Below are 114,034 nucleotides of genomic sequence, written 5' to 3'. Positions count from 1 at the left end.
CGACGGTGAACATCACCAGCATCAGGTGACCGGCGAACATGTTGGCGAACAGTCGCACCGCGTGCGTGAAGGGGCGCACGATCAGGTTCGAGATGAACTCGATGACCATGACCAGCGGCAGCACCGCGCCGAGCGACTTGTCGTAGCCCGTGACGTTCTTGAAGAAGCCCACGAAGCCGTGGCGCTTGAAGGTCAGGCCGACCCACAGGATCCAGACCAGCGCGGCCAGGACCACCGGGAAGGCGAAGACCGAGGAGACCGGGAACTGGGCCAGCGGGATCACGGACCAGATGTTCATGATCCAGACGAAGAAGAAGAGGGAGACCATGAGCGGTACCCACTTCTCGCCCTCGCGCTTGCCGAGCGTCTCGTAGACGATGCCGCGGCGCACGAAGTCGTAGCCGGCCTCGCCGACCATCTGGAGCTTGCCCGGGACGACCTTGGCGTTGCCGAAGGCGACCCAGAAGAACGCCACCACCACGAGGGAGGTGAGCAGCGCGAGCAGCATCACCTTGTTGAACTCGAACCCGCCGACCGTGGCGAGCGGGGCGAAGAGGAACGAGTGCAGGCCCGGAGCCGGGAAGCCACACCCGTTGTCGGACATGATCCGACAACTCCAGTCAAAGGCGAGCTGGGTCTGGTCAGCACTCACCGCGGGCTCCTTCGGCGTGACGCATGGGTACGGCAACCTCGTTGTGTCGGCGCGGCGCGCGGCCGCGGATCGGCACCGGACTGGTGTTACGGATGTGGGGGCGGCTGAGGGGCATCGAGCCTCGCGATGAAGCAGGCGTCAGCTCGGATGCCCGCGCCCGCGATGCCGCAGTTGGCACCGGACGATAGCAGGAGTTCTCACAAGCATTTATCCCGCCCCTACGCCTCACGACGGCGACCCCGTCTTCTCGGGCTTCTCGCTCTTCTCGGAGTCCGGGTCGACGTAGAAGATCTTGGCCTTCATGTGCGCACGCGCCTGCGCGGCCATCCACACGACGGTGGCGAGGACGAGCGACGCGGCGAACGTCTTCGGATCGAAGAGCGAGGTGTCCTTGAAGAGGGAGACGAAGATCAGGAGGAGCAGCAGCTGGGCGACGTAGAGCATCAGGCCCATGGCCTGGAACAGCTGGGGAAGCGATTTCGCCGTCCGCTGGAGGACGTACAGGCCGACCCCCATGAACAGGACGGCCAGTACCGTGCCCACGACCGCGCCCAGCGCACCCTTGCCACCCGCGACCGCGGCACTGACGGCGACGGCGATCACGCCGACGGCAGCAGTGGGCACAGCGGTCTGCAGAAGGTTCCGGGCGTCATTGGACGGCATGGCGGCAACTCCGCTTTCACAGGGGGCAGGTGTCGTCATGGACGAGCGTAGTCCCGGTCGGAGGGGCGAAAACCTCACGCCGTCCTCACGCCAATGGACCGTCGCACTTGGGTCCTTCGACTCTGTCCGGGGTTCTCGTGAACCGTATCACAAACTATTTGATGAGGTCTTTACCTGGTAGGTGTGCTGGCTGTCACACATGAGAGTGAAGCTGCGCGTCTGAGCGAATACCGGGTCGTTGTGTCTGGTATTAGGGGCCTTTGCTCCCCCACGACTTGGCAATGCTCTAGTCAGATTCTTACCTTGGCGGGGTCAGCGCGAGCTCTCGGGAGCGCGCCGGTCCGGGAAGCGCGAACGGGCCCCGACGGCCGTCGCACCATTGGCCCCGGCCACTCCCGCGGTCACCGGAGAACGGTCCTGCGCGCAACTCTCCTCGGCCGTCTCCGGCACAACGGCGTTCGCCGCCTGGGGAGTTGCCGCGGCCGGCGCCTCGGCCGCCAGAGCGGCCCTGCGCCGCCGGTAACGGGGCGGCACGATGGCCTGCGCCCACATCGGGGCCCGCGGCGTGAACCGCGGCAGCAGGAGCAGCCCCAGGCCGACCGCGCTGAGGAACACCACACCGAGCACGATCCACATGGACGCGGAGTTCACCGAGTAGGCCAGCGCCCCGAAGGCGATCAGCGCCGACCAGAAGTACATGATCAGCACCGCCCTGCTGTGCGAGTGCCCGATCTCCAGCAGCCGGTGGTGCAGGTGCCCCCGGTCCGCCGCGAACGGCGACTGACCGCGCCAGGTGCGCCGCACGATGGCCAGCACCAGGTCGGCGGCCGGCACCGCGATGATCGTCAGCGGCAGCAGCAGCGGGATGTAGACCGGCACCATCTGGTGGACGGTGTTGCGCTCGGAACCGGCGAACAGCTTCATCGCGTCCGGGTCCACCTGGCCCGTGACCGAGATCGCGCCGGCGGCCAGCACCAGGCCGATCAGCATCGAGCCGGAGTCGCCCATGAAGATCCGCGCCGGGTGCATGTTGTGCGGCAGGAAGCCCAGGCACATGCCCATCAGGATCGCCGAGAACAGCGTGGCCGGGGCGGCCGCCTCGATGCCGTACGAGTACCAGATGCGGTAGGCGTACATGAAGAACGCCGCGGCCGCGATGCACACCATGCCGGAGGCCAGGCCGTCCAGGCCGTCCACGAAGTTGACCGCGTTGATGGTGATGACCACCAGCGCCACCGTCAGCAGCGTGCCCTGCCACGGGGTGATCGCCACCGTGCCGACACCCGGGATGGGCAGCCACAGGATCGTCAGACCCTGCATGACCATGACGCCCGCGGCGATCATCTGGCCGCCCAGCTTGATCAGGGCGTCGATCTCGAACTTGTCGTCGAGGACACCGATCAGCCAGATCAGCGCGGCACCGGAGAGCAGCGCCCGCGGCTCGTTGGAGTTCTCGAAGACCTCGTTGAGGTTGGTCATGTGGTCGGCGACCAGCAGCCCCGCGCAGAGCCCGAAGAACATGGCGATCCCGCCGAGCCGCGGAGTCGGCTCCCGGTGCACGTCACGGGCCCGGATCTGCGGCATGGCCCCGGCCACGATCGCGAACTTGCGCACCGGCCCTGTCAGCAGATACGTCACCGCGGCCGTGATGCAGAGCGTCAGCAGGTATTCACGCACGGGCTTCCCCACAGGTCTCGCTGGCCATCACAGCCCCACACCCTAGCGAGGGACGCATATGTATGGGGACTTCCGGGTAGCGAGGATGGTTGCACGGATGGCTGTGAGCGGCACTTACATCGGGTGTACGACGCTGCGCCTACCCCGTCTCAGCCGGGATACGGCGGAAATCTACCGGTCAGCTCGCGCACCTCGGCACGCACCCCGCCCACCTCCGCGGTGCCGCGCAGCACGCCCGCGAGCAGCTCCGCGATCCGGGCCATCTCCGCCTCGCCCATGCCCTGCGTGGTCACGGCGGCCGTGCCGAGCCGCAGCCCCCGCGCGTCACCGTGCGGCAGGGCGCAGCAGTCCAGGACGATCCCGGCGGCGGCCAGCCGGCCCCGGGCGGTGCGGCCGTCGGTGCCGAGCGGCAGCGGGTCGGCCGTGATCAGGTGCGTGTCCGTGCCGCCCGTCGTCACCGCGAACCCCTCGCCTGCCAGCGCGGCCGCCAGCACCCGCGCGTTGGCGACCACCTGGTGGGCGTAGGCGGTGAACGCCACGGTCGCCGCCTCGCCGAAGGCGACCGCCTTGGCGGCGATGGTGTGCATCTGCGCGCCGCCCTGGGTGAACGGGAACACGGCCCGGTCCAGCCGCTCGGCCAGCTCCGGCGAGCCGCACAGCAGCATCCCGCCGCGCGGCCCGCGCAGCACCTTGTGCGTCGTCGCGCACACCACGTCGGCGTACGGCACCGGGTTCGGCGCCGCTCCCCCGGCCACCAGCCCGATGGGATGGGCCGCGTCGGCGATCAGATAGGCGCCCGCCTCGTCGGCCACCTCGCGGAAGAAGGCGTAGTCGATGTGGCGCGGATAGGCGATGGAGCCGCACACGATCGCCTTGGGCCGGCGCGAGCGGGCCAGCGTCCGCACCTGGTCGTGGTCGATCAGCCCGCTCTCCGCGTCGACGCCGTACCCGACGAAGTCGAACCAGCGGCCGGAGAAGTTCGCCGGTGAGCCGTGCGTGAGATGGCCGCCGTGGGGCAGGCCGAGGGCGAGCACGGTGTCCCCGGGGCGCAGCAGGGCGGCGTACGCGGCCAGCACGGCGGACGACCCGGAGTGGGACTGCACATTGGCGTGCGCGGCCCCGAACAGGGCCTTGGCGCGGTCGACGGCCAGCCGTTCGGCGACGTCGACGATCTCGCAGCCGCCGTGGTGCCGGGCGCCCGGGTAGCCCTCGGCGTACTTGTTGGCGAGCGGCGAGCCGAGCGCGGCCAGCACGGCCGGGGAGGTGAAGTTCTCGGCGGCGATCAGCTGGAGCGACGTCGACTGCCGGGTCAGCTCGCCCAGCAGGACCTCGGCCAGCTCCGGATCCTGCCGTCGCAGCGGATCGGCCTCGACGAGGGTAGGGGTGACCGACATGGCGGGCTCCGGGCGGTCGACGTTGACGTACGACCAATGTAGGCCCGGGGCGGACGGGGTGCGCGGTGGTACGGCGCCCCGGGTGCTCCCGCCTACATCCGCGCGGGCACGCCGGTGAGCGCCGTGACCACCGGGTCCAGCGCCTCGTGTATCTCGACCCCGATGGACTGGAAGAACGGCAGCGGGGCGCCGTACGGGTCGTACACCTCGTCCGCCTCCGCCGTGGGCGCCAGCAGCCAGCCGCGCAGCGCGGCGGCCGCGCGGACCAGGGCGCGGGCGCGGATCACCACGCCGTCGGTGAGCGGCGGCAGGGTCGCCGGGTCTATCGCGCGGACCAGGCGGGTGAACTCCTTGAGCGTGAAGGTGCGCAGGCCCGCCGAGTGGCCCATGGAGATGACCTGGGCGCGGTGGTCCCGGGTCGCGGTCAGCACCAGGTCGGCGCGGATGACGTGCTCGTCGAGCAGCTCCCGTCCGGTGAACCCGGTCGGGTCCGCGCCGAAGTCGGCCAGCACGGCCTCCGCGTTGGCCTCCATCGGGGCGCCCTCGTGGCCCCAGGTGCCCGCGCTCTCCACGATCAGACCGCCGCCGAGAAAGGTGCCGAGCCGGTCCGTCACGAGATGGCGGGTCAGCCGCTCGGTGATCGGCGAGCGGCACACGTTGCCGGTGCTGACGTGGAGGATCCGGAAGCTGTCGCGAGGCAGCCCCACGAACGTCGTCGTGATCTCCGCCGCGCTCTCCCCGTTGCCTATGCCACGCCCCGCGTCAGGGGCTGTCAATTCGCCACCTCGAGGTCGGGTACGACCTTGCGCAGCTCCTCCGCCGAGATCGCGCCGGCGCGCAGCAGCAGCGGCACCTCACGGGTGACGTCGACGATCGACGAGGGCACGTTGCCCGGGGTCGGACCGCCGTCCAGGTAGACGGAGACGGAGTCGCCGAGCATGTCCTGCGCCGCGTCACAGGTCTCCGGCGACGGGTGGCCGGTGAGGTTGGCGGAGGAGACGGCCATCGGGCCGACCTCGGTGAGCAGCTCGATGGCGACCGGGTGCAGCGGCATCCGGATGGCGACCGTGCCCCGGGTGTCGCCCAGGTCCCACTGGAGGGACGGCTGGTGCTTGGCGACGAGCGTGAGGGCGCCCGGCCAGAACGCGTCGACCAGCTCCCAGGCCAGCTCGGAGAAGTCGGTGACGAGACCGTGGAGCGTGTTCGGGGACCCGATCAGCACGGGGGTGGGCATGTTGCGGCCCCGGCCCTTGGCGTCGAGGAGGTCGGCGACCGCCTCCGAGGTGAACGCGTCGGCGCCGATGCCGTACACCGTGTCGGTGGGCAGGACCACGAGTTCGCCCCGGCGGACGGCGGACGCGGCCTCGCGCAGACCCGTCACGCGGTCGGTCGCGTCGTTGGTGTCGTATCGCCGTGCCATGTCTAGCGGGCCTCCTCGTACACGAAGTACACGTACTTCCGGGATTCCCGGGGCTTCCGGGACTGGGTCTGGGGGGTGCTCACGGCAGCGCCTTGCGGGCGGTCGCGAAGCGGGGGCGCTTGTTGAGGTCCGGGTGGTCGGCCGCGTCGGCCCAGCCCCGCTCCTCGGTGAAGATCCACGGCACCTGGCCGCCCTGGGTGTCGGCGTGCTCGATGACGACGACACCGCCCGGGCGCAGCAGCCGGTGCGCGGTGCGTTCGATGCCCCGGATGAGGTCGAGGCCGTCCTCGCCGGAGAACAGGGCGAGCTCCGGGTCGTAGTCGCGGGCCTCGGGGGCGACGTACTCCCACTCGGTGAGCGGGATGTAGGGCGGGTTGGAGATGACCAGGTCGACCTGGCCGTCGAGGTCGTGGAAGGCGTCCAGGGCGTCTCCCTGGCGCAGGTCGACCCTGGAGCCCGCCATGTTCTTGCGGGTCCACTGGAGCGCCTCCTCGGACAGCTCCACGGCGTGCACGCGGGAACGCGGCACCTCCTGGGCGAGGGCGAGCGCGATGGCGCCGGAGCCGGTGCACAGATCGACGATGCACGGCTCGACGACGTCCATGGCGCGCACGGCGTCTATGGCCCAGCCGACGACGGACTCGGTCTCCGGCCGGGGCACGAACACCCCCGGCCCCACCTGGAGCTCCAGATACCGGAAGTAGGCCCGCCCGGTGATGTGCTGGAGCGGCTCGCGCTGCTCCCGCCGGGCGATGGCCTCCCAGTAGCGGGCGTCGAAGTCGGAGTCCTTGACGGAGTGCAGCGCGCCCCGCTTCACGCCGTGCACGAACGCGGCGAGCTCCTCCGCGTCGTTGCGCGGCGAGGGCACGCCGGCGTCGGCCAGCCGCTGGGCGGCCTGGGCCACCTCGGCGAGCAGCAGGTTCACGCTGGTCCTCCGTGTAGTAACTCGTACCTCTTGTGCGGCCCTCTTACGCGGCTGCCAGCTTCGCGGCCGAGTCCGCGTCGACACATGCCTGGATCACCGCGTCGAGGTCGCCGTCCAGGACCTGGTCCAGGTTGTACGCCTTGAAGCCGACACGGTGGTCCGAGAGTCGATTCTCCGGGAAGTTGTACGTGCGGATCTTCTCGGAGCGGTCGACGGTGCGGACCTGGCTGCGGCGGGCGTCGGCGGCTTCCTTCTCCGCCTCCTCCTGTGCCGCGGCGAGCAGCCTGGAGCGCAGGATACGCAAGGCCTGCTCCTTGTTCTGCAGCTGGCTCTTCTCGTTCTGGCAGGAGGCGACGACTCCGGTGGGGATGTGCGTGATGCGCACGGCGGAGTCGGTGGTGTTGACGGACTGTCCGCCGGGCCCGGAGGACCGGTAGACGTCGATGCGCAGGTCGTTCGGGTTGATCTCGACGTCGACCTCCTCCGCCTCCGGCGTGACGAGCACACCGGCCGCGGAGGTGTGGATGCGGCCCTGCGACTCGGTCGCCGGCACGCGCTGCACGCGGTGCACCCCGCCCTCGTACTTCAGCCGCGCCCAGACGCCCTGTCCGGGCTCGGTGGCCCCCTGGCCGCCCTTGGTCTTCACGGCGACCTGGACGTCCTTGTAGCCGCCCAGCTCGGACTCGGTGGAGTCGATGATCTCGGTCTTCCAGCCGACGCGCTCCGCGTACCGCAGGTACATCCGCAGCAGGTCGCCGGCGAACAGCGCGGACTCGTCGCCGCCCGCCCCGGCCTTGATCTCCAGGATGACGTCCTTGTCGTCGGACGGGTCCCGGGGGACGAGCAGGAGGCGCAGCTTCTCGGTGAGCCCGTCGCGCTGCTTGTCCAGTTCCTTGACCTCGGCGGCGAAGTCGGGGTCGTCGGCGGCCAGTTCGCGCGCGGTCTCGATGTCGTCGCCGGTCTGCTTCCAGGAGCGGTACGTGGCGACGATCGGGGTGAGCTCGGCGTAGCGCTTGTTCAGCCTGCGCGCGTTGGCCTGGTCGGCGTGGACCGACGGATCGGCGAGCTTCGTCTCCAGGTCTGCGTGCTCGACGACGAGTTCCTCGACGGCCTCGAACATGTTTGGGCTCCTGATACTGCTACTGCGGGCGGGAGGGAAGGCGGGCGACCAAAAACGCCGGTCCCGGGCACACCCCTCGCGGGAGCGTGGCCGTGGACCGGCGAAATGGGGCTCGCTACTTCTTGGAGCCGGCGGCAGCCTTGCCGAAGCGGGCCTCGAAGCGGGCCACACGGCCACCGGTGTCGAGGATCTTCTGCTTGCCCGTGTAGAACGGGTGGCACTCGGAGCAGACCTCAGCACGGATGGTGCCGGACTGGATGGTGCTACGAGTCGTGAACGACGCGCCACAGGTGCAGCTGACCTGCGTCTCGACGTACTCGGGGTGGATGTCGCGCTTCAAGGGATTCTCCTAGATTTCGGGAGGGCACCGGGTCGCCGTCGCGGGATGCGGGGCGTGAACCGGGGCCGACGTACCAGTCTGCCAGCACTGGCCGCATCCCCCAAAACCGAGGGGTCGGGTGATCTATTCCCCGCGCCGCAGAAGGGGCGCGGGGAACTGCGCGATCGGCCCCCGCCGGCCCGCGGCCGCACTACGACGTCACCACGCCCTTCGCCTGGCCCGTCGCCGTGCCCTCGGTCGCCGACGCCGGGATCGGCCGGTCGTTCTCCAGGGCGGCCCACACCAGCTTCGCCTTCGCCTCGACGACCACCACCCGGTTCGGGTTCGCCGGGTCGTACTCGACCGGCATGGTCACCATGTGCATGTTCTTCGCGTCGATGGACTTCAGGCCGCCCACGAAGTCGACCAGGGAGTTCACCGAGCCGAGGTCGGAGTCGGCGGTGATCGTCTTCGTCGCGGTGTCGGCCAGGTCGTACAGCCTCTTGGGGCTGGTGAGGACCCCGACCTGCTTGACCTGGCTGATCAGCGCCTTGACGAACGCCTGCTGGAGCTGGATGCGGCCGAGGTCGGAGCCGTCGCCCACACCGTGCCGGGTGCGGACCAGGCCGAGCGCCTGCTCGCCGTCGAGGGTGTGCGTGCCGGCCGTGAGGTCGAGGTGGCTCTCCGGGTCGGAGATGCTCCTCGTCGTGGTGACCGTGACCCCGCCCAGCTCGTCGACCAGCTTCTGGAAGCCGGAGAAGTCGACCTCCAGGTAGTGGTCCATGCGGATGCCGGTCAGCGACTCGACCGTCTTGACCGCGCAGGTCGCGCCCCCGGTGGAGTACGCGGAGTTGAACATCACGCCCGTCGCGGCGGCGTGCGTGCCGCCCTGCGCGTCGGTGCAGGCGGGGCGGTCGACGAGGGTGTCCCGGGGGATGGAGACCACGGCGGCCTTCTTGTGGCCCTCGTAGACGTGGACGATCATCGCCGTGTCGGAGCGGGCGCTGCCGCCGTCCGCGCCGCCGCCGAGCTTCCGGTTGGCGCCGGACCGGCTGTCCGAGCCGAGGACGAGGATGTTCTCGGAGCCGTTGCCGGCCTTCGTGGGCCGGTCGCCGCCGAGGGCCTGGTTGATGTCGACGGTCCTGAGGTTGCCGTTGAGCTTGACGTACAGGTAGCCGATGCCGGTGCCGCCCAGGACCAGGATGCCGGCGGCCGTCCAGGCCGCGGCCAGCAGCGCCCTGCGGCGCCCCCGTCGGGGCCCGCGGTGACCGGCGTCCTTCGTCCCGGGCCCGGGTATACCGGGTTCCGGAGTGCTCTGGGCGGACATGGGCTCCTCGGTTCTCGTACGGCTGCTCGCTCGCCCCCTGGGTCCAGGGTCGGTCCGGTATGTACCGAACCATCGTCGCTCCGCCTGGTCAGACGGCGAAACTCGGGAAAGGGTTGCACAACGCGATGTGCCCACCGCGTAGCGCGATGGGCACACCCTGTTACCGGGGCAAGTGGGGCGAACCCCACTCACCAGCCGTTTCAGCCGAAGATGTCGTACTGCTGGAAACCGGTGCCGAGCGACTTCCTTGTGGCGAAGATCTCGCTGGTCGCCTTGCCGGTGCCCGGGTAGAGGTACAGCGTGCCGCCGGTCGTACGGGCCACCAGGTCCGCCTTGCCGTCGCCGGTGATGTCGCCGACCGCGGCGAGGGTGTTGAAGCCGGTCCAGCCGGAGCGGACCTTCACCCGGGCCGAGAAGAGGCCGGTGCCGGACTTGCCGGTGCCCTTGTACAGGTACAGGTCGCCGCTGCTGCTCTTGCGGGCCAGCAGGTCGGCCCTGCCGTCGCCGGTGAAGTCGCCGACGCCGCGCAGCTGGTTGTACTGGTTCCAGCCGGTGCCGACCTTGACGCGGGCGGCGAAGGTGCCGTTGCCCTTGCCCGGGTACAGCCACAGGACGCCGCTGGAGTCCTCGGAGAGCACGTCGGGCAGGTAGTCGCCGGTGAGGTCGCCGGGGATCACGATGGCCTTGCGGGTCTTCCAGCCGGAGAAGATCTTCTTCTCGGCCCAGGAGCCGCTGGTGCCGGCGCTGTTGAGCACGAAGTGGGCCCAGTAGACGTCACCGCTGGAGGCCACCCGGTAGACGATGTCCTGGTAGCCGTCCCGGTTCAGGTCGGCCTGGAGGATGACGTTGACGCCGCTCCAGTCGCCCCAGGAGATGCGGGAGGCGAGCGAGGTGCCCTTGGAGTCCAGCTCGTAGCCGACCTTGGTGGACGACTTGCGGGCGAACAGGTCCGCCTTGCCGTCGGTGTAGCTCAGGTTGGTGTCGGCGATCTGCGCGTAGGCGGCACCGACGTAGGTGCTGACCTTCGTGAAGACGCTGTAGGCGCCCTTGGCGACGCAGTCCTCGACGCCCCAGGAGACGACACCGACGATCCGGCCGCCGACGACCAGCGGGCCGCCGGAGTCGCCGTTGCAGGCGGAGGTGGTGCCGCTGTCGGAGCCGGTGGCCGCCTTGCCGGCGCAGACCATGTGGCCCTTGATGTAGTCGCTGCCGTAGTAGCCCGAGCAGGTGCTGTCGGACTGCACGGGCAGGGTGGCCGTCTTCAGCGTCTCGGAGATGTCGTCCGAGGTGGAGCTGGTGCGGCCCCAGCCGTAGACCTTGGCGCTGGTGCCGGCCTTGTAGGAGGCCGTGTCAGTGGACGTGGTCAGCTTGATCGGGGTGGCCTTGACCGGGGCGGCCAGGGTCAGCACGGCGATGTCGTTGTTGATGGTCGTCGCGCTGTACGACGCGTGGTTCCACTGCCGCAGCACGGCGGTCGCGGTGCCGCCGTGCAGGTCGGCGGTGCCGTCACTGTTGCTGGTGGGCAGCGAGGCGGTGCCGGTGACGACCGCGGAGTCGGTGGTGCTCCACTTGTAGCCCTTGACGCAGTGCGCGGCGGTGAGGATCTTCGTGGGCGAGATGACCGAGCCGCCGCAGAAGAAGCCGACGTCGTCGCTGGTGCTGGTGGTGCCCTTGTCGTCGTAGTACCAGAGCTGGGCCATCCACGGCGCGGTGGAGACGGTGGTCGTGCTGCCGCCGATGATCTTCGGCGAGACGGCCGAACCGCTCGCGGTGGCGGTCGACTTCTTCGTGGACGACGAGGACGACGAGGACGACGAGGCGCTGTCGGCGGTGATCGCACGGGCGATCCGCTTGTTCAGGTCGGCCTGCGAGACCGTGCTGACGGACGGCTCGGCCGTGGGCGCCGGCTGGGTGGCCGCGCTGGCGGAGGTCGACATCAGCGCGGCGGTGACGGCCGCGGCGACCGAGGCCGCGGCAACGGGCAGAACGAAACGTATCCGGCGTCTGTGCCGACCGCTCCCGGACGTGGGTGTACCCACCTAAGTCCCCCCTCGGGATCAGGAGTTCGTGAATCGGTCAATTGACCGAAGGGCGTGATCGTACACCGGCACGGAAAACCCCAGAAGCCGCCCCCCACCAGGGGGACGGCTTCCGTTTATGGAGATCTGCGAAGGCCCGAGGGCGCCTCTCAGTCGTTGTTGCCGGGCGTCGGCGTCGTCTTCTGGATCTGCATCAGGAACTCGACGTTCGACTTCGTCTGCTTCATCTTGTCGAGGAGCAGCTCGATCGCCTGCTGCTGGTCCAGCGCGTGCAGCACGCGACGGAGCTTCCAGACGACCGCGAGCTCCTCGTTGCCGAGCAGGATCTCCTCCTTGCGGGTGCCGGACGCGTCCACGTCCACCGCCGGGAAGATGCGCTTGTCGGCGAGCTTCCGGTCGAGCTTGAGCTCCATGTTGCCGGTGCCCTTGAACTCCTCGAAGATCACCTCGTCCATGCGGGACCCGGTGTCCACCAGGGCGGTGGCGAGGATGGTCAGCGAGCCGCCGTCCTCGATGTTGCGGGCCGCACCGAAGAAGCGCTTCGGCGGGTACAGGGCGGTCGAGTCGACACCACCGGACAGGATGCGGCCGGAGGCCGGCGCCGCCAGGTTGTACGCACGGCCCAGACGCGTGATCGAGTCGAGCAGCACGACGACGTCGTGGCCCAGCTCCACCAGGCGCTTGGCGCGCTCGATGGCCAGTTCGGCGACCGTGGTGTGGTCCTCGGCCGGACGGTCGAAGGTCGAGGAGATGACCTCGCCCTTCACCGACCGCTGCATGTCGGTGACCTCTTCCGGACGCTCGTCGACGAGGACGACCATCAGGTGGCACTCGGGGTTGTTGTGCGTGATCGCGTTGGCGACCGCCTGCATGATCATGGTCTTGCCGGTCTTCGGCGGGGCCACGATCAGACCGCGCTGGCCCTTGCCGATCGGCGACACGAGGTCGATGATGCGGGTCGTCAGCACGCCCGGGTCCGTCTCCAGGCGCAGACGGTCCTGCGGGTAGAGCGGGGTCAGCTTGGTGAACTCCGGTCGGCCGCGGCCGTGTTCGGGCGCCATGCCGTTGACGGAGTCGAGGCGGACCAGCGCGTTGAACTTCTCGCGCCGCTCGCCTTCCTTGGGCTGACGGACCGCGCCGGTGACGTGGTCGCCCTTGCGCAGGCCGTTCTTGCGGACCTGGGCGAGCGAGACGTACACGTCGTTCGGGCCGGGCAGGTAGCCGGAGGTCCGGATGAACGCGTAGTTGTCGAGGATGTCCAGGATGCCCGCGACGGGGATCAGGACGTCGTCGTCGGCGACCTGCGGCTCGGCGGCGCCGATCTCGTCACGGCCGCGACGGCCGCGGCGGTCCCGGTAACGGCCCCGGCGGCCACGGCGGTCACCGAAGTCGTCGTCGTCCTGCGGGCCGACGTTGCGGTCCTGCCGGCCGCCGCCCTGCTGCTGGCCCTGTCCCTGGCCCTGCTGCTGACGGTCCTGGCGGTCCTGCCGGTCCTGGCGTCCACCCTGGCCGCCCTGGCCGCCCTGCTGCTCGTCGCCCTTGCCACGGCGGTCGCGGTCACGGCCGCGGTCACGGCGGTCGCGGCGGCCGCGGCCCTCGCCGTCGGCGGCGTCGCCCTTGGCCTCGCCGGACTGCGGCTGCGCGGCGGGCGCCTCGGTCTTCACCTCGGTCTTCGCCTCGGCGACGATCGTGTCGGCGCTGTTCGCGGACGGGCTGCCCGCGTCGGCGGTGGCACGGCGACGGCGGCGCTCGGTCGGGGCGTCATCGCTGGCCGGCTGGCCGGGGATCTCGATCTGCTGCTGGGCCACGGCCTTCTCGGCGGGGGCCTCGGCGGGCTGCTCCGCCTTCTTCTCGGCAGCCTCCTCGCCCGTACGGGCCTTGGAGGTCGCCCGGCGCTTCGGCTTGGTCTCGGTGGCGGCCTCGGCGGCCTTGGGGGCGGCGCCCCCACCGGCCTGCGCCTCCTTGATGACCTCGATCAGCTGGCTCTTGCGCATACGCGCCGTGCCCCTGATGCCGAGGCCGGATGCGACCTGCTGAAGCTCGGCCAGCACCATGCCCTCGAGGCCGGTACCGCGGCGCCGCCGGGAGCCGGCACCGGAGGCAGGCGCGGAGGCGTCCGTGGCGGGCGCGGCAGCGGTCTCCTCGACACGTGCGCCCATCAGATCGGTGGTGTCGCTCACGAAGGGTCCTTCCCTGGAGCGGACGTCGGCCTGTCTGGCTCGGCGACCGGTTGTGCTGTCCGACTTCGGTCCTTGCTGTGTGGACCGTGCCGGGGCGGTGGTCCGCCTAAGCGGCGGAGAGAATTTCTGATGACGGCGCTTCCCCAGCCGTGGCACCCGGTGTCACGAAGCGTGGTCGCACCAATTCCGGAGCGTGCCCAGCGGCCCGCTCAGTGCACGGGTACGGCGTACTGCCCATGTACGACGTACTGAACGCTGAGTGGCTTGGGAGACTCCCGGAAGAATGTCTGTCCCGGACGGGGACACGAAGCACCTCGCCATGGTGGGGTCGGGTGCAGACTTGAGGTTAACACTACCGGATCCAACAAACATTCCCCCTCTCCAAATCCGGCAACCGTGCGCGTCACATGTCACCGGCGGGGGCGAGCGGAAGCACGCTCGCTCCCTGAACGTCCAGGCCGAGACGGTTGGCGGCCCAGTCCGCACCGGCCAGGGCCTGCACCTTGTCGGCGCTGTCGGCGTCGGCGAGGGCCATCACCGTGGGTCCGGCGCCGGAGATCACGGCCGGGATCCCGTCGACGCGCAGCCGCTCCACCAGCGCGGCGCTCTCCGGCATGGCGGGGGCGCGGTACTCCTGGTGGAGGCGGTCCTCGGTGGCGGGCAGCAGCAGCTCGGGGCGCCGGGTGAGGGCCTCGACGAGCAGCGCGGCGCGGCCCGCGTTGGCGGCGGCGTCGACGTGCGGCACGGTGCGCGGGAGCAGTCCGCGCGCGGTCTCGGTCAGGACCGGCTTCCCGGGCACGAAAACCACCGGAACGATGGAATCGGCGGGCTCCATCCTGATCGCCCGGGCGGCGCCGGACTCCATCCAGGAGAGCGTGAAACCGCCGAGCAGGCAGGCCGCGACGTTGTCGGGGTGGCCCTCGATCTCGGTCGCCAGCTCCAGGAGCGCGGCGTCGTCGAGTCTGGCCTCGCCGCCTATGGTCACGGCACGCGCGGCGACGATGCCGGCGCAGATGGCGGCGGAGGAGGAGCCGAGGCCGCGGCCGTGCGGGATGCGGTTGGCGCACACGATCTCCAGGCCGCGGGGCTGTCCGCCCAGCAGGTCGAAGGCGGTGCGCAGGGAGCGGACGAGCAGGTGGCTCTCGTCGCGCGGCAGCGTCTCGCTGCCCTCACCCGCGATGTCGATGTGCAGCCCGGAGTCGGCCACCCGGACGACGACGTCGTCGTAGAGCCCCAGCGCGAGGCCCAGGGCGTCGAAGCCCGGACCGATGTTGGCGCTGGTGGCGGGGACGCGCACCCGGACGGCGGCGGCGCGGAACGCTGGACCGGCCATCGCTCGATGACTCTCCTTGAGCTGCGTGATGGTCGAATGACATTCGATAGGGAGCTGAGGACCCTCGGGCCGTGGAGACGGCGCGGCACCGCGCCATATGCGCAGGCATATGCAGCGGGCGGGTTGACTACAGCCTATCGAAGGAAGGTTCTGTGGCGACATAGGGCGCACAGGAGGCGCACGATGCGTGTCGTAAGCCCCCTGTGCCCCCTCCGTAGGGAGTGCCCTCGCACCCCCTACGTCCCGAGTACGCGTGCGACACCCGTCGAGCGGCGCACGCGTACTCGTCGAGCGGTTCTCTAGGCGAGGCCCAGCCGCTCGGCGGCGGTGGCGGCGTCGACCGGCACGGTGACCGGCTGCGGGGCGCCGGCGACGGCCCAGTCGGGGTCCTTCAGGCCGTTGCCGGTGACCGTGCAGACGATGCGCTGGCCCGGGTCGACCTTGCCCTGCTCGGCGGCCTTGAGGAGACCGGCCACCGAGGCGGCCGAGGCGGGCTCCACGAAGACACCCTCCTGCGCGGCCAACAGCCGGTAGGCGCGCAGGATCTCACGGTCCGTCACCTCGTCGATGAGGCCGCCGGACTCGTCCCGGGCCGCGAGCGCGAACTGCCAGGAGGCGGGGTTGCCGATGCGGATCGCGGTGGCGATGGTCGACGGGTCCTTGACGACCTCGCCGCGCACGATCGGGGCGCTGCCGGAGGCCTGGAAGCCCCACATCCGGGGGGTCTTGGCGGAGATGCCGTCACCGGCGTACTCCTTGTAGCCCTTCCAGTACGCGGTGATGTTGCCCGCGTTGCCGACCGGCAGGACGTGGATGTCGGGCGCGTCGCCGAGCATGTCCACGATCTCGAAGGCGGCCGTCTTCTGGCCCTCGATGCGCACCGGGTTGACCGAATTGACCAGCGCCACCGGGTAGTTCTCGCTCAGCTCGCGGGCGAGGGTGAGGCAGTCGTCGAAGTTGCCGTCGACCTGGAGGATCTTCGCGCCGTGCACGAGGGCCTGGCCCATCTTGCCGAGCGCGATCTTGCCGCGGGGCACCAGCACGGCGGAGACCATCCCGGCGCGCACCGCGTAGGCGGCGGCGGAGGCGGAGGTGTTGCCCGTGGAGGCGCAGATGACCGCCTGCGCGCCCTCCTCCTTGGCCCTGCTGATGGCCATGGTCATGCCGCGGTCCTTGAAGGACCCGGTCGGGTTGGCGCCCTCCACCTTGAGGTGGACCTCGCAGCCCGTGCGCTCGGAGAGCACCTGCGCGGGCACGAGGGGCGTGCCGCCCTCACGGAGCGTCACGACCGGCGTGGTGTCGGAGACGGGCAGCCGGTCCCGGTACTCCTCGATGATTCCGCGCCACTGGTGGGTCATTGCTGGTTACTCTCCTTCAACCCGCATGATGCTGGCGACACCCCGCACGGTGTCGAGCTTGCGCAGCGCCTCGACGGTCCCGGACAGGGAGGCGTCGGAGGCCCGATGGGTGACGACGACGAGGGAGGCCTCGCCGTCCTTGCCGGTCTGCCGAACCGTATCGATGGACACCCCGTGCTCGGCGAACACGGTGGCGACCTGGGCGAGAACACCCGGTTTGTCGGCGACGTCGAGGCTGATGTGGTAGCGCGTGACGACATCGCCCATCGGCGAGACGGGCAGGGCGGCGTACGCCGACTCGCCGGGCCCCGTTGCCCCGCTGAGCCGGTTGCGGCAGACGGCGACCAGGTCGCCGAGGACCGCGGAGGCCGTGGGCGCACCGCCGGCGCCGGGGCCGTAGAACATCAGCTGGCCGGCCGCGTCGGACTCGACGAAGACGGCGTTGTACGCACCGCGCACGGAGGCGAGCGGGTGGGTCAGCGGGATCATCGCGGGGTGCACGCGGGCCGTCACCGAGCCGCCGTCCTCGGCGCGCTCGCAGATGGCGAGCAGCTTGATGGTGCAGCCCATGTTCTTGGCGGAGGCGAAGTCGGAGGCGGTGACCTCGGTCATGCCCTCGCGGTAGACGTCGTCCAGGCGCACCCGCGAGTGGAAGGCGATGCCGGCGAGGATCGCGGCCTTGGCGGCGGCGTCGAAGCCCTCGACGTCGGCGGTCGGGTCGGCCTCCGCGTAGCCGAGGGCGGTGGCCTCGTCGAGGGCCTCCTGGTAGCCGGCCCCCGTCGAGTCCATCTTGTCGAGGATGAAGTTGGTCGTGCCGTTGACGATGCCGAGCACCCGGTTGACCTTGTCGCCGGCGAGGGACTCGCGCAGCGGGCGGATCAGCGGGATGGCGCCGGCCACGGCGGCCTCGTAGTAGAGGTCCCTGCCGTGGGCGTCGGCGGCCGCGTGCAGGGCGGCGCCGTCCTGGGCGAGCAGCGCCTTGTTGGCCGACACGACCGAGGCGCCGTGCTCGAAGGCGGTGGTGATGAGGGTGCGGGCGGGCTCGATGCCGCCGATGACCTCGACGACGACGTCGATGTCCCCGCGCTTGACGAGGGCCGTGGCGTCGGTGGTGACGAGGCTCGGGTCGATGCCCTCACGGACCTTGGACGGCCGCCGTACGGCGACACCGGCCAGTTCGACCGGGGCGCCGATCCGCTGTGCGAGATCGTCGGCGTGCGTCGTCATGATGCGCGCCACCTCTGAGCCGACTACCCCACAGCCCAGCAGCGCCACCTTCAGCGGACGCGTACGCATCATCCGACCTCGTTTCCTCATACCGTCTACGGTTGGTCCAGTCTCACTCACCGGACGGGAGTTTCTACCCTTCGTCCGGATCGTGAGATATCTATTTCATCCTGTGAGGGGCGGAAGACAGGAGATCTTCCGCCGTTCTCAGCCGGCTCTCCTCAGCCCGCGTCGGGTCAGCCCACGTCGAGGCGCAGGAGGTCCTCCTCCGTCTCTCGGCGGACGATGACCCGGGCCTCGCCGTCGTTCACCGCGACGACGGGCGGCCGGAGCACGTGGTTGTAGTTGCTCGCCATGGACCGGCAGTAGGCACCGGTGGCCGGCACGGCGAGCAGGTCGCCGGGTGCCAGGTCGGACGGCAGGAACGCGTCCTTGACCACGATGTCCCCGCTCTCGCAGTGCTTGCCGACGACACGGGCGAGCATCGGCTCGGCGTCGCTGGTGCGCGAGACGAGAGCGACGCTGTACTCGGCGTCGTACAGCGCGGTGCGGATGTTGTCGGACATGCCGCCGTCGACGGAGACGTAGGTGCGCAGCCCGTCGAGGGGCTTGATGGTGCCGACCTCGTAGAGCGTGAAGGCGGTGGGCCCGACGATGGCGCGTCCGGGCTCCACCGAGATCCGGGGCGTGCGCAGCCGGGCGGCCTCGCACTCCCGCGTCACGATCTCGGTGAGCGCCTTGGCGATCTCGTGCGGCTCGCGGGGATCGTCGTCGCTGGTGTACGCGATCCCGAGGCCGCCGCCGAGGTCGATCTCGGGCAGTTCGACGCCGTGCTCGTCGCGGATGTCCTTGAGCAGGCCCACCACGCGGTGCGCGGCGACCTCGAACCCGGACATGTCGAAGATCTGCGAGCCGATGTGCGAGTGGATCCCGACGAGTTCGAGCCCGTCGAGCTGGAGGGCCCGCCGCACGGCCTCCGCGGCCTGCCCGCCCGCCAGCGGAATCCCGAACTTCTGGTCCTCGTGGGCGGTGGCGATGAACTCGTGCGTGTGCGCCTCGACCCCGACGGTGATCCGGATCTGCACGCGCTGCCGCCTGCCGAGCGAGGAGGCGATGTGGGCGACCCGCACGATCTCCTGGAAGGAGTCGAGCACGATCCGCCCGACGCCGACGCTCACGGCCCGCTCGATCTCCGCCGTGGACTTGTTGTTGCCGTGGAAGGCGATCCGCTCGGCGGGCATGCCGGCGGACAGCGCGGTCGCCAGCTCGCCGCCGGAGCAGACGTCGAGGTTGAGGCCCTCCTCGTGCAGCCAGCGCACCACGGCCCGGGACAGGAACGCCTTGCCCGCGTAGAAGACGTCGGCGTCGTGGCCGAAGGCGGTGCGCCAGGCGCGCGCCCGGGCCCGGAAGTCGGTCTCGTCGAGGATGTAGGCCGGGGTGCCGTGCTGCTCGGCGAGCGTCTTCACGTCGATCCCGCCGACGGTGACGACCCCGTCGGCGTCCCGGGTGACGGTCTGGGCCCACACCCGGGCGTCGAGGACGTTGAGGTCGGTGGGCGGGGCGGCGTAGTGGCCCTCGGGAAGGACATCGGCGTGCCGGGGGCCGGCGGGGTGTGCGGAACGGCTCATGACTCTTCTGGTGCTCTCTTCAGAGGTGTTCGGGTGCGTCGATGCCGAGCAGGGACAGACCGCCGGCCAGCACCGTCCCGGTGGCTTCGGCGAGGGCGAGCCGGGCACGGTGGGCGGCCGAGGGTTTCTCCTCGCCACGGGGCAGCACGGTCGGCAGGAACGGCAGGGCGGCGTCCGCGGTGGTGACGAGGTGCCGGGCGAGCCGGTCGGGCGCGCGGTGGGTGGCCGCGGCGGTGAGGATGCGCGGGTAGTCGGCGAGGGCGGCGACGAGGGCGTTCGGGGCGTCCGGCACGTCACCGGGTACGGCGCCGAACCCGAGCCGCGCGGCACCGCGCCCGGCGGCGCGCGTCCGGGCGTGGGCGTACCGCACCCGGAAGAGCGCGTTGCTCTCGCGCTGCACCAGGTGGTCGGCGGTGATCCGGGGCCGGTCGTGGCCGGCGGGGCTGAGCAGGGCCCACTGGGCGGCGTCGGCCCCGAGCGGCGCGGGGTCCTCGGGGGCGGGCACGGGCCGCAGGTTCACCGGCTCGCCGTGCCCGACCTCGCCGCGGCCGCCCTGGGCGGCGACGATCCGCACCACGGCGTCGGCGACGACCTCGGCCCGGACGTCGTACGGCACCCGGAGCGCGACCACCTGGCCGGCGAGGACGTCGCCGTGGCCGTAGCCGGACCCGAGGGCGCGGATCTCCCCGACCAGGGTCGCGGTCGGGGAGGCGGCCGGGCTGAGGCTGATGTTGAGGAAGCCGGGGCCGGTGACGACGACGCCGTCGACGCCGGCGCAGTCCGCGAGGTGGGGCAGCAGGATCTCGGCGACGCGCAGCGGGGGCTGCCCGGCGGGGCGCGCGAGCTGGAGGGCGACGTTCGTGGCGTAGTCCCCGCAGCCTCCGGGCCCGGGGGGCGTCACCACGACCCGCTCCGGCACGGTCACGCTGAGCTCCCCCTCGTCCACGGCACGACACACCGCGCGCAGCACGGTGCGGGAGAGCTCGACGGGGGTCACGGGACAAGCGTAGGGGAGGAGGGGGGTGGGTAGGCGAGCCGGTTTGGCGGGGTTCCGCGATGTGGACGGCGGGGGCTGCACGAACGGCGGCTACGGAGGGTGCGGCGCCCTCCGGGGGTACGGACGGTGCGGCGCCCTCCGGAGGTCACGGGTAAGCAGGGTCCCCACCGGCAGCCCGCTCCCGTTCCCGTTCCCGTTCCGGCTCCCGATCTCGCTCCGGGGAGAACCCGCCGCCGCCTCCCTCACTCCCCTCGCCGCCCGGCTCCTCTCCTCCGCCTCGCCGCAGGTCGAGCAACTCCCGTACGAGCCGGACGAGTTCGGCGGGCTCGAAGGGCTTGGCGAGGAACGCGTCGACGCCGACGTCGAGGCCGGTCTCCACCTCGTACTGCGTACAGGCGCTGACGATGGCGAGCGGAAGATCGCGGGTGCGGGGGTCGGCGCGGAGCTGGGCGGCGGTCCGCAGCCCGTCCAGCCGGGGCATGACGACATCGAGGGTGATCACATCGGGGCGCACCCGATGAACGACTTCCAGACACTCGGCACCGTCGGCCGCGGTCACCACCTCGAGACCCTCCAGTTCGAGATTGACCCTGATCAGCTGCCGGATGACCTTGTTGTCGTCCACAACAAGCACCCGCCCCGACGCGCCTGGCACAACTCGAGAGTAGGTCCGGACCGGCCACCGCGTCCGGGTTTTCCGGACTTCCACCCCACGGGGAGGAGGGCAGCCCTCCCCGCCTCGGTAAACCCGTTCATGAACACCCCGAGGGAGCTGGTAGTGTTCTACCCGTCGCCGCGAGCAAGCAGCTCAACGCCAGACGCCCCCGTAGCTCAGGGGATAGAGCAACGGCCTCCGGAGCCGTGTGCGCAGGTTCGAATCCTGCCGGGGGCACCCTTCATACGGTGCCCAAAGACCCCGTCACCAGCGGAAACGCTGAGGCCGGGGTCTTCTTGCATGTGCAGGCGTATGCGGCCCGAAGCGGCCGTATGCCGGCGTCCGTGGACGAGGCGTGGACGGGATCTTGGAGCATTCCCGCAGGTGATGAGGCTCATTGGAGTCAAGCGGGCCCACTCCTCGTTATGGTCGTCCCGGTCTTGCATCGTGCCGCCGGCGGAAGCCTGAGCCCCGACGGCATCGTGCCGACTTCAGCCGCTGTCCGCGAGCGGCCGATAGACGAGTTGGGGGATCTCGTGGATGTGACCACGCTTGCCGTCGCGCTCATCGGCGTCGCAGGAACACTGGGCGGAACCCTGGGTGGAGCGGTGCTCAGCCAGCGTGTCACCCGGGAGCAGAACCAGCGTGCCGATCGTGAACGGGCGGAGGACCGCCACGACCGCACGCAGGAAGCCAGACGCGATCTCTACGCCCGGCTGAACACCACTGCTCGTGCCTACCGGATTGCTGCCCGAGACGCGGTCCTGGCAGCCGAGCGCGGCGAAGGCGTCGATCCGGCAGTCCTCGACGCCGCCAAGGAAGCGTGGGCAGAGCAATACTCCGTGGCGCAGATGGCACTGCCGAAGGACGTCCATCAGATCGCCTCGGCCCTCAACAGGGCGCTCGGGGTCGGGTACTCCGTCGTGAAGCTGTTGCCGAGCCGTCCTGGCGCAGACGGGTCGTACGAGCGAGCCAAGGACTGGTTCAGCGGGCCACTGTCCGACGGGGTGTATCTGCTGCAAGTCGCCCTCCGCCACGACCTGGGCGTCGAGGTGGAGCCCGACTTCGAAGTCACTCGCGCTCGGTTGCTCACCACTCTCAGCAGGGAGCGGGACAGCCTTGCCAGTCGGCTCGCCTCAGAACAGGCCCAGGCCACTAGACATGCTTGATAAGCAGGGCAAACGGCAAGGCCCCTGGGGTGTCACCCCAGAGGCCTCGGGCACGATCAGGTGCCGTCATTCGTACTCGCGAAGCAGGTCCTCGATACGCCGGTTGGCAACGTCCTGCCGTCCGTCGAGGCACTTCGCGTACGACGAGGTGGGGCGGGATCGGCACCCGCCTGACGTCCTCAACCGGTCGGTTCTTCAGTCCGCGGTCGTCGTGGGTCTCCCCCGAGTCGGTCCACTGCTTGCCGACGGACGGACGAGTCCGGTGGAGCAGCGCCGACCCCCAGCCCTGTTCGGGGAGGCTCAGGTCCGTCTCGACGAGGCCGACTGCTTCAGCAGGCCGGAGACCGCCGAAGTACATGGCGGCGAAGAGACCCGCCATGCGCCGGCCACGGGCCCGCCGGTAGCCACCCACATAGGAAACGGCCGCCAGGAGGTTCCGAGCCTGCTCGGGGTTCGCAACCACACGCGGGGCAACCTGGTTGGAGACCTTCGGCTTCTGCCAGCGGACAGCCGTGATCGGGTTCTCACGCAGCTCCCCCAGGTCGACCGCATAGTTGGCAGCGTTGACTAGAGTTCGTCGCTTACGCCGTACGGTTTCGGCCGCCGCGGCCGTGCCGTCGAGCTTGAGTTTCAGTGAGTCCAGCACCGCACGGGCCGTGGCCGGTTCAGCGAGATCGGCGAGCGGTCGCGATGCCTTCGACACCCAGTGAAGGACGTTACCGACATCGTCCGGGACGTCTCGGTCATCGGGCCCCGGCAGGACGAAGGACCAATTCCGGAGCGCCTTGCGGATGGCTTGGCCGGATGGCCGTCCAGCCCTCTCGTCGAGGAGCTCCACAGTCACGCTGGTGAGCGATTCGTTGATGCCGTCGCGCGTATTGGGGGCGGCATGTGGCCACTCCATGGCGAGGTATCTGAGTGCGAAGTCGTACCAGGAAACGGCCGACTTCTTCTGTTCCATGGATCCCGGCAGCCCGGATGCCTCATCGAATTCCTCGCCGTCGCGCATCGCCCGCATGAGCTTCGCGCGATAGTGATCGGCGAGCGCTTTCGTGCGGAAGGAGTCGGAGAAGACGTTGCCCGCGACAGACCACCGGACGCCGTATGAGGGCGTTTTCGTATCGCGCTTTCGGACGGCCCAGACCTTCACGTCGAGAGACTTCACGCGGCGGCCTCCAACTGCCGCAGCCACGTGGTGAAGTCACTGCGCCAAACCCGAAGCTCCCCGTTGGGCAGCTTGAACGCGGCCGGCCCGTACCCCAACTCACGCCAGCGGTAGAACGTCCGTCGAGAGACCCCGCCCAGCTCATCCAGGACCTGGCGAACGCTCATGAGCTCGTCGCGACGGGAGTCCACGTCGGCTCTCCTTCCGTGCCGGGTGCGGGGTCGAGGGATGCGGACAGCCAGGCTTCGGCAGCTGAGAGGCCGGTGCCGGCGAAGACCCAGTGGGCGAGAACGAGCGTGGTTTCGTCGTCCTGCGGCGCGGCTGGGGCCGCTTGCGCACGTCGCCAGTCCGCACGGGCTTCGCGGAGAGCGCCGAGGGTGGTGGAGTAGCGGCGGGACTTGGTGGAGAAGTGGCCGCGGAAGCCGAGCATGTGGGCCCGGGCCCGGAGTCGGAGGTCTGCCGGTTCCTTGCGTGCGCCGAGGGACCAGGCGGTACGGATCATGCGGCGGGCGTGCTCGGTGATCCGGGGGAGCGCCAGCTCGGCGAGGAAGCGGATCGGGCGGTCGAGGGTGCCGGTCGCGGTCTCGGCGCCCTTGGTGGCGTACTTGGCGATGTACGCCGCTACGGCTCGCTCGGTCAGCTCCTGGCCGCCGTCGAAATCGGCGGAGCGGATCGGGCGGACGTCGAGCTGACGGCCGAACACGAAGGTGTGGGCCCGGCCGTCGATCTCCGGACCGTCGATGCGTGCGTCGGTCGCGGCGGCCCGGATGGCATCGGTGAGCAGCTCGGCCGTGGCCCAGGCCGGTGGCACGGTGTCGCCGCCTTCCGGGCCGTCGAGCCGGACGATCGCGTGGAAGTGGACCGCGCCGCGCTTCTGGTACTCGGCGACCTTCGCGAAGGAGATCCGGGCGTGGTGGCGGAAGGCGCGTTGGGTGAGGCCGGCGCGCTTGGCGACCTCCCGGCGGAGGTAGATCGAAAAGCGCCGCCACAGGTCACCGGCGTGCGCGTTCCAGAGAACGGCCGCTTCGTAGTCGTAGGTGTCGGGATCGAGCGGGGTGCCGAGTACGCCGTCGTCCTGGTCGTGGTGGACACCGCAGCGGCAGGCGCGGCCGTCGGTGCGGCGGTTGTGGACGGGGCCGAAGCCGGGTGCGGTGAAGGTGGCGAAGACGCGAGGGTGGGTGGCGACCTGGTCGGGCGTGCCCTTGCCGCCCCTAAGTCCGGCGGTGATCAGGTGGTAGGTGTCGCGGCGGCAGACCTCGGCGCAGGCCACACAGCGGGTGGCCCTGCGGTTGTTGCAGCGGACCAGGAGCTGACCGGCGGGGAGGGTGGCCGAGTCGAGGTGGTGACGGGCGCCGCCGATCTCGCCCGTGCGGGTGTCGACGTCGTACTCGGCGCGGTGGCCGTCGAGGCGGACGGGAGTGGTGCAGCCGCCCAGGCTCGCGAGCTGTCGAGCGAGGGCGGGCATGGTGCCGAGGGCGGCGAGGGTGCTCAGCTCCGCCAGCAGGGGCGGGGTCGAGTGCAGAACGACGTCAGAGCGGCTGCGGATGACGGACCGTCCCGACGAGCTCGACGTTCGAGCAGGTAAGGAGACGCCCGAGCGCACACCCGCTTCAACACCGAGGCGGTCTCCTACGAGTTCGACGAGGCGAGCGACCGCTGGTCGGTACGGACCGGCGCGGGCCGCGAGTACCGGCCGCGCATCCTGGTCCTCGCCCACGGTGCGCTGCACCAGCCGCACATCCCCGACCTGCCCGGCATGAGCCGCTTCAAGGGGAAGGTGTTCCACTCGGCGCAGTGGGACCACTCGGTCGATCTCAGGGACAAGCGCGTCGCCGTCATCGGCACGGGGTCGAGCGCGGCGCAGTTCGTCCCGGCGGTCGCCGGGACGGCCGCCCACGTCGACGTCTTCCAGCGCAGCGCCCACTGGGTGCTGCCGAAGGCCGACCGGCCGCTGAAGGCGCTGGAGCACAGGCTGTTCCGGACGCTGCCGTTCGTACAGCAGCTGTACCGGCTCACCGCGTACTGGACGCACGAGGTCCCGGTCCTCGCCTTCCTCAACCCCAAGTTCCTGGGGCTGCTGGAGGCGGCGGCCCTGCGCCGGCTGAGGAAGCAGGTGCCGGATCCGGTGCTGCGGGCGAAGCTGACCCCGGACTACCGGATCGGGTGCAAGCGCATCCTGCTGAGCAACGACTTCTACCCGGCCCTCCAGCGTCCCGACGTGGACCTGGTGACCTCCCCGATCGCCGGGTTCACCGAGAACGGGATCACCTCCGAGGACGGGGAGTTCCACGAGGCCGACGTGGTGGTCCTGGGCACCGGGTTCTCCACGGAGAACCGCTGCGCCACCGAGCACATCGTCGGCCGTGGCGGCCTGACCATCCAGGAGGCGTGGCGCGACGGCATGACGGCGCACCTGGGCACGACCGTGTCGGGGTTCCCCAACATGCTCATGTTGATGGGGCCCAACTCGGGAGGCGGCGCGCAGTCGATCCTCTTCGTCATCGAGGCCCGGCTCCACTACGTCGTGGAGTGCCTGCGCCTGATGCGGACGCGGCGGGCCAGTCGCATGGAGGTGCGCGCGGACGTCCAGCGCGCGTTCAACGTCCGACTGCACGCCAAGCTCGACCGGTCCGTGTGGAACACGGGCGGCTGCCACAGCTGGTTCCTGGATCACACGGGGAGCAACCGGCAGTCCTGGCCCGGGACCGGCACCTCGTGCTGGAGGGCCACCCGCAAGCCCGACCCGCAGGCGTTCATCCTGTCCGCCCCGAAGGCCGCCGCCTCGTCTCCGTGCCGCGTCCCACCGAGGCCGGGTGATCCCGCATTCGCGATTGAAGTAAGCATACGGTCGCACGTACACTCTTCCGGGACCGCGGCCGCGCGCTCGCCCCACCGCGCCGCGCCGCGCCGCGGGCCGTCATGTCCAGCACCGGAGCGGAAGGACGAAGGGGATGCATTCGTGACGAATGCCAAAGTAGAAGCCGTCGCGGCGGGGGCGGAATCCGCTCCGGAGGCGCCCTGGCCCGCCGTGTCGGTCGTCATGGTCGGCATGTTCATGGCGATCCTCGACTCGTTCATCGTCGTGGTCGCGGGCCCCGCGATCCAGGCGGACCTGGGCGCGTCCGTCGGCCAGCTCCAGTGGATCCTCGCGGGCTACCAGCTGAGTTACGCCGTTTTCATGATCACGGGTGGCCGGCTCGCGGACCTGTACGGCCGCAAGCGGATCTTCATCACCGGCACGGCCGTCTTCACCCTGGCCTCACTGGCCTGCGCCATGGCCATGAACCCGGGTGTCCTCATCGGGGCCCGCATCGTCCAGGGCGTCGGCGCGGCCCTGATGGTGCCCCAGGTCTTCGCCGTCATCACCCTCGTCGTCCCCGAGAACGCGCGCCACCGGGTCTTCGGCACCCTGGGCATCGTGATCGGCCTGGCGACCATGGGCGGTCAGCTCGTCGGCGGCGTGCTCATCGACGCCGATCTCTTCGGCACCGACTGGCGGTCGGTGTTCTGGGTCAACGTGCCGATCGGCATCGTCACGATCGCCTGCGCGGCCAGGTACGTGCCGGAGTCCCGCGCCGCGGGCACCCGCAAGCTCGACGTACCGGGCGTGCTGGCCCTCAGCGCCGCGCTGCTGCTGCTCACGTTCCCGCTCATCCAGGGGCGCGAGGCGGGCTGGCCCTGGTGGACGTGGGCCTGCTTCGCCGCGAGCGCGGTCGCCTTCGCCCTGTTCGTGGGACTGGAGCGCGCCGTCGACCGGCGCGGAGGGGACCCGCTGCTGAAGCTGAGCCTCTTCTCCCAGCGCTCGTTCTCGCTCGGCATCGTCCTGGTGCTGGCCGTGTACGCGCTGCTGACCTCCTACTACCTGGCCCTGTCCATCTCGATGCAGGAGGGACTCGGGATGTCGGCGCTCGGCGCGGGGCTGGTCTACACCCCGGCCGCCGTGACCTTCTTCACCTTCAGCAAAATCGCCGGCAGGCTCGTGCCGAAGTACGGACGGCGCGTCCTGGAGGTCGGCGCGGTGGTGCTCACCGTCGGCTATCTGACCACCGCGGTCGTCCTGCTCTCCGGACCGAGGCTGACGCCCCTGCTGATCGTTCCCACCCTGATGTTCCAGAGCGTCGGCGGCGGCCTGCTCATCACGCCCCTGCTGAACACGGTCCTCAGCCGGATCACCCCGCAGACCGTCGGCATGGCGTCCGGGGCGCTGTCGACCGCCCAGCAGGTCGGCGGCGCGCTCGGTGTCGCCGTGATCGGAGCGGTCTTCTTCAACTCCTTCCGCCCCGAGAGCGACGGGAAGGTGGCGGCGGCGGGCCACGCCTTCGCGATGTCGTCCCTGACCACCTGCGGCATCGCGGCCCTGGCGGCCGTGCTCGTCTTCCTGCTCCCGAACAAGAAGGCGCCCGCGCCGAGCTGACCTCGCGAAACCCACCGCCGTACGCCGATGGGGCGGACCGTCCGGTCCGCCCCATCGGCGCGCGTACGAGAACCCGAGGCGGCGGACCGGCCTCAGCGGGGAGCGACGAGCAGCCCGTCGATGATCCTGCGGGCCTTGCCCACCGCCTCGGCGTCCCCGGTCTGGCGGTCCGTGTTCGCGGCGCACAGCAGCGCGTCGATCTGGAACACCGCGAGCTCCACGTCGAGCGGAGCGATCTCACCCGCCTCCACGGCATGGCGCAATTCGCCGGCGATCACTTCACGCCATTCCTTCTGGTCATGGAAGAGCGCGTCGCGGACCGGACCCGGGTGGCTGTCGAATTCCGCGAGGTTGGCGACCCGGAAGCACCCGCCCGTGAAAAGCGGCGTATCGGCGTACACGGCCCAGTGATCGAGCAGCGCGCGCAGCCGCAGGACGCCGCGCGGTGCCGATTTCGCCGGGAGGATCACGGCGTCGACAAAAAGCTCGCGGGCGAATTCGACGGCCGCGAGCTGGAGGATTTCCTTCGTCTTGAAAAGGGTCTGGATCCCCGCCTTGCTGAGACCCGTGTCGAGCGCGAGGCGGCCGAAGCTGATGTTGCCGAGGCCTTCCTGCGAGGCGACGTCGACAGCCCGCCGGAGGACGATCTTCCGGGTACGGGCACCCCGCAGGAGCCGTTTGTCCGTTATCTCCGCCTGTTCGGGCGGCGAGGGCGCGCGCGACCCGGAATCACTCGCTCGCGAGGCGGCCGGCTCCGTAGCACTTCCCATACGGTCGATCGTACAGCATTTGACGTCGGATATACCGGTCCGCGCGCCGCCCGGACCTCGGCCCGCCGCCACCCGTCCGAGCGGGACCGTACCCGAACAGAGGGGCGCACACGGTGCACCCCTACCAGAACGTGGGGCTGCATATGCAAGTTGCATACCAATAGGATCACCTTCGATCGACATGCGTCGATCCCAAAAGAAAAGCGTCAAACACTGATCTCTTACAACAATGAGAGAAGAACAGTGGCCGTCGCTTAAATACGAATTCTCGGACCACAGCGGATCATTCTCGGAAACACCGAAAAGATATTGAGCGGGGCGAAACTGAGAAGCATCCTCGCCGTCCTCGCACTCCGCGTCGAGAGCGAGGTCCGCCGCGACGAACCGATAGAGGAACTGGACCTCATCCGGACGGCGGGCGACGCCGTCAACGCGGTCCATGCCCATGTCGCCCGACTGCGCCGCCGGCTGCACCGCCACGGCGGCGGCCTGCTGGAGACGGTCAACTCCGGCTATCGGCTCAACATCGAGCGGGACGCGGTGGACGCCAACCGGTTCGTCCGGCCGGTCGAACGCGCGCTGAACCTGGCCCCCGGCACACCCTCGGTGGTCGCCGCCATCCTGGAGGACGCCCTCTCCCTGCGGCAGGGGGACGCCCTCGTCGGCGCCCTCGAAGGACCGCTGGTCGCCACGGCCACGGACGAGCTCCACCGGTGGCGCGCCGCGGCGCGGGAAACACTGATCGACGCCTGGCTGGCGCTCGACCAGAACCAGAAGGTGGTCCTCAACGCGCGGAAGTTCATCTCCGAGGACCCTCTCAACGAATCGATGCGCGCACGGCACATCATCGCCCTCCAGCGCATGGGCCGGCACGCCGAGGCGAACGAGGCCTACCACGACGCCGAGACCGTGCTCAGCCGGGAACTGGGCATCCGGCCCGGCAGCGAACTACGGGCCACGTCCGACCCCGTCGCCCCTTACACCCTTCCCGCTCCACGAAGGCACCGGGACCGCATCATGTCCGGCCCGCCGGCCCAGGCCGGCGGGCCGCACCGTGCGGGGCATGCGGACCCGGCCGACACCATCCGAAAGGGACGACCCAGTGGAGGCACGAGAACGGCACGACGGCGCGGCCGCCGACGCCGGCCGGGCGGCGGCCCCCGTCGAGTACCGGGCGGAGGAACTGGCCGGGAAGCAGGGATCACCGTGCCACGCCGCACAGGCGGACCCGGATCGCCTGCGCGGCGTGGCCCGCAGCGTGGTGGAGGCCGAGTTCTCGATGGCCCTGGACCGCAGACTCTGCACCGACGGCCGACCCTTTCAAATACATACAATCGACCGTACTCTTTGTTTATGACTTCGACTCACCTCACCGAGGAGTCCGACCCGTTCTGCCTGCCGCCCCTGGACGCCGCGGCGCTGCTCTACGACGCGCCCTGGCACCGGTTCGCCGTGATCGGCGACAGCCTGTCAGCGGGCACCGGGGACCCGAGCCCCGGCTACGAGGACAAGGGGTGGCCGGACCGGTTCGCCGACATCCTGCGCCGGGTACGGCCGGACCTGGAGTACCTGAACACGGCCGAGATCGGGGCGACGACGGCACAGACCCTCGAGAAGCAGATGGACCGCGCGCTGGAGTTCGCCCCGGACCTCCTCCACCTGCCCTGCGGCGCCAACGACCTGGTGCGCCGCCGGCCCGACTTCGAGCAGATCGAGAGCCGGCTGCGCCACATGTACGAGCTGGCCTCGGGGACCGGCGCCCAGCTGACCACCTTCACCCTGGGCAGGGCCTACGTCGTCCCGGCCTTCCCGGACTGGAGCGAACGGGTGGCCCGGGTCAACGACATCACCCGGGGCCTGGCCGCCGCGTACGAGGCCGTCGTCGTGGACATGTGGGACCACCCCGTCAACACCCGCGCAGACCTCCTGAGCGAGGACCGCATCCACTTCTCCACGTCCGGCCAGGCCGTCATGGCCACGGAGGTGGCCAAGAGGCTGGGCCACCTCCTCACCCGCACCTCCCGCATCTGAACGCGAACGGCGAAGGGGCCGAACCCACCAGAAGCTCGGCCCCGAACCGGCACCCCGGACGCCACCGAGCCACCGAGCCACCGAGCCACCGAGCCACCGAGCCACCGAGCCACCGAGCCACCGGCAGACTGTGCTCGGGCGGGACGAGCCGGTGCTGTCATGCGGGGCGTTTGCGGGGGGTCGACTTCTTGGCGGTTGCCTTTGCCGTGGTTTTTTTGGCTGCGGGCTTTTTGGGGGTCGCCGTCTTCCCGGGGGTCGCCTTCTTCTTGGGCGGGGTGGGCTTCTTGGCCGGGAGGGGGGTCACCTCCGCCGTCTCGCCCCTCGACTCCTTCGCCGCCCGCACGCTCTTCTCCAGGGCCGCCATCAGGTCGAGGACCTTGCCGCCCGGGGCGGGGGCCGGGGATTCCGGTGGGGACTCGCCGGCCGCCTTCGCGGCGATGACCTCTTCCAGGGCCTCGCGGTACTCGTCGTGCAGGTCGTCCAGGTCGACCTCGCCGAGGGTGTCCATCAGGGCGTCCGCCAGGTCGAGTTCCTTGTCGCGGACCGTGACGTCGGCGTCGGGGGCGACGCCCTCGGGGGCGCGGACCTCGTCGGGCCAGAGCAGCCCGTGCATGGCGATGGCCTCGCCGACCACCCGGAGCATGCCGAGGCGTTCGCGGCCGCGCAGGGCGTACTTGGCGATGGCCACCTTGTTGCTGCGCTTGAGCGCCTCGCGGAGCAGGGTGTACGGCTTCGCCGCCGGGGCGCCCGAGGCCGCCAGGTAGTACGCCGCGTCCATCTGGAGCGGGTCGATCCGGTCGGCCGGCACGAAGGCGACGATCTCGATCGTGCGGGCCGTGGGGATGGGCAGGCGGGACAGGTCGTCGTCGCTGATCGGGATCATCGAGCCGCCGGCGTCCTCGTACGCCTTGCCGATCTCCGACTGGGTGACCTCACGGTCCTCCAGCTCGCAGAACTTGCGGTAGCGGATACGGCCGTTGTCCTCGGTGTGGACCTGGCGGAAGGAGATCGAGTGGCTCTCGGTGGCGTTCACCAGCTTGATCGGGATGCTGACCAGCCCGAAGGAGATCGCGCCGTTCCATATGGATCGCACCTGCGGCTTCCCTCCGTCCGGGTATCCGGCTTCGTATGAGATTGTCATGGTATGACGCCGATCACAGAGGTGGACGGGCGAAGGGTCGCGCTCAGCAATCTGGAGAAGGTGCTGTATCCGGCGACCGGGTTCACCAAGGGCGAGCTGCTGCACTACTACGCGACGACCGCCGAGGTCCTGCTGCCGCATCTGCGGGACCGGCCGGTGTCCTTCCTGCGCTATCCCGACGGCCCGGACGGCCAGGTCTTCTTCACCAAGAACGTGCCGCCCGGTACGCCCGACTGGGTCACGACCGCCGAGGTGCGGCGGTCGGACGGGCCCGCGCGGATGGTGCTGGTGCAGGACCTCGCGAGCCTGATGTGGGCGGCGAACCTGGTCACCGAGTTCCATACGCACCAGTGGCCGGCAGGGGCCCCGAAGGAGGCGGACCGGCTGGTGTTCGACCTCGACCCGGGGGCGCCGGCGACGGTCGTGGAGTGCTGCGAGGTCGCCCTGTGGCTGCGGGAGCGGCTGGCGGCGGACGGCATCCGGGCGTACGCCAAGACGTCCGGGTCCAAGGGGCTGCACCTGCTGGCGGGGGTGCGGGGGGCGGGCAGCGAGCGGGTCGGCGAGTACGCGAAGGGGCTGGCGGTGGCGGCGGAACGGGCCATGCCGCGGCTGGTGGTGCACCGGATGACGCGCAGTCTGCGGCCGGGGAAGGTGTTCGTGGACTGGAGCCAGAACGCCGGGCGCAAGACCACGGCCGCGCCCTACACGGTGCGGGCGCGGCGGGAGCCGACGGTGTCGGCGCCGGTGACCTGGGAGGAGGTCGCCGGGTGCCGGCGGGCGGAGCAGCTGGAGTTCCGCGCACCGGACGTCACGGTCCGCGTGCAGCGGCACGGGGACCTGCTGGCACCGCTGCTGGACGCGGGGCGGGCCGCCGAGCTGCCGTAGAAGCGGCTTCGGGGACAGCAGGAAGAGGAGACAGCAGAAAGAGCGGGGCGGGGGCTACACCCTCGCCCAGGTGCCGCGGTCTCGGGCCATCGCGTGGAGGGCCTCGACGTCGGCCGGTTTGAGGACTCCGCCGAGGCGGGTGAAGCCGGTGACGTCGCGGTCGCGCAGGACACGGACCTCGCGGGGCGGGCACGTGAACCTCACGTCCGCCGGGTCGGTCAGGGCCAGCACCGGGTGGACCTCGGCGGTCAGGGCGTAGGAGGCACGGTCGGCGTTCGCGCGGACCCGGCGCAGCAGGGGCCGTGGCTCGCCGCGGCCCAGGGTGACCATCGGGTCGGCGACCAGGACCCGCTGCTTGCGGGCGTACACCGCGTGCACGCAGAAGATGCCGCCGGGGCCGATCAGCAGGTGGTGCAGGCGGTCGCCGCCGGGCAGCGGGACGGAGTGCAGGACGTGCCAGCCGGCGCCGTCCAGGGAGTCCAGGGCGTCGCCGACGGTCTGCTCGGCGGTCAGGGCGCGGCGGCGCGGGTCGGGGCGCAGCCGGTGGGCCGGGCCGGGGTCGCGGTCCAGGGCGACCAGCAGCGCCTCGCCGGGGCGGTTGGGCGCCAGGTCGTCGTCCGGGTGCAGGGTCAGCCGCGCCAGTTCGGCGGGTGTGGGCACCGGGGGCGGGCCGATCGTGACCGGGCCGGTCAGGAAGGGCTCCAGGACCTCCAGTACGTCGTCCTCGCGCTCCTCGCTGAGCAGGTTGACCCGGCCGGCCTCGCGGTCGTACCAGGCGATGTTCCTGCCGTCCGTGAGGCAGACGTACAGCCGCTCCTGGCCGTGGCGCCAGGCCGGCACGACGCGCAGTCCGTTCATACGTCATCACCCCTCGTCCATGGGAACAGGCGGGGTGCTCCAGGGGCAAGAACCCGGCTACCTTTGACAGGGGTTGGCGCACGCAGCGGGGAGGCGCCGGTGCGGATCCGTGGGGAACGGTACGAGGTCCCGGCTCCGGACAGTCCGTGGAGCGAGGTGCTGCCCGGGCTGTGGATGGGCGGCCATGAGTTCCGGGGCCGTTCGGGGCGGCTGGAGCCGGTCGTGGCGCGGGACGAGTTCGACCTGGTGCAGAGCCTGGTAAGGCTGCCCGGACACGGTCCGGACACCGGCGTCGAGCACCATGTGTGGCCGATTCCGGACGGCCCGCTGGACGGCACGCAGCTCGCCGGTGTGATGCGGCTGGCTCGGGCGGCGGCCGAGGCGCTGGACGCCGGGCGGTCGGTGCTGGTGCGCTGCTACAGCGGGTACAACCGGTCCGGGCTCGTGGTCGCGCAGACGCTCGTGCACCAGGGGTGTACGGCCGAGGAGGCGATCCGGCTGGTGCGGGCCCGGCGCTCGCCGTGGGCGCTGCACAACCAGCTGTTCGTCGCCTACCTGCGGGCCGGTCTGTCCACCGCCCGGCTGCTGGAGGAACTGGCCGAGTAGCCTCTCCCGTGCACCGGCCGCCCCCGGTCGCTCCCCCGGCCGTCCCGAGAGGGGCAAACGGGACTTCCCTGCGAAAGCGTGAATAAGGTGTACGGGGCCGTCCGCCCGTGGATCCACGGCCCCCCGAGCCCAGGAGCAGTGTGCCGCCCCGTCGCCCCGCCCGTGCCGCCCTCGCCGCGGCCGCCGCAGCGCTGCTGTCGGTGACCGCGGCGGGCTGTGGCGACTCGGGCGGGCTGGTCGCGGCCGGGGCGACCCCGACCGCGGTCAGTCCGGCGAGGCTCTGGCCGGACCTGCGGCCGGCGTCCAGCCCGGCCTGGCCCTACGACGAGGGCAGCACCCGGACCGTCAGGGGCGTCACCGTTCCCGGCGACGACATCCGCGCGGTGGACCCGCTGGCGGTGGTCCGCGCCGAGATCGCGTCGGACGCGGCCGACTACGGGTCCAAGGGGCCGTACCACGAGACCGCGAACCGGGTGGAGCGGTGCACGGCGGGCGGCGGCGGGGCGCGCTGCCCGCTGCTGAAGCCGTACTACCGGGACCTCACCGGCGACGGGCGCGACGAGCTGACGCTCGGCTTCCGCCTCTACCCGACGAACCAGACGGCGCTGCGCGTCTACACCGTCGAGAAGCACCGGCTGGTGCAGGTGCTCGACGACAACGACGCGATCATCGGCGTCGAGCTGGCCGGGCGGACGGTGATCGTGCGCTCGCCGGCCGGGATCAGCGGTTACGAGTACCGGACGACCTGGGCGTGGGACCCGGAGCAGCGGTCGATGGTGTTCTCGCGGGACGAGTTCCTGCGCACCGGCGGACACCGGCACACCCGCACCCCGTCCCCGGGCTCCGCACCCACACCCTCCCCCGCGCCCTCGTCCGCCTCGTCCTCGGCGGCGGCGCGATGAGGCTTCCCCGCTGGGCCGGGACGCTCGCGGCCAAGTCGGCCGCGTTCATCACGGTGATGTGCTGCGCGCTGGCCGCGCTGCTCGGCGTGCTGGTGCACGTGTCGGTGACCGACCAGACCGTCGCACACGCCCGTGACCAGGCACTGTCCCGGCTGGCGGAGGCGACGGGCGACTTCGAGGCCGGGGACACGCTGGTGCCGGAGGCCAGGATCGACCCGCGGGGGCTGCCGTCGCCGCTGCGGGCGCTGGCGCTGGCCGGGGAGCGCGGCACGATGGTCGCCGGGGAGGGCGGCCGGCCGACGATGTGGGCGGCGGGCCCGGCCGACCGGCACCGGGTGCTCGCGGTGGCCGTCGACTACTCCCAGCAGGCCCGCACCATCGCCGCGCTCGACCACTCCATCCTCTGGTCGTCGGCGCTGGCGATCGGGGCCACCCTGCTGGTCGGCGCGTTCGCGGTGACCCGGGTGTCCCGGCGGCTGCACGGCACCGCGCAGGTGGCCCGGCGGATCAGCGCCGGGGACCTGGACGCGCGCGTCGGCGACCCGCGGACGCGGGATCAGAGCCGGCCGCAGGACGAGGTGGCCGCGGTCGCCGCGGCGCTGGACGGCATGGCCGCGTCGCTCCAGAGCAAGCTGCTGAGCGAGCAGCGGTTCACGGCGGACGTGGCGCACGAGCTGCGCACGCCGCTGACCGGGCTGCACGCGGCGGCGGAGCTGCTGCCTCCGGGGCGGCCGACGGAGCTGGTGCGGGACCGGGTGGCGGCGCTGCGCACGCTCACCGAGGACCTGCTGGAGATCTCCCGGCTGGACACGGGCCGCGAGCGGCTGGAGACCGACGCGGAGGCGCTGGGCGCGCTGGCCGAGCGGGTGGTGCGGGCGTCCGGGACGGAGACCGAGGTGAAGGTCGTCCGGGACGTGTGGGTGGAGACCGACCGGCGGCGGCTGGAGCGGGTGCTGGGGAACCTGGTCGCCAACGCGCACCGGCACGGCCGGGCGCCGGTGGTGCTGACCGTGGAGGGCAAGGAGGTCACCGTGCGGGACCACGGGGGCGGGTATCCCGAGTACCTGGTGGCGCACGGGCCGCAGCGGTTCCGGACGGAGGGCGGGGCCAGGGGGCACGGGCTGGGGCTGACGATCGCGGCGGGGCAGGCGGAGGTGCTGGGGGCGCGGCTGGTGTTCGCCAACGCGATCGGCGGCGGGGCCGTGGCCGTACTGACACTCCCGTAGGGGCGGCGAACGCCGGTGACTCGGCCGCGGGTGCGTCGTGGCTTGTCGCGCAGTTCCCCGCGCCCCCAGGAAAAGGTGGGCCCGGCCGACTTGCTTCGAGGGGCGCGGGGAACTGCGCGACAAGCCCCCACCGGCGCGCACGCCACGCTGGCACCGATCCACACAACACACATCTCACGTCATTTAGGTAAGTTCCGGACATGACCAAGGCCGGAACCACCCTCACCGCGGCCACGACCCCCACCTCCGCCGTCCGCCTCCCCCGGCGCCGCGGCATCGAGCTCGCCCTGATCGTGCTGGCCGTCCTGCTCTCCGTGTACGGCTACTGCGCGGTCGGCCTGGCGAAGACCGGCACCGTCCCGCCCGGCGCCGCGGGCTACGGCGCCGGCCTCGGCGTCCTCGCGCTCGTCGCCCATCTCGCCGTACGCCTGCGCGCGCCGTACGCGGACCCGCTGCCGCTCCCGATCGGCGTGCTGCTCAACGGACTGGGCCTGGTCCTGATCTACCGGCTGGACCTGGAGACCCCGGGCGACCGGGCGGCCCCCGCCCAACTCGTGTGGTCCACACTGGGCGTCGGCCTGTTCATCATGGTCGTGCTGATGCTGCGCGACCACCGCGTGCTCCAGCGCTACGCGTACGTCAGCGTGGCCGCCGCCCTCGTGCTGCTGCTCCTGCCGATCCTCTTCCCGGCCGTCAACGGCGCGCGGATCTGGATCCGGATCGCCGGATTCTCCATCCAGCCCGGCGAGTTCGCGAAGGTGCTGCTCGCGGTGTTCTTCGCCGCGTACCTCGCGGCGAACCGCAGCGCGCTCGCGTACGCCGGCCGCCGGGTGTGGTTCATGCAGTTCCCGACGGGCCGGGTGCTCGGCCCGATCGTCACCATCTGGCTGGTCAGCGTCGGGGTGCTGATCCTGGAGCGCGACCTGGGCACCTCGCTGCTCTTCTTCGGCCTGTTCGTGGTCATGCTGTACGTCGCCACCGGGCGCACCGGCTGGATCGCCGTCGGCCTGGTGCTCGCCGTGTTCGGCGCGGTCGCCGTGGGCCGGCTCGAACCGCATGTGCACGGCCGTATCGAGGACTGGCTGCACCCGTTCGCGTCGATCGAGGCGGGCCAGGGACCCAACCAACTCGCCCAGTCCCTCTTCGCGTTCGCGGCCGGCGGGATCCTCGGCGCCGGGCTCGGCCTCGGCCACTCCGTGCTGATCGGCTTCGCCGCGAAGTCGGACTTCATCCTGGCCACGGCGGGCGAGGAGCTGGGCCTCGCCGGGCTGTCCGCGATCTTCCTCCTCTACGGCCTGCTGGTCGAGCGCGGCTACCGGGCCGGCCTCGCCCTGCGCGACCCCTTCGCCCGGCTGCTCGCGGTCGGGCTCGCCTCGATCGTCGCCCTCCAGGTGTTCGTGATCGCGGGCGGGGTGACCGGGCTGATCCCGCTGACCGGCATGGCGATGCCGTTCCTCGCCCAGGGCGGCTCCTCGGTCGTCACCAACTGGGCGATCGTGGCCCTGCTGATCCGGGTGAGCGACTCGGCCCGCAGCCAGTACGACGGACGGGTGGCCCCATGAGCCGACGCCAGGGAACCGCCGCGTACGTCGGCCGGGCCCGCGCCTTCTGCGCCCTGCTGCTGCTCGCCCTGCTGGTCAACGCGGCCCGCGTCCAGGTCGTCCGGGGACGGGAGTACGACGACAGCCCCGCCAACCGCCGCGCCACGATCGCCCGTTACAGCCTGCCGCGCGGCGACATCCTGGTCGGCGGCGAGCCGGTCACCGGCTCCCGGGACAGCCGCGAGCAGCTGCGCTACGAACGCACCTACCGGGACGGCCCGTTGTACGCCCCGGTGACCGGCTTCGCCTCCCAGAAGTACGGCACCACGTTCCTGGAGCACGCCGAGGACGGGCTGCTCTCCGGCACCGACCCGATGCTGTCGCCGTTCCCGCTGTGGAACGACGTGAGCCGGTCCCGCAACCCCGGCGGGGACGTGGTGACGACCCTGGACCGGGCCGCCCAGGAGGCCGCCTACCGGGGGCTCGGCGGGCGCAAGGGCGCGGTGGCCGCGATCGATCCGGCGACCGGGCGGATCCTGGCCCTGGTCTCCACCCCGTCGTACGACCCCGCGGAGCTGTCCGGCAACAGCGAGGCGGTGACCTCGGCCTGGGCCCGGCTCAACGGCGACCCGGAGAAGCCGATGCTCAACCGGGCGGTACGGCAGACGTATCCGCCGGGGTCGACGTTCAAGGTGGTCACCGCGGCGGCCGCGCTGGACGCGGGCGTGATCACCGACCTGGACGCGCCGACCGACTCCCCCGACCCGTACCGGCTGCCCGGCACCACGACCCGGCTGACCAACGAGGGGGACGGCTGCGGGGACGCGTCGCTGCGGACGGCCTTCGAGTGGTCGTGCAACACGGTCTTCGCCAAACTGGGCGTGGACGTGGGGGTCGCGAACATGACGGCCACCGCCCAGGCCTTCGGCTTCAACGACACCCGGCTGCGCATCCCGTACTCCGCCGCGCCGAGCACCTTCGACACGACCGTGGACAAGGCGCAGCTGGCGCTGTCGTCGATCGGGCAGTACAACACCCGCGCCACGCCGCTTCAGATGGCGATGGTCGCCGCGGCGGTGGCCGACGGGGGGCTGGTGCGGCCGCCGTACCTGGTGGAGCGGACGGTGCGCGGCGGCGGCGAGACGGTGGCCACGGGGGGTTCCGGTCCGGCGCGGCAGGTGATGAGCCCCTCGACCGCGGTGCGGATGAAGGAGCTGATGGTGGACGTGGTGCGGGAGGGGACCGGCGCGAACGCGGCGATCCGCGGCGCCACGGTCGGCGGCAAGACCGGCACCGCGCAGCACGGCCTCGGCAACTCCGGGGTGCCGTACGCCTGGTTCGTGTCCTGGGCGCAGGCGGACGCCGACCTGGAGCCGAAGGTGGCGGTGGCGGTGGTGGTCGAGGACGCGGCGGCCGACCGCGGGGACATCAGCGGCGGCGGCGACGCGGCGCCGATCGCCAGGGCGGTGATGCGGGCGGTGCTCGGACACTGAGCGCGCCGTACCGGGGCGGGCCCGGGGTCAACAAGTCGTGCGCAAGGGATTGACGGCCTTGCTGACAGGCAGTCTCATAAGAGGCGGACGATGACGTACCCCGGGTAACAAGGTGAGGAAGCCATGACGACCCTGACGGAAGCCGACGCGGTCGACGGACTGCGGGACGCGCTCGGTCTGCTCAAGGACCGCGAGCAGGTGGCCGAACGGCTGCTCGTCTCCTCCGCGAAGCACTCCTTCGACCCGGACAGGGAACTGGACTGGGACGCGCCCTTCGAGGACGGCAAGTGGTTCTGGCCGCCGGAGCTGGTGTCGCTGTACGACACGCCCCTGTGGAAGCGGATGGGCGAGGAGCAGCGCATCCTGCTGTCGCAGCACGAGGCGGCGGCGCTGGCCTCGCTGGGCATCTGGTTCGAGCTGATCCTGATGCAGCTGCTGGTGCGGCACATCTACGACAAGTCGGCGACGAGCGCCCACGTGCGCTACGCGCTGACCGAGATCGAGGACGAGTGCCGGCACTCGAAGATGTTCGCGCGGCTGATCGAGCGCGGTGACGCGCCCTGGTACCCGGTGAGCCGGGCCCACCAGAACCTGGGGCGCCTGTTCAAGACCATCTCCACGACGCCCGGTTCCTTCACGGCCACCCTGCTCGGCGAGGAGGTCCTCGACTGGATGCAGCGGCTGACCTTCCCGGACGAGCGGGTGCAGCCGCTGATCCGCGGGGTCACGCGGATCCACGTGGTCGAGGAGGCCCGGCACGTGCGGTACGCCCGCGAGGAGCTGCGGCGGCAGATGCTGACGGCGCCGCGCTGGTCGCAGGAGTTCACCCGGGTCACCTCGGGCGAGTTCGCGCGGGTCTTCTCCGTCGCGTTCATCAATCCCGAGGTCTACACGAACGTGGGGCTGGACCGGCGGGAGGCGCTGGCCCAGGTGCAGGCGAGCGGGCACCGGCGGGAGGTCATGCAGTCGGGGTCGAAGAAGCTGACGGACTTCCTGGACGAGATCGGCGTGCTGCGCGGGGTGGGGCGGCGGCTGTGGAAGAGCTCGGGTCTGCTGGCCTGAGGTCCGGGTGCGGACGGGGGCCGGCGCACCGCTCAGGCCGCTCAGGCGGGCGGGGCGCCGAGGCCCTCGTCCGTCCCCCGCATCGCCGCCTCCGGGACGGCCGGGGGTGTGTAGCCGGTCAGCGGCCGGGCGTCCGGGTCCGGGCGTACCGCGCCGAGGATCGGGTTGGCCGCGATCGGGGAGACCTTGATCCTGGCGCCGGGGCGGGGGGCCTGGACCACCTGGCCGTGCCCCAGGTAGAGGGCCACGTGGGTGGCCTCGGGGAAGTAGACGACCAGGTCGCCGGGGCGGAGCCGGTCCAGGGGGACGTGCGGCAGGTCGGCCCACTGCTCCTGGCTGGTCCGCGGGATGGGCCGGCCGGCGTGGTCCCAGGCCTGCGAGGTCAGGCCCGAGCAGTCGTAGGCCCGCGGGCCCTGCGCGCCCCACTCGTACGGCTTGCCCAGCTGCCCGACCGCGTAGCGGACCGCGCGGTCGCCCTCCCGGGAGGGCGGCGGGGTGGTGGCGCTCAGCGCGCCGGAGGTGGTCAGCGCGCGCTGGGCGTCGGCCGTGTCGGCGCGTTCCCGGTCGGCGAGGGCGGTGAGCTGGTCCGGGGTGAGGGAGGCCAGCATCCGCTCCACGTCGCCCAGCCGGGCCTGAACGTCGTCGCGCTGCTTCCTCTGCTCCCCGGCGAGGGTGAGCTGGGTGTCGAGGGCCTTGCGGGCCTTGCGGGCCAGCCCGGCCCGCTCCTTCTCGTCACCGGCCAGCCGGCCGACGGTCCCGGCCCGGTCGCGCGCCAGCCGGCCGATGAGACGGCCCTCGTCGAGCGCGTGCTGCGGGTCGCGGGCGAGGAGCAGCCGTACGTACGGGGAGATGTCGGCGGTGCTGTTCTGGTACTGCTGCCTGGCCAGCCGGCCCGCCTCGGCCCTGCTGGTGTCCAGGGAGAGCCGGGCCCTGGCCAGCAGGCCGTCCAGCCGGGCCACCTCGGCGCGCTGCCGGCGCAGCCGCTCCTCGGTGGCGTTGTAGGTCTCGGTGGCCTGTTCGGCCTGCCGGTACAGCCGCTGGAGGTCCGTCAGCAGCTGGACCACCGGCCGCTGCGGGTCGGGGGCGGCGAGCGCGGGGGCGGGTGCGGCGAGCGCGGGGGCGGGTGCGAGGACGGCTTGGGCCGCCACCGCGGCCGTACAGGCCATACGCAGGAACCTTCCTGACACGTCATCACCTCCGGTGCGGGACGGTCCCTCCGTTCCGCACCGCGATAATCGGACATGCAGACATGATTCCCGCAGCAGGTGTGAGCGGTTCGGCGTAAGCCTGTCACCCCTGGGGGTCTCCGGGCTCCGGTTTGGTCCACGGCCACTTGGGCCGGTCCGCACCGCCCTTGCCCGCCGGGTCGTACACGTACTTCCAGCCCTGGTTCAGCCCCAGGCGCCTGCTCCGGCCGCGGGGGACGCGCCGGTAGTACAGGACGGTGGCCGGGCCGCCGTCCGGGTCCGGGACCGGGATGCGGTACGTCTTCGGGGGGTGGCCGGTCATGCCGAGCAGCACCGGCAGCACACGGCCGTCCAGGGGGCCGCCCTCGAAGGGGGTGTCCTGACTCTTCACGGCACCAGTCTCAGCCATCCACCGCGAGGGCGGCGACGAGGCCTGCCGTCTGCGGGTCGCGCTGCGCGGTCACGCTGAGCACGGCGACGAACTGGTCCACCAGCCAGTCGCGCAGTTCGTCGACGGGCGGCTGCTTGTCCTCGTCGAGCCAGATCAGCGAGGCCGCCTCCACCGCCGTGATCCACATGCGGACGGTCATCCGCAGCCGGGGGCCGGCGTCGGCGACCTCCAGGTGGCTGAGGATGTGCTGCGCGGCGGCCCGCCGTACGCCGTCCACGATCGCCGTGGTCCGCGAGGTCTCCACCACGCTGCCGCCCTGGAGCAGGGCGGTGAAGCCGGCGTCGTGCTGGTCGACGAAGGCGAGGTAGCGGTCGAGGGCCCGGGCCAGCCGGAGCAGCAGCGGGCCCTCCCGGGGCTCGTCGAAGCAGTGCTCCAGCTCCTCGGCGGCGGACCTGAGCGCGGCCTCGTAGAGCTGCTGCTTGCCGCCCGGGAAGTACCGGTACACCAGCGGACGGGAGACCCCGGCCGCCTCCGCCACGTCGTCGAGGGAGACCTCCTCGGGCGCGCGGTGCGCGAACAGGGAGAGAGCCGCGTCGAGCAGCTGGCTGCGCCGCTCCTCGACGCTCAGCCTGCGGTAGGCGGGGGTGGCGGCCTGGGGGGTCATGTGTGCAGGGTATGTGTTCGGCCGAGGGCGCCGCGATGGGGCGGCGGTCGGGTGCGGCGCCGTCGTGGCCGAGAACAGGCCTGATCAGACGGCGCCGGCCACCGAGGTCAGGTAGGCGCCGGTCTTCTCCGGGTCGTAGAAGAAGTTCTCGAAGTCGGAGGGGTCGTTGAAGGCGTTGGCGAAGCGGTCGGCCACCGGCTGGAGCTGGCCCGCGGCGCCGATCAGGTTGAGGATGTGCTCCGGCGGCGGGGCCAGCATCGCGTTCGTCCACTTGGTGACGTGCTGGGCCGTGTCCCAGTAGCGGTCGAAGGTCGCCTGCATCCAGGTCTCGTCGAACTCCCGCTCGCCGTGTTCGAGGATCGAGGCGAGGTAGGAGGCGGCGCACTTGGAGGCCGAGTTGGAGCCCTGGCCGGTGATCGGGTCGTTGGCGACGACCACGTCCGCGACGCCGAGGACCAGCCCGCCGCCGGGCAGGCGGCCGATCGGGTTGCGGACGGTGGGGGCGTAGCGGCCGGCGAGGGTGGCACCCGCGTCGGTCAGCTCGGCCTTGGTGGCCCGCGCGTGCTCCCAGGGCGTGTACCGCGCCATGAGTTCCAGGGTCAGGGAGAGGTGCTCCGAGGGGTCCTTGACGCCGTTGAAGACGTCCAGCGGGCCGCCGGGCACGCCCTCCCAGAAGAGGATGTCGGCCGGTCCCGAGGTGGTGAGGGTCGGCATCACGAAGAGCTCGCCGACGCCCGGGACCAGGTTGCAGCGGACCGCGTGGAAGTCCGGGTGCTCGGGGCGGGGGCCGAGCCCGTGCACGTAGGCGACGGCCAGCGCCCGCTGGGGCTCCGTGTAGGGCGAGCGGGAGGCGTCGCGGCCGAACATCGAGACGAGTTCGCCCTTGCCCGCCGAGACCAGGACCAGCTCGTAGGCGCGGGCGAAGTAGTCGAGGTCGCCGACCGCCGCGCCGTGGATGACCAGCTGGCCGCCGCGCTGGGCGAAGGTCTCCATCCAGCCGGCCATCTTCACGCGCTGGTCGACCGACTGCGCGTACCCGTCGAGCCTGCCCACCCAGTCGATGGCGCGGGCCGCGGGGCCCTCGCCCCAGGAGCCGGGGGCGGCGACCGAGACGCCGAGTCCCTCGATCTTCGGGGCCTGGGACTCCCAGAAGTTCAGCTGGAGATCGCGCTCGTGCTGCAGTGCCGTGTGGAACATGCACTGCGTCGACATGACCCGGCCGGAGCGGATCTCGTCCGAGGTCCGGTTCGACATCAGGGTGACCTCGTAGCCGTGCGACTGGAGGCCGAGGGCCAGCTGGAGACCGGACTGGCCGGCCCCCACGACGAGTATCTTCCGCATACGGGGACCGCTCTCCTACTCGGGGGTTTCGTCCAGCGCGTGGGCGACCAGGGACAGCAAGGTCTCGATCACCGACATACGACGGCGGGCGTCCATGATCATTACAGGGATGCGCGGCGGGATCGTCAATGCCTCGCGCACGTCCTCGGGGTCGAAGCCCTCGCTGCCGTCGAAGTGGTTGACCGCGACGACGTACGGCAGCCCGCAGCTCTCGAAGTAGTCGAGCGCCGGGAAGCAGTCCTTCAGGCGGCGGGTGTCGGCGAGCACGACCGCGCCGATCGCGCCGCGCACCAGGTCGTCCCACATGAACCAGAACCGCTGCTGGCCCGGCGTGCCGAACAGGTAGAGCACCAGGTCGTCGTCGAGCGTGATGCGCCCGAAGTCCATGGCCACGGTGGTGGTCAGCTTGCCGGGCGTGGCGGTGAGGTCGTCGGTTTCCGCGCTCGCCTCGGTCATCAGCGCCTCGGTCTGCAGAGGCATGATCTCCGAGGCGGCGGTGACCAGCGTGGTCTTGCCGACGCCGAAGCCGCCCGCCACGACTATCTTGGTCGCGACGGGGGCCCGGGAGCGGTCCGTCTGCCAGGACCGCAGGTGCTCCTCGTCCTCGAGGAGCGGGTCGACACCGGTGGCGTCAGAGACGGCGTAGTCCACTCAGCACCCTTTCCAGCAGAGCACGTTCCGGGCGGCCGACACCGTGCCCGGTACCGGTTCCGTACACTCGGATCTTTCCCTGGTCCGCGAGGTCGCTGAGCAGGACCCGGACCACACCGAGCGGCATCCTCAGCAGCGCGGCGATCTCGGCCACCGTGCGCATACGGCGGCACAGTTCGACGATGGCCCGCATCTCCGGCATGACCCGGGTGCTGAGGGAACCATTCGTCAGTTCCTTGCGCTCCTCCGGGGCCTCCAGCGCGGCCACGAAGGTCTCCACCAGGAGGACGTGACCGAAGCGGGTACGGCCGCCGGTGAGCGAGTAGGGGCGGACGCGGGCGGGCTTGCGGTCGCCGCCGCGTACCGGGAGGTTCGTCTTCTTCTTCGGCGCGCTGGTCATCGGCCGCTCCTCGTCGCGTCTTCCTCCAGGGATTTTCGAAGCTCGCTGCGGAGTTCGGGGGTCAGGACGTGGCCGGCGCGGCCGACGAAGAGCGCCATGTGGTACGCCACCACGCTCATGTCGCACTCCGCGCTGCCGTGCACGCCGAGCAGCGAGCCGTCGCTGATCGACATCACGAAGAGGCTGCCCTCGTCCATGGCGACCATCGTGTGCTTGACCGTGCCGGAGTCCATCAGCTTGGCGGCGCCGATGGTGAGGCTGCCGATGCCGGAGACGATGGTGGCGAGGTCGGCGGCGGAGCCGCGCGGGCCCCTGCGCTTCTCCTTGGTCTCGCGGGCCTCCTCGTTGCGGCCGGGGTCCGAGGAGAGCAGGAGCAGTCCGTCGGAGGAGACCACGGCCACCGACTGGATACCGGGCACCTCCTCGACGAGGTTGCTCAGCAGCCAGTGCAGGTTGCGGGCCTCACTGCTCAGTCCGAAGGTACTGGGCGCGGTCAACTGCTTGCCTCCTCGACTGTGCCCCCCGTGGCTTCTTCGGACACTGCTGTGCCGGATCCGGCCGGTGCGCTGCTCGGCACCTGGTTCTGCCCGGTCTGTTCGGCGATCTCCACCGCCACGTCACGGCGGCCGGCGTCGGCGCCGCTGCGGAATCCGCCGAGTCTGCGGCGCAGGGCCTCGGCGTCGATACCGCCGCCGCGCTGACGGGGCGGCGGGGCGGGCGCGGTGATCTTGGGGGTGCGTTTGGGGAGGCCCTTGCTGGTGACCTCGTCCGCGTCGTCCGCGAGGGTGTCACCGCCGGTACCGGGTGCGGGCAGGGCGCGCGCGTGCTCCGCGGCCGCGCCGTCGTCGTCCGCGGCGGGCTGCGGGCGGGTGGCGGGTTCCGCGTCCGCGGGGTGGGTCCGGCCCCCGGGGACGGCGGCGCCCGGCTGCTCCCCGGCCGGCCCGGACTGCGCGGCCGGCCCGGACTCCGCGGCCGGGTCCGGGAGCAGCAGCTCCATCGTCGTCTCGGCGAAGGTCTCCGCCGGGGCCTTCGGGCGGGCGGTGGGCTCGGGGTCCTGGGCCCTGGGCGGGGCGGACTGCTCGTGCGCGGGCTGTTCCCCGGCCTCGCGCACGGCCTTCTCGGCCAGCTGGACCAGCGGGTCGGCGGTGGCCGAACGGCCGGGCAGGACGTTGGAGTTGACCTCCGCGGCCGCGCCGGGCAGGGAGACGCCCTGGGCGCCGCCGGAGGCCGTGCCGTCCGACGGCACCGCCGCCGCGGGGGCCGAGGCCAGCAGTGGCTGGGGCAGGACGACGACCGCCGCCACCCCGCCCTGCTTCTGCTCGCGCAGCTGGACGCGGATGCCGTGGCGGTGGGCCAGGCGGGCCACCACGTACAGGCCGAGGCCGAGACCGTCCTCGCCCTCCTGGTCGTACGGCGACTCGGGGTCGAACTCGGCGAGGCGGCCGTTGAGGCGGACCAGCCGGTCGGCGGTCATGCCGATGCCCTCGTCCTGGACGGAGAGCATGACCTCGCCGCTCTCCAGCAGCCAGCCGGAGATCTCGACCGGTATGTCGGGCGGGGAGAACGAGCTGGCGTTCTCCATCAGTTCGGCGAGGACGTGGGAGAGGTCGTCGGCCGCGAAGCCCGCCACATGGGCGTGCGGCGGCAGGGAGGCGATGCGGACCCGTTCGTAGCGCTCGATCTCGCTGACCGCCGCCCGGACCACGTCCACCAGCGGGATCGGGCCCGCGTGCTGCTGGACGTGCTCGGTGCCGGCGAGGACCAGGAGGTTCTCGCTGTGCCGGCGCATGACCGTGGCGAAGTGGTCGAGCTTGAAGAGGGTCGCGAGGCGGTCGGGGTCCTGCTCGCGCTCCTCCAGGCCCTCGATGACGGCCAGCTGACGTTCCACCAGGCCCAGCGTGCGCAGCGCCAGGTTGACGAAGGTGCCGCCGATGCTGGTGCGCAGCCGCTCCAGCTGGGCGGAGGCGTCGGTGAGTTCGGAGCGCAGCTCCTCGCGGGCGTCGGCCATCTTCTGGCGCTGGCCGACCAGGTGCTTGCGGTCGGTCTCCAGGGTGGCGATGCGCTCGTGGAGCTCGACGGCGTGCGCGTGCAGGGCGTTGACCGAGCGGACGACCTGGGCGAACTCGTCGTTGCGGCCGGTGAAGGTGATGGGCTCCTCGGCGCGCGGGTCCTCGGCCCCGGCGAGCCGGGCCGAGCCGCGGCGGAGCACGGAGAGCGGCCGGGTGAGCGTGCGGGCCATCGCGGTGGCGACGCCGACGGCGACCAGCATCAGGACGCCGAGCACCGCGACCCGGATCTCCAGCGCGGTGACGTCGTCGTCGCGGAGCTGCGCGAGTTCCTTGGTGCGGCGGTCGTAGAGCGCGGACTCCGCGCCCCGCATCAGCTCGACCCGGGCGGAGAGCGCCGCGTCCAGCTTCTTGGTGCCGGTGGCGAGGTCGTCGTCGGACAGGACCGGCTGGTCGGTGAGGGCGGCCAGGTACTTCTCGGCGCTGTTGACGTCGCTGCCGGTGACCGTGGAGTCGTACGAGTCGACGGCCGGCTTGGGCGCGGTGTCGCGGAAGTCGGCGAGGGCCGCGTCGGCGCGCAGCCTGGCCTGCTGGGCGGCGGCGGTGAGCGCGTCGCGCCGCTTCTTGTCGGCGCCGGTGGTGGCGGTGCTGGTGACGGGCAGACCGGTGATCGGGCTGATCGTGGTCACGGTGGTGCTGGGGATGTTCAGGGCGGCGAGGAGCAGGCCCCGGGCGGCGGCGGACTGCTGGACGGCGGAGTCCAGTTCGGCCAGCGCGTAGGCGCCGGAGCCGGCCCTGGGGGGCATCTGCTCGGCCAGCTGCTCGGCGAGCCGGTGCAGTTCGCCGATCGTCTGCGAGTAGGCCTCGTGGGCTTCGATGGCCGTGCTCGTGCCCGTGAGCGCGGACCGGCGGACGGCGGCGATGCCGTCCAGGTCGGTGCGCAGCCAGCCGGGGATGCCGGTGTCGGCGCGCAGGTCCTCGACCTGGCGGTCGACCCGGGCGCCGCGGTCCTGCGAGGGCGCCTTGGACTTGGGGCGGCCCGCCGCGACGTAGGAGGTGACCTCGTCACGCTCGTCGGCGAGCGAGTTGGCCAGCACCAGCGCGTCCTGGGTGCGGGCGGCCAGGGTCGCCAGGTCCTGGGAGTCGCTCAACTGCCCGGAGGCGGTCAGCAGGGCGGGTGCTCCCGCTCCCGCGATCGCGGCGGCCACCACGGCCACGGCCACGATCAGGCGGGTCCGCACGTGCTTGGCCCGGCCGGTCCCGACGGGGGCCACGGCGCCCGTTTCGGAGGCCGTCTTCTTGCCTGTGCGCCGAGGCCGCGTCTTCTGCACCGGTGCTCGCATTCCTGAACTCGTGTGTCCAAGGGGTTGGGTGGCACCCCGTCATGGTTCCCGGCATTTCTTGCCAAGTGGTGCGTGCACCCGACGCATGCACCGATATGTCGGTCCCCGACCCTCCCAGCGCCGGTGGGCGGTGTCTCGCATCACCTGACCCGCCACTCGAAGGAGTGAACATCGGAGGGGAGTTGCCGGGCAAGTTCCTCCGGACTGTGCAGGGTCCTTTTCCGGCGGGCCGGTTGGACGCGGAGGGCAGGCTTTGGCAGGATTCGCCACCACGCCTTCCCGGAGTGCGCTATTCCAGCCCAAAACCGGCGCCTGACCTGCGAGACCGCCCGAATTGCCAGGCGGTTGCCAGCCTTTGGCGGAGATCGTGAAGAGGTCGTGCAGACTGGCCGAATGCGTACTGAAGTCGTTTCGGAGCCCGGCGCCCCCGACCGCCCCAACGAGGACTTCGCCGGTGTCGGACTTCCCGCCTCCGGGCAGGGGGGTTGCGTGATCGTCCTGGACGGGGTCACCCCGCCGGCGAACGGCGCCGGGTGTCTGCATTCCGTCCCCTGGTTCACCGCCCTGCTGGGCGGCGCGCTGACCGAACTGACCGTTTCCACACGAGATCTGACGCTGCCGGAGATCCTCGGCCGGGCGATCCGGCGCACAGCCGACGCACACTCCGAAACCTGTGACCTTTCTCACCCGCGCACGCCCCAGGCGACGGTCGTCCTGGCCCGCTGGTCCGAGGAGGCCGTGGAGTACCTGGTCCTGTCCGACTCCACGCTGCTGCTGCTCGCCCCCGACGGCACGGTCACCGCGGTGCTGGACGACCGGCTCGACCGGGTCCCCCGGGCCTGTCTGGCCTCGGACGCGATCGCCGACGCCACCGTCCGCAACAAGGAGGGCGGCTTCTTCACGGCCGCCGCGGACCCCTCGGTCGCCGCCCGCGCGGTGACCGGGACCGTGCCCCGGCGGGAGGTGCGCGCCCTGGCCGCGCTCACCGACGGGGCGACCCGCTGGACGGAGACGTTCCGCGAGGGCGACCGGCCGGCCCTCCTCGACGTCGTCCGCAAGGAGGGCGCGCGGGCGCTGGTGGACCGGGTGCGCGAGCTGGAGGAGGCCGACCGGGAGGAGCGGGCGTTCCTGCGGCGCGGCAAGACGCACGACGACGCGACCGTGGTCTACGTCGAGCTGTAGCGCCCCCGGCGGTGCCCGGGGGCGCGCGGGCCGCGGCTACTTCTCCATGACGCCGTTCAACTGGTGCAGCAGCCGGGCCAGTTCGGCGACCTCACGGCGGTCCCAGTGGGCGAGCTGGCTGACGTAGCGGCCGCGGCGGGCCTCGCGGACCCGGCCGACCCGGCGCCGGCCCTCCTCGGTGAGGGCGACCAGCCAGGCCCGTCCGTCGGCCGGGTCGGGCTCGCGGGCGATCAGGCCGAGCTCCTCCAGGGCGCGCAGCTGGCGGGACATGGTGGCCTTGCCGACGCCGATGTAGGCGGCCAGCTCGGTGGCGCGCCGGCCGCCGTACTCGTCGAGCCGGACGAGCAGCCCGTACGCGGCGGACTCCAGGTCGGGGTGGACCTCCCGGGCCATCTCCCCCTGGCTGGCCCGGGCGCGCCGCAGCAGGACCGTCAGCTCGCGCTCCAGAGCCAGGAACTCCTGGTCGGCGCCGCTCGGCGTCAACGCGGTGGCGGCACGCCGCTCGTCGCCCTGTTCGTCCTCGTGCACGTCAGTACCCCTGATCGGTTTCGCAGTCCTGAAAGTTTCCGTCAAACCCCGTCATCACCGAGACCGCCCAGTATTTCGCAGGCCCGGACCGGTGGCAGCCTCCGGACCCCCCTCCCGGCGTCTTCCGCGTCACGTGTCGTGTCGCACCGTGCCGGACCGGTCACCTCTGGCATATCTGACACATCGGGGACCCCACCTCACCCCACGGAGGAATGTCATGCCGTCACGCAGACCCACCCCCACGCTGCTGACCGCCCTGCTCACGGCCCTGCTCGTCACGCTCCCCCTGACCCCCGCCCACGCCGGCGCGTCCGTCCCGGACCGCGGCTCGGCGTACATGGGCATGGGCGTCGTGGCCCACGACGGCCGGGGCGGCACGCCCAAGGCCGCCGACGCCACCCAGACCGAGGGCGTCGACGTCGCCGGCTGGCAGGGCGACGTCGCCTGGGCGACGCTGCTGGCCGGCGGGGTCAGATGGGCGTACACGAAGGCCACGGAAGGCACGTACTACCGCAACCCCTACTTCGCCCAGCAGTACAACGGCTCCTACGACGTCGGCATGATCCGCGGCGCCTACCACTTCGCGACCCCGGACACCACGGGCGGCGCGGCCCAGGCCGACTACTTCGTCGACCACGGCGGCGGCTGGTCCCGGGACGGCCAGACCCTGCCCGGCGTGCTCGACATCGAGTGGAACCCGTACGGCGACGCCTGCTACGGCAAGTCGAAGAGCTCGATGGTCACCTGGATCACCGACTTCCTGAACCGGTACAAGGCGCGCACCGGCCGGAACGCCGTCATCTACACCGCCACCAGCTGGTGGACCGACTGCACCGGCAACCACGCCGGCTTCGCGGCCGCCAACCCGCTGTGGATCGCCCGGTACGCCTCCGAGGCGGGGACGCTGCCGGCCGGGTGGAAGGCGTACACCATGTGGCAGTACACGTCGTCGGGCCCGACGGTCGGCGACCACGACCGGTTCGACGGGACCCTGGACAAGGTCGTCGCACTCGCCAACGGCTGACGGACGGCCCGCGCGGGTCGAGGGCCCGGCCCCTCGCGGGACCGGGCCCTGTGTCCTCCGGCAGCTTCCGTCACGCCGCTGCCGGAACCTCCGGCGCCGCCCCGCTGACGGCGGGCGCGAGCGCCAGCTCCAGGACCTGGCGGACGTCGGTCACGGCGTGGACGTCGAGCTTGTCCAGCACCTCGGCCGGGACGTCGTCCAGGTCGGGTTCGTTGCGCTTGGGGATGACCACGGTGGTCACCCCGGCGCGGTGGGCGGCGAGCAGCTTCTGCTTCACGCCGCCGATCGGCAGCACCCGGCCGGTCAGCGAGACCTCGCCGGTCATCGCCACGTCCGTGCGGACCAGCCGCCCGGAGAGCAGCGACGCGAGGGCCGTGGTCATCGTGACACCGGCGCTCGGGCCGTCCTTGGGGACCGCGCCCGCCGGGAAGTGGATGTGCACGCCCCGGTCCTTCAGGTCGCCGACCGGGAGTTCCAGTTCGGCACCGTGCGAGCGCAGGAAGGACAGCGCGATCTGCGCGCTCTCCTTCATCACGTCGCCCAGCTGGCCGGTCAGGGTCAGTCCCGCCGCGCCCGTCTCCGGATCGGCCAGCGACGCCTCCACGAAGAGGACGTCACCGCCCGCTCCGGTGACCGCGAGGCCGGTGGCCACGCCCGGCACCGCCGTACGCCGCTCGGCCGGGTCCTGGGCGGACTCGGGCACGTGGTGCGGCCGGCCGATCAGGGCGCGCAGGTCCTCGTCCCTGACGGTGAACGGCAGCTCCCGGTCGCCGAGTTCGTGCTGGGCCGCGATCTTGCGCAGCAGCCGGGCGATCGACCGCTCCAGGGTGCGCACGCCCGCCTCGCGGGTGTACTCGCCGGCGAGCCTGCGCAGCGCGCTCTCGTCGAGCGTCACCTCGTCCCCGGCGAGGCCCGCCCGCTCCAGCTGGCGCGGGAGCAGGTGGTCACGGGCGATGACGACCTTCTCGTCCTCGGTGTAGCCGTCGAGGCGGACCAGCTCCATACGGTCGAGCAGGGCCTCCGGAATGGCTTCCAGCACGTTCGCCGTGGCGAGGAACACCACGTCGCTCAGGTCGAGCTCGACCTCCAGGTAGTGGTCGCGGAAGGTGTGGTTCTGCGCCGGGTCGAGGACTTCGAGCAGGGCGGCCGCCGGGTCGCCCCGGAAGTCGGACCCCACCTTGTCGATCTCGTCCAGCAGGACGACCGGGTTCATCGAGCCGGCCTCCTTGACCGCCCGCACGATCCGGCCGGGCAGCGCGCCGACGTACGTACGGCGGTGGCCGCGGATCTCCGCCTCGTCCCGCACCCCGCCGAGGGCGACGCGGACGAACCTGCGCCCCATCGCGTGCGCGACGGACTCGCCGAGCGAGGTCTTGCCGACGCCGGGCGGGCCGACCAGGGCCAGCACGGCACCGCCGCGGCGCCCGCCGATGACCCCGAGGCCCCGGTCGCTGCGGCGCTTGCGCACCGCCAGGTACTCGGTGATCCGCTCCTTCACGTCCTCCAGGCCGGCGTGCTCGGCGTCCAGGACCGCCTTGGCGCCCTGGATGTCGTACGCGTCCTCGGTGCGCTCGTTCCACGGCAGTTCCAGCACCGTGTCCAGCCAGGTGCGGATCCACGAGCCCTCGGGCGACTGGTCGCTGGACCGCTCCAGCTTGTCGACCTCCTTGAGGGCGGCCTCGCGGACCTTCTCGGGCAGGTCGGCGGCCTCCACGCGGGCGCGGTAGTCGTCGGACTCCTCGCCGTCGCTCTTCTCGCCGTTCAGCTCGCGCAGTTCCTTGCGGACGGCTTCCAGCTGGCGGCGGAGCAGGAACTCGCGCTGCTGCTTGTCGACGCCCTCCTGGACGTCCTTGGCGATGGTCTCGGCCACGTCCTGCTCGGCGAGGTGGTCGCGGAGCTGCTGGGTGGCGAGCCCGAGGCGGGCGACCGCGTCGACGGTCTCCAGGAGCTCGACCTTCTGGTCGGTGGTCAGGAAGGGTGAGTAGCCGGAGTTGTCGGCGAGCTGGGACACGTCGTCGATGGCCTGGACGCGGTCCACGACCTGCCAGGCGCCGCGCTTGCGCAGCCAGGCGGTGGCCAGGGCCTTGTACTCCTTGACCAGTTCGGTGACATGGCCGGGCAGCGGCTCCGGGACGTTCTCGTCGATGCGGGTTCCCTCGACCCACAGGGCGGCGCCGGGGCCGGTCGTGCCGGCGCCGATGCGGACGCGGTAGCGGCCGCGGATCAGCGCGCCGGGGTCGCCGTCGGCGAGGCGGCCGACCTGCTCCACGGTGCCGAGCACGCCGGTGCCCGGGTAGGCCCCGTCGACCCTTGGCACCAGCAGCACCCTGGGCTTGCCGGGCTCGTTGCGGGCGGCGGCCTGCGCGGCCTCCACGGCGGCGCGCACATCGGGATCCTTCAGGTCCAGCGGGACCACCATCCCGGGCAGCACGACCTCGTCGTCGAGCGGCAGCACAGGCAGGGTGAGTGATGCGGACGTCGAAGCCATGATCTCCCCTTCGGCAGTCAACTTGAGCTATGCCGACTCAATGTCGAAGCCCCCCGGAATGTTCCCACCCCCGTGTTCGCTGTCAGCGATCCCCACCTGACCTGGCCAAACAGGGGCGTGCAGGCGAGAACAGCGGGGGGTGAGGGCACATTCCCTTCGACCCCGGGGGCGTCCTCACGGGGGGTGGGCATCTCCGCCGCCACGGCGCCCAGCCCCCAACGGCGCAGCCCGGCGGCGCCGAGCCCGCGGGGCGGGCCGCCGTTGCGTGGTGCGGGTGCGTCGCGGCTGGGCGCGTGGGCCCTCGCGCCCCTTCCGCGGCCGATCCGGGCGTGGGGCGCGGGCGGTGGGGTGGGAAAAGGTGTGGGGCGGTGACCGTATGGTGGGGTGCCGGGATTCCCCGAAGGCATTGCCATGACTCCGCAAGGCCACCGCTACATCACTGCAACGCAACTCACAGGAAAGCAACCGAAACTGCCAGCTGGTTCACAGTGAACGGGGTGCGCAAACGGGGACTTGGGGGGATTCATGGGTGAGAAACCGATGCGTGGGCCGGGACGGCGGGCGGTACTCACCGGCGCGGCCGTGGTCGCGGCAGGCGCGGCCGTCCCACTGGCCGTACGCGCCGCGGACGACACCGACCACGGCACCCCCACCCCCGGCCGCACCGCCTCCGCCGCCCCCGTCGCGAGCCGCCCGCCCGCCTCCCCCCTCCCCCGCACCGACCCGCGCCCGAACATCCTCTTCGTCCTCACCGACGACCAGCCCAAGGAGACGGACTGGGCGGTCCGCCGCACCGCCGACTGGCTGGGCGGACAGGGCGTGACCTTCGCCCGCGCGCACGCCAACACCCCGCTCTGCGCGCCCTCCAGGTCCACGATCATGTCGGGGCGCTACGCCCACAACCACGGCGTCCTCGACACCCGCCACCCCTACCACCTGGACCAGCACACCACCGTCCAGCGCCAGTTGCACGAGGCCGGCTACCGCACCGGCCTGTTCGGCAAGTACCTCAACTTCTGGCACACCGGCGACAACCCGCCCCACTTCGACGAGTGGCTCCTCCAGGAACCCGTGGCGTACTACGACGGCCACTACAACGACAACGGCACGGTCCGGAACATCCCCGGCTACAACACCACCGTCATCCGCGACCGCACCCTCGCCTTCATCGAGCGGTCCCGCACCGACACCCGGCCCTGGTTCGCGTACGTCGCCACCCGCAGCGCGCACGAACTCAACATCCCGGAGCGGAAGTACGCCCGCACGAGCGTCCCGGACTGGCCCGGCCGCCCCTCCGTGTTCGAGAGCGACAAGAGCGACAAGCCGCCGTTCCTCCGGAAGTCCGAGCACACCTACGCCCAGGGCAGGGCGCTGCGCACCCGCCAGTTGCGCACGCTGCTCTCGGTGGACGACGCGATGCAGGACTTCCACGACAAGCTGCGGGAGCTGGGCCAGCTGGAGAACACCCTCGTGGTGTACACCAGCGACCACGGGCTGTGCTGGGCGGACCACGGCTGGCTGCGCAAGTCGGTGCCGTACCGGCCGAGTCTGGAGGTGCCGTTCTGGCTGTCCTGGCCGGCGCACGGCCTCGGCGGGGGCACCGTCGACGACCGTCTCACCGGCCATGTCGACATCGCCCCGACCTTCCTGGACGCGGCCCGCGTCACCCCGGACACCCCGCACGACGGCCACTCGCTGCTCGACGCCCGCAACGACCGCGAACAACTGCTCGCCGAGTGGTGGTGGAACCGGCAGGACCAGGAGCCGATCCACACCTGGGCCACCCACATCGGCAGGACCACGCAGTACACGGAGTACTACCGCACCCGCCTCGACAACCGGGGCCGCCCCACCCAGGGCGACGGCGCCGTCCTCTTCCGCGAGCTGTACGACCTGAGGAACGACCCCTACCAGCTGACCAACCGGCTCCACGGCGCGACCGCCGGGCAGGAACGTGCCCTGGGCGCAGCCGGGTTGGCGAAGGGTCTGGCGGCGGCGCGCGCCGCCTGAGCCGCTACCGCCGCGCGGGCGTCCGGCCGGCGCCGCCGGGGTGACGGTCGGCGCGCCAACGGCGCACCGCCGGCCAGAGCGCCGTGCCGACGGCCAGGGAGATCAGGTGGCCCCAGTCGGTCATCGGGTCCCGGAAGGCGATCAGGTCCGCGAGCAGGCCGGAGCCGACCAGTGCGAGCAGGGGCCAGCGCAGCCAGGGGGCGAGCAGGCCGCAGAGCGCGCCGATGCTGGCGGCGACGCCGAAGCTGATGCCGTAGTCGAGGCGGTGCAGCGAGGTGCCGGGGAGGTGGCCGGCCAGGACCGCGAGGCCGACCGGGACCTCGGTCGCGAGGGTGGCCAGGACGTGGCCCGCCAGGAAGACGCAGATCGCGCGGGCGCCGCCTATCCGCCGTTCCAGCGCGGTCAGCACCAGCACGAAGGCGAGCGCGTACGGGGACAGCAGCCCCCCGGCGATCCACAGCGCGCTGGCCAGCAGGACGAAGACCGGGGTGCGCACGAGGTGGGCGACGTCGGTGCTGGAGTCCTGGTGGACCGCGTCGAGCAGGGCGGGGCTGGCGTAGACGGCGAAGAGCGAGGTGAGGGCGAGGAGCGCCGTGTAGGCGAAGGTGACGGGGGTGCCGGCGGGGCTGGGGAGCAACCGCCAGGGGCGCAGCCGGCGGACCGGGGCGGCGCGCCGTACGGCGGACGCGGCGGCGGGGACCCGCTGGCGGGGCATGCCCTCCAGGAGGGCGGGGCCGGGAAGGGGCGGGGCCTGGGTGACGTCGGCCGTCGCGGCGGGTTCCACGGTGGGGCGCTCCTTCCGTTCCCGCCCAGCCTTCGGCTCCGCGGGCGCCGCTGTCTATGACCGACGCCACCGCAGAGCCGATTCACAGCAAGCTCTCATCCTTGTGGCGCGCCCCGGCTCCCCTGCCTCAGATCCCCTCCGGCAGCCCCGTCCCGGCCACCGTGATCGCGCGCAGCAGCCGGTCGGCGTAGCGGTGGAAGGCCGTGACCATGTCGAAGCCGCCCGGGTCGAGCACGTACTGGATCTGGAGGCCGTCCATCACGGCCGCCGTCTCCTCCGAGACCGCGACGACGTCCGTGCCGGGCCGCAGCTCGCCGCTGTCGACCGCGCGGCCCAGGGAGTCCGACATGGTGCCGACGAGCTCCGCGTACCGGCGGACGAAGTACGCGTGGGCCGGGTGGCACCGGTCGCCCGCCTCGGCGGCGAGGACGTTGAACATCCGGGTGCGGCCGAGCCGTTCGGCGTTGTACCGGGTGAGCCGGAGCAGCCCCGCGTAGCAGTCCGCGGCCGAGGCGTGCCGTTCGGCGAGGAACCTCCTCTTGTCCTGCTCCTCGGTCCGCTCCAGGACCTGCACCAGCAGGTCCTCCTTGCTGCGGAAGTGGTGCAGCAGGCCGCCCTGGGTGATCCCGACGTCCTTGGCGATGCGGGCCAGCGAGGAGGCGTGGAAGCCCCACTGGGCGAAGTGCTCGACGGCGGCCTCCAGGATGCGCGAGCGGCGCTCGTCGCCCACGGCGTACGTGCCGCGGCCGCCCGTTCCTCTGGCTGCCCTGTGCGTCTGATGCGACTGCTCCATGCCTGTCACCCTAAACACCCTTCCGCGCGCACTCTCCTGCCGCCGCCACAGCCTGGCCACAGCTCGCTCCAGGGTGCGTCGGTTGCCATGGGTTACACGAGTAAGCGAACCCTTCTTTCAAGCCGTGCGCAGCGTGATTCTGGCCACGTGAGCAAAACCTAGTACCTACTCGGTTTTACTGCTTCCCTGGTCGAGCCGGTGCGGCGAAGAGGCCGCCCCCGTCCCCCATGGAGAGTCGCCCATGGCCCTCAGCCAAGACGCGCCGCTCGACGAGACGTCCGCTCCGTCCGTCGAGACCCCCACGCCGTCCGCCCCCGCCAAGCTGGTGTTCGGACTCGTGTTCGCCCAGTTCGGCGTGTACCTCGCCGTTCTCACCCCGGTGATGGTCACCCTCGCCCTACGGGTCGCCCAGATCGTGCCGGAGGCCGACCGCGGCACCGCGCTCGGTCAGGTGCTGTCCGTCGGCGCCCTGCTCGCGATGATCGGCAACCCGGTCTTCGGCGCCCTGTCCGACCGCACCACCAGCCGCTTCGGCCGCCGCCGCCCCTGGCTGCTGGGCGGCATGCTGGCCGGCTTCGCCGGTCTGCTGGTGGTGGCCTTCGGCAGCAGCGTCCCGGTGCTGATGTTCGGCTGGGCGGTCGCCCAGCTCGGCGTCAACGCCTCCCTCGCCGTGCTCACCGCGTCCGTCCCGGACCTCATCCCGCCGCACCAGCAGGCCCGGGTCTCCGGCCTGGTCGGCAGCATGATCTCGGTGTCGATGGTCGGCGGCTCGGCGCTGGCCCAGCTGTTCAGCGGCTCGCTCGCCCTGGCCTTCCTGGTGCCCGGCCTGATCGGCATCGGCTCGGTCGGCTACCTGGCCGCCGTGATGAAGGACCGCCCGGCCCGCCCTGGCTCCTTCCCGCGCTACTCCCTGCGGGAGTTCCTGCGCAGCTTCTGGGTCGACCCGCGCCGGCACCCCGACTTCGCGTGGAACTTCGCCGGCCGCTTCCTGGTCTTCACCGGCGCCGCCTGCGTCACCAGCTACCAGGTCTACTTCCTGATGGACCGCCTCGGCTACGACGAGGACCAGGTCACCGGCAAGGTCCTGGTCGGCACCCTGGCGATGGTCGTCGCGACGATCCTCGGCTCCCTCGTCGGCGGCCTGCTCTCCGACCGCTCCGGCCGCCGCAAGCCGTACGTCCTCGGCTCCTCGCTGGTGATGGCCGTCAGCCTGGCGATGATCGCCTCCGCGCAGAACTTCGGGATGTACGTCGCCGCGCTCGTCGTCTTCGGTCTCGGCGAGGGCCTCTACCTCTCGGTCGACCTGGCGCTGGCCGCGGCCGTGCTGCCCAACCCCGAGGAGTCCGCGAAGGACATGGGCGTGCTGAACATCGGCAACGCCCTCCCCCAGTCGCTGGTCCCGATCATCGCCCCGGCGCTGCTCGCGATCGGGGGCGGCGGCAACTACGGCGCGCTGTTCCTGTTCGGCGCGATCGCCGCGGTGCTGGGCGCGCTCGCCGTCCAGTTCGTCCGCTCGGTGAAGTGAGACCCGCGGGTCGCGACGGCGCGTCGCGACCCGCGGTGAACCCCCCCAAGGCAAGGAAGTCAGTCGAGGATGACCACCCCCGCGTACCGTGATCCGAACCGGCCCGTCGACGAGCGCGTCGAGGACCTGCTGTCCCGTATGACACTGGAGGAGAAGGCAGGCCAGCTCTTCCACACCATGCTCGCCATGGGCCCGGGCGGCACCTTGGCCGAGGAGGCCGGCTCGTTCCTGCGGTACGGCACCACCGATCTGGTCGCCGACCGGCATCTGAGCCACTTCAACCTGGTCGGCCAGGGCAGCGCCCGCGAGATGGCCGAGTGGGTCAACCGGGTCCAGGAGCTGGCCGCCGGCACCCGGCTCGGCATCCCGGCCACCCTCTCCACCGACCCGCGCCACGCCTTCACCGACAACCCGGGCGCCTCCTTCCTGGCCGGTGACTTCTCGGCCTGGCCGGAGCCGCTGGGCCTGGCCGCGATCGGCGACCCGGAGCTGGTGGAGCGGTTCGCGGACACCGTGCGCCGGGAGTACCTGTCGGTCGGCTTCCGGGTCGCCCTGCACCCGCAGATCGACCTGGCCACCGAGCCGCGCTGGTCCCGCCAGTCGGGCACCTTCGGCTCGGACGCCGCGCTGACCGCCGAGCTGGTGCGGGCGTACGTCCGCGGCCTCCAGGGACCGGTGCTCGGCCCGGAGTCGGTGGCCGCGATGGTCAAGCACTTCCCGGGCGGCGGTGCCCAGAAGGACGGCGAGGACCCGCACTTCCCCTACGGGAAGGAGCAGGTGTACCCGGGCGGGATGCGCGAGCACCACCTGGCGCCGTTCGCCGCCGCGGTCGAGGCCGGCTGCTCGCAGATGATGCCGTACTACGGGCAGCCGGTCGGCACCGACTGGGAGGAGGTCGGCTTCGGCTTCAACAAGGACGTGCTGACCGGCCTGCTGCGCGAGCGCCTCGGCTTCGAGGGGATCGTCTGCACGGACTGGGGTCTGCTCACCGACGCCGAGATCATGGGCGAGCCGGCCGAGGCGCGGGCCTGGGGCGTGGAGCACCTGAGCGTGGCCGAGCGCGCGGCCAAGGCGCTGGACGCGGGCACGGACCAGTTCGGCGGCGAACAGTGCCCCGAGGTGATCGTGGAGCTGGTCCGCTCCGGCCGGATCACCGAGGAGCGGATCGACACCTCCGTACGGCGGGTGCTGCGCGAGAAGTTCGCGCTCGGCCTCTTCGAGAACCCGTACGCCGATCCGGACCGGGCCGCCGGGACGGTCGGCGCGCGCGAGTTCACCGCGCTCGGCGAGGCGGCCCAGCGCCGCTCGCTGACCGTGCTGGCCGACCGGGAGCTGCTGCCGCTCTCCGGCCGCCCGAACCTGTACGTGCGGGGGGTCGGCGAGCAGACCGCGTCGCAGTACGGCAACGTCGTCGCCGACCCGGCCGACGCGGACGTGGCGGTGCTGCGGCTGCGGACCCCGTACGAACAGCGCCCCGGCGCCTTCGAGTCGTTCTTCCACGCGGGCTCGCTCGCCTACCCCGAGGACGAGCTGAAGGAGATCCTGGGGCTGCTGGAGACGGTGCCGACGCTGGTCTGCGTGACCCTGGAGCGGCCCGCGGTCCTGCCGGAGATCGCCGAGCGGGCCGCGGCCCTGCTGGCCGACTTCGGCGCCTCGGACGCGGCCCTGCTCGACGTCGCCTTCGGGCGGGCCCGGGCCGAGGGCCGGCTGCCGTTCGAACTGCCCAGGTCGATGGCCGCGGTCGAGGCCTCCCGCCCCGACGTGCCCAACGACACCGAGGACCCGGTCTTCCCCTACGGGCACGGCCTGGACCTCTGAGAGCGCGGGGCGCCCGACCGCCCCGCTCCGTCCGGGGCCCGGTCCGTGGGGGGCCGGGTCCCGGGACACCCGCTCGCCCTTCGAACGGGCGGTGGTCGCGACGTCCTCGATTCCCGTGGCCGAGAGCCCGGGTTGGTGCAGGATGAAGCCATGACCGCCTGCGACGAAACCCCCGTGGTCCTGGACCGGCGTGACGGCCCGTACGGGGAGGTGGTGCTGCGCAGGCACGGCGAGTTGCTCCAGATCATCGCCAACGGCTGCTTCCTGATGGACACCTCGGACGGCCGCTCGGAGCGGCTGCTGGTGGACGCCGCGTACCGGGCCCTGGACGGGCGGGCGGAGCCGGCGGTGCTGATCGGCGGGCTGGGGGTGGGGTTCTCGCTCGCACACGCCGCGGCCGATCCCCGCTGGGGACGGATCACGGTCGTCGAGCGGGAGCCGGCGGTCGTCGGCTGGCACCGGGACGGCGGGCCGCTGTCCGCGCTGTCCGCGGCCGCGTTCGCCGATCCGCGCACGGCGATCGTGGAAGCGGACCTCGTGGGACACCTAGATGAGACGTGCGACACGTTCGACGCGTTGTGCCTGGACATCGACAACGGGCCGGGCTGGACCGTCGACGAGGACAACGAGGGTCTCTACTCGCCGGCCGGACTCACAAGCTGTGCAAGGGTGTTGAGACCGGGCGGGGTACTGGCCGTATGGTCGGCGCAACCGTCGGCGGAATTCGAGGGATCCTTGTGGAATGCCGGGTTCCAGCGGGTGCGTACCGAAGAGATCCCGGTTGCCCGGGGCGTTCCGGACGTCGTGCACCTTGCCGTCCGCCCTGGATAGCGAGTGCGCCTCCTGTCCCCGTAATGTGCATCCCTGACGCGGATCATTCAAGCGTCAATCGCAGACATGGGATCACCCCACTGGTTCCGGAAAGCACACAGGGGCGGGCGATGGAGCAGACACACACCTCCCACAACGGCGCGGCGACGGCCACACCGGGCGCCCAGCGCCGCGTTCTGGTCGTCGAGGACGACCCCACGATCGTCGACGCCATCGCGGCCCGCCTGCGCGCCGAGGGATTCCTCGTGCAAACAGCGGGTGACGGCCCGGCGGCCGTCGACACCGCCGAGGCCTGGCAGCCCGACCTGCTGATCCTCGACATCATGCTGCCCGGCTTCGACGGCCTGGAGGTCTGCCGCCGGGTGCAGGCCCAGCGCCCGGTGCCGGTGCTCATGCTCACCGCGCGGGACGACGAGACCGACATGCTGGTCGGGCTCGGCGTCGGTGCCGACGACTACATGACCAAGCCGTTCTCCATGCGGGAGCTGGCGGCGCGCGTGCACGTGCTGCTGCGGCGGGTGGAGCGGGCGGCCATCGCCGCCTCCACGCCCCGCTCCGGCATCCTGCGCCTCGGCGAGCTGGAGATCGACCACGCGCAGCGCCGGGTGCGGGTGCGCAGCGAGGACGTACACCTCACGCCGACCGAGTTCGACCTGCTGGTGTGCCTGGCCAACACCCCGCGCGCGGTGCTCTCCCGGGAGCAGCTGCTGGCCGAGGTGTGGGACTGGGCGGACGCGTCGGGCACGCGGACCGTGGACAGCCACATCAAGGCGCTGCGGCGCAAGATCGGCGCCGAGCGGATCCGTACCGTGCACGGCGTGGGTTACGCGCTGGAGACACCGACGCCATGAGCGGGGGGCGGGAGGCCGCACGGAGGAGCCCCGGGGAGGACCCCTGGGGCGGCGTACGCCCGTTCTCGATCAAGACCAAGCTGGGCGCGCTCGTCGTCATCTCGGTCCTGATCACCACCGGTCTCTCGATCGTCGCGGTGCACACGAAGACCGAGCTTCGCTTCATCACGGTCTTCTCGATGATCGCCACACTGTTGATAACGCAGTTCGTGGCCCATTCACTCACCGCGCCGCTGGACGAGATGAACCTGGTGGCCCGCTCGATCTCGCAGGGCGACTACACCCGCCGGGTCCGGGAGAACCGCCGGGACGAGCTGGGCGACCTGGCCGAGACGATCAACGTCATGGCCGACGAGCTGGAGGCGCAGGACCGCCAGCGCAAGGAGCTGGTGGCGAACGTCTCGCACGAGCTGCGCACGCCCATCGCGGGCCTGCGGGCCGTCCTGGAGAACGTGGTCGACGGGATCGCCGAGCCGGACACCGAGACCATGCGCACGGCCCTCAAGCAGACCGAGCGCCTCGGCCGGCTGGTGGAGACCCTGCTGGACCTCTCCCGTCTCGACAACGGCGTCGTACCGCTGCGCCAGCGCCGTTTCGAGGTGTGGCCGTACCTCTCGGGCGTGCTCAAGGAGACCAACATGGTCACCGGGGCCCGCGGACTCGCCTCGAACTCGGGCAGCCACACGCGTACGGACGTCCATCTGCACCTCGACGTCTCGCCGCCGGAGCTGTCCGCGCACGCCGACCCGGAGCGCATCCACCAGGTCGTGGCGAACCTCATCGACAACGCGGTCAAGCACAGCCCGCCGCACGGCCGGGTGACCGTGAAGGCGCGGCGCGGGCCGCAGCCGGAGTCGCTGGAGCTGGAGGTCCTGGACGAGGGCCCGGGCATCCCGCGCTCGGAGTGGCACCACGTCTTCGAGCGCTTCAACCGGGGCGCCGTGCGCCGGCCGCACGGGCCGGGCAGCGACGGCGGCACGGGACTGGGGCTGGCGATCGCCCGCTGGGCGGTGGATCTGCACGGCGGCCGGATAGGTGTGGCCGAATCCGACCGGGGTTGCAGGATTATCGTCACTCTCCCGGGGCTCTCATCCGTTCCAAGTTGACGTAAAGTTCGATCCGGAGCCTCAAGATCCATCTGTGGTCGGCACAGCCGTCGGCGCAGTCCGACACGTGTGATCAGGTGTGGCCTTCGCGCACCTCGCGCCGGGGTTCGGCGTGAGGTGATCTCCGGTGTGGCGGAGCCATGCCCGGTTCGGTCCTCGCACAGCGGAACCACGGTTGTTTCCCGCCATTTCAAGCCCCGAAACACACTTTCTGATGTGACTTACGCGACGATGAACCGGCCCGACCTGACCTTCGCGCTCTTGGAGGCGTAGCCTTTATTCCCGCTGTCCATCACCTTGTGAGAAGCGGAAGAGGGCGGTTGCCGCCGTGTCGCCACAGTCCCCCAGTAACTCGAGCATCTCGACCGACGACCAAGCCGGGAAGAACCCCGCAGCCGCGTTCGGTCCCAACGAGTGGCTCGTCGACGAGATCTATCAGCAGTACCTCCAGGACCCGAATTCGGTAGACCGAGCCTGGTGGGACTTCTTCGCCGACTACAAGCCGGGTGCGGCCGCCGCTCCGGCTCCGGCGGGTACCGCGGCCGCGGGGGCCGCGGGCACCACCTCGGCGCCCGCGCCGGCCCAGCCGACGGCCCCGGCCGCTCCGGCTCCGGCCGCCCCGGCTCCGGTCCAGGCGGCTCCCGCCGCCCAGGCGCCCGCCGCGCCCGCCCCGGCGCCCGCGAAGCCCGCCGCGGCCGCTCCGGCCCCGGCCGCCGCCAAGCCGGCCGCCGCCGCGAAGCCCGCTGCCGCCGCCCCGGCCACCGAGGGCCCCGAGCTGATCACGCTCCGTGGTCCCGCCGCCGCCGTCGCGAAGAACATGAACGCCTCGCTGGAGCTGCCGACGGCCACCTCGGTCCGCGCGGTCCCGGTGAAGCTGCTCTTCGACAACCGGATCGTCATCAACAACCACCTGAAGCGCGCCCGGGGCGGGAAGATCTCCTTCACGCACCTGATCGGCTTCGCGATGGTGCAGGCCATCAAGGCCATGCCGTCGATGAACTGGTCGTTCGGCGAGAAGGACGGCAAGCCGACCCTGGTCAAGCCGCCGCACGTCAACCTGGGCCTGGCCATCGACCTGGTGAAGCCCAACGGCGACCGCCAGCTCGTCGTCGCGGCCATCAAGAAGGCCGAGACCCTGAACTTCTTCGAGTTCTGGCAGGCCTACGAGGACATCGTCCGTCGCGCCCGCGACAACAAGCTGACGATGGACGACTTCACCGGCGTCACGGTCTCCCTGACCAACCCCGGCGGCCTCGGCACCGTCCACTCGGTCCCGCGTCTGATGCCCGGCCAGTCGGTCATCATGGGCGTCGGCTCCATGGACTACCCCGCGGAGTTCCAGGGCACCTCCCAGGACACCCTGAACAAGCTCGGCATCTCGAAGGTCATGACGCTCACGTCGACCTACGACCACCGGACCATCCAGGGCGCCGCCTCCGGCGAGTTCCTGCGCGCCGTCGCCAACCTCCTCCTCGGCGAGAACGGCTTCTACGACGACATCTTCGAGGCCCTGCGCATCCCCTACGAGCCGGTCCGCTGGCTCCGGGACATCGACGCCTCGCACGACGACGACGTCACCAAGGCCGCCCGGGTCTTCGAGCTGATCCACTCCTACCGGGTCCGCGGCCACGTCATGGCCGACACCGACCCGCTGGAGTACCGCCAGCGCAAGCACCCCGACCTGGACATCACCGAGCACGGGCTCACCCTCTGGGACCTGGAGCGCGAGTTCGCGGTCGGCGGCTTCTCCGGCAAGTCCCTGATGAAGCTGCGCGACATCCTCGGCGTGCTGCGCGACTCGTACTGCCGCACCACCGGCGTCGAGTTCATGCACATCCAGGACCCGAAGCAGCGCAAGTGGATCCAGGACCGCATCGAGCGCCCGCACTCCAAGCCGGAGCGCGAGGAGCAGCTGCGCATCCTGCGCCGGCTGAACGCGGCGGAGGCCTTCGAGACCTTCCTGCAGACCAAGTACGTCGGCCAGAAGCGCTTCTCGCTGGAGGGCGGCGAGTCCGTCATCCCGCTGCTCGACGCCATCCTCGACTCGGCGGCGGAGTCCCGTCTGGACGAGGTCGTCATCGGCATGGCCCACCGTGGCCGCCTGAACGTGCTCGCCAACATCGTCGGCAAGTCGTACGCGCAGATCTTCCGCGAGTTCGAGGGCAACCTCGACCCGAAGTCGATGCACGGCTCCGGCGACGTGAAGTACCACCTGGGCGCCCAGGGCACCTTCACCGGCCTGGACGGCGAGCAGATCACGGTCTCGCTGGCCGCCAACCCGTCCCACCTGGAGACGGTCGACCCGGTCATCGAGGGCATCGCCCGCGCCAAGCAGGACATCATCAACAAGGGCGGCACGGACTTCACGGTCCTGCCGGTGGCCCTGCACGGCGACGCGGCCTTCGCGGGCCAGGGCGTGGTGGCCGAGACCCTGAACATGTCGCAGCTGCGCGGCTACCGCACCGGCGGCACGGTCCACATCGTCATCAACAACCAGGTCGGCTTCACGGCCGCCCCGGAGTCCTCGCGTTCCTCCATGTACGCGACGGACGTGGCCCGCATGATCGAGGCCCCGATCTTCCACGTGAACGGCGACGACCCGGAGGCCGTGGTCCGCGTGGCCCGCCTGGCCTTCGAGTTCCGTCAGGCGTTCAACAAGGACGTGGTGATCGACCTCATCTGCTACCGCCGCCGCGGTCACAACGAGTCGGACAACCCGGCCTTCACCCAGCCGCTGATGTACGACCTGATCGACAAGAAGCGCTCGGTGCGCAAGCTCTACACCGAGTCCCTGATCGGTCGCGGCGACATCACCCTGGAAGAGGCCGAGCAGGCGCTCCAGGACTACCAGGGCCAGCTGGAGAAGGTCTTCACGGAGGTCCGCGAGGCCACCGCGCAGCCCGCCGCCGGTGACGTCCAGGCCCCGCAGGACGGCTTCCCGGTCGCCGTGCCGACGGCGATCTCCTCCGAGGTCGTCAAGCGCATCGCCGAGTCCCAGGTCAACATCCCCGACCACTTCACCGTCCACCCGCGGCTGCTCCCGCAGCTCCAGCGCCGGGCGGCGATGATCGAGGACGGCACGATCGACTGGGGCATGGGCGAGACCCTCGCCATCGGCTCCCTGCTGATGGAGGGCACCCCGGTGCGCCTCTCCGGCCAGGACTCCCAGCGCGGTACCTTCGGCCAGCGCCACGCGGTCCTCATCGACCGCGAGACGGGCGCCGACTACACCCCGCTCCTGTACCTCTCCGAGGACCAGGCCCGCTACAACGTCTACAACTCGCTGCTCTCCGAGTACGCGGTGATGGGCTTCGAGTACGGCTACTCGCTCGCCCGTCCGGACGCGCTGGTGATGTGGGAGGCGCAGTTCGGTGACTTCACCAACGGCGCCCAGTCGGTCATCGACGAGTACATCTCGGCCGCGGAGCAGAAGTGGGGCCAGCTCTCCGGCGTCACGCTGCTGCTGCCGCACGGCTACGAGGGCCAGGGACCGGACCACTCCTCGGCCCGTATCGAGCGCTTCCTCCAGCTCTGCGCGCAGAACAACATGACGGTGGCCATGCCCACCCTCCCGTCGAACTACTTCCACCTCCTGCGGTGGCAGGTGCACAACCCGCACCACAAGCCGCTGGTCGTCTTCACCCCGAAGTCGATGCTGCGCCTGAAGGCGGCGGCCTCGAAGGCGGAGGAGTTCACGAGCGGGCAGTTCCGCCCGGTCATCGGCGACGCGTCGGTCGACCCGGCCGCCGTCCGCAAGGTCGTCTTCTGCACCGGCAAGGTCTACTACGACCTGGACGCCGAGCGGCAGAAGCGCGGTGTCACGGACACGGCGATCATCCGGCTGGAGCGCCTGTACCCGCTGCCGGGTGCCGAGCTCCAGGCCGAGATCGCCAAGTACCCGAACGCCGAGAAGTACCTGTGGGCCCAGGAGGAGCCGGCGAACCAGGGTGCCTGGCCGTTCATCGCGCTCAACCTGATCGACCACCTGGACCTGGCGGTCGGCGCGGACATCCCGGCGGGCGAACGCCTGCGCCGCATCTCCCGCCCGCACTCCTCGTCCCCGGCGGTCGGCTCGGCCAAGCGCCACCAGGCCGAGCAGGAGCAGCTGGTGCGCGAGGTCTTCGAGGCGTAACCCTCCAAAACACCCCGAAGGGCCCGGCTCCCGTCACGGAAGCCGGGCCCTTCGGCGTACCCGCCCCTCAGCTGGCCTGGGGTTCGAAGTCCCAGTAGGGGCGGTTGCGGGCGCGGGCGGAGATGGTGTGGACGTGCTGCTTGCCGAGGGTCGCCTCCAGGTCGGTCAGCGCCTCCTGCTCGGTCTTCTCGGCCTGCTGCCGGGACCGCAGTCCGCGCAGGTCGGCCGCGTAGGCGACCCGGGCCGAGAGGGTGAGCGGGTGGGTGCGGCCGAGGGTCTCGGTGGCCCGGGCGATGGTGACCCGGCTCAGTTCGGCGGCGGACTCCGTGTCACCGACGAGGTTGCGCAGGGCGGCGGCGTTGACGGCGCAGCCGAGCGTGTAGGGGTGGCTCTCGCCGACGGCGTCCGTCAGCTCGGCCAGCGCCTGCTCGATCAGGACGTGGGCGGCCTCGCGCTCACCCACGTTGCGCAGGACCAGCGCCTGGTTCGCCCGTGCGCCGAGGATGAACGGATGCCCCTCCGGGAGCAGTTGCTCGTAGCGGGCCAGGACGGACTCGCTGGTCTCACGGGCCAGGTCGATGTCACCGTGCTCGCGGTTGAAGCAGCTGTGGCTGACGGCGGCGGACAGTGTACGGAGGTGGTTCTCGCCGAGTTTGCGCTCGTACCCCTCCAGCACCTGGGTGAGCAGCGGACCCGCCGTGCCGCGGTCCCCGCCCCGCAGCTGGCAGAGCGCCAGGTTGAGCTGTGCCCGCAACGCGTCCGGGCTGTCCAGACCGCCGACGTTCTGGTACTCGCGGACGTTCCGCAGATGGATGGACTCGGCCTCCGCGTAGCGGCCCAGCAGCCTCAGGTCGATGGCGTAGGAGACCTCGGAGAAGAGGGTCATGAGGTGGCGGCCCGTCAGCACGAGGCGACGTGTCTCCATGGTCTGCCGGTCGGCCTCCATGGCCTCCTGGTACCGGCCCATGAGCCGCAGCGTGTACCCCTTGTTGTTCAGGGCGTTGAGGGTCCGGGAGTCCTGCTCGGTCAGGAGCTCCCCGTAGGCCGGGTAGAGCCAGTTGTCGAGTTCGAGGGCCTCCTCGTAGCGGGCCAGTTCACGGAGGTCGGCCCCCAGCCCGTTGGCCGCCCGGAGGTACTCCAGGGACCGCTCGCCGCCCCTGCGCAGGTGCTCCATGGCCTCCCGGTCGATCGCCTCGGTCTCCTCGAACCGGCCCGCCGACCGGAGCAGGTTGGCGTAGTGGTGCGTGGCCTCCCACACCCGCGGATCCGACTCGCCCAGCAGCTCGCGCCAGGCGTTGACGGTCCGCCTGCCGAGTTTCCAGCCCGAGGTGTACTCGCCCGCCCACCACATGTACCGCAGGCAGTTGAGGACCAGGTTCTGTACCTTGCGGTCCGTGCTGTTGAGGACGTCGGCGTACTTCAGGTGCGGCACGAGCTCCGCGTACACCTCCCAGTTGCGGGTGTCGGTCGGCCGGCCGGGATCGGCCTCGGCCAGCGCACGCCGCACCACGTCGATGAACTCACGCCGCCGCTCCTCCGGCATGTCCTTGCCGACGATCTGGTGGACCATCCGGTGGAGGTACACCGCCTCACCGGGGGTGGGGATGTCCTCCGAACCGGCCTCGTGGGACTCCAGCCGGACCACGGAGTACTGCCGCAGCTGGTTGATCGCCTTGTTCCACAGCAGCGGATCGTCGAACAGCCGGGTCAGCTCCTCCGGCAGGTCGTCGGTCGACATCTCGCGCAACAGGCGTACGGGGATGAAGCCCGGAGCGAAGAACGTGCACAGGCGCAGCAGGTCGACCGACTCCGGAACGGTCTCGCGCAGCTTGTTCAGCAGTATCGCCCACGCGGTCTGGAAGGCCAGCGGGAAGTCCGCCGACACCTTGACGACGTCCGGGTCGACGCCGTCCTCCAGCAGGGCGATGTAGTCCTCGACGGAGAGGTCCGAGTCGTTGAGCCAGCCCGCCGTCTGGTCCAGCAGCAGGGGCAGGTCCTCCAGTGCCTCGGCGAGCCGGTCGGCCTCCGGCTCGCTCAGCCGCGGTGCGCGGCGCCTGATGAAGGCGACCGACTCGTCGCGGTCGTAGACGTCCACTTCCAGCAGCTTGCTGTTGTGCTCACCCCACTCCGGGTTGCGGGAGGTGATGATCACGTGCCCGGAGCCGGTGGGGACCAGGTCCCAGATCTGGTCGGGCTCGTCGGCGCCGTCCAGGACGAGCAGCCAGCGGGAGTACGGATTGCCCCGTCGCAGCGAGTCACGGACGGCACGCAGCCGCTCCCCGTACTCGTCGCCCGTGGAGAGACCGAGTCTCGAGGAGAGTTCGGCCAGCACGCGGCGGTAGGTGACCCTGCTCTCCGCGTTGACCCACCACACCACGTCGTACTCGGAGTTGAACCGGTGGACGTACTCGGCGGCCAGCTGGGTCTTGCCCACCCCCGGCATGCCGTACAAGGTGAGGACGCCCGCGCCCGGATCGCTGCCCTGGAGCAGGTGATACGCGTCGTTCAGCACCGGCTCCCGGCCGGTGAAACGGGTGTTGCGGCGCGGCACGCCGCCCCACACCTCGGGCAGCGCGGCCGGGAACCGCGGGCTGCGCGCGCCTTCCCGCGCCGGCCGGGCGTCGGTCGGCAGGTCCAGCCGGTCCAGCAGTCGCCGTTCCGCCTCGTCCGCGCCCATGTTGGTCAGGTCGACCGGGCCCAGTACCGCGATCGCCGCGGGGACCTGGGTGTTGGTGACGGACACCGCGGCGAACTTGGCCGGGTCGGGGCCGACCACCTCGCGCAGCGCCGTGTTCCACTCCTCGAAGGTCCGCGGGCCCAGCTGGAAGTACCGCTCGCTGACCAGGATCAGGATGCGGCCCTCCGCGAGGGCGAGGCCGCGCAGGAGGTCCACCAGGGTCTCCTCCGCCGGGGAGTCCCAGCGCACGTAGGAGACGCGGACGCCCCGCCGCTCCAGTCTGTCCCCGATCCACGCCGCCCAGGCCCGGTTGAACCCGGCGAAGCTGATCGTGACGGTCTGCCGCGCGGCCCCCTTCTCGGTCGGCCCGACCGGCGTACGAGTTTCAGACATGCGACGGCCTCCACGCGTAGTCATAAAATCCTAGAACCTCGGTGCGGCTCTGGGGAGTCCGGCGACTTCGGAAGCAACACCTCGACTCTTCGATCTTTGCGCAGCACGGCCTGAGAAGTCGTCATTTCAGTGCGATTCCCTACGGGGCTGACGCTGTGTCCACAGGGTGCGCACTGCCTCCACGTACGCCTGCGCGCGCGCCGCGTGCCCCCGGGGCGCGGGATGCGCGGCGAGCCGTTCATGGGCGGCGGCCATCTCGTCCACGAACCGCCGGCCCACCGCCGTCAGGTCGGACGAGGCGACCAGCGCGGGCAGGGCCGCCCCGACCTGGGCGTGGTAGCGGGCGTACTGCGCCCACGCGCCCTCCCCGCGGGCCGGGTCCGCGGCGAGCGCGCGGCGCTGGAAGAAGTCGGCGAGGGCGAGATGGGAGTAGGCGCCCTGGAGGAGGCCGTCGTACGGGCGCGGGTCCGGGCGCCAGGGCGCGAAGTACCGGGCCGCCGGTCCCGCCCGGTGCAGTTCCACCCGCTCGCTCAGCGCCGCCAGCTTGGTGTGCTGGAGTTCGTGGACGAGGGTCGCGGCGAAGGCCGGCGGGGTCACCGGGGCGCTGCTGAGCAGCGCCCCGAACGCCTCGCGCCGGGTGCCGCTGCAACTGCCCCGGCCGGCCGCCCCCGGCGGCATCTCCAGCGGCACCAGACAGCGCAGCAGCACCCGTGCCTCCATGAGCCGCCCCTCACCGCCGGTGCGCAGTGCGGCGGCCGCGCCGGACCAGCTCTGCAGCCACCGCTTGCGTTCGGCTTCGTCCGCTCCCGCCGGGCCGCTGAGCGCGTACCGGTCGGGTTCGCGGGGCGGGACGCGGTAGGGGTCGAGGTCGTCCAGCGGCATGGGGGCGTCGCCGGGGACCAGGCCCGGCAGCGTGTAGGCCGACGTCCAGTCGCGCGAGCCGGACCAGGCGCCGCTGCCGCTCTCCAGGAAGACCGTCGTCCCGCCGAGCGTCATGCGCCCGTTCCCGTACGACACCCGGACCCGGTCGTCCGCCGTGCGCAGCGCGCCCAGCGAGGGCAGGACCAGGATTCCGTCCCGTGCGGTGAGTTCGGTCCCGAACGCCAGCCCGGCGCGGGCCGCGGCCACCGCCGCCACCGCGCTGAAGTGGGCCAGATCGAAGGCGAGTTCGCGGCGCTGCCCGTCCGTCGGGGGGCCGGTGCGCGGATCGAGGCCGGTCAGGCAGTGGCGGGCCCAGGGGCCGAGCAGCGGGTGGCAGAGCCTGGCGCGGGCCGGGGAGTCCGGGGCCCCCGGTGCGGTGGTCCGGTCCGCCGCCGTCAGGAGTGCCCAGTCCTCCCGCAGCCTCGTCTTCGCCGACGGGGGACAGAGCGCGGGGTCCGCCGCCTCCGCCGCGTCCAGTACCGCGCGCAGCAGGAGCAGGCGCCGGGTGTCCTGGTCGCGGACCAGGAACGCGAGCGTGTCGGCGCCGCCCTCGGTGCGCCCGAGTTCGGCGAGGGCCGCCGCCGGGACCGCCGGGAAGATCACGGGGTGCCCCCTTCGCGGGCGGCCGGTGCGGGTGCCGCGTCCACGGCGAGCCGGCCGGCCACATGTCGGATGAAGCGCTGGAGGTCGGCGCAGTACACCGAGGGATTGCGGAAGCCGTGCCCGGCCCGGTAGCGGTGGGCGTAGTGGCCGCCGCCGCAGACCGTCAGCAGCGGGCAGGACCGGCAGGCGTCGGCGAGGGCCGCCGCGCCCGCCTGCCGGGCGGCGACCCCGGGGTGCCCGAGCGCCTCGTCGAAGGGGTGCCGGAAGACGTCCAGGCCGGTCCGGGCGGCGCCGTCGTACGCCGACTTCAGGGAGTCGACCTGCTCGATCGACCCGTCCGTCTCCACGACGAGCGCGTCGAAGGGGGCCAGGCCGAGCGACTCGGTGGCCGCCGGCAGGCCCAGCAGCAGGGCCAGGCACTCCTCGAAGAGCCGGATCCGGGTCGCCCGCCGGCCGGCCGACCACCAGCGGTCGAAGACGGCGCAGAGCCAGTCGCCGTACCGGGTGCCCTCGCGGTGCGGCGGCGGCGACGACCAGTTGCCGTGCGGCAGGAGCAGGTCCAGCGCCGGCGGCCCGAGTTCGAGCAGGCTGTCGTAGGTCGCCAGCGGATCCAGGGTGGGGTCCACGACGGTCAGGACACCGGCGTACGACCGCGGGAAGCGGTCGGCGAGCAGGCGCGCGCCGCGGGCCGCGGCGGGCCAGGACGGGCGCCCGGCGTGGTCGACCCGGCGTGCGTTGTGCTCGGGACGGCCGCCGTCGAGGCTGACGCCGACCTGGACGCCGTGCCGGGACAGGACGGCCAGGCGGTCCTCGGTGAGGAGGGTGGCGTTGGTCTGGACGGTGGCCCGGACCGTGCAGCCGGCGGGCACGCGGGCACGGACCGCGTCGGTGAAGCCGGCCAGTGTGTCCGCGCCGGCCAGCAGGGGCTCTCCGCCGTGCAGGACCAGGGAGAGCGTGGTCAGCGCGTGGGCGCGGGCGTGTTCGGCGATGCGGTCGGCGGTGCGGTCCAGGACGGCGGGCGGGGCGGCGGCCGGGCGGGTGCGCCAGGTGCGGTCGGGGCCCTCGTAGAGGTAGCAGTAGGTGCAGGCCAGGTTGCAGCGGCCGTGCATCTTCACGATGAACTGGCGGAAAGGGTGACCGGTCGTGGACACTCCAGCACCCCCATGCCCATCCCTGAGTCCGTTCCTGAGTCCGTCCCTGAGTCCATTTCCGACTCCATTTGACCGAACGCGACCGCCTTTCACTGCGCCATGTGGCTCACAACGCGCCCTTCCGGTTCGCGGCACACGGCTCACATCGCGTTGTTGAAGCCCCAGAGCATCTCGCTCGGCCGCTCCGCGCGCTCGCGCAACCCCTCCAGCACCTCGCGCAGGACCGGGTGCCGCACGGTCCGCAGCTCCTCCAGATCCAGCTCCAACAGCGCCGGGAGTGGCGGGAGTTCCGGGAGTACCGGGAGTACCGGCGGCTGCGGCGACTCCGGCCGCCCCAGGCGCTCCGGGTGTTCCAGGTGTCCCGGTCCCGGGTGTTCCGGGTGATCCGGGTGATCCGGTCCCGGGTGTCCCAGACGCTCCAGGTGATCCAGGTGATCCAGGTGATCCGGTCCCGGGTGTCCCGGGTGTCCCAGGCGCTCCAGGTGATCCGGGTGATCCGGTGGTGCCTCGGTCGGCACCCGTGCGGCCTCGTCCCGTCCGCTCATGTCCCCGTTCCTCTCCGTCGGCCGTCGCGTGGCCGCGCTCATCCCAGTGCCGCGAGCCGCTCCGCCGTGTCGGCGGCCGTCGGCTCCCCCGGGCCCAGCGTGCCCTCGGGCAGCCGTGACCACTCCGTGCGGGCGGCCCGGTAGGCCTCGCGGGCGGCGCGCGGGCGGGCGGCCGCCTCGTAGGACATACCCCGCCAGTGCTGCGCCTGCGCGCCCAGCACCACCGCTTCCTGGCGGCGCCGCTCGGTGCGGGCCTCCTCCTCCGCCTCCCGGGCCGACTCGGCGGCCAGCCGGAACGCGTCCACCGCCTCGTCCAGCCGGGTCGGACGGCCCAGGCTGCGGTAGGCCTCGTACTGCGTCCGCCCCAGCTCCAGCCGGCAGCGGGCGGCCAGCAGCGGGTCGTCCGCCGCGCTCGCCGCGAGCCCGAAGAGGTACTCCGCCTCCCGCAGGTCCACGCGGTCGCCGCGCAGCCGGTAGCGCAGGATCAGGGCCCGGCCGAGCAGCAGCAGGCGGTGGCCGGTCTCGCGGTGCCCGGCGGGCGTCTCCCGGCGGCAGTCCCGCAGCACCCGGACCGCCTGCGACAACGGCGCCCAGGCGCGCTCCCCGCCCTCCGACGCGGCCCGGCGCAGCAGCGCCTCGCCCCACTCGGCCAGGACCCGCGAGTACTCGGGGTCGTCCCTCGGCATGTCGGCCGCCGAGTCGGCGAACGCGGCAACGGCCTCCCGGAGTTCACGCGGGTCTCCGGTCTCGGCGTACCGGGCGACCCGGATGCGCCCGGAGCGCAGGTGCAGGGCGGCCCGCCGGCCGCGCCTGCGGGTGACCGCCAGCGCCTCGTCGACCCGGTCCTGGGCCTCGTCGAGGGCACCGCCCGCGCGCAGCAGGGCGTCCACCAGGTCGAGCCGCACCCTGACCCGGTCCGGGGGCTCGGGGTCGGCCTCCAGGGCGTCGCGCAGCGAGCGGGACGCCTGCTCGGCGTAGCCGCGGGCCTGCTCGGGGTCGCCGGTCGCGCCGGACAGCCGCAGCAGGATCCGGCCGTGGGCCAGCGGCAGTTCGGGCGGCCGGTGGCGGCGGTCGGGCCAGGCGTCGGCGAACGCCTCCAGCATGCCGACCGCGCCCTGGAGCAGCGCGCTGTCGCCGCCCAGGCTCCACTGCGCCTCCAGCGCGCCCACCCGCTCCAGCGTCAGCCGCAGCGCCTCGCGCCGGTCGAGGTCGGGAGCGCCGCAGGCCACCGCGTACTCCCGGTCGGCGCGGCGCAGCAGGTCGAGGGCGCCCGTCCGGTCGCCGCGCCGCCTGCGGTCGGTGGCGCCGGCCCGCAACACCTCGGCCAGCACGGCCCGTTCCCGGCGCGCGTGCGGGTGCGCCACCGCCCGCTCCGCCGCCTCCTCGGCCTCGCGCAGCAGGTCGGCGCCGCCCTGCACCTCCCACAGCCGCAGCGTGCAGTGCGCGTACTCCGCCCACAGCTCCGGGTCCGCCCCCGCGGGCCGCTCGTGCTCGGTGGCCCCGCGCAGCAGCTGCACGGCGTCGATGACGTCCTGCACCATGCCCTCGGTGTCGAACCGGGCGAGCAGCGCGCGGGCCCGGCCGACCGCCTGGTGGGTGGGGCGCTCGCCCGGCCGTGCGGCGGTGTCGCGGCCGCCGAAGAGCCGGAACTGCTCGGGCAGCGGCATGAAGCGCTCCAGCACCCGGGCGGCGACCTCGGCGAAGGGCTGCGGAACGAGGGTCGCGTCGCCGTTGTCGCCGCCCGGCACCGGGTAGCCGGCGCCCGGCGGGGTGTACGGCCGTCCGGAGCCGCCGTCGCCGAGCTGGGCGAGGGCGAGCGCCGGGAAGTTGGGGCCGCCCTTGCCGAAGCGGTGCTCGATGTACTCGGAGCAGTGCTTGAGGACGAGCAGCGCCTCGTCGCGGCCGAGGGTGTCGAGCAGGGCGCCCTGGACCTCCGGCTCCATCTCGTACCACTGGGTGCCGTCCGAGCCCTGGCCGCCGTGGTCCTGGCGGGCCCGGGTGACCAGGCCGCCGAGCAGCACCTCGGCGAGTTCCGAGGGGCCCGAGTCGGGCAGCATGGTCCGCTGGACCAGCTGCATCACGGGCAGCGAGAGCGGAGCGGCGGCCAGGTAGACGGCGAGCCGGCCGGCGCTCGGGGAGGCGACCGCCTGGAACCTGCTGACCCGCTCGACCGGCGACAGCGGGCGACCCACCCGGACGCCCTGCGCGGGCGGCTGGTCGGCGCGCACCCAGCCCACCGCGCCCGCCACCGGTCCGGCGCCGATCCCGGACAGCAGCCTCGCCCACGCGCCGAGCGCCACCGGCTCGGGCGGCAGCACCGGTACGGGTACGGCGCCGCGCGGGCCGCCCGCCGCCGCGCCGTCCGGGGTGCGCACACGCAGCGCGGTGGCCCCGCCCAGCGTCTCGCCACGGCTCAACTCGCCGTACGTGACGGGCAGTCGGGTGCGGCTCCACATCCGCTGCGGCAGCGGCTGGAGCACCGCGACGGGGGCCTGCCGGGACAGCTGGTACAGCAGCCGGTGGGCACGGCCGCCGCGCCACAGCGGGCCGGCGCAGTCGCTGACCAGGAGGGTGATGCGGCGTCCGGTGGGGTCGCTGAGGCGGTCCGCGGTGTGCAGCGGGGCCGCGTACACGTCGGCGCTGCGGCTGACCGCCGCCTCGCCGTCCGGCCCGGTGTGCAGATGGCTGATCTGGATGTCCCCGAAGGCTCCCAACTGGCTGAATACCTGGATCAGTTCGGAGAACATCCGGTCCCAGATCCGCATCGAGGGGGAGGCCTCCAGGACCAGTTGCAGCCGGGCGTCGCCCCGGGTCACCGCGCGGTACACGGGCAGGATCAACCCGCCCGCCCTGGCGCTCTGTTCGGCCGTCTCCGTCTCGTCCAGCTCGGTGCGCAGGGGTGGTGCGGCGCTGCGGTACGCCTGCAACGGGCGCAGAGCGCGCTGGAGTTCGAGTGGCGCGGGCAGGGTGGGGGCGGCGGGCACCCCGACCGGCAGCCCCGCGATCCGCCGGGCGGCCCGGCCGTGGCCGCCGCCGTGCTGGGGCACGGGGTAGAGCGAGGCCCGGCGGCCGGCCCCGACGGCCTCGGGCCCGGGGGGCCCGGCCGGTGCGGCCGGCCCCGCCTCGGCCGCGGCCGACGGGTTCCCCGGCGGCTCGGGCACCGGTACGGCGGCCCCGGCCGGCGCGCCCGCGCCGGAACCGGCGACCGGCGGCTCCTCCTCCGCCGCGCCGGCCGACCGGGCCCACCCGGCCAGCCACAGGGCGTCGCTCAGCCCCTCGGTGTCCGGATCGAGCCCGACCTCCCGCAGCCTCCGCACCAGCTCGGCCAGGGGGTCGGCGGCGGGCGCCGCGGGATCCCGGGAGGCCCCGGGGGCCCCGGGATCCCTGGGGGCCCCAGAAGCCCCGGCGGTCCCGGCGGCCCCGGCGTGCGGCGTCGCGTTCGCGGCGTCGACCGGGGTCGGGTCCGAGGCGGGGTCCGAGGTGGGGTCCGGGTCGGGTGGGACCGGGCCGTGTCGCGGGGCTGCGTCCGGCATCAGCGGCTCACCTACCTCGGGCGGTCGAGCCGCTGGATGAGCAGGTCGGCGAGGCGGTCACGGCTGGGCGGCGCGGCCGCGTCGGTGAGGTAGATGGCGTTCAACAGCTGGTCGGCGGCGAGGAGTTCGCTGCGGGAACGCTCCAGGAAGCGGTTGATCAGGTCGTCGCCCGCGCGGGCCGCCTCGTCGCCGAGGTGGGCGCGGACGAAGGTGGCGAGCCGGTTGTGGTCGGGGCGGTCCAGCTGGAGGTGGATGCAGCGGCGCATCAGCGGCGCCGGGAAGTCCCGCTCGCCGTTGCTGGTGAGGACCACGAACGGGAAGGCCCGGCAGCGCACCCGGCCGTCGCGGACGCGGACCTTGGTGCCGTCGGCGGTCAGCACCTCGGCCTCGCCGTCAGGCAGCCGGTCGGCGATGCGCTGCAGCTCGGGTATCTCGAACTCGCCCTCCTCCAGCACGTTCAGGAGGTCGTTGGGCAGGTCGATGTCGCTCTTGTCCAGCTCGTCGATGAGCAGCACGCGCGGGGTGTCGGAGGCGAGCAGGGCCGTACCGAGCGGGCCGAGCCGGATGTAGCTGCCGATCGCCTCGACGGCCCCCGGCCTGCCGCCCGCCGCGCCGTACCCGCCCTGCGCGGCGATCTGCACGTCCTGGAGCCGGGCGATCGCGTCGTAGTGGTAGAGCCCGTCCTTGAGCGTGGAGCGGCTGACGATGGACCAGCGCAGCACGTCACCCAGGCCCAGTTCGTACGCCACCGAGTGCGCGAGGGTGCTCTTGCCCGCGCCGGGGCTGCCGGTGACCAGGAGCGGACGGCGCAGGTACAGCGCCGCGTTGATCATCTCCAGCTCCTCGGCGCCGGGCCGGTGCAGCTCCGCCAGGTGCCGGTGTGCGCCGAGCCTGCGGTCGCGGGAGCCGTCGCCGCCGTCCGCCGCGTCCCGTCCCGAGAAGTCGCGCCAAGGGGGCGGCGGGGGCAGCCGGTTCATGCCGTCGTGGGGTTCCCCGGCACCGCGGTAGATGAGCCACTCACTGGATTCGGTCATGTCCGGTCCTCGTCGTCACTCGTCGTCCCGTCCCCACGGCAACCGTCGAACGTGCCTCACGTTATCGACCCTCAGGAGCCCGTGTAAGGGACTCACACAGGGCGCGTGAGTTCACGGTGCCTCCAGCAAGTCGTCAGCACCAGGCAGGGGTTGGTACGGGTCGTCGTACAGGAGAGCGATGTCCTTGGACCAGAACGCATCCGTGAGCCCCTCGCGCACCTGTTTGCGCAACCCGTGCACCAGTCCGGGCAGCTCCCCGGCGCCGGCCGCGTCGTAGACGGTCATCCGGACACCCCGGTGGAACTCCCCGCACACGGAGTCGGACGGCCCCTGCCGACGCCACAGGGCCACCCCGTAGCCCGCGCGGACGAGACGGCCGAGGGCGGTGGCGTCGTCCTCGTAGCGCCGGTCGCCCTGGCGGCACAGCACCGGGACGGTCCCGTGCGCGAGGCCGCGCAACACCGCCGCCTGCGGTACGGGCCGGCGGACCCCGTCGTCGCAGTCCAGTATCTCGGCGCGGACGCGGGGCCCGGCCGGGTCGTGCCGTCCGTGCACCCGGCGCCAGCGCTCCCGCGCCTCGGAACCGGCCGGATCGGCTTCACCTTCGTATCCGTGGCCACCGCCGTATCCGTGGTCACCTCCGTATCCGTTGCCCTCGCCGTATCCGTGTCCGCCGCCGTATCCGTCCTCCTCGCCGGGCAGTTGGCCGCGGTCCTTGCAGCGGACCAGGACCGGCCGTTCGACGCCGAGCGGGTCCGCGCCGGCCCGCACCCGCCACTCGTCCACGGGCAGGTCGAGCAGCAGGTGGGGCAGGGCGACGAACAGCGGTACGGGCCGATCGGGTTCGTCGCCGCACCGGAAGGCCTCGGTGAGCGGCCCGGCGACATGGGCGGCGAGGTCGGCGAGCGGGGCGCCCTGTCCGCCGGCCAGCGGGACCGCCGTACCGTCGGGCCGGACCACCGCGACCGACCAGTCGCACTGCCCGCGGTTCCAGGCCAGATGCTCCACTTCGAGCAGGACGGACTGGTCCTGCCCGCCGCCGTCGCGCCCGGGTCCGCGCGCGGGCGGATGCGCCGGGGCCGGCTCCCCCGCCGTGCCCCCGACGCGCTCGGCGGCGTCGAACGGCCGGGCCCCCAGGTACTGGGCGCGTCTGCGGGCGAGTTCGCTGCGGAAGTCGCTGTCCAGGCGGGCCGACGCCTGTCTGATCCACTCCCACAGGGCGCGTTCGGCGTCGAGCACGAAGGGGGTGGCCGGGCGCGGGGCGGTCATCACCCGCATCGCGTACTCGACGACGAGCCGGAGCACACCGTCCTGCCGCGCGTTCTCGTAGAGCGCGCCGAGGCCGTCGCGCCAGCCGCGCGGCGCGGGCGACATGGCCGGCAGCCGGAAACCCGGCAGCGTGTGGAGGATGTCGAGCAGGGCGCGGGTGCTGTCCGGGGGCGGCAGATCGGCGAGCCGGCCGAGCAGGTCGACCCGTTCGTCGGGGCTCAGCGTCCGGCCCGGACGGGTGCCCAGGTCGCCCTGGAGGTCGGCCCAGGTGGGGCGGCCGGAGTCGGAGGGCTGCTGACGGTCGCGGTGGTGGCGGTCGTGGGCGTGGAAGACGGCCTGGTAGAGGTCGTGCTGGTACGGGTCGTGGTGGCGCAGGCCGTGCCGGTACAGGTCGTGCCGTCCGTCGCCGGGCGCCACCGGCAGGGTGCGCAGCCGCTCGATCCCGATCGACGTGCCGCCCGTCCCGTGGTCCGAGCGCGACTTCAGCACGCCGACGACCTCGCCGCGCACCGGGTCGATCACCGGGCCGCCGGAGACCCCGAGCGGCAGGTCGTTCTCACCGAGGCGCATCTGGGCGCCGGTGGACCAGCCCCCGATGGTGCCGTGCACGGTGAGGAAGCCGTCGAGGAGCTGCGGCCGGCCCTGGAAGGGGGCCCAGCCGGCGTAGAACACCCGTCCCTCGGTGTAGTGCGGCAGCGGCCGCTCGGAGACGTACACGCACGCGTGGTCGACGGGCTCGCGGAGCCGGACGAGGGCCAGGTCGGGTGCGGGCCAGCCGCCCCGCACCGGGCCCTCGACGTGCTCCGGGAGGGCCGCGGCGACCTTGCCGGGAACGGCGCACGGCTCCTCGAAGGGGCCGGGCTGGTAGATCACGGTGACCTCGCCGCCGGCCCCGCCGTGGATGACATGGGCGCAGGTCAGCACCCAGTTCGGCGCGATGAAGAAACCGCTGCCGAGGAACGCCCCGGACTCGTCCGGGGCGTATCCGACTCCCGTTCGGTGGATCCGTACGGTGGCCGCCATCACCAGCTCCCGCAGCGCGTGATGGGCCGGATCCCAGCCGCCGGCCACGCCCCCGTCGTACCGCTCCGTCATCCCGCACCTCCGACCCCGCGCTCCGGGTCACCGGGGGCGGCGCCGGGGCTCAAGGCCGTGGCCGTGGCCGGGTCCGGGGCCGCTCGGTCGGGGGCTGCTCGGTCGGGGGCTGCTCGGTCGGGGGCTGCTCGGTCCGGGGCCTGGTCCGGGGGGCCGGGGCCCTTCCAGGTCAGGGTCACCGTGATCGCCGCTTTCGCCTCGCCGTCCGCGAGCAGCCCCACGACCTTCCCGGACTTCGCGGTCAGCTCGATGCCGAACTCCACGCTCACCTCGTCGGGCCGCACCGCGCGCAGCGGCTCGGCGAGCGAGCGCGCGACCCCGTTCACCAGCGAGCCCAGGCTCTCGACGCTCGCCTCCACCCGGTCCGTGAGCCCGGTGTCCGTGTACGACAACTCCCCCGACGGCGCGTCCAGTTCCCCGGCCCCCGAGATCCGCGCCCACACCGGCGTACCGTCCGGCAACCGCACGCGCGCTATCCGCGTAGCGTCCCGCTCCATCGCGTTCCCCCGTTCCCCCGAGCCCCGTGTGCTCCCTACGCCGTGCCCTTCGTGGATTCCCGCCCTTCCCGCGCGGGAAGACGCCGTCGTTTCCATGCCACGGGGAAGGACTCCTTCCCTCCGGAGGCGGGCCCTACCCTTCAGCGACGGCACACCTTTGCCGTCCGCCTAGGCTGGTAGGCGCCCGGCACGGGCAACCCACCCACGCAGGTACGCAGCAGGAGAGCGACTCATGTACTTCACCGACCGGGGCATCGAGGAACTGGAGAAGCGGCGCGGCGAGGAGGAAGTCACCTTCGAGTGGCTCGCCGAGCAGCTCCGCACGTTCGTCGACCTCAACCCCGACTTCGAGGTCCCGGTGGAACGCCTGGCCACATGGCTGGCCCGCCTGGACGACGAGGACGAGGAGTAGGGCGACCGCGAAGGGGCGCGGGAGCGAAGGGGCGCGGGAGCGAAGGGGCGCGGGAGCGACGGGGCGCGGGAGCGACGGACCCCGGCCGGTCAGTCCCGCGGCAGCAACGTCTCGTACGACAGCTCCAGCACCCCGTGCACGACCAGGGCAACGCCCGCCACGGCCCACGCCGCCCGGCGCCGCCGCATCCCCCACACCGCGACCGGCACCCCGACCGCCACCTCGGCGAGAGCCGGCCGCACGGCACCACCCCACAACCGCTCCCGCCCCACCACGCTCCGCCCACCCCGGAAACCCCCGGCACCCCCGATGCCCCCGGCACCCCCGGCACCCTCGGTGAGCCCGGCGCCCTTGGCGGTCCCGCTGTTCCCAGCGCTCTCGTCACTTCCGGTGCCCCCTGAAAGCTCGGGGCTCCCGGCACCCCCGGCGCTTCCGACCCCCTCGCCGCTCCCGGTGCCGCCGTCATTCCCAGCCCGCCCCGCAGCCCTGGCGCTTCCCGCGCACCCGGCACTCCCCGTACACCCGGCACTCCCCGCGCCCCCGGCACTCCCCGCGCTCCCGGCACTCCCGGCACTCCCGGCACTCCCGGCACTCCCGGCACTCCCGAGATGCCGTACGTCCGTCCCCTCGCCGGCCGCCGCGCGCAGGCGGTCCGCCGACGCGCCGGGCGTCAGCCCCTCCCGCAGCTCCACCCCCGTCCGCTCCAGCACCGCGATCAGCCCGCTCAGGCGCGTACACGCGTCGGCCGTCGGGTCCGGCGCCGTCAGCCGGTCGAGGGACCGCACGTCCCGCACCGGGTCCAGCCCCAGCGCCGCGGCGATCGTGTGCAGTGCCTCGGTCTCCCCCGCCGGCGTACCGTCGGCCAGCCAGACGTACCCGACCGGGCGCCGGAAGCCCGCGGCGAGGGTGCAGCCGGCGCGGTCGGCGTCCCACCACAGCGCGAGTACGGGCCGCTCGGACCCCACGGCGAGCGCCGCGGCCCAGCCGGCGAGGACGCGGTCGACGGGCTCGCCCCCGCGGAGGAACGGCGCGCCCTCGGGAACGAGCACGCTCCACCCGCCGGCCCCGGTCAGCAGCATCCGTTCCCGCAGCAGCGGCACGAGCGGGGCGACGGCGTCGGGAGCGGCCCGGCAGAGCAGCAGGGCACCGGGGGCGGCGGGCGAGGACATGCCCACACGCTAAGCAATCCCTCCCCATATCGCCCGCTGTACAAGCCCCTGGGCCGCCCCCGATCCGGCCCCCGAGGCGACCCCCGGCCCACCCCCGAGTCAACCCTGATCCTGGCCCATCACCCATAAGAGTGTCTTGACTTCCCATCGCCACGATATATCGTGTTTCACGGAAGACGCGATATGGCGCGAACGTGCATGAGCGTCCCTGTACAGCCGTCGTGCCAGGCCGAGGGAGGTCCGCAGCATGTCCGAGTGGTCCGTAGCTGAGCCCAGGAAGCTCACCTTCGACACCCCCGTGAGCGATCTGCACGTCCGTATCGTCAACGGAACAGTCAACGTCGTGGGTACGGACGAGGGTTCCGCCCGCCTGGAGGTCTCCGAGATCGAGGGCCCGCCCCTGATCGTGACGCACGAGGGCGACACCCTCACCGTGGCCTACGAGGACCTGCCCTGGAAAGGCTTCCTGAAGTGGCTCGACCGCAAGGGCTGGCGGCGCAGCGCGGTCGTCTCCCTCGCCGTCCCGGCCGACACCCGCGTGGAGGTCGGCGTGGTCGGCGCCGCCGCGGTCGTCTCGGGGATCGAGGGCACCTCGGTGGTCAAGGGAGTCACCGGTGACACCACCCTGGTCGGCCTCTCCGGAGAGGTCCGCGCGGACACCGTGTCGGGGAACCTGGAGGCCCAGGCCGTCACCGGGAACCTGCGGTTCAACTCCGTCTCCGGCGACCTGACCGTCGTGGAGGGCTCCGGCTCCGCCGTGCGCGCCGACTCGGTCAGCGGCTCCATGATCATCGACCTGGACCCGGACGGCCCGACCGACGTCCGCCTGACCAGTGTCTCCGGCGAGATAGCCATCCGGCTGCCGCACCCGGCCGACGCCGAGGTCGAGGCCAACACCGCGAGCGGCACGATCTCCAACGCCTTCGACGGACTGCGGGTGCACGGCCAGTGGGGCGCCCACAAGATCACCGGCCGGCTCGGCGCGGGCAACGGCAAGCTCCGGGCCACCACGGTCTCCGGCTCCATCGCCCTGCTGCGCCGCCCTCCCAAGGAGGACGACGACGACAAGGCGGCCTGGGAGGCCGAACCGCCGTCGGCACCGCAGCCGACCGCGCCGCCCGCACCTCAGCCGGCCCCGCCGTCGACACCTCCGCCGCCAGCGCAGTCGGCCCCGCAGCCGACGCCGCCGCGCGACGAACCGCCCGCCGGCGCGGGCCCGCACAGCGAACCGGGGGACAATGCCGACGCCGACCGGAAGGAGGCCGCCGCGGACACCGCGCCCGAACCGGCGGACTCCGCAGACCCGGCCGACGGCACGACCGACAAGAAGGTGCTCTGACATGCCTCCCGTCTTCGCCCACGGCCGCCTCCGCCTCTACCTGCTCAAGCTGCTGGACGAGGCGCCGCGCCACGGCTACGAAGTGATCAGGTTGCTCGAAGAGCGCTTCCAGGGCCTGTACGCACCCTCGGCGGGCACCGTCTACCCCCGCCTCGCCAAGCTGGAGGCGGAGGGCCTGGTCACGCACACCACCGAGGGCGGCCGCAAGGTCTACGCCATCACGGACGCCGGCCGCGCCGAACTGGCCGACCGCAGCGGTGAACTGGCCGACCTGGAGCTGGAGATCCGCGAGTCAGTCGCCGAACTGGCCGCCGAGATAAGGGCCGACGTGCGCGGCGCGGCCGGTGACCTGCGCCGTGAGGTGCGGGCGGCCGCCTCCGAGGCCCGGCGGGGCAGCGGCGCCGGGGCCTCGGCCGGGGAGTTCGGCGACCTCGGCGACCTCGGGGACAAGGAGGCCTGGCGGGCCGCCAAGGAGGAGATGCGCCGGGTCAAGCAGGAGTGGAAGGAGCAGGCCCGCCGCGCCAAGGACGAGAGCCGCCGGGCCCGGGACGAGGCCCAGCGGGCCCGCCGTCAGGCCCAGGAAGCCCAGGCCCGGGCACGGGCCCAGGCCCAGGAGGAGATGCAGCGCATCGCCCGCCGGGTGCAGGACCACGTCCAGGACCACTTCACGCGCGGCGACTGGCCGACCGGGGTCCGCGAAGGGCTGACCGAACTCGCCAAGGAATTCGGGGAGTTCGGAAAGGACTACGGCAAGGAGTTCGGCAAGGACTTCGGCTTCGGGCGCACCGGACCGGAACCGGGGACCGGCCCGGACCTGACCAAGCCCGCCACCGCACCGGAACCCGGAGCCGGGCCGGCGCCGGAGTTCTCGGACACCCCCGAGGACTTCCCGGCGCGGTACGCCCCGGCGTGGGCGCACGGCGACGACTGGGACACCGGCGACCCGGCCCGTGACCTGGACCGGCTCCTGGACCGCTTCCGCGACGACATCCGGGACGCGGCCCGCGACCACGGGGTCACCCCGGACCAGTTGCGGGACGCCCGCCACCACCTGTCGACGGCGGCGGCCCGCATCGCGGCACTGCTGCACCAGCCGAAGCCCTGAACACCCGCTAGCGCTCCCGTTCCCGCACGAGCACCCGCACCCGCACCCGTTCAGGAGTTGGTGAGCACGATCTTCCCGAACTGGTCGCCGGACTCCAGCCGTTCGAAGCCCTCGCGGGCACGGTCCAGCGGGAGCAGCTCGTCGATGACGGGGCGTACTCCGGTGGCGGCGCAGAAGGCGAGCAGGTCCTCCAGCTCGTCCTTGGTGCCCATGGTCGAGCCGACGACCTTCAGTTCGAGGAAGAAGATCCGGGTCAGCTCGGCGTGCGAAGGGCGGTCTCCGCTGGTGGCGCCGGAGATGACGACGGTGCCGCCGGGCCGCAGCGACTTCACGGAGTGGGACCAGGTGGCGGCGCCGACGGTCTCGATGACGGCGTCGACGCGCTGCGGCAGCCGGGCCCCCGGCTCGACCGCCTCGACGGCACCGAGTTCCAGGGCCCGCTTGCGCTTGGCCTCGTCGCGGCTGGTGGCGAAGACCCGCAGCCCGGCGGCCTTGCCGAGCACGATCGCGGCCGTGGCGACACCGCCGCCCGCGCCCTGGACGAGGACCGAGTCGCCGGGGCGGACGCCCGCGTTGGTGAAGAGCATCCGGTACGCCGTCAGCCAGGCGGTGGGCAGGCAGGCGGCCTCCGCGAAGGAGAGCTCCTTCGGCTTGGGCAGGATGTTCCAGGTGGGTACGGATACCTGCTCGGCGAAGGTGCCCTGGTAGCGCTCGGTGAGGATGGAGCGGGGCTCGTCCGGCCCGACGCCGTGACCGGACTGGCCGATCACCGAGTGCAGGACGACCTCGTTGCCGTCCGCGTCGACACCGGCGGCGTCACAGCCGAGGATCATCGGCAGCCGGCCCTCCGGGAGGCCGACGCCGCGCAGGGACCAGAGGTCGTGGTGGTTGAGGGAGGCGGCCCTGACATCGACGGTGCTCCAGCCGGGCCGGGCCCCGGGGGCGGGACGGTCCCCCAACTCAAGGCCGGAGAGCGGCTGGTCGCGGTCGATTCGGGCGGCGTAGACGGCGAACATAGGGCCGACGATAGGTTCCCCGGCCCGAGGGCGAAACCGGGGGCCGCTGTGACACATCCCCTCTTGCGCACGACACCCCGCACTCAACACCCCGCATGCAGCGCCCCCGCCCCGCAGGGGGCGCGGGGAACTGCGCGCCCGGCCCCCACCCACCGCCGCCCGAAGGGGGCCCCGACCGGCACCACGGTCACCTCACCTCGTGAGCACTCGTGAGCACTCGCGCACACCCGATCGGGTGGCCGGCCGGGCAGAGAAATGGCCCCGCCCGAGCCGGACGGGGCCATTCGGGTCACCGGAGGGTCACCGGCGGGCGACGCCCTCGGCGCGCGCGGCCGCGGCCACCGCCGCGGTCACCGCGGGAGCGACCCGCTCGTCGAAGGGAGACGGGATGACGTAGTCGGCCGCGAGATCGTCACCGACGACCGCCGCGAGTGCCTCCGCCGCCGCGATCTTCATGCCCTCGGTGATCCGGGAGGCCCGCACCTGGAGCGCGCCCGCGAAGATCCCGGGGAACGCCAGCACGTTGTTGATCTGGTTCGGGAAGTCCGACCGGCCGGTCGCGACGACCGCCGCGTACTTGTGGGCGACGTCGGGGTGGACCTCCGGGTTCGGGTTGGCCATCGCGAAGACGAAGGCGCCGTCCGCCATGGAGGCCACGGCCTCCTCGGGGACCGTACCGCCGGAGACGCCGATGAAGACGTCGGCGCCGGCCAGCGCGTCCTCCAGGGTGCCCTTGAGCCCGGCCTTGTTGGTGAAGCCGGCAACCTGGCGCTTGACCTCGGTGAGGTCGTCGCGGTCGGCCGAGATGATGCCCTTGCGGTCGGCGAGGGCCACGTCGCCGATGCCGGCCTCGACCAGCATCTTGGCGATGGCGACACCGGCCGCGCCGGCGCCCGAGATCACCGCCCGCAGCTGGCCGATCTCCCGGCGGCTGAGCCGCGCCGCGTTCCGCAGCGCCGCCAGCGTGACGACGGCCGTACCGTGCTGGTCGTCGTGGAAGACCGGGATGTCGAGCTGCTCCTGGAGGCGGCGCTCGATCTCGAAGCACCGCGGTGCCGAGATGTCCTCCAGGTTGACCCCGCCGAAGGAGGGGGCGAGCCGGACGACGGTCTCCACGATCTCGTCGACGTCGGTGCAGGCGAGGGCGATCGGGACCGCGTCCACGCCGCCGAACTGCTTGAAGAGGATGGCCTTGCCCTCCATCACGGGGAGCGAGGCCTCGGGGCCGATGTCCCCGAGTCCGAGCACGGCCGTGCCGTCGGTGACGACGGCCACCACGGACGACTTCCATGTGTAGTCGTTGACCAGCTCGGGCTGTTCCGCGATCGCGGTGCACACGCGCGCGACTCCGGGCGTGTACGCGAGGGAAAGGTCGTCCTTGTCACGGAGCGGCACGGTGGCCTGCACGGCCATCTTGCCGCCGCGGTGCAGCGCGAACGCCGGATCGAAGGAATCGAGGGGCTCCGCCCCGCCGTCCTGGTCCGTACTGCCCGGCGTGCTGTCGCTGCGAGGATTGACGATCTCCGCTGCCACTTGTCTTACCCCTTAGGTATGCATGGTTTGAGGGTCGGCCACTCCCGGTGAGGGAGTGGGCGGGCACCGCGCAGGGCCCGATCACTGATACGTACGAGTGGCACGTACGAGCACCTGCGCGACGGGCGCGCCGCACACGCGCCCTGAGCCCCGGATGAGGGGTGTAAAGAACCTTCTTACCGGACCGACGGCACCCGCGACGAGTCGAATAGGTGCAAGGTCACATCACGGATGTCGTAGGCAACCGACAGATGAGCAGGGAAGTGGCCGTCGGAGGCCCCCTGTCCGCATCGCGGCGTGAACCGGAGGTGAACCGAAGATTTTTCGGCCGGAAGGTCGGATTCCCGCAGATGCGCGGGAGGCGGCAGGTCAGAGAAGGACCGACCTGGCGCGTCTCGGGGGTCACCCGTTATCCGATTTTGACATGGCGGCACGCCTGAATGGAGCAATCCCAGTGGCAGGATGCCGTAAACCCACGAGGTCGCGACACCCGATGGTGTGTGTTTCCGTCGACCCATCGGCATATCGACATATCAGCCACATCGGTATATCGGCTTGTTCACCCCACCGCCGGAGGAACCCACCATGACCGCACGCTCCACCCGTCGTACCACCGCCTCGCGCTCCAGGATTGCTGCGTTCGGTGCGATCGCGGTCGCAGGCACCCTGGTCCTGACCGGCTGCGGTGACCAGACCAAGAAGAGCTCCAGCACGGAGAGTGACAACTCCGCTCCGCTCGCGAGCAAGCTGCCGGCGAGCGTGCGCAGCGCCGGTGTGATCAGGGTCGGTTCCGACATCGCGTACGCGCCCGTCGAGTTCAAGGACAGCTCCGGCAAGGTGGTGGGGCTGGACCCGGACCTCGCGGACGCCATGGGCAAGCAGCTCGGTGTGAAGTTCGAGTTCGAGAACGGCACCTTCGACGCCCTGCTCACCGGCATCCGGTCCAACCGCTACGACATCGCCATGTCCGCGATGACCGACAACAAGAACCGCCAGGACGGTGTCGACCCCGACACGGGCAAGAAGGTCGGCGAGGGCGTCGACTTCGTCGACTACCTGACCGCCGGTGTCTCCATCTACACCCGCAAGGGCGACACCGAGAACATCGCGTCCTGGTCCGACCTGTGCGGCAAGAAGCTGGCCGTGGAGCGCGGCACCGTCTCCGAGGACCTCGCCAAGCAGGAGACGAAGAAGTGTCCCAGCGGCAAGGCGATCACCATCGAGGCCTTCGACGACGACCAGCAGGCCCAGACCCGGCTGCGCTCCGGCGGTGCCGACGCGGCCTCCTCCGACTTCCCGGTCGCCGCGTACGCGGTGAAGACCTCGGGCGGCGGCAAGGACTTCGAGCTGGTCGGCGACCAGGTCGAGGCGGCGCCGTACGGCATCGCGGTCGGCAAGTCGAACACCCAGCTGCGCGACGCGCTCCAGGCGGCGATGAACGCGGTCATCAAGAGCGGCGAGTACGAGAAGATCCTCACGAAGTGGGGTGCCGAGGACGGCGCCGTGAAGGAGTCCGCCGTCAACGGCGGCAAGTGACCGGCTCCCCGAGCGGCCGCTGAAAGGCATCTCCCGTGACTGCTGACAACGACACGACGGCGGGCCCCGGCCCGCAGCCGGAGACACCCGCGGGCGGACCGGAGGCCATCAAGGCCATCCCGGTCCGGCACTACGGGCGGTACGTCTCCGCCGTCGTCGCGATCGCCGTACTGGTCGCGATCATCTACGCGTTCGGCCAGGGCAAGATCAACTGGCACGCCGTACCGGACTACTTCTTCGACGACCGCATCCTGACGGGTGTCGGCAAGACCCTGCTGCTGACGGTCCTGTCGATGCTGATCGGCATCGCGGGCGGCATCCTGCTCGCGGTGATGCGGCTGTCGAAGAACCCGGTGACGTCGTCCATCGCCTGGTTCTACATCTGGTTCTTCCGCGGCACCCCGGTCCTGGTCCAGCTGTTCGTCTGGTTCAACCTGGGCCTGGTCTTCGAGTACATCAACCTCGGTCCGATCTACAAGGACTACTGGTCGAACTTCATGACGCCGCTGCTGACGGCGCTGCTCGGGCTGGGTCTGAACGAGGCCGCGTACATGGCGGAGATCTGCCGGGCCGGTCTGCTCGCGGTCGACGAGGGACAGACCGAGGCGGCGCACGCGCTGGGCATGAGCCACGGCAAGACGCTGCGCCGGATCGTGATCCCGCAGGCGATGCGCGTGATCGTGCCGCCCACAGGCAACGAAGTGATCAACATGCTGAAGACGACCTCGCTCGTGGCGGCCGTCCAGTTCCAGGAACTCTTCCGCTACGCCCAGGACATCGGGCAGAACTCCGGTGCCCCGGTCGAGATGTACTTCCTCGCCGCGGCCTGGTACCTGATCATGACCTCCGTGCTGAGCGTGGGCCAGTACTACATCGAGCGGTACTACGCGCGCGGCTCCAGCCGCCAGCTGCCGCCGACGCCGTGGCAGAAGGTCCGGGCCCATCTGGGCTCCTTCTCCAGCAGGAAGGTGACGGCATGACCGACAAGCTCGACAAGGCCGGCGCCGCCGTCCCGCGCGACGCGTCCGTCCCGATGGTCAAGGCCGAGGGCGTGCACAAGTCCTTCGGGCCGGTCGAGGTGCTCAAGGGCATCGACCTGGAGGTGAGGTCCGGCGAGGTCTTCTGCCTGATCGGTCCCTCCGGCTCCGGCAAGTCCACGTTCCTGCGGTGCATCAACCACCTGGAGAAGATCAACGCCGGGCGGCTGTCCGTCGACGGCGAGCTGGTCGGCTACCGCCAGAAGGGCGACAAGCTGTACGAGCTCAAGGACAGCGAGGTCGCGCTGAAGCGCCGGGACATCGGCATGGTGTTCCAGCGGTTCAACCTGTTCCCGCACATGACGGCCGTCGAGAACATCACCGAGGCGCCGGTGCAGGTCAAGGGCGCGAACAAGAGCGAGACCAGGGACCGCGCGATGCAGCTCCTGGAGCGGGTGGGGCTGGCCGACAAGGCCGGCAGCTACCCCTCGCAGCTCTCCGGCGGCCAGCAGCAGCGGGTGGCCATCGCGCGGGCGCTGGCCATGGACCCGAAGCTGATGCTCTTCGACGAGCCGACCTCGGCCCTCGACCCGGAGCTGGTCGGTGACGTCCTCGACGTCATGCGCGACCTGGCCGAGTCCGGTATGACGATGATCGTCGTCACCCACGAGATGGGCTTCGCGCGCGAGGTGGGCGACAGCCTGGTCTTCATGGACGGCGGGGTGGTCGTCGAGTCCGGCCACCCGCGCGAGGTCCTGACCGACCCGCAGCACGAGCGCACCCAGGCCTTCCTGTCCAAGGTGCTCTAGCGGTACGACGGGGAAGGGGCGGTACGACGGTGTCGTACCGCCCCTTCCCCGTCCGTCCCCTACTTCAGCGCCAGCAGCAGGGTGTCCGAGGGCGAGCACCACACCGGCCGCGCCTCGGCGAAGCCCCGGGCCAGCAGCGTGCGCGCGTGCCAGGCCGCCGACGGGGTGTCGCCCTCCGCGTGCTCGCCGTAGATCTCGAAGCGGCGGGCCGTGGGTTGCGCCAGGACCGGGTCCCGGCCCGCCAGCTGCCACCACTCGGCCCAGTCCAGCGCGCCCGCCGCCTTGGCCTGATCCATGCGGCGGTGGCGCTGCGCGCGTTCGGCCGCGTTGATCCGGGGCGTGCTGTCGTCGATCATGTGGTCCGCGTTCATGAAGACACCGCCGTCGCGGACGAGTCCCGCGACCTGACCGTAGAGGGCCGCGAGGGGTTCGCTGTGCAGCCAGTGCAGGGCCGTGGCGGTCAGGACGGCGTCGTACGAGTCGTACGGCAGCCGTGCCGCCCACCGCGGGTCGGTGAGGTCGGCGGTGACGAACGTGACCCGGTCGTCGTCCGCGAAGGTGCCCTCGGCGATGGCGAGCAGGGCCGGGTCGAGGTCGACGCCGGTGCTCACCGCCGCCGGGAAGCGGGCCAGCAGCCGGGCGGTGATGCTGCCGGTGCCGCAGGCGAGGTCGAGGACCCGGGGCGCCGTACCGACGAGGGCCTCCACCAGGTCGAGCATGATCCGGAACCGTTCCTCGCGGTCCGGCATGTACCACTCCTGCTGCCGGTCCCAGCTCTCCTGCCAGGCACCCCAGTCGGCACCGGCCGCGGTCGCCGCAGCGTCCGTCATGACACCCCTCCACCCCGCATGTCGCGTAATACCCTGGAAGCACGACCGACTGTTACCCGACCGCACCACCGACCATAGAGCGCCCCCGTAAGGACTACAAGTGGAACTGGCCTATTACTCGGATTACGCCGTCCGTCTCGTCAACAGCGAGGAACCGGTGCGGGGCAAGGACTCCCTGACCTCGGTCGAGGCCGTCCGCGACCTGTTCGGCGGCAACCAGCAGGCGGCCCGGCGGGCCACCGAGGCCGACCTCACCCGCTTCCGCTCGGTGCGCGGCCGGCTGCGCGCGGTCTTCGAGGCCGCCGACAAGGACGAGGAGACCCTCGCCGTCGACCTGCTGAACTCACTGCTCCTGGAGTTCCCGGTCAGCCCGCAGATCTCCGGGCACGACTTCCGGGACGAGGACGGCCGCCCGCTGTGGCACATGCACCTGGCCGACCACCCCTCCAACGCCACCGCCGGCTACGCGGCCATCGCGGCGATGGGCCTCGCCTTCCACCTCACCGAGTACGGCGTCGACCGCCTCGGCCTGTGCGAGGCGCCGCCGTGCCGCAACGCCTACCTCGACACCTCCACCAACCGCTCCCGGCGCTACTGCTCGGACCGCTGCGCGACCCGCGCCAACGTGGCCGCCTACCGGGCCCGCAAACGCCTGGAGGCGGAGCGCCCGGAGAGCACCGGCCGCGCCGCGGAGAGCGCCCAGCGCACCAGCGCCAGCGGCGAACGCTGACCGGCCCGGCGCGGCCGCCAGCGGAACAGGGCCCGGCCGAGGATCAGCTCCTCCGGCACGGTCCCGTAGTCCGTGCTGTCCCCGCCCGCGTACGCGTTGTCCCCCAGCACCCACCAGCCGCCCTCGCGCGGCTCCACGGCGCGCTTGACGACCAGCAGGTCCTGCTGGAAGGGATGGCGCAGGACGACGACGTCACCGGCCCGCACCCGGGCGCCGTAGCGCACCAGGAGCTGATCCCCCTGGTACAGCGTGGGCACCATGGACGGGCCGGTCACCTCGGCCAGCCCGAAGGGCGCGGCGCCCCTCCCCCGCTCGGTCTCCTGCGACAGCTCCGGCATCCCCGGCACCTCCCCGGTCCGTTCCTCCACCAGTCCCAGTCTGACCCTGGACTTTTGTCCTAAGCCCATGGGGGCACTCGCGAAATCACGCTTCCCAGGGAGTAATGTCCCACCTGAGAAGACGATCACGAGGAAGGAATGCTCCATGCTTTCCCGCCTGTTTGCCCCCAAGGTCAAGGTCAGCGCGCACTGCGACCTGCCCTGCGGTGTGTACGACCCGGCCCAGGCCCGCATCGAGGCGGAGTCGGTTAAGGCCGTGCAGGAGAAGATGGCCGCCAACGACGACCCGCACTTCCAGGCTCGCGCCGTTGTCATCAAGGAGCAGCGCGCCGAGCTTGCCAAGCACCACGTGTCGGTGCTCTGGAGCGACTACTTCAAGCCCCCGCACTTCGAGAAGTACCCCCAGCTGCACGTTCTGGTGAACGACACCCTGAAGGCCCTGTCCGCCGCCAAGGCGTCCACGGACCCGAAGACCGGCGAGAAGGCCCTGGAGCTCATCGCCGAGATCGACAAGATCTTCTGGGAGACCAAGAAGGCCTGATCTCGCGTTCACTTCTGTTGCGAGGCTTTGTCGAGACCGCACCCTGCCCGACGGACCGCCGGCCACGGCGTCCCGGGGGCGGGGTGCGGTCTGCTTCGTTCAGGCGCCGGACGGGGCCCCGGCGGCCAGGCGGCCGAGGGGGTCGCCGGTGAGCCGGCAGATCCGCCACTCGTCCAGGAAGTCCACGCCGAGCGAGCGGTAGAAGTCGACGGCCGGCTCGTTCCAGTCCAGCACCCACCACTCGAACCGCTCGTAGCCGTTGCGCAGGCAGAACGCGGCGAGGTGGGCGAGCATCGCCCTGCCGTGACCGCCGCCGCGGGCGTGCGGCCGTACGTAGAGGTCCTCCAGGTGCATGCCCCGGGTTCCGGTCCAGGTCGAGAAGCGCGGGAACCACAGGGCGTAGCCGACGACCTCGCCCGTGGCGTCGTCCTCGGCGATCAGCGCGTGGGCCGCGGGGTGCTCCCCGAACAGTCCCTCGCGCAGTTGCTCCTCGGTGGCGCGGGCCTGCTCGACGGCCCGTTCGTAAGCGGCGAGTTCTCGGATCATCGCGCGGATCTCCGCGATGTCGTGCACGGTTGCGGCCCTGATCATGCAAGGGATCATGTGCCACCCCGCCGGTCCCTGTCCATCCGGGTCCGCACGGGCGCGGGGCGGCGGTGCTAGTGCCTGCCGCCGTGGTCGTCCTCGCCCGCCTCCAGGAGGCCAGCCGCCTCGCCCACGACCCGGGGGTCGGGGCTGCCGACGACGTCCGCGTCCTTGTCGGCGTAGTCGAAGCGGGCCAGGACGCTGCGCATGGCCTCGACCCGGGCGCGCTTCTTGTCGTTGCTCTTGACCACCGTCCAGGGCGCGTACTCGGTGTCCGTCTCGCGGAACATCGCGACCTTCGCGGCGGTGTAGTCGTCCCAGCGGTCCAGCGAGGCCAGGTCCATCGGGCTGAGCTTCCACTGCCGTACCGGGTCCACCTGGCGGATGGTGAAGCGGGTCCGCTGCTCGCTCTGCGAGACCGAGAACCAGAACTTCACCAGGTCCACGCCGTCGTCCACCAGCATCCGCTCGAACAGCGGGGCCTGGCGCATGAAGCGCCGGTACTCGTCGTCCGAGCAGAAGCCCATGACCCGCTCGACGCCCGCCCGGTTGTACCAGGAGCGGTCGAACATCACGATCTCACCGGCGGTGGGCAGGTGCTGGACGTAGCGCTGGAAGTACCACTGGCCGCTCTCGCGCTCGGTGGGCTTCTCCAGGGCCACGACCCGTGCGCCGCGCGGGTTCAGGTGCTCCGTGAAGCGCTTGATCGTGCCGCCCTTGCCGGCCGCGTCACGGCCCTCGAAGACGATGACGATCCGGCGTCCCGTCTCCTTGATCCAGCTCTGCAGTTTCAGCAGCTCGATCTGCTGCAGCCGCTTGTGCCACTCGTACTCCTTGCGCTCCATGCGCTGGGCGTACGGGTAGTTCTCCCGCCAGGTGTCGATCGGGGATCCGTCCGGGCGGATGAGCACGGGGTCGTCCGGGTCGCTGTAGTCGACCTTCAGGTCGGCCAGCTCGGACAGCAGGTCCGGCGTCGTCATCCAGTCCTCCTCAGCGCGTCGGCGGATCAGTGGAACTGCGGCACGATCAGGTAGATCCCGTACGCCACCACCGCCGCGCAGGCGAGGAAGCACAGCCCCGCCTGGGTGGCGCCGACGGCGCTGGTGCCGCCCTGCTCCCGGGCACCCTCGTACCGGGCGAGGCCGAGCACGCCGAGGGCGAAGACGACCACCACTGCGACTGTAACTCCGATGCTCACCGCGGTGACCTGGCCGAGCGCGGTCCAGTCGATGTCCATGGGAACTCTCCCTCACTCAGGCGGCGGTGCCGACGTGGGACGGCGGCGAGGTGCGGACGGCGACCTCGTGGCTGTCGTTGACGTTGTTCGCGTGGACGGGGTTGCGGCGGGCCAGCAGGACGATGCCCGCCGCGAGCGCGGCGCCGACCAGCGCGACCACGGCCGTGCCGAGGTTGCCGCCGTGCTTGACCGCGGCCGCGGAGACACCGCCGACCAGCGCGGCGCAGGGCAGCGTGATCACCCAGGCGGCCACCATGCGGCCCGCGACGCCCCAGCGGACCTCCGCGAGCCGCCGGCCGAGCCCCGCGCCGAGGATGGAGCCGGAGGCGACCTGCGTGGTGGACAGGGCGAAGCCCATGTGGGCGGAGGTCAGGATGACGGCCGTGGAGGCGGTCTCCGCGGCGAAGCCCTGCGGGGACTGGATCTCGGTCAGCCCCTTGCCCATGGTGCGGATGATCCGCCAGCCGCCGATGTAGGTGCCCAGGCCGATGGCGAGACCCGCGCAGGCGATGACCCAGACGGGCGGACCGGCGCCGTCCGGGAGCGCGCCGACGGAGATCAGCGTCAGCGTGATGACGCCCATGGTCTTCTGCGCGTCGTTGGTGCCGTGCGCGAGCGAGACCAGCGAGGCCGAGCCGATCTGCCCGAGCCGGAAGCCCCTGGTCACCGACTCCCTGCGGCCGCGGGTGGTGAGCCGGTACGCGAGGTACGTCGCGACCAGCGCCGCGACGCCCGCCACCACCGGCGAGGCGAAGGCCGGGAGGATGATCTTCTCGACGACCTTGTCGAAGTCGACCGCGCCGGACCCCGCGCCCACCCACACGGCGCCGATCAGTCCGCCGAACAGGGCGTGCGAGGAGCTGGAGGGCAGCCCGACCAGCCAGGTCACCAGGTTCCAGAGGATCGCGCCCACGAGCCCCGCGAAGATCATCGCCGGGGTCACCGCGGCGTCGTTCACGATGCCGCCGGAGATGGTCCTGGCGACCTCCGTGGAGAGAAAGGCGCCGACCAGGTTCAGCACCCCGCTGATCAGAACGGCCGTCTTCGGTTTGAGCGCACCGGTCGCGATGGACGTGGCCATCGCGTTCGCCGTGTCGTGGAACCCGTTGGTGAAGTCGAACGCGAGCGCCGTGACGATCACGACCGCCACGAGGAACGTGATGTGGTCCATTCCTCTATGCAAACAAGCGCTGATCAATTGCGCGAGAACCCGCGGCGAACGCCGCTCCAAGAACAGACCCGGTCCGTGTAGGCCCTGTGGGTGACATGCTGGTGCGGTGACGCTGGAGGACCTCAGACGGCTGCGCCGGGCGCGCGACCGCATGGACCGCGAGTACGCGGAACCGCTCGACATGGCCGAACTGGCCCGTACCGCGCTGATGTCGCCCGGCCACTTCCAGCGCAGCTTCCGCAAGGCCTTCGGCGAGACGCCGTACAGCTACCTGATGACCCGGCGGGTCGAGCGGGCCAAAGCGCTGCTGCGCCGCGGCGACCTCACGGTCACCGAGGTCTGCATGTCCGTCGGCTGCACCTCGCTGGGCTCCTTCAGCTCGCGCTTCACCGAACTGGTCGGCGAGACGCCGAGCGCCTACCGGGCGCGCGACCACGAGGAGAGCACGGTGATCCCGTCCTGTGTGGCCCGGACGTTCACCCGCCCCCGCCGCCGCCCGTACTGACCCCGCCCCGCAACGGCCAGGTCACTCCCCGCTCCCCGGCCGTACACTGGCCGTCACCGTCGACTCCGTTGCCGGACAAGGAATGTGCCGGGGAATGTGCAGTGGATCGGTCTGAACGCATCCGGGGGAACCGTGGCAACCGCATTCATCTCCGTCCTGAGCGCGGCGCCGGTCATGGACGCCGAGTCCCTGACCGACTGGCTCAGAGGCGAACCGACGCTCGCCGGCCAGGTCCGGCTGACCGGGGCCGCCCCGGCCGAGGGCCGGCTGGGCGTCCCGCTCGACACCGTGTCCGTGCTGCTGGGCGCGGGCGGCCCGCTCACCGTGCTCGCCTCCTGCCTGCGCGCCTGGATCACCCAGCCGCGCCGCAGCGACGTCCGGCTGAGCATCCGGCGCGAGGACGGCCCGGCCGTCGAGATCGACGCCCGCCGGGTCAGCGGCGAGGACGTCGAGCAGTTGCTGCGGCAGGCCCTGGAGCAGCGGGACGTACGGGAGTGACGTGCGCCTACCCGATCCCGAACGCTCCCGGGTCGTCCTGATCGGCGCGAGCCGTTACGCCGACCGGGCACTGCCCGACCTGCCGGTCGTCGCGCGGACCGTCACCGACCTCGCGGCGCTGCTCACCGACCCGTCGCACGGACTCGTGCCCGAGCGCCACTGCACGGTCCTGCTCGACGACGGCGACCTGCGCACGGTCGGCGACCGGCTGCGCCGCGCCGTCGCCGGCGCCGAGGACCTCCTGCTGGTCCACTACGCCGGCCACGGCCTGGTGGCCGGCCGCCGCCACGGCCTCCACCTCGCGCTGCCCGACAGCCGCTGGGAGGCGCCCGAGTTCAACTCCCTGGAGTACGACAAACTCCGCGACGCCGTCCTCGACTCCCCGGCCCGGACCAAGGTGGTCGTCCTCGACTGCTGCTTCTCCGGCCGGGCCGTCGGCGACTCGCTGGCCGGGGGCGGCGCGGCCTGGCAGCTCGGGCAGCTGGAGGTGGCGGGCACCTACGTCCTCACCTCCGCCGCCCGCGACCAGGTCGCCCTCGCCCTCCCCGGCGAGGAGCACACCGCCTTCACCGGCCGGTTGATACGGCTGCTGCGCGAAGGCGTGCCCGGCGGGCCGGAGTTGCTCACCGTCGACCACCTCTACCGGCAGCTGCGTGCCCTGATGGCGTCCGAGGGGTTGCCGGTCCCGCTCGGCCGGGGCGCCGGCACCGCCCCGTCCGTCGCCCTCGGCGTGAACCGCGCGTTCACCGCGGACACCGGCCCCGAACTGCGGCGACGGCACACCGCGGCCGTCGAGCGGGGCAAGGCCGGGGACTGGGCGGGGGCGGCCGAGCGGCTCCGCGGGACGGTCGCCGAACAGACCCGGGTGCTGGGCGCCGAGCACCCGGACACCCTGCGCGGCCGGCAGTCCCACGCGCACAGCGTGGGCGGCGCGGGCAGCCCCGCCGAGGCCGCCGGACTGCTCCGGCACCTCCTTGCCGACCAGCTGCGTCTGCTCGGCCCGGACCACGAGGACACCCTGCGCACCCGTCAGTTCCTCGCCGTCAACCTCGGCGAGGCGGGGCACCGCGAGGAGGCGGCCGGGATGCTCAGGGGGCTGCTGGCGGACCGGGGGCGGGTGCTCGGCGCGGACCATCCCCACACCCTGCGGACCCGGCATCTGCTGGCGCGGAACCTGGCGCTCGCGGGCGGCGGGCCGGAGGCGCTGGAACTGCTGCGGGAGGTGGTCGCGGTCCGCGAGCGGGTGCTCGGGGCCGACCATCCGCACACGCTGCGGGCCCGGGAGGATCTGGCGGGGGTGAGCGGTGTACGAGAGGTTCGATGACCGGGCGCTGCTGGTGGTGGAGACCGCCCGCAGCGCGGCCCGGCGGCTCGACCACTGGTACGTGGAGCCGGCGCACCTCCTGCTGGCCCTGCTGGACGTGGCCGAGGACGAGGTCGTACCGATGCTGGGCGTCCCGGCCGACGGGCTGCACGCGGATCTGGTCGCGGCCCTCGGGCCCGGCACGCTCCGGCCGCGCGACCAGCCACCGCTGACCGGCGAGAGCGCCACCGTGCTGGAGCTCGCCCCGCGGGAGGCCGACCGGCTCGGTCAACGGCCGGTACGGCCGCGGCACATCCTGCTCGCGCTGCTGTCGGCCGGAAACGTCCTGGTCGCGGACGTGCTCGCGGCACGGCGGGCCGTCCCCTGGCAGGTCCGGGAGGCCCCGGCCGCCCCGGACACCGCTACCGGCGCCGTCCCGCGCACCCCGCCCGCCGGCCACGACCCCTACATCTGGGCCATGAGCTGACCGGGCACGGCCGGCCGTTTCCTCCTAGCCTGACCCCATGGACGTAAAACTCGCGCAGTGTTTCATCGCCGTCGACGACCACGACAAGGCGTTGGCCTTCTACCGTGACGTCCTCGGTCTCGAGGTCCACAACGACGTGGAGTTCGAGGGGATGCGGTGGGTGACCGTGGGCTCGCCGCTGCAACCGGGCGTGGAGATCGTGCTGGAGCCGCCCGGCGCCAACCCGGACGCCTCCCCCGCCGACCGGCAGGCCATGGCCGAACTGCTCGCCAAGGGCATGCTGCGCGGGGTGATCTTCTCCACCACCGACTGCGACGCGCTGTACGAGCGGGTGCGGGAGTACGGCGGTGATGTGATCCAGGAGCCGACGGACCAGCACTGGGGCGTCAGGGACTGCGCGTTCCGGGACCCGGCGGGGAACCTGCTGCGCTTCACCGAACGCCGCGCGTAGCGGCCGCGTCTACCATCCCCGCATGACCATCCGCTGGACGTACGCCTTCGCCGACCGCCCCGCCGGCCGCCTCCGCGCGGCCCAGGACTTCTGGACGGCGGTCACCGCCACCCGGCTCTCCGCGCCCCGGGGCGGCGACGGCGAGTTCGTGACGCTGCTGCCGGACGGCGGGGCGGACGCCTGCCTCAAGGTCCAGGGGGTCGGGGCGGGTCCCGGCGGGGCGCACCTGGACCTGTGCGTCGAGGACGTGCCGGGGCTGGTGAAGCGGGCCCGGGACCTCGGCGCGCAGACGGTCGGGGAGCACGAGGGGTGGGCCGTACTGCGGTCGCCCGCCGGGCAGTTGTGCTGCGCGGTGCCCTGGCAGGGGGAGTCGGTGCGGCCGCCGGTCGTGGCGGGCAGCAGGCTGGACCAGGTCAGCCTCGACATCCCGCCGTCCCGGTACGAGGCGGAGACCGCGTTCTGGGCGGAGCTGACCGGCTGGGAGCTGCTGACCGGCTCGCTGCCGGAGTTCCGGGTGCTGCGGCCGCCGGCCGGGCTGCCCGTCCGCGTCCTGCTCCAGCGGCTGGACACCGAACGGCCCGCCGCCGCCCACCTCGACCTGGCCTGCGCGGACATCCCGGCGACCCGGGCCCGGCACGAGGAGCTGGGCGCCGTGCACGTGGCGGACGGCCGGCACTGGACGGTACTGCGCGATCCGGCCGGCGGGGTCTACTGCCTCACCGGCCGGGACCCGGAGACCGGCGGTCTGCCGGTCCGGGACTGAGGCCGGTCAGCCCCAGGGCTCGACGTCCACCACGGCCGCCACCGGCACCGGCCCGTACACGTGCGGGAACTCCTCGCCGCCCGGCTCCGCCGCCTCCCACCTCACCGGTACGCCGACCCGGGCCGGGTCCACGACCAGCACCACCAGTTCGTCCGGGCCGTCGTAGGAGCCGTACAGGAAGGCCGCGATGCGCGGGAGCTGCTCGCGGGTGGAGCAGTGGATGAAGCCCTCCTCCTGGAGCGTGCGGCCCCGGGTGGAGATCGCGTAGGCGCCCCGCGCGCGGGCCTGCTCCCACAGGGAGCGCTCGGTGATGTGCAGGATGTTCGGCAGTCCGGTCATGCGGTCACGCTACGGCGTCTCCCCCGGCCGCGACCGCGCGGTCGGCGGCTCGGCGGTCGGAGGCTCGGCGGTCGGAGGCTCGGCGGTCGGAGGCCGCGGTGCGGGCCGGCACGGTCCCGGGTACTCGGCGCAGTCGGGGTTGCGGCAGGGGCCGGGACCCCAGACCGGAACCCACGCGCCCAGCGTCTTGTGCCGCCGCACCACGCTCTCGACAGGCTGTCCGCAGACCGGACAGACCTGGTTCTGGCCGTCCATGTGCCCAGCGTAGGCCAGGGTCCGGGACCGCGCTCCCCGTCCGGCAGTGGCGGACGCGGGCGCCGGTTCGGCGGTCGGCGCGGACTCCGGTCCGGCGGGCGGCGGTCGGCGCGGACTCCGGTCCGGTGGGCGCCGGCTCCGGTCCGGTGGGCGTGCGACGGCGGGGCCCGCACACCGTGGGGCTGTGCGGGACCCGTCGGACCGGAGTCCCCGGGGTTCCGTGCGGGGTCAGGAGCCGCACGGTCCCGGGGACTCCGGGGTCTTCAACTGCTGCGCCGGGTCACGAACTCGGCGAGCGCGAGCAGGCCGCCGGCCGACTCGGGGTCGGGCACGGCACGGGCCAGCTCCTGCACCGCCAGGGCCATCCGGTCGGCGGCCTCGGCCTGCGCCCAGTCACGCCCGCCGGCCCGCTCCACGGCCAGTGCCGTCCGCGCGACCTCGTCGGCGTCGGCCGGCACCCGCGGTCCGGTGTACAGCCCGGCCAGTTCGGCCGCGGCCGGGGTGCCGGAGGCGAGCGCCGCGACGACCGGGAGGGACTTCTTGCGGGCCGCCAGGTCGGCGCCGGCCGGCTTGCCGGTGCGCCGGGGATCGCCCCATATCCCGATGACGTCGTCGATCAGCTGGAAGGCGAGCCCGGCCTGCCGGCCGAAGCCGTCGAGGGCGGCCACCCCGTCCTCGCCCCCGCCCGCGTACAGCGCGCCCAGGGCGCAGGCGCAGCCGAGCAGCGCGCCGGTCTTGGCCTCGGCCATGACGAGCACCTCGTCGAGGGTGACCTCGCCGGGGGCGCGGTCCTCCATGGCCGTGTCCGCGTGCTGCCCGGCGCACAGCTCCAGGACGCAGTCCGCGAGCCGGGCCGCGGCCGCCCCGGACACCGGGTGCGGGTCCTCGGCGAGCAGCCGCAGGGCCAGCGCCTGGAGGGCGTCCCCGGCGAGGATCGCGTCGGCGACGCCGAACACCGTCCAGGCGGTGGGCCGGTGCCGGCGGGAGGTGTCCCGGTCCATCACGTCGTCGTGCAGCAGCGTGAAGTTGTGCACCAGCTCCACGGCGGCCGCGGCCCGGACGGCGGCCGAGCGGGCGCCCGGGCCGCCGAGCGCCTCGGCTGCGGTGAGGACCAGGGCGGGCCGGATGGCCTTGCCCGCGTTGCCCGCCGCCGGGCTGCCGTCGGCGTGCTCCCAGCCCAGGTGGTAGCGGGCGATCCGGCGCATCGAGCCGGGTAACGAGTCGACCGCCGCGCGCAGTTCGGGGTCGACGAGTCTGCGGGCGTCCTCCAGTATGGCCGCGGCCTCGTGCCCGTCGAGCGGCTCGGCCCCCTCCGGCGCCGCTCCCGTGGAACTCTCCTGCCTCTCCGTCACGAACTCGGCCATGGCCTCCCCCTCGCGGAGTGCGCGTACCGGGGCGTCCGGGCCCCGGCTCGGCACGTGTCCCGAGGGTGTACCCGCCCCGGAGGGCGGGGACACGACCGCCAAGTGCGGAAACGTCACCTCCAGCGGCCGATCTCGACGTTCTCCAGCACGCCGAGAGCGTCCGGGACCAGAACGGCCGCCGAGTAGTACGCCGTGACCAGGTAGTTGATGACGGCCTGCTCGTTGATGCCCATGAAGCGGACCGAGAGGCTCGGCTCGATCTCGTCCGGGAGCCCCGACTGCCGCAGCCCGATGACGCCCTGCTCCGACTCACCGGTACGCATGGCGATGATCGAGGTGGTGCGGGCCTCGGTGACCGGGATCTTGTTGCACGGGTAGATCGGTACCCCGCGCCAGGTCGGGATGCGGTTGCCGCCGATCTCGACGGTCTCCGGGACCAGTCCGCGCTTGTTGAGCTCACGGCCGAAGGCGGAGATCGCGCGCGGGTGGGCGAGGAAGAGCTTGGTGCCCCGCCTGCGGCTGAGCAGCTCGTCCATGTCGTCCGGGCCGGGCACGCCGTCGTGCGGCTGGAGCCGCTGGTCGTACTGGCAGTTGCTGAGCAGGCCGAACTCCCGGTTGTTGATGAGCTCGTGCTCCTGGCGCTCCTTCAACGCCTCGACGGTGAGCCGCAGCTGCTGCTCGGTCTGGTTCATCGGCTGGTTGTAGAGGTCGGCCACGCGGGTGTGGATGCGCAGCACGGTCTGGGCGATGCTCAGCTCGTACTCGCGGGGCCGGGCCTCGTAGTCGACGAAGGTGTTGGGGATGTCGGGCTCGCCGCTGTGGCCGGCCGCGAGCGCCACCTCCCGCTCGCCGTACTTGTTGGTGCGCTGCTCGGGAATCGCGCGCAGCTCCCGCAGGTGCTCGCGCAGCGAGTCGGCGCGCTCGGCGACCTGCTCGAAGTCCTGCCGGGACAGGGTCAGCACGGTGCAGGCCGTGTCGGCGCGGGCCGTGAAGTCCCAGATGGCGTCCGGGTCCAGCAGGCCGTCCTCGCCGAAGTACGCCCCGTCGGCGAGGACACCGAGGACCGCGTCGTCGCCGTACGGGCCGGTGCCGATCTTCTCCACGCGGCCGTGCGCGAGCAGGTAGACCTCGTCCGTCTGGTTGCCGAACGAGGCGATGACCTCGCCGGGGGCGAAGTCCCGCTGCCGGCAGCGCTGGGCCAGCTCCCCCAGTACCTCTTCGTCCTCGTACGACCGCAGGACCGGCAGCTCGCCCAGTTCCGCCGGGATCACCTCGACGCGGTCGCCGGTCTTCAGGAACGTGATGCGGCCGTCGCCGACCGTGTAGGTCAGCCGCCGGTTCACCCGGTACGTACCGCCCTGGACGTCGACCCAGGGCAGCGTCCGCAGCAGCCAGCGGGAGCTGATCTCCTGCATCTGCGGCGCGGACTTGGTCGTGGTGGCCAGATTCCGCGCTGCCGCCGTGTCGAGTGACTGCTGCGGCTTGCCCTGATCCGTGCGGACCTCTTCGCCTACCGACATAAGGAAATGCCCTCCCATACCTGCACGGGCGCCGAACTGCCCGCGCATCGGTCTCACGGGCCACCCTGTCATCACGGAGCGTGCCGGGACCATTACCCGAAAGAGCGGGAATAGATCATCGGCCGCCTGGGCATGCCGAACGACCGGACGATCCAGCGCCCTTCGATATGCCGACTTGTCCTGATCGACTCGCACAGGATCCGAACTTGTCCCGGCGGGGTGGTCCGGGCCCGTCCGGCTTCTGTAGAAGTTCCGGAACGAGCCGGTACGAATGCGAAGGAGGCGGCCATGTCCCCACCCATGTCCGCGGGTGCTTTCCTCGACGCGCTGCGGGACGAGGGCGTCACGGTCGTCGAGGTCGGCGGCTGGCGGGAGCACAACCGGAACCACAAGGGCCCGTGGGGCCCCGTCCACGGCGTGATGATCCACCACACGGCGACCGGCGGCGCCGACCGCACGGTCCGGATGTGCCGCGAGGGCCGCCCCGACCTCCCGGGCCCGCTGTGCCACGGCGTCATCACCAAGGACGGCACGGTCCACCTGGTCGGCTACGGCCGCGTCAACCACGCGGGCCTCGGCGACGACGACGTGCTGCGCGCCGTGATCGCCGAGAAGCGCCTTCCCCGGGACAACGAGGCGAACACCGACGGCAACCGGCACTTCTACGGCTTCGAGTGCGAGAACCTGGGCGACGGCGAGGACCCCTGGCCCGAGGCCCAGCTGGCGGCCGTCGAGAAGGTGGCCGCGGCGGTGTGCCGGCACCACGGCTGGTCCGAGCGCTCGGTGATCGGGCATCTGGAGTGGCAGCCGGGCAAGGTGGACCCGCGGGGCGTCACGATGTCCTCGCTGCGCGAGCGCGTCCGGGACCGGCTGAAGTGAGCGTCCGGAGCAAGCGGCAGGAGCGACCGGCCGAAGTGCCCGGCCGAAGTGCCCGGCCGAAGTGAGCGTCCGCCCGGGTGCCGGGCGAGAATGGGGCCGTGACCAGCGCCGACATACTCGCCCCGCGGCTGCCCTCGCCCCTCGACGAGGTGAGCGACGACCGTTTCGCCCGCCACGGCGTCCGGCTCCTGCTCAAGCGGGACGACCTGATCCACCCGGATCTGATCGGCAACAAGTGGCGCAAGCTGGTCCCGAACATCGAGGCGTCCGGCGGCCGGCCGGTGCTCACCTTCGGCGGGGCCTACTCCAACCACCTGCGGGCGACGGCCGCCGCGGGGCGCCTGCTCGGCTTCCCGACGGTGGGCGTGGTGCGGGGCGAGGAACTGGCCGGCCGGCCGCTGAACCCGTCCCTCGCGCGGTGCGCCGCCGACGGGATGCGGCTGCACTTCGTCGACAGGTCGACATATCGACACAAGGCCGAACCCGGGGTGCTGGCCGGCCTGCTGCGGGCCGCCGCGGCCGAGGGCGCGTACGTGGTGCCGGAGGGCGGCAGCAACGCGACGGCGGTCCACGGGTGCCGGGCCCTCGGCGAGGAACTGCGGGGACGGGCCGACGTGGTGGCGGTCGCGTGCGGGACCGGAGGCACCCTGGCCGGGCTGGCCGCAGGGCTGGGGCCGGGGCAGCGCGCGTGCGGGTTTCCGGTGCTCAAGGGGGGTTTCCTGGCGGCGGAGATCGAGCGGCTGCAACGCGAGGCGTTCGGCGGGCGGCGCGGCGACTGGGCGCTCGACGAGCGGTTCCACTTCGGCGGGTACGGGCGTACGGCACCGGAACTCCACGCCTTCGCCGAGGACTTCGAGGAGCGGCACGGGCTGCCGGTGGAGCGCCTGTATGTCGCCAAGTTGCTGTACGGACTTGTCGAGCTGGCGGGCGAGGGGGCGTTCGGCCGGGAGACGCGGGTGGCGGCCGTGATCACGGCCTGAGCGGGGCCCAGGCGGGAGGCGCGGCGGGCCCCGGCGGCCCGCTCAGGCCGCCTCCCGGTAGGCCGCCGCCTCCTCCAGGTCCAGGCGGCGCAGGAGCGTGCGGAGCATCTCGTCGTCGATGTAGCGGTGGTCGCGGAGCCGGACGAAGACCTCCCGTTCGGCGCTGATCATCTCGCGGGAGAGCCGGCGGTAGGTGTCGTCGACGGACTCGCCGGTGACGGGGTTGGTCTGGCCGAGGCGCTCCCAGACCGCGTTGCGGCGGCGCTCCAGGACGGTGCGCAGCCGGTCGGCGAGCGGCGGCGGGAGTTCGTTGCGGTCGTCGGAGAGGAGTTCGTCGAGGCGGCTCTCGGCCGCGCGGGACGCCTGGGCCTGGGCGTTGGCCTCGGCGAGGGTCTCGGCCTGCGGGTCGCGGCCCGGGAAGCGCAGCCGGCGGATCAGCGGGGGCAGGGTCAGCCCCTGCACCACCAGGGTGCCGATCACCGTGGTGAAGGTCAGGAACAGGATCAGGTTGCGGTGCGGGAAGGCCCCGCCGCCGTGCACGGTGACGGGGATCGAGAAGGCGATGGCGAGCGAGACCACGCCGCGCATCCCGGCCCACGACGTGACGAACGCGCCCTTCCAGGTGGGGTTCGCCTCCCGTTCGCGGATCCGCGCGGAGAGGATCCGGGGCAGGAAGGTCGCCGGGAAGCACCAGGCGAAGCGGGCCGCGACCACCACCAGGAAGACGGCCACCGCGTACCAGGCGGCCTCGCCGCCCGCGTACTCCCCCAGTCCGCGCAGGACGATCGGCAACTGGAGGCCGATCAGCGCGAAGACCGCCGATTCGAGGATGAAGGCGACCATCTTCCAGACCGCCTCCTCCTGGAGCCGGGTGGCGAAGTCGACCTCCCAGGCACGGTGGCCGAGATAGAGGGCGACGACCACGACCGCCAGCACCCCGGAGGCGTGGAACTGCTCGGCGACGCCGTACGCCACGAACGGGATGAGCAGGGAGAGCGTGTTCTGCAGGAGCGGTTCCTTCAGGTGGGTGCGCAGCCAGTGCAGCGGCGCCATCATGAGCAGGCCGACGCCGACGCCGCCCACCGCCGCGAGCAGGAACTCCTCGATGCCGCCGGCCCAGGTCGCGCCCTCGCCGACGGCCGCCGCGAGGGCCACCTTGTACGCCGTGATCGCGGTGGCGTCGTTGAGCAGCGACTCGCCCTGGAGGATGGTGGTGATGCGGGAGGGCAGGCCGACCCGGCGGGCGACCGCGGTGGCGGCCACCGCGTCCGGCGGGGCCACCACCGCGCCGAGCACCAGGGCCGCCGTCAGCGGCATGCCCGGTACCAGCAGGTAGGCGGCCCAGCCGACCACGACGGTCGCGAACAGGACGTAGCCGACCGAGAGCAGCGCGACCGGGCGCAGCTGGGCGCGCAGGTCGAGATAGGAGCTGTCGGACGCGGAGGTGTACAGGAGCGGCGGCAGCAGCAGCGGGAGCACGACCTCGGGGTCGAGGGTGTAGTCCGGGACCCCCGGCAGGTACGACACCGCCAGACCCACCGCGACCAGCAGCAGGGGCGCGGGCACCGGGGTGCGCCGGGCCGCGGCGGCGATCGCCGCACTCCCCGCCACCAGCAACAGCAGTGGCATCACGTCCATGATCTTCGCCCGCCCTCATTTTCCGCGCGGCCACCCGCACACCCGTCGTAATCTGGCAATCATGAAACAGTGCACGCATGCCGGCGCGCTGCCGCACCCGGAACCCGGCCCCCTGAACGAGACCTGTCCCGAGTGTCTCGCCCAGGGCACCCACCCCGTGCAGCTGCGGCTCTGCCTGACCTGTGGCCACGTCGGCTGCTGCGACTCCTCACCGGGAAGACACGCCACGGGCCACCACACCCGGACCGGTCACCCGGTGATGCGGACCTTCGAACCGGGCGAGAACTGGCGCTGGTGCTTCGTCGACCACGTCCTCGTGTGAGACTGCACCACGGCTGCCGAAGAACGACGGTTCGACGGTCCGACGTCGGGGTACGTCAACCCGGCGCGCGCTCTTCCCAATTGGGAGACACAGCCCCCTAGACACGGAGCGTATACACAGGTTTACTGTGAGTGACGCCAGGGGGTTGGGGTCCCGGGGACAGAAAACTTCGGAGCGCGGTAGCGTCACCGCTGAACCACATAGTGCGTTACCCCGGGGGGCGACCCTCGGCCCCGAAAAGCTTGTACCACCATGGAGGTGAGGGTGTCCCAGATCGCAGGCGAGCCCGCGACCCAGGACTTCGTGGAAGTCCGGCTGCCGGCTGCGGGTGCCTACCTGTCGGTGCTTCGGACGGCCACGGCCGGTCTCGCCGCCCGCTTGGACTTCACCCTGGACGAGATCGAGGACCTGCGCATCGCGGTCGACGAGGCCTGCGCGATCCTGCTCCAGCAGGCCGTGCCGGGCTCGGTGCTCAGTTGCGTCTTCCGTCTCGTCGACGACTCACTGGAGGTCACGGTCTCCGCCCCGACCACGGACGGCCACGCCCCTTCGCGCGACACCTTCGCCTGGACCGTGCTCTCGGCCCTGGCGGGCAAGGTCTCGTCGGCCGTCGACGAGGACAAGACCGTGTCGATCAGCCTCTACAAACAGCGCGGCGCGGGACCCGGGCCGGCGTGAGGAACGGGGACGGGCCGGTGCGGGACGAAGAGCGCGGCACACGGGAGCTGTCGGCCGGGGACGAAGGCCCCCCGACCGGCTCCCGACGCATGGCTGACGGCATCGACGGCATCCCGGAACAGGCCAGGCCGCACCCGGAGGACGACTCCACGCGGCTCGGTCCTGACGGTGCCGTGCAGAGCGCTCCCCCGGAAGCACGGAACGGGGTCGCGGCCCCGGACCGCGGGGGTGCCCCCACTCGGGCGAAGTCGAGAGCGGGGGAGTCGGCGACGGCTCGCGAAAGGGCGACGGGCGGGACGATGAGCGAGCACGAGCGATACGCCGGGGACGAGGCGCTGGCCGCCGAGGTGGTGCAGACGCCCCAGCACGGGCCGCAGGACCGCAGCGGGGCGCGCGCCATGTTCGTCGAGCTGCGCACGCTCAAGGACGGCAGCGCCGAGTACGCGGAGCTGCGCAACCAGCTGGTCCGGATGCACCTGCCGCTCGTCGAGCACCTCGCGCGCCGGTTCCGCAACCGCGGTGAGCCGCTGGACGACCTCACCCAGGTCGCCACCATCGGCCTGATCAAGTCGGTGGACCGCTTCGACCCGGAGCGCGGCGTGGAGTTCTCCACGTACGCCACGCCCACCGTGGTCGGTGAGATCAAGCGCCACTTCCGCGACAAGGGCTGGGCGGTGCGCGTCCCGCGCCGGCTCCAGGAACTGCGGCTGGCCCTGACGACGGCCACGGCGGAGCTCTCCCAGCAGCACGGCCGCTCCCCCACGGTCCACGAGCTCGCCGAGAAGCTCGCGATCTCGGAGGAGGAGGTCCTGGAGGGCCTGGAGTCGGCCAATGCCTACTCCACGCTGTCGCTGGACGTCCCGGACACGGACGACGAGTCCCCGGCGGTCGCCGACACCCTGGGCGCGGAGGACGAGGCGCTGGAGGGCGTCGAGTACCGCGAGTCCCTCAAGCCCCTGCTGGAGGACCTCCCGCCCCGGGAGAAGCGGATTCTCCTTCTCCGCTTCTTCGGGAACATGACCCAGTCCCAGATCGCCCAGGAGGTCGGCATCTCCCAGATGCACGTCTCCAGGCTCCTGGCGCGGACCTTGGCCCAGCTCCGGGAGAAGCTGCTCGTCGAGGAGTAGAGGAGCAGCGAGCAGTAGCCAGGAGTGGCGAGGAACCGGCGGGGTCAGCTACTGCGCCCGGGCCCCTTGATCCCAAGGGCCTGGGTGGTAGCGGAGTTCACCAGCAGCACCAGCGAGGCGACCGAGACCACGGCCAGCGCGATCCCCACCGGAATCGCCACGCTGTCGGCCTGGAGCAGGTTGTAGGCGACCGGCAGCGCCATGATCTGGGTGATCACCGCCGGGCCGCGGCTCCAGCTCCTGCGCAGCAGCAGTCCGCGCGCGGCCAGCAGCGGCAGCAGCGCCAGCACGATCAGTGTGATGCCCCCGGTGACGGCCCCCGCCCGGTCGTCCGAGGACCCGGCGAGGCCGAGCACGAGCATCCACACCCCGGCGACCACCAGCGCGAGCCCTTCCAGCCCGCTCAGCGCTGCCGCGTACGTCAGCCGTCGCGGACGGGGTCCGTCGGTTCCGTCGGCCGCCACGGCCGTAGGCGCATGCTCACTGCTCACGCCAAGAAGGGTAGCCGTCGCCCTGCGGGCCACACCCCCGGCCCACGGAGACGAGTGTTCAGACTCACGCCTCTTTCTCTTACCCGATCCCTAACTCGGTCTGGGCCCGGTACTTCCCAGTAGGTACGCTGCAATCCATGCGTGCACTCCTCGTGGTCAATCCGGCGGCTACCACCACAAGCGCACGTAGGCGCGACGTCCTGATCCACGCCCTGGCGAGCGAGGTGAAGCTGGAGGCGGTCACCACCGAGTACCGCGGCCACGCCCGCGACCTGGCCCGGCAGGCGGCGGAGAGCGACGACATCGACCTCGTCGTGGCCCTCGGCGGCGACGGCACGGTCAACGAGGTCGTCAACGGCCTGCTGCACGGGGGACCCGACCCGGACCGGCTGCCCGGCCTCGCCGTGGTGCCCGGCGGTTCCACCAACGTCTTCGCCCGCGCCCTCGGCCTGCCCAACGACCCGGTGGAGGCCACCGGCGTCCTGCTGGACGCGTTGCGCGAGGAGCGCCAGCGCGTCGTCGGCCTCGGGCTGACCGCCGGCACGCCCGGCACCGTGGACGAGGCGGTGCCCTCCCGCTGGTTCACCTTCAACGCGGGACTCGGTTTCGACGCCGGCGTGGTCGGCCGGGTCGAGCAGCAGCGTGAGCGCGGCAGGAAATCCACGCACGCGCTCTACGTCCGCCAGGTGGTCCGGCAGTTCCTCGGCGAACAGCACCGCAGACGCGGAACGATCACGCTGGAACGGCCCGGCGCGGACCCGGTGGAAGATCTTGTCGTGGCGATAATCTCGAACACGTCCCCCTGGACGTATCTCGGCAATCGCCCGATGTACACGTCGCCTAAGGCCTCGTTCGATAAGGGCATCGACGTACTCGGTCTCAGCCGCCTGTCACCCGCCGCGGTTGCCCGATATGGCACACAGTTGCTCACTTCGTCCCCCGAGCGCGGCCCCCACGGCAGGCATGCGGTGTCCCTGCACGACCTGGACCAGTTCACCTTGCATTCGAAGGTGCCCCTCCCTCTCCAGATGGACGGCGACCACCTAGGACTGCGTACGAGCGTGACGTTCACAGGCGTACGCCGCGCACTGCGTGTGATTGTGTGAGTAGAACGGGCCAAAGTCCTTTCACTCGAACGTTTAGGCCAGGATCCACCCCATGGAAGTACGGCTGTGACCCAGTCGACACCGAGGAATCAAAAAAAACTTTCCGGAAGGGGTTGTATCCGCCGCTGAGGTTTGCGAGGCTCTACGTGGCGATCGGGACGGCCCGCAAGACCGGCCTCCACTGATCACCGGAATCCCCCTTCAACTCACAGGACCCCCGCCAGGGAACCTGGCGGTCGGCCCTTCACTTGTTGAGGGATTCGTGAAAGCGTTCACATTCACAAGCAACTTGCATGTAATACCAAGGAGAGGTAGCAGCCATGGACTGGCGTCACAACGCCGTTTGCCGCGAGGAAGACCCCGAGCTCTTCTTCCCCATCGGCAACACTGGTCCTGCGCTGCTGCAGATCGAGGAAGCCAAGGCCGTCTGCCGTCGCTGTCCTGTTATGGACCAGTGTCTGCAGTGGGCGCTCGAGTCCGGCCAGGACTCCGGCGTCTGGGGTGGCCTCAGCGAGGACGAGCGTCGCGCGATGAAGCGCCGTGCCGCCCGCAACCGGGCCCGTCAGGCCTCCGCCTGACCCGACCCACCCCGCTAGCCTGAGCTTGGCGGCGCGTACAGCGAGTACGCATCTCCCGCCCCCGAGCCGCAGCGCGCAGTACCCCCGATGCGCTTAGAGAACGAGCAGCAACGAGCGAGTGGCCCCGGACCCACAAGGTCCGGGGCTCTTTGCTGTCCGGGCGGCTTCGGGAAGCCGCCCGGACGAACCTACTTCTGCGCCCGCACCGGCAGGTCGAGGATCACCCGGGTCCCCCGCTCCGGCGCCGGCACCATGTCGAAGGTGCCGCCCAACTCGCCCTCCACCAGCGTCCGTACGATCTGGAGGCCGAGGTTGCCGGAGCGGTGCGGGTCGAAGCCCTCGGGCAGACCGACGCCGTCGTCCTGGACGGTGACCAGGAGGCGGGCCTCCTTGGTGGTGCCGCCGCGCACCGCAGTCACCTCGACCGTGCCGGTCTCGCCCTCGCGGAAGCCGTGCTCCAGGGCGTTCTGCAGGATCTCGGTCAGCACCATCGACAGCGGGGTGGCGACCTCGGCGTCGAGTATCCCGAAGCGGCCGGTGCGCCGCCCGGTGACCTTGCCCGGCGAGATCTCGGCGACCATCGCGAGCACCCGGTCGGCGATCTCGTCGAACTCCACCCGCTCGTCCAGGTTCTGAGACAGCGTCTCATGCACGATGGCGATCGAGCCGACCCGCCGTACGGCCTCCTCCAGGGCCTCGCGGCCGCGCTCGGACTCGATGCGCCGGGCCTGGAGCCGCAGCAGCGCGGCGACGGTCTGGAGGTTGTTCTTCACCCGGTGGTGGATCTCCCGGATGGTCGCGTCCTTGGTGATCAACTCGCGCTCGCGCCGCCGCAGTTCGGTGACGTCCCGGAGCAGCACCAGCGAACCGATGCGGACGCCCTTGGGCTTGAGCGGGATCGCCCGGAACTGGATCACGCCGTCCTCGGACTCGATCTCGAACTCGCGGGGCGCCCAGCCGCTGGCCAGCTTGGCCAGCGCCTCGTCCACCGGGCCCTTGGTCGGGGCGAGTTCGGCCGTGGTCTGCCCCAGGTGGTGGCCGAGCAGGTCGGCGGCGAGGCCGAGGCGGTGGTAGGCGGAGAGCGCGTTCGGGGAGGCGTACTGGACGACGCCGTCGCCGTCCACCCGGATCAGGCCGTCGCCGACGCGCGGCGAGGCGTCCATGTCGACCTGCTGGTTCGGGAACGGAAACGATCCGGCGGCGATCATCTGCGCCAGGTCGGAGGCGCTCTGGAGGTAGGTCAGCTCCAGGCGGCTCGGGGTGCGCACGGTCAGCAGGTTGGTGTTGCGGGCGATGACCCCGAGGACCCTGCCCTCGCGCCGGACCGGGATGGACTCGACCCGGACGGGGACCTCCTCGCGCCACTCCGGGTCGCCCTCGCGGACGATCCGGCCCTCGTCCAGGGCGATGTCCAGCATGGGCCGGCGGCCGCGCGGGACCAGGTGGCCGACCATGTCGTCCTGGTAGGAGGTGGGGCCGGTGTTGGGGCGCATCTGCGCCACCGAGACGTACCGGGTGCCGTCCCGGGTGGGGACCCACAGGACCAGGTCGGCGAAGGACAGGTCGGAGAGCAGCTGCCACTCCGAGACCAGCAGATGGAGCCACTCGAGGTCGGAGTCGTCGAGGGCGGTGTGCTGGCGGACCAGTTCGTTCATGGAGGGCACGTCTGTGAGCGTACCTGGCGGTATGTGGATGGCCGAAAAACAGCGGCCCGGAGAAGGGAGGAAGAGGGAGAAGAGGGGGAACGGCGGCGGACGGCCCCGGAAGCACCCGCGGGCCGCGGCGCCTGGGAGGGACCCTCAACCCTCCCGGCACCGCAGCCCGGAGCAGCAACGGCCACGGGGTGTGCGGTCCCGATCGGCCGAAGGTGAGGATCCGGGGCAGTCAGGGCAGAGAGCTCCGGTTCCTCGGTCCGCCTTCCTGTGCGGGGAAGACGGAAGAGTGCGACTGTGTCGTACGGCCCTGCCGTACTCGTTCAGCCCTCGTACGCAATTGTGGACTAGACCACGATGGGTGTCCATGCGTTGGAGAGTGTTCACAGTCGGTGCGCTGGAAGCGTAGCCCGCCCGGGTCGGCCGTGGGGATGGATGGCGGGGGCAATTTCGGCGACCGGCCGGGGACCTGCCGCGCCTCCGGCGAAGTTTTCCGTAATTCACCCCATCTGACGTATTCACGTAACCTCGCCCTTGTCCCCTTTCCGTGCGCCCGACCCAGCGGCGCCAGGGGCCGGTTCTGTTAGATTGGTCCCATCGGATTGGTCTAAACCACGTAGGCCTTCCGGACCCTCCAGCCCTCTTCAGAACGGCAGGCCCCAGCGTGGAAGTTGTCATCGTTCCGGATGCCGCCGCGGGTGGCGAGCTCATCGCCGAGGCCATGGCACAGCTGCTGCGACGCAAGCCGGACGCGCTGCTCGGGGTGGCCACGGGCTCGACCCCGCTGCCCATCTACCGGGCGCTCACGGCGAAGGTCGGC

99 protein-coding genes, 1 tRNA gene and 2 pseudogenes (2 of these 102 only partly in view) are annotated in these 114,034 nt (G+C 71.9%); 43 read left to right on the top strand and 59 right to left on the bottom strand.

The window, feature by feature from the left end:
- From atpB to ACZ619_RS17660, 18 genes are all read right to left on the bottom strand, one after another.
- Positions 1–604 carry the 5' portion of a F0F1 ATP synthase subunit A gene (gene atpB / locus ACZ619_RS17745; RefSeq protein ID WP_469599706.1) on the bottom strand. 167 nt of this gene lie to the left of the window's left edge, so the window shows 604 of its 771 coding nt (coding positions 1–604); it begins with the start codon at positions 602–604; the stop codon falls past the left edge of the window.
- 273 nt (positions 605–877) lie between these two features.
- A complete protein-coding gene (locus ACZ619_RS17740) occupies positions 878–1,315 on the bottom strand; it encodes a hypothetical protein (protein ID WP_469599571.1) in 438 nt (145 codons plus the stop codon).
- Positions 1,316–1,627: 312 nt separating this feature from the next.
- On the bottom strand, positions 1,628–2,992 hold the full coding sequence (locus ACZ619_RS17735; protein WP_469599569.1) for an MraY family glycosyltransferase: 1,365 nt from the start codon (positions 2,990–2,992) through the stop codon (positions 1,628–1,630).
- A 149-nt stretch (positions 2,993–3,141) separates the two neighbouring features.
- Positions 3,142–4,386 carry a serine hydroxymethyltransferase gene (locus tag ACZ619_RS17730; protein WP_469599567.1) on the bottom strand — a complete coding sequence of 415 codons (1,245 nt, stop codon included), beginning with the start codon at positions 4,384–4,386 and terminating at the stop codon, positions 3,142–3,144.
- A 92-nt stretch (positions 4,387–4,478) separates the two neighbouring features.
- Entirely contained in the window at positions 4,479–5,162 is a 684-nt protein-coding gene (locus ACZ619_RS17725) for an arsenate reductase/protein-tyrosine-phosphatase family protein (protein WP_469599565.1), read from the bottom strand.
- Entirely contained in the window at positions 5,159–5,806 is a 648-nt protein-coding gene (locus ACZ619_RS17720) for an L-threonylcarbamoyladenylate synthase (RefSeq protein ID WP_469599564.1), read from the bottom strand. The genes ACZ619_RS17725 and ACZ619_RS17720 overlap by 4 nt, the downstream gene beginning before the upstream one ends.
- Positions 5,807–5,885: 79 nt before the next feature.
- Positions 5,886–6,731, bottom strand: a complete 846-nt coding sequence (gene prmC, locus ACZ619_RS17715; RefSeq protein WP_469599562.1) for a peptide chain release factor N(5)-glutamine methyltransferase — start codon at positions 6,729–6,731, stop codon at positions 5,886–5,888.
- Between the two features lie 43 nt (positions 6,732–6,774).
- Positions 6,775–7,851, bottom strand: a complete 1,077-nt coding sequence (prfA, locus tag ACZ619_RS17710; RefSeq protein WP_469599560.1) for a peptide chain release factor 1 — start codon at positions 7,849–7,851, stop codon at positions 6,775–6,777.
- A 115-nt stretch (positions 7,852–7,966) separates the two neighbouring features.
- Entirely contained in the window at positions 7,967–8,191 is a 225-nt protein-coding gene (gene rpmE, locus ACZ619_RS17705) for a 50S ribosomal protein L31 (protein ID WP_030672379.1), read from the bottom strand.
- 190 nt (positions 8,192–8,381) lie between these two features.
- The gene (locus ACZ619_RS17700) at positions 8,382–9,497 is read right to left on the bottom strand and encodes an LCP family protein (protein ID WP_469599558.1); all 1,116 of its coding nucleotides are present in this window, start codon (positions 9,495–9,497) and stop codon (positions 8,382–8,384) included.
- Between the two features lie 200 nt (positions 9,498–9,697).
- The gene (locus ACZ619_RS17695) at positions 9,698–11,434 is read right to left on the bottom strand and encodes a trypsin-like serine protease (protein ID WP_469599556.1); all 1,737 of its coding nucleotides are present in this window, start codon (positions 11,432–11,434) and stop codon (positions 9,698–9,700) included.
- A gap of 251 nt (positions 11,435–11,685) precedes the next feature.
- Positions 11,686–13,716, bottom strand: coding sequence for a transcription termination factor Rho (gene rho, locus ACZ619_RS17690; RefSeq protein WP_469599554.1), 2,031 nt, complete (start codon positions 13,714–13,716; stop codon positions 11,686–11,688).
- Between the two features lie 403 nt (positions 13,717–14,119).
- Complete coding sequence (thrB, locus tag ACZ619_RS17685; protein ID WP_469599552.1) at positions 14,120–15,049, bottom strand: homoserine kinase; 930 nt, start codon at positions 15,047–15,049, stop codon at positions 14,120–14,122.
- A 299-nt stretch (positions 15,050–15,348) separates the two neighbouring features.
- On the bottom strand, positions 15,349–16,407 hold the full coding sequence (gene thrC, locus ACZ619_RS17680) for a threonine synthase (protein ID WP_469599550.1): 1,059 nt from the start codon (positions 16,405–16,407) through the stop codon (positions 15,349–15,351).
- A gap of 6 nt (positions 16,408–16,413) precedes the next feature.
- Positions 16,414–17,706, bottom strand: a complete 1,293-nt coding sequence (locus ACZ619_RS17675; protein WP_469599548.1) for a homoserine dehydrogenase — start codon at positions 17,704–17,706, stop codon at positions 16,414–16,416.
- A 164-nt stretch (positions 17,707–17,870) separates the two neighbouring features.
- Complete coding sequence (lysA, locus tag ACZ619_RS17670; protein WP_469599546.1) at positions 17,871–19,262, bottom strand: diaminopimelate decarboxylase; 1,392 nt, start codon at positions 19,260–19,262, stop codon at positions 17,871–17,873.
- A 19-nt stretch (positions 19,263–19,281) separates the two neighbouring features.
- Positions 19,282–20,259, bottom strand: coding sequence for an ArgS-related anticodon-binding protein NrtL (nrtL, locus tag ACZ619_RS17665; protein WP_469599544.1), 978 nt, complete (start codon positions 20,257–20,259; stop codon positions 19,282–19,284).
- Positions 20,260–20,404: 145 nt separating this feature from the next.
- Positions 20,405–20,968, bottom strand: coding sequence for a response regulator (locus tag ACZ619_RS17660; RefSeq protein WP_469599542.1), 564 nt, complete (start codon positions 20,966–20,968; stop codon positions 20,405–20,407).
- A gap of 111 nt (positions 20,969–21,079) precedes the next feature.
- Here ACZ619_RS17660 and ACZ619_RS17655 point away from each other — a divergent pair.
- A tRNA-Arg gene (locus tag ACZ619_RS17655) sits at positions 21,080–21,151 on the top strand.
- 188 nt (positions 21,152–21,339) lie between these two features.
- On the top strand, positions 21,340–22,083 hold the full coding sequence (locus ACZ619_RS17650; RefSeq protein WP_469599540.1) for a hypothetical protein: 744 nt from the start codon (positions 21,340–21,342) through the stop codon (positions 22,081–22,083).
- Here ACZ619_RS17650 and ACZ619_RS17645 read toward each other — a convergent pair.
- Genes ACZ619_RS17645 through ACZ619_RS17635 form a run of 3 tightly spaced genes read right to left on the bottom strand, consistent with a single transcriptional unit; the run spans position 22,070 to position 24,713 of the window.
- The gene (locus tag ACZ619_RS17645) at positions 22,070–23,248 is read right to left on the bottom strand and encodes a tyrosine-type recombinase/integrase (protein ID WP_469599538.1); all 1,179 of its coding nucleotides are present in this window, start codon (positions 23,246–23,248) and stop codon (positions 22,070–22,072) included. The two genes, ACZ619_RS17650 and ACZ619_RS17645, sit on opposite strands and share 14 nt — an antisense overlap.
- Positions 23,245–23,415, bottom strand: coding sequence for a helix-turn-helix transcriptional regulator (locus tag ACZ619_RS17640; RefSeq protein ID WP_351936937.1), 171 nt, complete (start codon positions 23,413–23,415; stop codon positions 23,245–23,247). Before ACZ619_RS17640 ends, ACZ619_RS17645 begins: the two co-directional genes overlap by 4 nt.
- On the bottom strand, positions 23,412–24,713 hold the full coding sequence (locus tag ACZ619_RS17635) for a replication initiator (RefSeq protein ID WP_469599536.1): 1,302 nt from the start codon (positions 24,711–24,713) through the stop codon (positions 23,412–23,414). Before ACZ619_RS17635 ends, ACZ619_RS17640 begins: the two co-directional genes overlap by 4 nt.
- Positions 24,714–24,863: 150 nt before the next feature.
- Here ACZ619_RS17635 and ACZ619_RS17630 point away from each other — a divergent pair.
- Together ACZ619_RS17630 and ACZ619_RS17625 are read left to right on the top strand one after the other, a co-directional pair.
- Positions 24,864–25,178 (top strand): annotated as a pseudogene (locus ACZ619_RS17630) (NAD(P)-binding domain-containing protein); the annotation flags it as partial.
- Positions 25,179–25,649: 471 nt separating this feature from the next.
- The gene (locus ACZ619_RS17625; protein WP_469599704.1) at positions 25,650–27,662 is read left to right on the top strand and encodes an MFS transporter; all 2,013 of its coding nucleotides are present in this window, start codon (positions 25,650–25,652) and stop codon (positions 27,660–27,662) included.
- A 92-nt stretch (positions 27,663–27,754) separates the two neighbouring features.
- On the opposite strand, the gene ACZ619_RS17620 is transcribed toward ACZ619_RS17625, so the two are convergent.
- Complete coding sequence (locus ACZ619_RS17620; RefSeq protein ID WP_469599534.1) at positions 27,755–28,432, bottom strand: TetR/AcrR family transcriptional regulator; 678 nt, start codon at positions 28,430–28,432, stop codon at positions 27,755–27,757.
- A 309-nt stretch (positions 28,433–28,741) separates the two neighbouring features.
- Here ACZ619_RS17620 and ACZ619_RS17615 point away from each other — a divergent pair, with 309 nt between their 5' ends.
- Complete coding sequence (locus ACZ619_RS17615; RefSeq protein WP_469599532.1) at positions 28,742–30,463, top strand: BTAD domain-containing putative transcriptional regulator; 1,722 nt, start codon at positions 28,742–28,744, stop codon at positions 30,461–30,463.
- Between the two features lie 157 nt (positions 30,464–30,620).
- Here ACZ619_RS17615 and ku read toward each other — a convergent pair whose 3' ends face one another.
- Positions 30,621–31,556 (bottom strand): non-homologous end joining protein Ku, encoded by a 936-nt coding sequence (ku, locus tag ACZ619_RS17610; RefSeq protein WP_469599530.1) that lies wholly within the window; start codon positions 31,554–31,556, stop codon positions 30,621–30,623.
- 51 nt (positions 31,557–31,607) lie between these two features.
- On the opposite strand from ku, the gene ligD reads away from it, so the two are divergent.
- Positions 31,608–32,489, top strand: a complete 882-nt coding sequence (gene ligD, locus ACZ619_RS17605) for a non-homologous end-joining DNA ligase (RefSeq protein ID WP_469599528.1) — start codon at positions 31,608–31,610, stop codon at positions 32,487–32,489.
- Positions 32,490–32,543: 54 nt separating this feature from the next.
- On the opposite strand, the gene ACZ619_RS17600 is transcribed toward ligD, so the two are convergent.
- Entirely contained in the window at positions 32,544–33,347 is an 804-nt protein-coding gene (locus ACZ619_RS17600; protein WP_469599526.1) for a nuclease-related domain-containing protein, read from the bottom strand.
- A 174-nt stretch (positions 33,348–33,521) separates the two neighbouring features.
- On the opposite strand from ACZ619_RS17600, the gene ACZ619_RS17595 reads away from it, so the two are divergent.
- The 6 genes from ACZ619_RS17595 to ACZ619_RS17570 all read left to right on the top strand — a co-directional run bounded on the left by ACZ619_RS17595 (position 33,522) and on the right by ACZ619_RS17570 (position 40,177).
- Positions 33,522–33,953 (top strand): protein-tyrosine phosphatase family protein, encoded by a 432-nt coding sequence (locus ACZ619_RS17595; RefSeq protein WP_469599702.1) that lies wholly within the window; start codon positions 33,522–33,524, stop codon positions 33,951–33,953.
- A 140-nt stretch (positions 33,954–34,093) separates the two neighbouring features.
- Positions 34,094–34,855 carry a hypothetical protein gene (locus ACZ619_RS17590; protein WP_469599524.1) on the top strand — a complete coding sequence of 254 codons (762 nt, stop codon included), beginning with the start codon at positions 34,094–34,096 and terminating at the stop codon, positions 34,853–34,855.
- The gene (locus ACZ619_RS17585; RefSeq protein WP_469599522.1) at positions 34,852–36,081 is read left to right on the top strand and encodes an ATP-binding protein; all 1,230 of its coding nucleotides are present in this window, start codon (positions 34,852–34,854) and stop codon (positions 36,079–36,081) included. Before ACZ619_RS17590 ends, ACZ619_RS17585 begins: the two co-directional genes overlap by 4 nt.
- Positions 36,082–36,281: 200 nt before the next feature.
- Entirely contained in the window at positions 36,282–37,643 is a 1,362-nt protein-coding gene (locus ACZ619_RS17580) for an FtsW/RodA/SpoVE family cell cycle protein (protein ID WP_469599520.1), read from the top strand.
- The gene (locus tag ACZ619_RS17575) at positions 37,640–39,115 is read left to right on the top strand and encodes a penicillin-binding transpeptidase domain-containing protein (protein ID WP_469599518.1); all 1,476 of its coding nucleotides are present in this window, start codon (positions 37,640–37,642) and stop codon (positions 39,113–39,115) included. Before ACZ619_RS17580 ends, ACZ619_RS17575 begins: the two co-directional genes overlap by 4 nt.
- Before the next feature lie 123 nt (positions 39,116–39,238).
- Complete coding sequence (locus tag ACZ619_RS17570) at positions 39,239–40,177, top strand: AurF N-oxygenase family protein (RefSeq protein WP_469599516.1); 939 nt, start codon at positions 39,239–39,241, stop codon at positions 40,175–40,177.
- A 41-nt stretch (positions 40,178–40,218) separates the two neighbouring features.
- Here ACZ619_RS17570 and ACZ619_RS17565 read toward each other — a convergent pair whose 3' ends face one another.
- The 8 genes from ACZ619_RS17565 to ACZ619_RS17530 all read right to left on the bottom strand — a co-directional run bounded on the left by ACZ619_RS17565 (position 40,219) and on the right by ACZ619_RS17530 (position 48,148).
- Positions 40,219–41,364 carry a C40 family peptidase gene (locus ACZ619_RS17565; protein WP_469599514.1) on the bottom strand — a complete coding sequence of 382 codons (1,146 nt, stop codon included), beginning with the start codon at positions 41,362–41,364 and terminating at the stop codon, positions 40,219–40,221.
- Between the two features lie 103 nt (positions 41,365–41,467).
- Positions 41,468–41,755: a hypothetical protein gene (locus tag ACZ619_RS17560; protein WP_469599512.1), complete on the bottom strand. Its 288-nt coding sequence runs from the start codon at positions 41,753–41,755 to the stop codon at positions 41,468–41,470.
- A 10-nt stretch (positions 41,756–41,765) separates the two neighbouring features.
- Complete coding sequence (locus tag ACZ619_RS17555) at positions 41,766–42,419, bottom strand: TetR/AcrR family transcriptional regulator (RefSeq protein ID WP_469599510.1); 654 nt, start codon at positions 42,417–42,419, stop codon at positions 41,766–41,768.
- 84 nt (positions 42,420–42,503) lie between these two features.
- Positions 42,504–43,760: a styrene monooxygenase/indole monooxygenase family protein gene (locus ACZ619_RS17550; protein ID WP_469599508.1), complete on the bottom strand. Its 1,257-nt coding sequence runs from the start codon at positions 43,758–43,760 to the stop codon at positions 42,504–42,506.
- A 15-nt stretch (positions 43,761–43,775) separates the two neighbouring features.
- Entirely contained in the window at positions 43,776–44,411 is a 636-nt protein-coding gene (locus ACZ619_RS17545) for a GTP-binding protein (RefSeq protein ID WP_469599506.1), read from the bottom strand.
- A complete protein-coding gene (locus ACZ619_RS17540; RefSeq protein ID WP_469599504.1) occupies positions 44,392–44,811 on the bottom strand; it encodes a DUF742 domain-containing protein in 420 nt (139 codons plus the stop codon). The genes ACZ619_RS17545 and ACZ619_RS17540 overlap by 20 nt, the downstream gene beginning before the upstream one ends.
- Positions 44,808–45,308 carry a roadblock/LC7 domain-containing protein gene (locus ACZ619_RS17535; RefSeq protein WP_469599502.1) on the bottom strand — a complete coding sequence of 167 codons (501 nt, stop codon included), beginning with the start codon at positions 45,306–45,308 and terminating at the stop codon, positions 44,808–44,810. Before ACZ619_RS17535 ends, ACZ619_RS17540 begins: the two co-directional genes overlap by 4 nt.
- Positions 45,305–48,148, bottom strand: a complete 2,844-nt coding sequence (locus ACZ619_RS17530; protein WP_469599500.1) for a sensor histidine kinase — start codon at positions 48,146–48,148, stop codon at positions 45,305–45,307. Before ACZ619_RS17530 ends, ACZ619_RS17535 begins: the two co-directional genes overlap by 4 nt.
- A 405-nt stretch (positions 48,149–48,553) precedes the next feature.
- On the opposite strand from ACZ619_RS17530, the gene ACZ619_RS17525 reads away from it, so the two are divergent.
- On the top strand, positions 48,554–49,342 hold the full coding sequence (locus ACZ619_RS17525) for a hypothetical protein (RefSeq protein WP_469599498.1): 789 nt from the start codon (positions 48,554–48,556) through the stop codon (positions 49,340–49,342).
- Positions 49,343–49,378: 36 nt separating this feature from the next.
- Here ACZ619_RS17525 and ACZ619_RS17520 read toward each other — a convergent pair whose 3' ends face one another.
- On the bottom strand, positions 49,379–49,870 hold the full coding sequence (locus ACZ619_RS17520; RefSeq protein ID WP_469599496.1) for a MarR family winged helix-turn-helix transcriptional regulator: 492 nt from the start codon (positions 49,868–49,870) through the stop codon (positions 49,379–49,381).
- 217 nt (positions 49,871–50,087) lie between these two features.
- Here ACZ619_RS17520 and ACZ619_RS17515 point away from each other — a divergent pair, with 217 nt between their 5' ends.
- Positions 50,088–50,894 (top strand): lysozyme, encoded by an 807-nt coding sequence (locus tag ACZ619_RS17515; protein WP_469599494.1) that lies wholly within the window; start codon positions 50,088–50,090, stop codon positions 50,892–50,894.
- A 70-nt stretch (positions 50,895–50,964) separates the two neighbouring features.
- Here ACZ619_RS17515 and lon read toward each other — a convergent pair whose 3' ends face one another.
- Positions 50,965–53,382, bottom strand: coding sequence for an endopeptidase La (lon, locus tag ACZ619_RS17510; protein ID WP_469599492.1), 2,418 nt, complete (start codon positions 53,380–53,382; stop codon positions 50,965–50,967).
- Positions 53,383–53,907: 525 nt separating this feature from the next.
- On the opposite strand from lon, the gene ACZ619_RS17505 reads away from it, so the two are divergent.
- Complete coding sequence (locus tag ACZ619_RS17505) at positions 53,908–55,392, top strand: sulfatase family protein (protein ID WP_469599490.1); 1,485 nt, start codon at positions 53,908–53,910, stop codon at positions 55,390–55,392.
- A gap of 4 nt (positions 55,393–55,396) precedes the next feature.
- On the opposite strand, the gene ACZ619_RS17500 is transcribed toward ACZ619_RS17505, so the two are convergent.
- Together ACZ619_RS17500 and ACZ619_RS17495 are read right to left on the bottom strand one after the other, a co-directional pair.
- Positions 55,397–56,176: a rhomboid-like protein gene (locus tag ACZ619_RS17500; RefSeq protein ID WP_469599488.1), complete on the bottom strand. Its 780-nt coding sequence runs from the start codon at positions 56,174–56,176 to the stop codon at positions 55,397–55,399.
- Positions 56,177–56,303: 127 nt separating this feature from the next.
- Positions 56,304–56,969, bottom strand: a complete 666-nt coding sequence (locus ACZ619_RS17495; RefSeq protein ID WP_469599486.1) for a TetR/AcrR family transcriptional regulator — start codon at positions 56,967–56,969, stop codon at positions 56,304–56,306.
- Positions 56,970–57,210: 241 nt separating this feature from the next.
- Here ACZ619_RS17495 and ACZ619_RS17490 point away from each other — a divergent pair, with 241 nt between their 5' ends.
- From ACZ619_RS17490 to ACZ619_RS17465, 6 genes are all read left to right on the top strand, one after another.
- Positions 57,211–58,494, top strand: a complete 1,284-nt coding sequence (locus ACZ619_RS17490) for an MFS transporter (protein ID WP_469599484.1) — start codon at positions 57,211–57,213, stop codon at positions 58,492–58,494.
- Between the two features lie 69 nt (positions 58,495–58,563).
- The gene (locus ACZ619_RS17485) at positions 58,564–60,312 is read left to right on the top strand and encodes a glycoside hydrolase family 3 protein (RefSeq protein WP_469599482.1); all 1,749 of its coding nucleotides are present in this window, start codon (positions 58,564–58,566) and stop codon (positions 60,310–60,312) included.
- A gap of 150 nt (positions 60,313–60,462) precedes the next feature.
- Positions 60,463–61,143 carry a spermidine synthase family protein gene (locus ACZ619_RS17480; protein ID WP_469599480.1) on the top strand — a complete coding sequence of 227 codons (681 nt, stop codon included), beginning with the start codon at positions 60,463–60,465 and terminating at the stop codon, positions 61,141–61,143.
- Between the two features lie 110 nt (positions 61,144–61,253).
- The gene (locus ACZ619_RS17475) at positions 61,254–61,994 is read left to right on the top strand and encodes a response regulator transcription factor (protein ID WP_388382235.1); all 741 of its coding nucleotides are present in this window, start codon (positions 61,254–61,256) and stop codon (positions 61,992–61,994) included.
- Positions 61,991–63,100, top strand: coding sequence for a HAMP domain-containing sensor histidine kinase (locus ACZ619_RS17470; protein WP_469599477.1), 1,110 nt, complete (start codon positions 61,991–61,993; stop codon positions 63,098–63,100). Before ACZ619_RS17475 ends, ACZ619_RS17470 begins: the two co-directional genes overlap by 4 nt.
- A 328-nt stretch (positions 63,101–63,428) precedes the next feature.
- Complete coding sequence (locus tag ACZ619_RS17465; RefSeq protein WP_469599476.1) at positions 63,429–67,232, top strand: multifunctional oxoglutarate decarboxylase/oxoglutarate dehydrogenase thiamine pyrophosphate-binding subunit/dihydrolipoyllysine-residue succinyltransferase subunit; 3,804 nt, start codon at positions 63,429–63,431, stop codon at positions 67,230–67,232.
- A 67-nt stretch (positions 67,233–67,299) separates the two neighbouring features.
- On the opposite strand, the gene fxsT is transcribed toward ACZ619_RS17465, so the two are convergent.
- The 8 genes from fxsT to ACZ619_RS17425 form a co-directional block, all read right to left on the bottom strand.
- Positions 67,300–70,302, bottom strand: a complete 3,003-nt coding sequence (gene fxsT, locus ACZ619_RS17460; protein ID WP_469599474.1) for an FxSxx-COOH system tetratricopeptide repeat protein — start codon at positions 70,300–70,302, stop codon at positions 67,300–67,302.
- A gap of 126 nt (positions 70,303–70,428) precedes the next feature.
- A complete protein-coding gene (locus ACZ619_RS17455) occupies positions 70,429–71,823 on the bottom strand; it encodes an aKG-HExxH-type peptide beta-hydroxylase (protein ID WP_469599700.1) in 1,395 nt (464 codons plus the stop codon).
- Positions 71,823–72,935 carry an FxsB family cyclophane-forming radical SAM/SPASM peptide maturase gene (locus tag ACZ619_RS17450; protein WP_469599698.1) on the bottom strand — a complete coding sequence of 371 codons (1,113 nt, stop codon included), beginning with the start codon at positions 72,933–72,935 and terminating at the stop codon, positions 71,823–71,825. The genes ACZ619_RS17455 and ACZ619_RS17450 overlap by 1 nt, the downstream gene beginning before the upstream one ends.
- Positions 72,936–73,117: 182 nt before the next feature.
- A complete protein-coding gene (gene fxsA, locus ACZ619_RS17445; protein WP_469599472.1) occupies positions 73,118–73,522 on the bottom strand; it encodes an FxSxx-COOH cyclophane-containing RiPP peptide in 405 nt (134 codons plus the stop codon).
- 38 nt (positions 73,523–73,560) lie between these two features.
- Positions 73,561–77,055 (bottom strand): SAV_2336 N-terminal domain-related protein, encoded by a 3,495-nt coding sequence (locus ACZ619_RS17440; RefSeq protein WP_469599470.1) that lies wholly within the window; start codon positions 77,053–77,055, stop codon positions 73,561–73,563.
- Between the two features lie 11 nt (positions 77,056–77,066).
- On the bottom strand, positions 77,067–78,089 hold the full coding sequence (locus ACZ619_RS17435) for an AAA family ATPase (protein ID WP_469599468.1): 1,023 nt from the start codon (positions 78,087–78,089) through the stop codon (positions 77,067–77,069).
- A 111-nt stretch (positions 78,090–78,200) separates the two neighbouring features.
- Positions 78,201–80,453: a VMAP-C domain-containing protein gene (locus ACZ619_RS17430; protein WP_469599466.1), complete on the bottom strand. Its 2,253-nt coding sequence runs from the start codon at positions 80,451–80,453 to the stop codon at positions 78,201–78,203.
- Positions 80,450–80,950, bottom strand: a complete 501-nt coding sequence (locus ACZ619_RS17425; RefSeq protein WP_469599464.1) for a CU044_2847 family protein — start codon at positions 80,948–80,950, stop codon at positions 80,450–80,452. The genes ACZ619_RS17430 and ACZ619_RS17425 overlap by 4 nt, the downstream gene beginning before the upstream one ends.
- 232 nt (positions 80,951–81,182) lie before the next feature.
- Between ACZ619_RS17425 and ACZ619_RS17420 the strand changes: the two genes are divergently transcribed.
- Positions 81,183–81,362: a DUF6104 family protein gene (locus ACZ619_RS17420; protein WP_023586593.1), complete on the top strand. Its 180-nt coding sequence runs from the start codon at positions 81,183–81,185 to the stop codon at positions 81,360–81,362.
- Between the two features lie 611 nt (positions 81,363–81,973).
- Here ACZ619_RS17420 and ACZ619_RS17415 read toward each other — a convergent pair.
- Positions 81,974–82,531: pseudogene (locus ACZ619_RS17415) on the bottom strand (hypothetical protein); the annotation flags it as partial.
- 247 nt (positions 82,532–82,778) lie between these two features.
- Here ACZ619_RS17415 and ACZ619_RS17410 point away from each other — a divergent pair.
- Together ACZ619_RS17410 and ACZ619_RS17405 are read left to right on the top strand one after the other, a co-directional pair.
- Positions 82,779–83,870, top strand: a complete 1,092-nt coding sequence (locus tag ACZ619_RS17410) for a DUF4097 family beta strand repeat-containing protein (RefSeq protein ID WP_469599462.1) — start codon at positions 82,779–82,781, stop codon at positions 83,868–83,870.
- A 1-nt stretch (position 83,871) separates the two neighbouring features.
- Positions 83,872–84,975: a PadR family transcriptional regulator gene (locus ACZ619_RS17405; protein ID WP_469599460.1), complete on the top strand. Its 1,104-nt coding sequence runs from the start codon at positions 83,872–83,874 to the stop codon at positions 84,973–84,975.
- A gap of 50 nt (positions 84,976–85,025) precedes the next feature.
- Here the strand turns inward: ACZ619_RS17405 and ACZ619_RS17400 are convergent, their stop codons facing one another.
- Both ACZ619_RS17400 and ACZ619_RS17395 read right to left on the bottom strand, forming a co-directional pair.
- Complete coding sequence (locus tag ACZ619_RS17400) at positions 85,026–85,991, bottom strand: zinc-binding dehydrogenase (RefSeq protein WP_469599458.1); 966 nt, start codon at positions 85,989–85,991, stop codon at positions 85,026–85,028.
- A gap of 300 nt (positions 85,992–86,291) precedes the next feature.
- Entirely contained in the window at positions 86,292–87,524 is a 1,233-nt protein-coding gene (locus tag ACZ619_RS17395) for an NAD(P)-dependent malic enzyme (RefSeq protein WP_469599456.1), read from the bottom strand.
- A 585-nt stretch (positions 87,525–88,109) separates the two neighbouring features.
- Between ACZ619_RS17395 and ACZ619_RS17390 the strand changes: the two genes are divergently transcribed.
- The 3 genes from ACZ619_RS17390 to ACZ619_RS17380 are packed head-to-tail and all read left to right on the top strand — an operon-like array spanning position 88,110 to position 90,846.
- On the top strand, positions 88,110–89,060 hold the full coding sequence (locus ACZ619_RS17390; protein WP_469599454.1) for an ABC transporter substrate-binding protein: 951 nt from the start codon (positions 88,110–88,112) through the stop codon (positions 89,058–89,060).
- Between the two features lie 35 nt (positions 89,061–89,095).
- Positions 89,096–90,040: an amino acid ABC transporter permease gene (locus ACZ619_RS17385; protein ID WP_469599452.1), complete on the top strand. Its 945-nt coding sequence runs from the start codon at positions 89,096–89,098 to the stop codon at positions 90,038–90,040.
- Entirely contained in the window at positions 90,037–90,846 is an 810-nt protein-coding gene (locus ACZ619_RS17380; protein WP_469599450.1) for an amino acid ABC transporter ATP-binding protein, read from the top strand. The genes ACZ619_RS17385 and ACZ619_RS17380 overlap by 4 nt, the downstream gene beginning before the upstream one ends.
- Positions 90,847–90,905: 59 nt before the next feature.
- Here ACZ619_RS17380 and ACZ619_RS17375 read toward each other — a convergent pair whose 3' ends face one another.
- The gene (locus tag ACZ619_RS17375) at positions 90,906–91,676 is read right to left on the bottom strand and encodes a class I SAM-dependent methyltransferase (RefSeq protein WP_469599448.1); all 771 of its coding nucleotides are present in this window, start codon (positions 91,674–91,676) and stop codon (positions 90,906–90,908) included.
- Between the two features lie 100 nt (positions 91,677–91,776).
- Between ACZ619_RS17375 and ACZ619_RS17370 the strand changes: the two genes are divergently transcribed.
- Positions 91,777–92,406 carry a CGNR zinc finger domain-containing protein gene (locus tag ACZ619_RS17370; RefSeq protein WP_469599446.1) on the top strand — a complete coding sequence of 210 codons (630 nt, stop codon included), beginning with the start codon at positions 91,777–91,779 and terminating at the stop codon, positions 92,404–92,406.
- On the opposite strand, the gene sodX is transcribed toward ACZ619_RS17370, so the two are convergent.
- Positions 92,310–92,744 carry a nickel-type superoxide dismutase maturation protease gene (gene sodX / locus ACZ619_RS17365; RefSeq protein WP_469599696.1) on the bottom strand — a complete coding sequence of 145 codons (435 nt, stop codon included), beginning with the start codon at positions 92,742–92,744 and terminating at the stop codon, positions 92,310–92,312. The two genes, ACZ619_RS17370 and sodX, sit on opposite strands and share 97 nt — an antisense overlap.
- Positions 92,745–92,889: 145 nt before the next feature.
- Here sodX and sodN point away from each other — a divergent pair, with 145 nt between their 5' ends.
- On the top strand, positions 92,890–93,285 hold the full coding sequence (sodN, locus tag ACZ619_RS17360) for a superoxide dismutase, Ni (RefSeq protein ID WP_355718546.1): 396 nt from the start codon (positions 92,890–92,892) through the stop codon (positions 93,283–93,285).
- A gap of 99 nt (positions 93,286–93,384) precedes the next feature.
- On the opposite strand, the gene ACZ619_RS17355 is transcribed toward sodN, so the two are convergent.
- The 4 genes from ACZ619_RS17355 to ACZ619_RS17340 form a co-directional block, all read right to left on the bottom strand.
- Positions 93,385–93,876 (bottom strand): GNAT family N-acetyltransferase, encoded by a 492-nt coding sequence (locus ACZ619_RS17355; RefSeq protein ID WP_469599444.1) that lies wholly within the window; start codon positions 93,874–93,876, stop codon positions 93,385–93,387.
- Between the two features lie 68 nt (positions 93,877–93,944).
- The gene (gene ppk2, locus ACZ619_RS17350; RefSeq protein ID WP_469599442.1) at positions 93,945–94,850 is read right to left on the bottom strand and encodes a polyphosphate kinase 2; all 906 of its coding nucleotides are present in this window, start codon (positions 94,848–94,850) and stop codon (positions 93,945–93,947) included.
- Between the two features lie 26 nt (positions 94,851–94,876).
- On the bottom strand, positions 94,877–95,107 hold the full coding sequence (locus ACZ619_RS17345) for a hypothetical protein (protein ID WP_469599440.1): 231 nt from the start codon (positions 95,105–95,107) through the stop codon (positions 94,877–94,879).
- A gap of 16 nt (positions 95,108–95,123) precedes the next feature.
- On the bottom strand, positions 95,124–96,278 hold the full coding sequence (locus tag ACZ619_RS17340) for an inorganic phosphate transporter (protein WP_469599438.1): 1,155 nt from the start codon (positions 96,276–96,278) through the stop codon (positions 95,124–95,126).
- Positions 96,279–96,429: 151 nt separating this feature from the next.
- Between ACZ619_RS17340 and ACZ619_RS17335 the strand changes: the two genes are divergently transcribed.
- The 6 genes from ACZ619_RS17335 to ACZ619_RS17310 all read left to right on the top strand — a co-directional run bounded on the left by ACZ619_RS17335 (position 96,430) and on the right by ACZ619_RS17310 (position 100,285).
- A complete protein-coding gene (locus tag ACZ619_RS17335) occupies positions 96,430–96,783 on the top strand; it encodes a helix-turn-helix transcriptional regulator (protein WP_181808045.1) in 354 nt (117 codons plus the stop codon).
- A gap of 132 nt (positions 96,784–96,915) precedes the next feature.
- Positions 96,916–97,281: an effector-associated constant component EACC1 gene (locus tag ACZ619_RS17330; RefSeq protein ID WP_469599436.1), complete on the top strand. Its 366-nt coding sequence runs from the start codon at positions 96,916–96,918 to the stop codon at positions 97,279–97,281.
- Between the two features lies 1 nt (position 97,282).
- Positions 97,283–98,605, top strand: a complete 1,323-nt coding sequence (locus tag ACZ619_RS17325) for a caspase family protein (RefSeq protein WP_469599434.1) — start codon at positions 97,283–97,285, stop codon at positions 98,603–98,605.
- Positions 98,586–99,071, top strand: a complete 486-nt coding sequence (locus tag ACZ619_RS17320; protein ID WP_469599432.1) for a Clp protease N-terminal domain-containing protein — start codon at positions 98,586–98,588, stop codon at positions 99,069–99,071. The genes ACZ619_RS17325 and ACZ619_RS17320 overlap by 20 nt, the downstream gene beginning before the upstream one ends.
- Before the next feature lie 37 nt (positions 99,072–99,108).
- Positions 99,109–99,522, top strand: coding sequence for a VOC family protein (locus tag ACZ619_RS17315; protein WP_469599430.1), 414 nt, complete (start codon positions 99,109–99,111; stop codon positions 99,520–99,522).
- A 22-nt stretch (positions 99,523–99,544) separates the two neighbouring features.
- Positions 99,545–100,285: a VOC family protein gene (locus ACZ619_RS17310; protein ID WP_469599428.1), complete on the top strand. Its 741-nt coding sequence runs from the start codon at positions 99,545–99,547 to the stop codon at positions 100,283–100,285.
- A 6-nt stretch (positions 100,286–100,291) separates the two neighbouring features.
- Here ACZ619_RS17310 and ACZ619_RS17305 read toward each other — a convergent pair whose 3' ends face one another.
- The 3 genes from ACZ619_RS17305 to ACZ619_RS17295 all read right to left on the bottom strand — a co-directional run bounded on the left by ACZ619_RS17305 (position 100,292) and on the right by ACZ619_RS17295 (position 103,763).
- Complete coding sequence (locus ACZ619_RS17305) at positions 100,292–100,624, bottom strand: DUF952 domain-containing protein (protein WP_469599427.1); 333 nt, start codon at positions 100,622–100,624, stop codon at positions 100,292–100,294.
- Between the two features lie 518 nt (positions 100,625–101,142).
- Positions 101,143–102,243, bottom strand: a complete 1,101-nt coding sequence (locus ACZ619_RS17300; protein ID WP_469599425.1) for a family 2 encapsulin nanocompartment cargo protein polyprenyl transferase — start codon at positions 102,241–102,243, stop codon at positions 101,143–101,145.
- A gap of 113 nt (positions 102,244–102,356) precedes the next feature.
- The gene (locus tag ACZ619_RS17295; RefSeq protein WP_469599423.1) at positions 102,357–103,763 is read right to left on the bottom strand and encodes a family 2B encapsulin nanocompartment shell protein; all 1,407 of its coding nucleotides are present in this window, start codon (positions 103,761–103,763) and stop codon (positions 102,357–102,359) included.
- Positions 103,764–104,051: 288 nt separating this feature from the next.
- Between ACZ619_RS17295 and ACZ619_RS17290 the strand changes: the two genes are divergently transcribed.
- Together ACZ619_RS17290 and ACZ619_RS17285 are read left to right on the top strand one after the other, a co-directional pair.
- Positions 104,052–104,642 (top strand): N-acetylmuramoyl-L-alanine amidase, encoded by a 591-nt coding sequence (locus ACZ619_RS17290; protein WP_469599421.1) that lies wholly within the window; start codon positions 104,052–104,054, stop codon positions 104,640–104,642.
- A gap of 98 nt (positions 104,643–104,740) precedes the next feature.
- The gene (locus ACZ619_RS17285; RefSeq protein WP_469599419.1) at positions 104,741–105,622 is read left to right on the top strand and encodes a 1-aminocyclopropane-1-carboxylate deaminase/D-cysteine desulfhydrase; all 882 of its coding nucleotides are present in this window, start codon (positions 104,741–104,743) and stop codon (positions 105,620–105,622) included.
- Between the two features lie 42 nt (positions 105,623–105,664).
- Here ACZ619_RS17285 and ACZ619_RS17280 read toward each other — a convergent pair whose 3' ends face one another.
- Positions 105,665–107,260 (bottom strand): Na+/H+ antiporter, encoded by a 1,596-nt coding sequence (locus ACZ619_RS17280; RefSeq protein ID WP_469599417.1) that lies wholly within the window; start codon positions 107,258–107,260, stop codon positions 105,665–105,667.
- Positions 107,261–107,321: 61 nt separating this feature from the next.
- Between ACZ619_RS17280 and ACZ619_RS17275 the strand changes: the two genes are divergently transcribed.
- From ACZ619_RS17275 to ACZ619_RS17265, 3 genes are all read left to right on the top strand, one after another.
- Positions 107,322–107,582 (top strand): UBP-type zinc finger domain-containing protein, encoded by a 261-nt coding sequence (locus ACZ619_RS17275; protein WP_469599415.1) that lies wholly within the window; start codon positions 107,322–107,324, stop codon positions 107,580–107,582.
- Between the two features lie 264 nt (positions 107,583–107,846).
- Positions 107,847–108,260, top strand: coding sequence for an ATP-binding protein (locus tag ACZ619_RS17270; protein ID WP_004925829.1), 414 nt, complete (start codon positions 107,847–107,849; stop codon positions 108,258–108,260).
- 17 nt (positions 108,261–108,277) lie between these two features.
- Positions 108,278–109,387: an RNA polymerase sigma factor SigF gene (locus ACZ619_RS17265; RefSeq protein WP_469599413.1), complete on the top strand. Its 1,110-nt coding sequence runs from the start codon at positions 108,278–108,280 to the stop codon at positions 109,385–109,387.
- Between the two features lie 44 nt (positions 109,388–109,431).
- Here the strand turns inward: ACZ619_RS17265 and ACZ619_RS17260 are convergent, their stop codons facing one another.
- Positions 109,432–109,878 carry a hypothetical protein gene (locus tag ACZ619_RS17260; RefSeq protein WP_469599411.1) on the bottom strand — a complete coding sequence of 149 codons (447 nt, stop codon included), beginning with the start codon at positions 109,876–109,878 and terminating at the stop codon, positions 109,432–109,434.
- A gap of 137 nt (positions 109,879–110,015) precedes the next feature.
- On the opposite strand from ACZ619_RS17260, the gene ACZ619_RS17255 reads away from it, so the two are divergent.
- Together ACZ619_RS17255 and ACZ619_RS17250 are read left to right on the top strand one after the other, a co-directional pair.
- Positions 110,016–110,984 (top strand): diacylglycerol/lipid kinase family protein, encoded by a 969-nt coding sequence (locus tag ACZ619_RS17255; protein WP_469599409.1) that lies wholly within the window; start codon positions 110,016–110,018, stop codon positions 110,982–110,984.
- Between the two features lie 320 nt (positions 110,985–111,304).
- The gene (locus ACZ619_RS17250) at positions 111,305–111,562 is read left to right on the top strand and encodes a WhiB family transcriptional regulator (protein ID WP_006142322.1); all 258 of its coding nucleotides are present in this window, start codon (positions 111,305–111,307) and stop codon (positions 111,560–111,562) included.
- Positions 111,563–111,750: 188 nt separating this feature from the next.
- Here the strand turns inward: ACZ619_RS17250 and ACZ619_RS17245 are convergent, their stop codons facing one another.
- Complete coding sequence (locus tag ACZ619_RS17245; RefSeq protein WP_469599694.1) at positions 111,751–113,217, bottom strand: sensor histidine kinase; 1,467 nt, start codon at positions 113,215–113,217, stop codon at positions 111,751–111,753.
- Between the two features lie 661 nt (positions 113,218–113,878).
- Between ACZ619_RS17245 and nagB the strand changes: the two genes are divergently transcribed.
- Positions 113,879–114,034, top strand: partial view of a glucosamine-6-phosphate deaminase gene (nagB, locus tag ACZ619_RS17240; protein WP_469599407.1) — the start only. 630 nt of this gene lie beyond the right edge of the window; only the first 156 of its 786 coding nucleotides appear in the window; the start codon lies at positions 113,879–113,881; the stop codon falls past the right edge of the window.

Source organism: Streptomyces sp. NPDC104367 (genome assembly GCF_055583825.1).
Note: the sequence above shows the minus strand (reverse complement) of the source record. Positions and strands in the feature narration are given on the sequence as shown.

Bases quoted from the DNA above. Each gene is read 5' to 3' on its own strand.
- ACZ619_RS17740 (WP_469599571.1), bottom strand. From the start codon at position 1,315: ATGCCGTCCAATGACGCCCGGAACCTTCTGCAGACCGCTGTGCCCACT.
- ACZ619_RS17730 (WP_469599567.1), bottom strand. From the start codon at position 4,386: ATGTCGGTCACCCCTACCCTCGTCGAGGCCGATCCGCTGCGACGGCAG.
- ACZ619_RS17720 (WP_469599564.1), bottom strand. From the start codon at position 5,806: ATGGCACGGCGATACGACACCAACGACGCGACCGACCGCGTGACGGGT.
- prfA (WP_469599560.1), bottom strand. From the start codon at position 7,851: ATGTTCGAGGCCGTCGAGGAACTCGTCGTCGAGCACGCAGACCTGGAG.
- ACZ619_RS17700 (WP_469599558.1), bottom strand. From the start codon at position 9,497: ATGTCCGCCCAGAGCACTCCGGAACCCGGTATACCCGGGCCCGGGACG.
- ACZ619_RS17695 (WP_469599556.1), bottom strand. From the start codon at position 11,434: ATGTCGACCTCCGCCAGCGCGGCCACCCAGCCGGCGCCCACGGCCGAG.
- thrB (WP_469599552.1), bottom strand. From the start codon at position 15,049: ATGGCCGGTCCAGCGTTCCGCGCCGCCGCCGTCCGGGTGCGCGTCCCC.
- thrC (WP_469599550.1), bottom strand. From the start codon at position 16,407: ATGACCCACCAGTGGCGCGGAATCATCGAGGAGTACCGGGACCGGCTG.
- ACZ619_RS17675 (WP_469599548.1), bottom strand. From the start codon at position 17,706: ATGATGCGTACGCGTCCGCTGAAGGTGGCGCTGCTGGGCTGTGGGGTA.
- lysA (WP_469599546.1), bottom strand. From the start codon at position 19,262: ATGAGCCGTTCCGCACACCCCGCCGGCCCCCGGCACGCCGATGTCCTT.
- ACZ619_RS17650 (WP_469599540.1), top strand. From the start codon at position 21,340: ATGGTCGTCCCGGTCTTGCATCGTGCCGCCGGCGGAAGCCTGAGCCCC.
- ACZ619_RS17640 (WP_351936937.1), bottom strand. From the start codon at position 23,415: ATGAGCGTTCGCCAGGTCCTGGATGAGCTGGGCGGGGTCTCTCGACGG.
- ACZ619_RS17635 (WP_469599536.1), bottom strand. From the start codon at position 24,713: ATGCCCGCCCTCGCTCGACAGCTCGCGAGCCTGGGCGGCTGCACCACT.
- ACZ619_RS17625 (WP_469599704.1), top strand. From the start codon at position 25,650: ATGACGGCGCACCTGGGCACGACCGTGTCGGGGTTCCCCAACATGCTC.
- ACZ619_RS17620 (WP_469599534.1), bottom strand. From the start codon at position 28,432: ATGGGAAGTGCTACGGAGCCGGCCGCCTCGCGAGCGAGTGATTCCGGG.
- ligD (WP_469599528.1), top strand. From the start codon at position 31,608: ATGACGCCGATCACAGAGGTGGACGGGCGAAGGGTCGCGCTCAGCAAT.
- ACZ619_RS17600 (WP_469599526.1), bottom strand. From the start codon at position 33,347: ATGAACGGACTGCGCGTCGTGCCGGCCTGGCGCCACGGCCAGGAGCGG.
- ACZ619_RS17595 (WP_469599702.1), top strand. From the start codon at position 33,522: ATGGGCGGCCATGAGTTCCGGGGCCGTTCGGGGCGGCTGGAGCCGGTC.
- ACZ619_RS17585 (WP_469599522.1), top strand. From the start codon at position 34,852: ATGAGGCTTCCCCGCTGGGCCGGGACGCTCGCGGCCAAGTCGGCCGCG.
- ACZ619_RS17580 (WP_469599520.1), top strand. From the start codon at position 36,282: ATGACCAAGGCCGGAACCACCCTCACCGCGGCCACGACCCCCACCTCC.
- ACZ619_RS17575 (WP_469599518.1), top strand. From the start codon at position 37,640: ATGAGCCGACGCCAGGGAACCGCCGCGTACGTCGGCCGGGCCCGCGCC.
- ACZ619_RS17570 (WP_469599516.1), top strand. From the start codon at position 39,239: ATGACGACCCTGACGGAAGCCGACGCGGTCGACGGACTGCGGGACGCG.
- ACZ619_RS17555 (WP_469599510.1), bottom strand. From the start codon at position 42,419: ATGACCCCCCAGGCCGCCACCCCCGCCTACCGCAGGCTGAGCGTCGAG.
- ACZ619_RS17550 (WP_469599508.1), bottom strand. From the start codon at position 43,760: ATGCGGAAGATACTCGTCGTGGGGGCCGGCCAGTCCGGTCTCCAGCTG.
- ACZ619_RS17540 (WP_469599504.1), bottom strand. From the start codon at position 44,811: ATGACCAGCGCGCCGAAGAAGAAGACGAACCTCCCGGTACGCGGCGGC.
- ACZ619_RS17525 (WP_469599498.1), top strand. From the start codon at position 48,554: ATGCGTACTGAAGTCGTTTCGGAGCCCGGCGCCCCCGACCGCCCCAAC.
- ACZ619_RS17515 (WP_469599494.1), top strand. From the start codon at position 50,088: ATGCCGTCACGCAGACCCACCCCCACGCTGCTGACCGCCCTGCTCACG.
- lon (WP_469599492.1), bottom strand. From the start codon at position 53,382: ATGGCTTCGACGTCCGCATCACTCACCCTGCCTGTGCTGCCGCTCGAC.
- ACZ619_RS17505 (WP_469599490.1), top strand. From the start codon at position 53,908: ATGGGTGAGAAACCGATGCGTGGGCCGGGACGGCGGGCGGTACTCACC.
- ACZ619_RS17495 (WP_469599486.1), bottom strand. From the start codon at position 56,969: ATGGAGCAGTCGCATCAGACGCACAGGGCAGCCAGAGGAACGGGCGGC.
- ACZ619_RS17490 (WP_469599484.1), top strand. From the start codon at position 57,211: ATGGCCCTCAGCCAAGACGCGCCGCTCGACGAGACGTCCGCTCCGTCC.
- ACZ619_RS17485 (WP_469599482.1), top strand. From the start codon at position 58,564: ATGACCACCCCCGCGTACCGTGATCCGAACCGGCCCGTCGACGAGCGC.
- ACZ619_RS17480 (WP_469599480.1), top strand. From the start codon at position 60,463: ATGACCGCCTGCGACGAAACCCCCGTGGTCCTGGACCGGCGTGACGGC.
- ACZ619_RS17475 (WP_388382235.1), top strand. From the start codon at position 61,254: ATGGAGCAGACACACACCTCCCACAACGGCGCGGCGACGGCCACACCG.
- ACZ619_RS17470 (WP_469599477.1), top strand. From the start codon at position 61,991: ATGAGCGGGGGGCGGGAGGCCGCACGGAGGAGCCCCGGGGAGGACCCC.
- fxsT (WP_469599474.1), bottom strand. From the start codon at position 70,302: ATGTCTGAAACTCGTACGCCGGTCGGGCCGACCGAGAAGGGGGCCGCG.
- ACZ619_RS17450 (WP_469599698.1), bottom strand. From the start codon at position 72,935: ATGCACGGCCGCTGCAACCTGGCCTGCACCTACTGCTACCTCTACGAG.
- fxsA (WP_469599472.1), bottom strand. From the start codon at position 73,522: ATGAGCGGACGGGACGAGGCCGCACGGGTGCCGACCGAGGCACCACCG.
- ACZ619_RS17440 (WP_469599470.1), bottom strand. From the start codon at position 77,055: ATGCCGGACGCAGCCCCGCGACACGGCCCGGTCCCACCCGACCCGGAC.
- ACZ619_RS17435 (WP_469599468.1), bottom strand. From the start codon at position 78,089: ATGACCGAATCCAGTGAGTGGCTCATCTACCGCGGTGCCGGGGAACCC.
- ACZ619_RS17430 (WP_469599466.1), bottom strand. From the start codon at position 80,453: ATGACGGAGCGGTACGACGGGGGCGTGGCCGGCGGCTGGGATCCGGCC.
- ACZ619_RS17425 (WP_469599464.1), bottom strand. From the start codon at position 80,950: ATGGAGCGGGACGCTACGCGGATAGCGCGCGTGCGGTTGCCGGACGGT.
- ACZ619_RS17420 (WP_023586593.1), top strand. From the start codon at position 81,183: ATGTACTTCACCGACCGGGGCATCGAGGAACTGGAGAAGCGGCGCGGC.
- ACZ619_RS17410 (WP_469599462.1), top strand. From the start codon at position 82,779: ATGTCCGAGTGGTCCGTAGCTGAGCCCAGGAAGCTCACCTTCGACACC.
- ACZ619_RS17405 (WP_469599460.1), top strand. From the start codon at position 83,872: ATGCCTCCCGTCTTCGCCCACGGCCGCCTCCGCCTCTACCTGCTCAAG.
- ACZ619_RS17400 (WP_469599458.1), bottom strand. From the start codon at position 85,991: ATGTTCGCCGTCTACGCCGCCCGAATCGACCGCGACCAGCCGCTCTCC.
- ACZ619_RS17390 (WP_469599454.1), top strand. From the start codon at position 88,110: ATGACCGCACGCTCCACCCGTCGTACCACCGCCTCGCGCTCCAGGATT.
- ACZ619_RS17380 (WP_469599450.1), top strand. From the start codon at position 90,037: ATGACCGACAAGCTCGACAAGGCCGGCGCCGCCGTCCCGCGCGACGCG.
- ACZ619_RS17375 (WP_469599448.1), bottom strand. From the start codon at position 91,676: ATGACGGACGCTGCGGCGACCGCGGCCGGTGCCGACTGGGGTGCCTGG.
- sodX (WP_469599696.1), bottom strand. From the start codon at position 92,744: ATGCCGGAGCTGTCGCAGGAGACCGAGCGGGGGAGGGGCGCCGCGCCC.
- sodN (WP_355718546.1), top strand. From the start codon at position 92,890: ATGCTTTCCCGCCTGTTTGCCCCCAAGGTCAAGGTCAGCGCGCACTGC.
- ACZ619_RS17355 (WP_469599444.1), bottom strand. From the start codon at position 93,876: ATGATCAGGGCCGCAACCGTGCACGACATCGCGGAGATCCGCGCGATG.
- ppk2 (WP_469599442.1), bottom strand. From the start codon at position 94,850: ATGACGACGCCGGACCTGCTGTCCGAGCTGGCCGACCTGAAGGTCGAC.
- ACZ619_RS17345 (WP_469599440.1), bottom strand. From the start codon at position 95,107: ATGGACATCGACTGGACCGCGCTCGGCCAGGTCACCGCGGTGAGCATC.
- ACZ619_RS17340 (WP_469599438.1), bottom strand. From the start codon at position 96,278: ATGGACCACATCACGTTCCTCGTGGCGGTCGTGATCGTCACGGCGCTC.
- ACZ619_RS17335 (WP_181808045.1), top strand. From the start codon at position 96,430: ATGGACCGCGAGTACGCGGAACCGCTCGACATGGCCGAACTGGCCCGT.
- ACZ619_RS17315 (WP_469599430.1), top strand. From the start codon at position 99,109: ATGGACGTAAAACTCGCGCAGTGTTTCATCGCCGTCGACGACCACGAC.
- ACZ619_RS17310 (WP_469599428.1), top strand. From the start codon at position 99,545: ATGACCATCCGCTGGACGTACGCCTTCGCCGACCGCCCCGCCGGCCGC.
- ACZ619_RS17305 (WP_469599427.1), bottom strand. From the start codon at position 100,624: ATGACCGGACTGCCGAACATCCTGCACATCACCGAGCGCTCCCTGTGG.
- ACZ619_RS17300 (WP_469599425.1), bottom strand. From the start codon at position 102,243: ATGGCCGAGTTCGTGACGGAGAGGCAGGAGAGTTCCACGGGAGCGGCG.
- ACZ619_RS17295 (WP_469599423.1), bottom strand. From the start codon at position 103,763: ATGTCGGTAGGCGAAGAGGTCCGCACGGATCAGGGCAAGCCGCAGCAG.
- ACZ619_RS17290 (WP_469599421.1), top strand. From the start codon at position 104,052: ATGTCCCCACCCATGTCCGCGGGTGCTTTCCTCGACGCGCTGCGGGAC.
- ACZ619_RS17280 (WP_469599417.1), bottom strand. From the start codon at position 107,260: ATGGACGTGATGCCACTGCTGTTGCTGGTGGCGGGGAGTGCGGCGATC.
- ACZ619_RS17275 (WP_469599415.1), top strand. From the start codon at position 107,322: ATGAAACAGTGCACGCATGCCGGCGCGCTGCCGCACCCGGAACCCGGC.
- ACZ619_RS17255 (WP_469599409.1), top strand. From the start codon at position 110,016: ATGCGTGCACTCCTCGTGGTCAATCCGGCGGCTACCACCACAAGCGCA.
- ACZ619_RS17250 (WP_006142322.1), top strand. From the start codon at position 111,305: ATGGACTGGCGTCACAACGCCGTTTGCCGCGAGGAAGACCCCGAGCTC.
- ACZ619_RS17245 (WP_469599694.1), bottom strand. From the start codon at position 113,217: ATGAACGAACTGGTCCGCCAGCACACCGCCCTCGACGACTCCGACCTC.